Origin of the sequence: Pseudomonas sp. SWRI99 (assembly GCF_014270125.1) — a bacterium.
Taxonomy (GTDB): Bacteria; Pseudomonadota; Gammaproteobacteria; order Pseudomonadales; family Pseudomonadaceae; genus Aquipseudomonas; species Aquipseudomonas hamedanensis.
The window spans coordinates 1-113,853 of record NZ_JABWQR010000018.1; the positions used below are offsets into that span (position 1 = coordinate 1).

105 protein-coding genes and 2 pseudogenes (1 of these 107 only partly in view) are annotated in these 113,853 nt (G+C 60.1%); 53 read left to right on the forward strand and 54 right to left on the reverse strand.

Translation table 11 applies throughout. The features are described from left to right. Positions 1–269: 269 nt before the first annotated feature. Both HU743_RS15860 and HU743_RS15865 read right to left on the reverse strand, forming a co-directional pair. A complete protein-coding gene (locus HU743_RS15860; protein ID WP_186649639.1) occupies positions 270–611 on the reverse strand; it encodes a hypothetical protein in 342 nt (113 codons plus the stop codon). A gap of 86 nt (positions 612–697) precedes the next feature. Continuing rightward, positions 698–1,342, reverse strand: coding sequence for a class II glutamine amidotransferase (locus HU743_RS15865; RefSeq protein ID WP_186649642.1), 645 nt, complete (start codon positions 1,340–1,342; stop codon positions 698–700). A gap of 167 nt (positions 1,343–1,509) precedes the next feature. On the opposite strand from HU743_RS15865, the gene HU743_RS15870 reads away from it, so the two are divergent. Both HU743_RS15870 and HU743_RS15875 read left to right on the forward strand, forming a co-directional pair. Then, positions 1,510–1,755, forward strand: coding sequence for a hypothetical protein (locus tag HU743_RS15870; protein ID WP_186546676.1), 246 nt, complete (start codon positions 1,510–1,512; stop codon positions 1,753–1,755). 32 nt (positions 1,756–1,787) lie between these two features. Further along, on the forward strand, positions 1,788–2,282 hold the full coding sequence (locus tag HU743_RS15875) for a PaaI family thioesterase (protein WP_186546677.1): 495 nt from the start codon (positions 1,788–1,790) through the stop codon (positions 2,280–2,282). Between the two features lie 135 nt (positions 2,283–2,417). On the opposite strand, the gene HU743_RS15880 is transcribed toward HU743_RS15875, so the two are convergent. Beyond that, the gene (locus HU743_RS15880) at positions 2,418–4,613 is read right to left on the reverse strand and encodes an OsmC domain/YcaO domain-containing protein (RefSeq protein WP_186649645.1); all 2,196 of its coding nucleotides are present in this window, start codon (positions 4,611–4,613) and stop codon (positions 2,418–2,420) included. Between the two features lie 222 nt (positions 4,614–4,835). On the opposite strand from HU743_RS15880, the gene HU743_RS15885 reads away from it, so the two are divergent. Next, entirely contained in the window at positions 4,836–7,445 is a 2,610-nt protein-coding gene (locus HU743_RS15885) for an EAL domain-containing protein (RefSeq protein WP_186649648.1), read from the forward strand. Positions 7,446–7,448: 3 nt separating this feature from the next. Here the strand turns inward: HU743_RS15885 and cydB are convergent, their stop codons facing one another. The 5 genes from cydB to miaE form a co-directional block, all read right to left on the reverse strand. After that, positions 7,449–8,459 (reverse strand): cytochrome d ubiquinol oxidase subunit II, encoded by a 1,011-nt coding sequence (cydB, locus tag HU743_RS15890; RefSeq protein WP_186649650.1) that lies wholly within the window; start codon positions 8,457–8,459, stop codon positions 7,449–7,451. Positions 8,460–8,462: 3 nt separating this feature from the next. Next, positions 8,463–9,836 carry a cytochrome ubiquinol oxidase subunit I gene (locus HU743_RS15895; RefSeq protein ID WP_186649652.1) on the reverse strand — a complete coding sequence of 458 codons (1,374 nt, stop codon included), beginning with the start codon at positions 9,834–9,836 and terminating at the stop codon, positions 8,463–8,465. 8 nt (positions 9,837–9,844) lie between these two features. Beyond that, a complete protein-coding gene (locus HU743_RS15900; RefSeq protein ID WP_186546682.1) occupies positions 9,845–10,234 on the reverse strand; it encodes a VOC family protein in 390 nt (129 codons plus the stop codon). A 24-nt stretch (positions 10,235–10,258) separates the two neighbouring features. Continuing rightward, on the reverse strand, positions 10,259–10,474 hold the full coding sequence (locus HU743_RS15905) for a hypothetical protein (protein ID WP_186649654.1): 216 nt from the start codon (positions 10,472–10,474) through the stop codon (positions 10,259–10,261). 202 nt (positions 10,475–10,676) lie between these two features. Continuing rightward, complete coding sequence (gene miaE / locus HU743_RS15910; RefSeq protein ID WP_186649656.1) at positions 10,677–11,285, reverse strand: tRNA isopentenyl-2-thiomethyl-A-37 hydroxylase MiaE; 609 nt, start codon at positions 11,283–11,285, stop codon at positions 10,677–10,679. A 158-nt stretch (positions 11,286–11,443) separates the two neighbouring features. On the opposite strand from miaE, the gene HU743_RS15915 reads away from it, so the two are divergent. After that, positions 11,444–12,307, forward strand: a complete 864-nt coding sequence (locus HU743_RS15915; RefSeq protein ID WP_186546685.1) for a universal stress protein — start codon at positions 11,444–11,446, stop codon at positions 12,305–12,307. Between the two features lie 107 nt (positions 12,308–12,414). Here the strand turns inward: HU743_RS15915 and HU743_RS15920 are convergent, their stop codons facing one another. Next, the gene (locus HU743_RS15920) at positions 12,415–12,885 is read right to left on the reverse strand and encodes a DUF1289 domain-containing protein (protein WP_186546686.1); all 471 of its coding nucleotides are present in this window, start codon (positions 12,883–12,885) and stop codon (positions 12,415–12,417) included. A 467-nt stretch (positions 12,886–13,352) separates the two neighbouring features. Here HU743_RS15920 and acnB point away from each other — a divergent pair, with 467 nt between their 5' ends. After that, complete coding sequence (acnB, locus tag HU743_RS15925) at positions 13,353–15,962, forward strand: bifunctional aconitate hydratase 2/2-methylisocitrate dehydratase (protein WP_186649831.1); 2,610 nt, start codon at positions 13,353–13,355, stop codon at positions 15,960–15,962. Positions 15,963–16,211: 249 nt separating this feature from the next. Here acnB and HU743_RS15930 read toward each other — a convergent pair whose 3' ends face one another. The 3 genes from HU743_RS15930 to HU743_RS15940 form a co-directional block, all read right to left on the reverse strand. Then, the gene (locus tag HU743_RS15930) at positions 16,212–17,492 is read right to left on the reverse strand and encodes an HAAAP family serine/threonine permease (RefSeq protein WP_186649658.1); all 1,281 of its coding nucleotides are present in this window, start codon (positions 17,490–17,492) and stop codon (positions 16,212–16,214) included. Positions 17,493–17,736: 244 nt separating this feature from the next. Continuing rightward, positions 17,737–17,919: a hypothetical protein gene (locus HU743_RS15935; protein WP_186546687.1), complete on the reverse strand. Its 183-nt coding sequence runs from the start codon at positions 17,917–17,919 to the stop codon at positions 17,737–17,739. Between the two features lie 58 nt (positions 17,920–17,977). After that, positions 17,978–18,172 (reverse strand): hypothetical protein, encoded by a 195-nt coding sequence (locus HU743_RS15940; protein WP_186622627.1) that lies wholly within the window; start codon positions 18,170–18,172, stop codon positions 17,978–17,980. A 248-nt stretch (positions 18,173–18,420) separates the two neighbouring features. Here HU743_RS15940 and HU743_RS15945 point away from each other — a divergent pair, with 248 nt between their 5' ends. From HU743_RS15945 to HU743_RS15965, 5 genes are all read left to right on the forward strand, one after another. Beyond that, on the forward strand, positions 18,421–18,804 hold the full coding sequence (locus HU743_RS15945) for a tautomerase family protein (RefSeq protein ID WP_186649660.1): 384 nt from the start codon (positions 18,421–18,423) through the stop codon (positions 18,802–18,804). A gap of 215 nt (positions 18,805–19,019) precedes the next feature. After that, a complete protein-coding gene (locus HU743_RS15950; protein ID WP_186649661.1) occupies positions 19,020–19,544 on the forward strand; it encodes a cysteine hydrolase family protein in 525 nt (174 codons plus the stop codon). Positions 19,545–19,897: 353 nt separating this feature from the next. Then, the gene (locus tag HU743_RS15955; RefSeq protein ID WP_186649663.1) at positions 19,898–20,398 is read left to right on the forward strand and encodes a DUF4822 domain-containing protein; all 501 of its coding nucleotides are present in this window, start codon (positions 19,898–19,900) and stop codon (positions 20,396–20,398) included. A gap of 15 nt (positions 20,399–20,413) precedes the next feature. Further along, positions 20,414–20,839, forward strand: a complete 426-nt coding sequence (locus tag HU743_RS15960) for a hypothetical protein (RefSeq protein ID WP_186649666.1) — start codon at positions 20,414–20,416, stop codon at positions 20,837–20,839. Between the two features lie 172 nt (positions 20,840–21,011). Further along, a complete protein-coding gene (locus tag HU743_RS15965; protein ID WP_186649668.1) occupies positions 21,012–21,980 on the forward strand; it encodes a 2-hydroxyacid dehydrogenase in 969 nt (322 codons plus the stop codon). Here the strand turns inward: HU743_RS15965 and tssA are convergent. Genes tssA through HU743_RS15990 form a run of 5 tightly spaced genes read right to left on the reverse strand, consistent with a single transcriptional unit; the run spans position 21,977 to position 29,483 of the window. Continuing rightward, positions 21,977–23,059 carry a type VI secretion system protein TssA gene (gene tssA / locus HU743_RS15970; RefSeq protein WP_186649671.1) on the reverse strand — a complete coding sequence of 361 codons (1,083 nt, stop codon included), beginning with the start codon at positions 23,057–23,059 and terminating at the stop codon, positions 21,977–21,979. The genes HU743_RS15965 and tssA overlap by 4 nt on opposite strands. Continuing rightward, a complete protein-coding gene (locus HU743_RS15975; RefSeq protein ID WP_186649673.1) occupies positions 23,056–26,880 on the reverse strand; it encodes a type VI secretion protein IcmF/TssM N-terminal domain-containing protein in 3,825 nt (1,274 codons plus the stop codon). Before HU743_RS15975 ends, tssA begins: the two co-directional genes overlap by 4 nt. Further along, positions 26,877–27,641 carry a DotU/TssL family secretion system protein gene (locus tag HU743_RS15980; protein WP_186649675.1) on the reverse strand — a complete coding sequence of 255 codons (765 nt, stop codon included), beginning with the start codon at positions 27,639–27,641 and terminating at the stop codon, positions 26,877–26,879. The genes HU743_RS15975 and HU743_RS15980 overlap by 4 nt, the downstream gene beginning before the upstream one ends. An 18-nt stretch (positions 27,642–27,659) precedes the next feature. After that, positions 27,660–28,991, reverse strand: coding sequence for a type VI secretion system baseplate subunit TssK (tssK, locus tag HU743_RS15985; RefSeq protein WP_186649677.1), 1,332 nt, complete (start codon positions 28,989–28,991; stop codon positions 27,660–27,662). A gap of 45 nt (positions 28,992–29,036) precedes the next feature. Beyond that, a complete protein-coding gene (locus tag HU743_RS15990) occupies positions 29,037–29,483 on the reverse strand; it encodes a type VI secretion protein (RefSeq protein ID WP_186635557.1) in 447 nt (148 codons plus the stop codon). 227 nt (positions 29,484–29,710) lie between these two features. Between HU743_RS15990 and tssB the strand changes: the two genes are divergently transcribed. The 12 genes from tssB (at position 29,711) to HU743_RS16055 (ending at position 43,262) form a co-directional block, all read left to right on the forward strand. Further along, positions 29,711–30,253, forward strand: a complete 543-nt coding sequence (gene tssB / locus HU743_RS15995) for a type VI secretion system contractile sheath small subunit (RefSeq protein ID WP_186635560.1) — start codon at positions 29,711–29,713, stop codon at positions 30,251–30,253. A gap of 30 nt (positions 30,254–30,283) precedes the next feature. Continuing rightward, positions 30,284–31,762: a type VI secretion system contractile sheath large subunit gene (gene tssC / locus HU743_RS16000; RefSeq protein ID WP_186649679.1), complete on the forward strand. Its 1,479-nt coding sequence runs from the start codon at positions 30,284–30,286 to the stop codon at positions 31,760–31,762. 199 nt (positions 31,763–31,961) lie between these two features. Then, on the forward strand, positions 31,962–32,459 hold the full coding sequence (locus tag HU743_RS16005) for an Hcp family type VI secretion system effector (RefSeq protein WP_186635566.1): 498 nt from the start codon (positions 31,962–31,964) through the stop codon (positions 32,457–32,459). Between the two features lie 15 nt (positions 32,460–32,474). Next, positions 32,475–32,918, forward strand: coding sequence for a type VI secretion system baseplate subunit TssE (gene tssE, locus HU743_RS16010; protein ID WP_186649681.1), 444 nt, complete (start codon positions 32,475–32,477; stop codon positions 32,916–32,918). Continuing rightward, the gene (gene tssF, locus HU743_RS16015) at positions 32,902–34,695 is read left to right on the forward strand and encodes a type VI secretion system baseplate subunit TssF (RefSeq protein WP_186649683.1); all 1,794 of its coding nucleotides are present in this window, start codon (positions 32,902–32,904) and stop codon (positions 34,693–34,695) included. Before tssE ends, tssF begins: the two co-directional genes overlap by 17 nt. Continuing rightward, the gene (gene tssG, locus HU743_RS16020; protein ID WP_186649685.1) at positions 34,659–35,684 is read left to right on the forward strand and encodes a type VI secretion system baseplate subunit TssG; all 1,026 of its coding nucleotides are present in this window, start codon (positions 34,659–34,661) and stop codon (positions 35,682–35,684) included. The genes tssF and tssG overlap by 37 nt, the downstream gene beginning before the upstream one ends. A 1-nt stretch (position 35,685) precedes the next feature. Continuing rightward, a complete protein-coding gene (gene tssH / locus HU743_RS16025) occupies positions 35,686–38,226 on the forward strand; it encodes a type VI secretion system ATPase TssH (protein WP_186649688.1) in 2,541 nt (846 codons plus the stop codon). Between the two features lie 57 nt (positions 38,227–38,283). Then, positions 38,284–38,796: a hypothetical protein gene (locus HU743_RS16030; protein WP_186649690.1), complete on the forward strand. Its 513-nt coding sequence runs from the start codon at positions 38,284–38,286 to the stop codon at positions 38,794–38,796. Between the two features lie 64 nt (positions 38,797–38,860). Then, a complete protein-coding gene (locus tag HU743_RS16035) occupies positions 38,861–39,424 on the forward strand; it encodes a hypothetical protein (protein WP_186649692.1) in 564 nt (187 codons plus the stop codon). 14 nt (positions 39,425–39,438) lie between these two features. Beyond that, a complete protein-coding gene (locus tag HU743_RS16040) occupies positions 39,439–40,092 on the forward strand; it encodes a hypothetical protein (protein ID WP_186649694.1) in 654 nt (217 codons plus the stop codon). A gap of 605 nt (positions 40,093–40,697) precedes the next feature. Beyond that, positions 40,698–42,707 (forward strand): type VI secretion system tip protein VgrG, encoded by a 2,010-nt coding sequence (gene tssI / locus HU743_RS16050; RefSeq protein WP_186649698.1) that lies wholly within the window; start codon positions 40,698–40,700, stop codon positions 42,705–42,707. A 12-nt stretch (positions 42,708–42,719) separates the two neighbouring features. Further along, positions 42,720–43,262, forward strand: a complete 543-nt coding sequence (locus tag HU743_RS16055) for a toxin-antitoxin system YwqK family antitoxin (protein WP_186649700.1) — start codon at positions 42,720–42,722, stop codon at positions 43,260–43,262. 115 nt (positions 43,263–43,377) lie between these two features. Here the strand turns inward: HU743_RS16055 and HU743_RS16060 are convergent, their stop codons facing one another. Further along, positions 43,378–43,773 carry a DUF4280 domain-containing protein gene (locus HU743_RS16060; RefSeq protein ID WP_186649702.1) on the reverse strand — a complete coding sequence of 132 codons (396 nt, stop codon included), beginning with the start codon at positions 43,771–43,773 and terminating at the stop codon, positions 43,378–43,380. Positions 43,774–43,963: 190 nt separating this feature from the next. Between HU743_RS16060 and HU743_RS16065 the strand changes: the two genes are divergently transcribed. Beyond that, positions 43,964–45,031, forward strand: a complete 1,068-nt coding sequence (locus HU743_RS16065; RefSeq protein ID WP_186649704.1) for a phosphotransferase family protein — start codon at positions 43,964–43,966, stop codon at positions 45,029–45,031. Positions 45,032–45,068: 37 nt separating this feature from the next. Then, positions 45,069–45,836 carry an SDR family oxidoreductase gene (locus HU743_RS16070; RefSeq protein ID WP_095120260.1) on the forward strand — a complete coding sequence of 256 codons (768 nt, stop codon included), beginning with the start codon at positions 45,069–45,071 and terminating at the stop codon, positions 45,834–45,836. A gap of 1,493 nt (positions 45,837–47,329) precedes the next feature. Here HU743_RS16070 and HU743_RS16075 read toward each other — a convergent pair. The 4 genes from HU743_RS16075 to HU743_RS16090 all read right to left on the reverse strand — a co-directional run bounded on the left by HU743_RS16075 (position 47,330) and on the right by HU743_RS16090 (position 52,321). Further along, positions 47,330–47,587: a DUF1652 domain-containing protein gene (locus HU743_RS16075; RefSeq protein ID WP_186551882.1), complete on the reverse strand. Its 258-nt coding sequence runs from the start codon at positions 47,585–47,587 to the stop codon at positions 47,330–47,332. A 138-nt stretch (positions 47,588–47,725) separates the two neighbouring features. Further along, the gene (locus tag HU743_RS16080; RefSeq protein ID WP_186649707.1) at positions 47,726–49,222 is read right to left on the reverse strand and encodes a helix-turn-helix transcriptional regulator; all 1,497 of its coding nucleotides are present in this window, start codon (positions 49,220–49,222) and stop codon (positions 47,726–47,728) included. Between the two features lie 201 nt (positions 49,223–49,423). Beyond that, entirely contained in the window at positions 49,424–50,707 is a 1,284-nt protein-coding gene (locus HU743_RS16085) for a Zn-dependent hydrolase (protein WP_186649709.1), read from the reverse strand. A 129-nt stretch (positions 50,708–50,836) separates the two neighbouring features. Continuing rightward, positions 50,837–52,321 carry an NCS1 family nucleobase:cation symporter-1 gene (locus tag HU743_RS16090; protein WP_186649712.1) on the reverse strand — a complete coding sequence of 495 codons (1,485 nt, stop codon included), beginning with the start codon at positions 52,319–52,321 and terminating at the stop codon, positions 50,837–50,839. Positions 52,322–52,944: 623 nt separating this feature from the next. On the opposite strand from HU743_RS16090, the gene hydA reads away from it, so the two are divergent. The 3 genes from hydA (at position 52,945) to preA (ending at position 57,190) form a co-directional block, all read left to right on the forward strand. Then, the gene (gene hydA, locus HU743_RS16095) at positions 52,945–54,384 is read left to right on the forward strand and encodes a dihydropyrimidinase (RefSeq protein ID WP_186649715.1); all 1,440 of its coding nucleotides are present in this window, start codon (positions 52,945–52,947) and stop codon (positions 54,382–54,384) included. A gap of 163 nt (positions 54,385–54,547) precedes the next feature. Then, the gene (locus tag HU743_RS16100) at positions 54,548–55,915 is read left to right on the forward strand and encodes an FAD-dependent oxidoreductase (protein ID WP_186649741.1); all 1,368 of its coding nucleotides are present in this window, start codon (positions 54,548–54,550) and stop codon (positions 55,913–55,915) included. After that, positions 55,916–57,190: an NAD-dependent dihydropyrimidine dehydrogenase subunit PreA gene (gene preA / locus HU743_RS16105; protein WP_186649743.1), complete on the forward strand. Its 1,275-nt coding sequence runs from the start codon at positions 55,916–55,918 to the stop codon at positions 57,188–57,190. It begins immediately after the preceding gene. A gap of 115 nt (positions 57,191–57,305) precedes the next feature. Here the strand turns inward: preA and HU743_RS16110 are convergent, their stop codons facing one another. From HU743_RS16110 to HU743_RS16120, 3 genes are all read right to left on the reverse strand, one after another. Continuing rightward, positions 57,306–57,926 (reverse strand): TetR/AcrR family transcriptional regulator, encoded by a 621-nt coding sequence (locus HU743_RS16110; protein ID WP_186551875.1) that lies wholly within the window; start codon positions 57,924–57,926, stop codon positions 57,306–57,308. A 150-nt stretch (positions 57,927–58,076) separates the two neighbouring features. Beyond that, positions 58,077–59,219 (reverse strand): HlyD family secretion protein, encoded by a 1,143-nt coding sequence (locus HU743_RS16115; protein ID WP_186635617.1) that lies wholly within the window; start codon positions 59,217–59,219, stop codon positions 58,077–58,079. Continuing rightward, positions 59,216–60,871 carry an MFS transporter gene (locus HU743_RS16120; protein WP_186649745.1) on the reverse strand — a complete coding sequence of 552 codons (1,656 nt, stop codon included), beginning with the start codon at positions 60,869–60,871 and terminating at the stop codon, positions 59,216–59,218. The genes HU743_RS16115 and HU743_RS16120 overlap by 4 nt, the downstream gene beginning before the upstream one ends. A 307-nt stretch (positions 60,872–61,178) precedes the next feature. Between HU743_RS16120 and HU743_RS16125 the strand changes: the two genes are divergently transcribed. The 6 genes from HU743_RS16125 (at position 61,179) to HU743_RS16150 (ending at position 67,419) form a co-directional block, all read left to right on the forward strand. Beyond that, entirely contained in the window at positions 61,179–62,474 is a 1,296-nt protein-coding gene (locus HU743_RS16125; RefSeq protein WP_186551872.1) for an OprD family porin, read from the forward strand. Positions 62,475–62,740: 266 nt separating this feature from the next. Further along, complete coding sequence (locus HU743_RS16130; protein WP_186649748.1) at positions 62,741–63,565, forward strand: NAD(P)-dependent oxidoreductase; 825 nt, start codon at positions 62,741–62,743, stop codon at positions 63,563–63,565. A gap of 45 nt (positions 63,566–63,610) precedes the next feature. After that, positions 63,611–64,504 (forward strand): SMP-30/gluconolactonase/LRE family protein, encoded by an 894-nt coding sequence (locus HU743_RS16135; protein ID WP_186649750.1) that lies wholly within the window; start codon positions 63,611–63,613, stop codon positions 64,502–64,504. A gap of 61 nt (positions 64,505–64,565) precedes the next feature. Further along, positions 64,566–65,537: a TRAP transporter substrate-binding protein gene (locus HU743_RS16140; protein WP_186635629.1), complete on the forward strand. Its 972-nt coding sequence runs from the start codon at positions 64,566–64,568 to the stop codon at positions 65,535–65,537. Between the two features lie 74 nt (positions 65,538–65,611). Then, positions 65,612–66,139: a TRAP transporter small permease gene (locus HU743_RS16145; RefSeq protein ID WP_186635632.1), complete on the forward strand. Its 528-nt coding sequence runs from the start codon at positions 65,612–65,614 to the stop codon at positions 66,137–66,139. Continuing rightward, a complete protein-coding gene (locus tag HU743_RS16150; protein ID WP_186551867.1) occupies positions 66,139–67,419 on the forward strand; it encodes a TRAP transporter large permease in 1,281 nt (426 codons plus the stop codon). The genes HU743_RS16145 and HU743_RS16150 overlap by 1 nt, the downstream gene beginning before the upstream one ends. A gap of 112 nt (positions 67,420–67,531) precedes the next feature. Here HU743_RS16150 and HU743_RS16155 read toward each other — a convergent pair whose 3' ends face one another. The 3 genes from HU743_RS16155 to HU743_RS16165 all read right to left on the reverse strand — a co-directional run bounded on the left by HU743_RS16155 (position 67,532) and on the right by HU743_RS16165 (position 70,092). Beyond that, positions 67,532–68,332: a sulfite exporter TauE/SafE family protein gene (locus HU743_RS16155; RefSeq protein WP_186635634.1), complete on the reverse strand. Its 801-nt coding sequence runs from the start codon at positions 68,330–68,332 to the stop codon at positions 67,532–67,534. Between the two features lie 9 nt (positions 68,333–68,341). Next, entirely contained in the window at positions 68,342–69,586 is a 1,245-nt protein-coding gene (locus HU743_RS16160; protein WP_186649753.1) for an FAD/NAD(P)-binding oxidoreductase, read from the reverse strand. Positions 69,587–69,750: 164 nt separating this feature from the next. Beyond that, positions 69,751–70,092 (reverse strand): metalloregulator ArsR/SmtB family transcription factor, encoded by a 342-nt coding sequence (locus HU743_RS16165; RefSeq protein ID WP_016775194.1) that lies wholly within the window; start codon positions 70,090–70,092, stop codon positions 69,751–69,753. A gap of 92 nt (positions 70,093–70,184) precedes the next feature. Between HU743_RS16165 and HU743_RS16170 the strand changes: the two genes are divergently transcribed. Then, on the forward strand, positions 70,185–71,048 hold the full coding sequence (locus HU743_RS16170; protein WP_186649755.1) for an MBL fold metallo-hydrolase: 864 nt from the start codon (positions 70,185–70,187) through the stop codon (positions 71,046–71,048). 86 nt (positions 71,049–71,134) lie between these two features. Here the strand turns inward: HU743_RS16170 and bkdR are convergent, their stop codons facing one another. Then, positions 71,135–71,623 carry a Bkd operon transcriptional regulator BkdR gene (gene bkdR / locus HU743_RS16175; protein ID WP_016775196.1) on the reverse strand — a complete coding sequence of 163 codons (489 nt, stop codon included), beginning with the start codon at positions 71,621–71,623 and terminating at the stop codon, positions 71,135–71,137. A gap of 185 nt (positions 71,624–71,808) precedes the next feature. Between bkdR and HU743_RS16180 the strand changes: the two genes are divergently transcribed. From HU743_RS16180 to HU743_RS16200, 5 genes are all read left to right on the forward strand, one after another. Then, a complete protein-coding gene (locus tag HU743_RS16180) occupies positions 71,809–73,044 on the forward strand; it encodes a 3-methyl-2-oxobutanoate dehydrogenase (2-methylpropanoyl-transferring) subunit alpha (protein WP_007952906.1) in 1,236 nt (411 codons plus the stop codon). 1 nt (position 73,045) lies between these two features. Continuing rightward, a complete protein-coding gene (locus HU743_RS16185) occupies positions 73,046–74,104 on the forward strand; it encodes an alpha-ketoacid dehydrogenase subunit beta (RefSeq protein WP_186649757.1) in 1,059 nt (352 codons plus the stop codon). Then, positions 74,105–75,373 carry a dihydrolipoamide acetyltransferase family protein gene (locus tag HU743_RS16190; RefSeq protein ID WP_186551862.1) on the forward strand — a complete coding sequence of 423 codons (1,269 nt, stop codon included), beginning with the start codon at positions 74,105–74,107 and terminating at the stop codon, positions 75,371–75,373. It abuts the gene before it with no gap. 4 nt (positions 75,374–75,377) lie between these two features. Then, positions 75,378–76,751, forward strand: a complete 1,374-nt coding sequence (gene lpdA / locus HU743_RS16195) for a dihydrolipoyl dehydrogenase (protein WP_186649759.1) — start codon at positions 75,378–75,380, stop codon at positions 76,749–76,751. Positions 76,752–77,069: 318 nt separating this feature from the next. Beyond that, positions 77,070–78,089, forward strand: a complete 1,020-nt coding sequence (locus tag HU743_RS16200; RefSeq protein ID WP_186551860.1) for a branched-chain amino acid aminotransferase — start codon at positions 77,070–77,072, stop codon at positions 78,087–78,089. Between the two features lie 147 nt (positions 78,090–78,236). On the opposite strand, the gene HU743_RS16205 is transcribed toward HU743_RS16200, so the two are convergent. From HU743_RS16205 to HU743_RS27205, 5 genes and pseudogenes are all read right to left on the reverse strand, one after another. Continuing rightward, positions 78,237–79,058, reverse strand: coding sequence for a TIGR03915 family putative DNA repair protein (locus tag HU743_RS16205; RefSeq protein ID WP_186649761.1), 822 nt, complete (start codon positions 79,056–79,058; stop codon positions 78,237–78,239). Beyond that, complete coding sequence (locus tag HU743_RS16210; RefSeq protein ID WP_186551858.1) at positions 79,055–80,275, reverse strand: putative DNA modification/repair radical SAM protein; 1,221 nt, start codon at positions 80,273–80,275, stop codon at positions 79,055–79,057. Before HU743_RS16210 ends, HU743_RS16205 begins: the two co-directional genes overlap by 4 nt. A gap of 162 nt (positions 80,276–80,437) precedes the next feature. Beyond that, positions 80,438–80,911, reverse strand: a complete 474-nt coding sequence (locus HU743_RS16215) for a hypothetical protein (protein WP_186649763.1) — start codon at positions 80,909–80,911, stop codon at positions 80,438–80,440. Next, on the reverse strand, positions 80,908–81,723 hold the full coding sequence (locus tag HU743_RS16220) for a hypothetical protein (protein WP_186649765.1): 816 nt from the start codon (positions 81,721–81,723) through the stop codon (positions 80,908–80,910). Before HU743_RS16220 ends, HU743_RS16215 begins: the two co-directional genes overlap by 4 nt. Before the next feature lie 631 nt (positions 81,724–82,354). Further along, positions 82,355–82,624: pseudogene (locus HU743_RS27205) on the reverse strand (transcriptional regulator); the annotation flags it as partial. A 12-nt stretch (positions 82,625–82,636) separates the two neighbouring features. On the opposite strand from HU743_RS27205, the pseudogene HU743_RS16225 reads away from it, so the two are divergent. Continuing rightward, a pseudogene (locus HU743_RS16225) lies at positions 82,637–83,248 on the forward strand (cytochrome P450); the annotation flags it as partial. Positions 83,249–83,309: 61 nt separating this feature from the next. On the opposite strand, the gene HU743_RS16230 reads toward HU743_RS16225, so the two are convergent. Both HU743_RS16230 and HU743_RS16235 read right to left on the reverse strand, forming a co-directional pair. Further along, positions 83,310–84,608, reverse strand: coding sequence for an Nramp family divalent metal transporter (locus HU743_RS16230; protein WP_186649833.1), 1,299 nt, complete (start codon positions 84,606–84,608; stop codon positions 83,310–83,312). Positions 84,609–84,773: 165 nt separating this feature from the next. Continuing rightward, positions 84,774–85,301 (reverse strand): chalcone isomerase family protein, encoded by a 528-nt coding sequence (locus tag HU743_RS16235; RefSeq protein WP_186649770.1) that lies wholly within the window; start codon positions 85,299–85,301, stop codon positions 84,774–84,776. A gap of 144 nt (positions 85,302–85,445) precedes the next feature. On the opposite strand from HU743_RS16235, the gene HU743_RS16240 reads away from it, so the two are divergent. Further along, positions 85,446–86,228 carry a hypothetical protein gene (locus HU743_RS16240; protein ID WP_186649772.1) on the forward strand — a complete coding sequence of 261 codons (783 nt, stop codon included), beginning with the start codon at positions 85,446–85,448 and terminating at the stop codon, positions 86,226–86,228. A 214-nt stretch (positions 86,229–86,442) separates the two neighbouring features. Next, a complete protein-coding gene (locus HU743_RS16245; RefSeq protein WP_186622686.1) occupies positions 86,443–87,000 on the forward strand; it encodes a hypothetical protein in 558 nt (185 codons plus the stop codon). Here HU743_RS16245 and HU743_RS16250 read toward each other — a convergent pair. The 4 genes from HU743_RS16250 to HU743_RS16265 all read right to left on the reverse strand — a co-directional run bounded on the left by HU743_RS16250 (position 86,990) and on the right by HU743_RS16265 (position 90,758). Next, a complete protein-coding gene (locus tag HU743_RS16250) occupies positions 86,990–87,706 on the reverse strand; it encodes a prolyl oligopeptidase family serine peptidase (protein ID WP_186649774.1) in 717 nt (238 codons plus the stop codon). The genes HU743_RS16245 and HU743_RS16250 overlap by 11 nt on opposite strands. A 182-nt stretch (positions 87,707–87,888) precedes the next feature. Further along, positions 87,889–89,001, reverse strand: coding sequence for a succinylglutamate desuccinylase/aspartoacylase family protein (locus HU743_RS16255; protein WP_186649776.1), 1,113 nt, complete (start codon positions 88,999–89,001; stop codon positions 87,889–87,891). A 198-nt stretch (positions 89,002–89,199) separates the two neighbouring features. Next, the gene (locus HU743_RS16260; protein WP_186649778.1) at positions 89,200–89,979 is read right to left on the reverse strand and encodes an ABC transporter substrate-binding protein; all 780 of its coding nucleotides are present in this window, start codon (positions 89,977–89,979) and stop codon (positions 89,200–89,202) included. 350 nt (positions 89,980–90,329) lie between these two features. Next, complete coding sequence (locus HU743_RS16265) at positions 90,330–90,758, reverse strand: rhodanese-like domain-containing protein (protein WP_186622693.1); 429 nt, start codon at positions 90,756–90,758, stop codon at positions 90,330–90,332. 100 nt (positions 90,759–90,858) lie between these two features. On the opposite strand from HU743_RS16265, the gene ftrA reads away from it, so the two are divergent. Next, a complete protein-coding gene (ftrA, locus tag HU743_RS16270; RefSeq protein ID WP_186649781.1) occupies positions 90,859–91,818 on the forward strand; it encodes a transcriptional regulator FtrA in 960 nt (319 codons plus the stop codon). Positions 91,819–92,124: 306 nt separating this feature from the next. After that, positions 92,125–92,436, forward strand: a complete 312-nt coding sequence (locus HU743_RS16275; protein ID WP_186649783.1) for an XRE family transcriptional regulator — start codon at positions 92,125–92,127, stop codon at positions 92,434–92,436. 24 nt (positions 92,437–92,460) lie between these two features. Here HU743_RS16275 and HU743_RS16280 read toward each other — a convergent pair whose 3' ends face one another. After that, on the reverse strand, positions 92,461–92,853 hold the full coding sequence (locus HU743_RS16280) for a hypothetical protein (protein ID WP_186649786.1): 393 nt from the start codon (positions 92,851–92,853) through the stop codon (positions 92,461–92,463). A 58-nt stretch (positions 92,854–92,911) separates the two neighbouring features. Then, the gene (locus HU743_RS16285; protein WP_186649788.1) at positions 92,912–93,250 is read right to left on the reverse strand and encodes an FKBP-type peptidyl-prolyl cis-trans isomerase; all 339 of its coding nucleotides are present in this window, start codon (positions 93,248–93,250) and stop codon (positions 92,912–92,914) included. 143 nt (positions 93,251–93,393) lie between these two features. Here HU743_RS16285 and HU743_RS16290 point away from each other — a divergent pair, with 143 nt between their 5' ends. Together HU743_RS16290 and HU743_RS16295 are read left to right on the forward strand one after the other, a co-directional pair. Then, positions 93,394–94,440, forward strand: coding sequence for a M4 family metallopeptidase (locus tag HU743_RS16290; RefSeq protein ID WP_186649791.1), 1,047 nt, complete (start codon positions 93,394–93,396; stop codon positions 94,438–94,440). A gap of 14 nt (positions 94,441–94,454) precedes the next feature. Further along, positions 94,455–94,772: a protealysin inhibitor emfourin gene (locus HU743_RS16295; protein WP_186635692.1), complete on the forward strand. Its 318-nt coding sequence runs from the start codon at positions 94,455–94,457 to the stop codon at positions 94,770–94,772. 21 nt (positions 94,773–94,793) lie between these two features. Here HU743_RS16295 and HU743_RS16300 read toward each other — a convergent pair whose 3' ends face one another. Next, on the reverse strand, positions 94,794–95,102 hold the full coding sequence (locus HU743_RS16300) for an RcnB family protein (RefSeq protein WP_186551842.1): 309 nt from the start codon (positions 95,100–95,102) through the stop codon (positions 94,794–94,796). An 868-nt stretch (positions 95,103–95,970) separates the two neighbouring features. On the opposite strand from HU743_RS16300, the gene HU743_RS16305 reads away from it, so the two are divergent. Together HU743_RS16305 and HU743_RS16310 are read left to right on the forward strand one after the other, a co-directional pair. Beyond that, positions 95,971–97,263 carry an MFS transporter gene (locus HU743_RS16305; RefSeq protein WP_186551841.1) on the forward strand — a complete coding sequence of 431 codons (1,293 nt, stop codon included), beginning with the start codon at positions 95,971–95,973 and terminating at the stop codon, positions 97,261–97,263. A gap of 12 nt (positions 97,264–97,275) precedes the next feature. Next, positions 97,276–98,046, forward strand: coding sequence for a substrate-binding domain-containing protein (locus HU743_RS16310; RefSeq protein WP_186623431.1), 771 nt, complete (start codon positions 97,276–97,278; stop codon positions 98,044–98,046). Here HU743_RS16310 and HU743_RS16315 read toward each other — a convergent pair. Then, complete coding sequence (locus tag HU743_RS16315) at positions 98,036–98,950, reverse strand: LysR family transcriptional regulator (RefSeq protein ID WP_186649794.1); 915 nt, start codon at positions 98,948–98,950, stop codon at positions 98,036–98,038. The two genes, HU743_RS16310 and HU743_RS16315, sit on opposite strands and share 11 nt — an antisense overlap. A 249-nt stretch (positions 98,951–99,199) precedes the next feature. Between HU743_RS16315 and HU743_RS16320 the strand changes: the two genes are divergently transcribed. After that, complete coding sequence (locus HU743_RS16320) at positions 99,200–101,008, forward strand: monovalent cation:proton antiporter-2 (CPA2) family protein (RefSeq protein ID WP_186649797.1); 1,809 nt, start codon at positions 99,200–99,202, stop codon at positions 101,006–101,008. A gap of 598 nt (positions 101,009–101,606) precedes the next feature. On the opposite strand, the gene hcnC is transcribed toward HU743_RS16320, so the two are convergent. The 6 genes from hcnC to HU743_RS16350 form a co-directional block, all read right to left on the reverse strand. Beyond that, complete coding sequence (gene hcnC, locus HU743_RS16325) at positions 101,607–102,866, reverse strand: cyanide-forming glycine dehydrogenase subunit HcnC (RefSeq protein WP_186649799.1); 1,260 nt, start codon at positions 102,864–102,866, stop codon at positions 101,607–101,609. Further along, positions 102,859–104,268, reverse strand: coding sequence for a cyanide-forming glycine dehydrogenase subunit HcnB (gene hcnB / locus HU743_RS16330; RefSeq protein ID WP_186649800.1), 1,410 nt, complete (start codon positions 104,266–104,268; stop codon positions 102,859–102,861). Before hcnB ends, hcnC begins: the two co-directional genes overlap by 8 nt. Beyond that, positions 104,265–104,579 (reverse strand): (2Fe-2S)-binding protein, encoded by a 315-nt coding sequence (locus tag HU743_RS16335; protein ID WP_186649802.1) that lies wholly within the window; start codon positions 104,577–104,579, stop codon positions 104,265–104,267. The genes hcnB and HU743_RS16335 overlap by 4 nt, the downstream gene beginning before the upstream one ends. A gap of 241 nt (positions 104,580–104,820) precedes the next feature. After that, positions 104,821–105,360 carry a hypothetical protein gene (locus HU743_RS16340; RefSeq protein WP_186552595.1) on the reverse strand — a complete coding sequence of 180 codons (540 nt, stop codon included), beginning with the start codon at positions 105,358–105,360 and terminating at the stop codon, positions 104,821–104,823. 309 nt (positions 105,361–105,669) lie between these two features. After that, positions 105,670–106,599 (reverse strand): hypothetical protein, encoded by a 930-nt coding sequence (locus HU743_RS16345; protein ID WP_186649804.1) that lies wholly within the window; start codon positions 106,597–106,599, stop codon positions 105,670–105,672. A 189-nt stretch (positions 106,600–106,788) separates the two neighbouring features. Then, a complete protein-coding gene (locus HU743_RS16350; RefSeq protein WP_186649835.1) occupies positions 106,789–107,118 on the reverse strand; it encodes a hypothetical protein in 330 nt (109 codons plus the stop codon). A 172-nt stretch (positions 107,119–107,290) separates the two neighbouring features. Between HU743_RS16350 and HU743_RS16355 the strand changes: the two genes are divergently transcribed. Beyond that, a complete protein-coding gene (locus HU743_RS16355; RefSeq protein WP_186552591.1) occupies positions 107,291–107,974 on the forward strand; it encodes a response regulator transcription factor in 684 nt (227 codons plus the stop codon). Continuing rightward, the gene (locus HU743_RS16360; RefSeq protein WP_186637766.1) at positions 107,952–109,346 is read left to right on the forward strand and encodes a HAMP domain-containing sensor histidine kinase; all 1,395 of its coding nucleotides are present in this window, start codon (positions 107,952–107,954) and stop codon (positions 109,344–109,346) included. Before HU743_RS16355 ends, HU743_RS16360 begins: the two co-directional genes overlap by 23 nt. Before the next feature lie 129 nt (positions 109,347–109,475). On the opposite strand, the gene HU743_RS16365 is transcribed toward HU743_RS16360, so the two are convergent. The 3 genes from HU743_RS16365 to HU743_RS16375 all read right to left on the reverse strand — a co-directional run bounded on the left by HU743_RS16365 (position 109,476) and on the right by HU743_RS16375 (position 111,143). Beyond that, positions 109,476–109,886, reverse strand: coding sequence for an SRPBCC family protein (locus HU743_RS16365; protein WP_186637768.1), 411 nt, complete (start codon positions 109,884–109,886; stop codon positions 109,476–109,478). Between the two features lie 119 nt (positions 109,887–110,005). Next, a complete protein-coding gene (locus HU743_RS16370; protein WP_186649806.1) occupies positions 110,006–110,674 on the reverse strand; it encodes an HAD-IA family hydrolase in 669 nt (222 codons plus the stop codon). Positions 110,675–110,729: 55 nt separating this feature from the next. Next, positions 110,730–111,143, reverse strand: a complete 414-nt coding sequence (locus HU743_RS16375) for a response regulator (RefSeq protein WP_186552509.1) — start codon at positions 111,141–111,143, stop codon at positions 110,730–110,732. Positions 111,144–111,338: 195 nt separating this feature from the next. Here HU743_RS16375 and HU743_RS16380 point away from each other — a divergent pair, with 195 nt between their 5' ends. After that, positions 111,339–112,280 (forward strand): class I SAM-dependent methyltransferase, encoded by a 942-nt coding sequence (locus HU743_RS16380; RefSeq protein WP_186649808.1) that lies wholly within the window; start codon positions 111,339–111,341, stop codon positions 112,278–112,280. A gap of 420 nt (positions 112,281–112,700) precedes the next feature. Here HU743_RS16380 and HU743_RS16385 read toward each other — a convergent pair whose 3' ends face one another. Further along, positions 112,701–113,333: a TetR/AcrR family transcriptional regulator gene (locus HU743_RS16385; protein WP_186637776.1), complete on the reverse strand. Its 633-nt coding sequence runs from the start codon at positions 113,331–113,333 to the stop codon at positions 112,701–112,703. Between the two features lie 166 nt (positions 113,334–113,499). Between HU743_RS16385 and HU743_RS16390 the strand changes: the two genes are divergently transcribed. Beyond that, positions 113,500–113,853, forward strand: partial view of a hotdog fold domain-containing protein gene (locus tag HU743_RS16390; RefSeq protein ID WP_186649810.1) — the 5' portion only. It continues 87 nt past the right edge of the window; 354 of the gene's 441 nt are visible here — the first part of the coding sequence; it begins with the start codon at positions 113,500–113,502; the stop codon falls past the right edge of the window.

Consider the following 113,853-nt stretch of genomic DNA (forward strand, 5'->3'; position numbering starts at 1 on the left):
CCCCGAGCCACAGCGAGGGGCCGCACGTCAGGGCAAAAGGCCTTTGGTTACTTTGGGCCCCCAAAGTCACCCGCCGTCAGGGCGGAACCCTAAGCAGCCGTTACCGCAGCAACGGATATCCCCCCCAAACCACCCAAAACCTGGTCGGCCCAAAGGCCGCCAAGTCCCAAAAAAAAAGCCCCACAATCAACAACCGGTGTGGGGCAAAAAAATTGGTTGGTTGCGGCCAACCAAAGGAGCTCTGTCAAAAACCCATCCAGGCGCTCAGATCAAATGCAATCCTGAGCCGCCCGCTCAAAACTCGACGGCAACAAATTCGACGCCAGCAAATGCCGCTCATAAATAAACACCTTGCCGCCCTTCCCGTCTTTATATGCCTCGAGCACGTTATCCGCCGCGACCTTGCTCGGCACCACAATCCGATAACTACGCTGACTCTGCGAAACCGTTGGATTCAACGCACTGCCCTGCAACTTCGGCACGACACAATCGGCGTACTGCGCCGGTGTCTTGCTGGTCTGCAACGTCAGGGTCGGATCGTTCGGCGCAGAGGCGCAACCAGCGAGCAGCAACGCAGCAAAAGCCATCACAGGCACAAATAAAGGACGCATCGGGGTAATCCTGAGAAATAAAGGTTCGGTTCAACCGGCAACGGTCCAGCCTCACGGAGCCGCCGTTGCCATTTACGTTTTAGTGATCAGCTCGACGCCACCAGCGCTTTGAGCGACACATCGAATTGCTTCAAGGCGTCAAGTTGCAAGTCACGTTGCTGATTGATTCGCGCAGCGATCTGCGGCGCCGCCTGGTCATGCACCCAGACCGAGGGCAGTTGTTGCTCGATCGCCCCTTCAGCCTTGCCGATGTATTGCAGGTCAGCGTCGTAGAACCGCGCGGAAAACCGCGCCTCGACCAGACTGTTGCGCTGCGTCAGCAGACGGTTGAACGTATCAAGCTTGACCACGATGTCCGGATGCGCCTGCACCAATGCATCGAGATTGTCGTAGACGGTCACCGAGACAAACTGCTGCTGCAACGAACTGAGCAACCAATCCATGGCCAGTTCCGGGTCGGAGCTGCCGACAAAGGCCTCACGAATCTGCGAATCCAGTGCGTCTTTCGCGCCGTTCAGCGCCATGTCGTGGTAACGCTCCAGGTATTGCAGATTCTGCAGAGTGTTCTCGCTCAACAGCACACCCACGGTCTGCGTGTGCCGCAACGTCGACGCACTGGCGGCGATGGGCTGCAAGCGGCACGACTTGGCGGCGTCTGCGTAAGCCGGTGCAGTGGCAACCACCCCGCCCATCAGCAGGGCGATCAAAGCCAGTCGTGTCAGCGTCTTCATCGCGCATTTCCTTGAGCTGCGTATTCGATGGAGGCGATTTTCCGCCTGTTGCCGGCAAAGCAGAACTTGCGTTTCTTGATGGTCACTATTACTTCTAGCAATAGTTGCCTGCCGAACAGACTGAGGCACACTCACAACAAGCAGAAAAATCAACCGAGGATCTCGCCTTGAGAACGTTCGACCTGATCCGTGACGCCGTACTGCCTGACTTCCGCGACCGCGTGGCGGAGTACCTGGTCCAGTACGAAACCGTCCTGCTGGACAAAAACACCCGCGATCCGCAGCTCGTCAAAGACACCGCCCATCAATTGCGCGGCTACCTGCGCGGGCTGAACACCACCCGCGTGCTGGGCATGGCGTACTGGGAAGAGCTGGATCGCCGCGTCGTCGATACCTGGCTGACGCCCGCCTGACCGCACTCTTCTACTTCAGGATGACCACGCTCATGTCCAGCCTCGACATTCCCCTGCAAGACCTCGCCGCCCCCGAAGGCGTTTGCTACGGCTGCGGCGGCCGCAATCCGCACGGCCTGCACGTCAAAAGCCGCTGGGACGACGACGGCGTCCACGTCATAGCCGAACACCTGCCCGACGCCCGTTACTGCGGCTGGCCAGATCTGGTCTACGGCGGGTTGATCGCCATGCTCGTCGACTGTCATTCGAACTGGACAGCCATGGCCTGGCACTACCGCGCCGAACACCGCGAAGCCGGCAGCCTGCCGCGCATCGACTGCGTCACCGGCAACCTTGGGATCAAGTTTATCAAGCCGACGCCGATGGGCGTGCCGCTGATTCTGCGCGCGCGTGTCGAAGGCGATGTCGGGCGCAAGACGCGGGTGATTTGCGAAGTGTATGCGGGGGAAGTGCTGACGGCGGTGGGCGATTCGGTGTTTGTGCGGGTGGATACGGGGCAATTGGCAGATGCGGCGCACGGCCGCTAGCCGGGCTACGGCGCTACCCCTGTGGCGAGGGAGCTTGCTCCCGCCAGGCTGCGAAGCAGCCCTCTCTTCGTCATCACGAAAACAGGCCTGCTGCGCACGTCAGCGGGGAGCACGCTCCCTCGCCACAGTTGACGGTCAGACCGTCACATTCGCCCGCGCCGCATGCAGCTTCTTATAGCTCTCAATCAAGCGCAGATGCCGGTCCAGCCCTTCCAGCTTCATGCTCGTCGGGGTCAAGCCGTAAAACCGCACGCTGCCGTTGACCGAACCAATCGCCGCATCCATACGCTCGTCCCCGAACATCCGGCGGAAGTTGGCTTCGTAATCTTCCAGTTGCAGATCCTCGTCCAGTTCCATCTCCAGCACGACGTTGACGGCTTGATAGAACAAGCCGCGCTCAACCGTGTTGTCGTTGTACTGCAGGAACGCCTCAACCAAGTCCTTGGCTTCGTCAAACTTCTGCAAGGCGAGGTAGATCAGCAAACGCAGTTCCAGAATCGTCAACTTGCCCCACGGCGTGTTGTCGTCGAACTCGATGCCGATCAGCGTGGTGATGTCGGTGTAATCGTCCTGCTCGCTGCGTTCCAGACCCTGGACGAGGTTGCGCAGGCCGACTTTGCTGAGGTTGTGCAGATTAAGGATGTCGGCGCGAAATTGCAGGGCTTTGTTGGTGTTGTCCCAGATCAGGTCTTCGACCGGGTAGATCTCCGAGTAATCCGGCACGAGAATGCGGCATGCCTTGGCGCCGATGTGCTCGTAGACCGCCATATAGACCTCTTTGCCCAGGTCTTCGAGGATGCCGAACAGGGTCGCGGCTTCTTCGGCATTGGAGTTTTCGCCCTCGCCTGAGAAGTCCCACTCGACGAATTCGAAGTCCGCTTTGGCGCTGAAGAAGCGCCATGACACCACACCACTGGAGTCGATGAAGTGCTCGACGAAGTTGTTCGGCTCGGTGACGGCCTGACCGGAGAAAGTCGGTTGTGGCAAGTCGTTCAACCCTTCGAAACTGCGGCCCTGCAACAGTTCGGTCAGGCTGCGTTCCAGGGCGACTTCCAGGCTCGGGTGGGCGCCGAACGAGGCGAAGACGCCGCCGGTGCGCGGGTTCATCAGGGTCACGCACATCACCGGGAATTCACCGCCCAGCGAGGCGTCCTTGACCAGTACCGGGAAGCCCTGCTCTTCCAGGCCTTTGATGCCGGCGAGGATGCTCGGGTATTTCTCCAGCACTTCCAGCGGTACGTCCGGCAGCGCCATTTCGCCTTCGAGGATTTCGCGCTTGACCGCACGTTCGAAGATTTCCGACAAACACTGTACCTGCGCTTCGGCCAACGTGTTGCCGGCGCTCATGCCGTTGCTCAGGTAGAGGTTTTCGATCAGATTCGACGGGAAGTACACCACTTCACCGTCCGACTGGCGCACGAACGGCAGCGAGCAGATGCCGCGCTGGGTGTTGCCGGAGTTGGTGTCGAACAGGTGCGAGCCACGCAGTTCGCCGTCGCGGTTGTAAATGCCGAGCGTGTAGTCGTCGAGGATTTCGCTTGGCAATTCGTCCTTCGGCCCCGGTTTGAACCATTTTTCGTCCGGGTAATGGACGAACTCGGCGTTGGCGATTTCCTCGCCCCAGAACTGGTCGTTATAAAAGAAGTTGCAGTTCAGGCGCTCGATGAACTCGCCCAGTGCCGAGGCCAGCGCGCCTTCCTTGGTGGCGCCCTTGCCGTTGGTGAAGCACATCGGCGAATGCGCATCGCGAATATGCAACGACCAGACGTTAGGCACGATGTTGCGCCACGAGGCGATTTCGATCTTCATCCCGAGGTCGGCAAGAATCCCCGACATGTTGGCAATGGTCTGCTCCAGCGGCAGGTCCTTGCCGGCGATGAAGGTGCCCCCCTGCGAACCGGAGTGCGGCATCAGCAGCGCCTGGGCGTCGGCGTCGAGGTTGTCGACTTCTTCGATGATGAATTCGGGGCCGGTCTGCACCACCTTCTTCACGGTGCAACGGTCGATCGAACGCAGGATGCCCTGGCGATCCTTGTCGGAGATATCGGCGGGCAATTCGACCTGGATCTTGAAGATCTGGTTGTAGCGGTTTTCCGGGTCGACGATGTTGTTTTGCGACAGACGAATGTTCTCTGTCGGGATGTTGCGGGTGTCGCAGTACAACTTGACGAAGTAAGCCGCGCACAAGGCCGACGACGCGAGGAAGTAGTCGAACGGCCCCGGCGCCGAGCCATCGCCCTTGTAACGGATGGGCTGATCGGCGATCACCGTGAAGTCGTCGAACTTGGCTTCAAGTCGAAGGTTGTCGAGAAAGTTGACCTTGATTTCCATGCGGGATTACCAGAATACGGCTAAACGAATGGCGGCCATTATCCGGTTTTTGCGCGGGAAGTCTCGCCCTTTCGGGAATGACCGCCGGCCGGTGCCGCTGGGATTTTCGGCAAATTCGCTACACTTCGATCAATTGCAGACCACGCGATCCCGACATCAATCTGAACATTGTACCCGCGCCATTGTTCTAGATTCAGTAGACACCGGATCAAGGACGAGTACATGGCCGATTCCGTTTCCGCGCCACCCCAGCCCAGCCCCCAACGCGCAGTCACCCGACGCCTGGCCATTGCGGTCGGCGCACTGTTCGTCGCCGGGGTCATCGCCGCCATCAGCGCCCTGCTGAGCATCGCCAGTCAACTGGACAGCCAGGATGTCGAGCAAAACCGCTTTTACTCGGCGCGTGCCCTGGAAAATCGCATTACCACCTCAAAGAACTACATCACCAGTTACGCCTACTGGACCACCGCTTATGAGGCGCTCAGCGGGCCAGTCGACATCAACTGGGCCTACACCGAGCAGAACATGGGCAAGACCTTGTTCACCAACGACGGTTACGACGGCGTGTTTGTGCTGGACCGCAATGCCACCAAATACGCGGTAATACGTGGACAAATGGTGCAAACCGATGTCTCTGCGGTGCTCCAGGTGCCCGCCGCCGCGCTGTTGGACCAAGTGCTGAGCCAGCCCGACCTGACCAAACCTTTCGCCACTTATTCACTGTTCGAAGGCTGGCCGGCGCTGATCACTGCCGCCGCGATCATTCCCAATGACGAACGCCCGCTGGATGAGCTGAAAAACACTTCGGTGCTGGTGTTCGTCGACAAGCTGACGCCGACCAAACTGCGCAAGATCGGTAGCGGTTATGGCCTGACGAATCTGACCCTGGCCCCGGACGACACCATTGACGCCGCGCAGCCACGGGTGCCGCTCGACAGCACCGGCTACAGCCTGATCGCCGATCTGCAGCGGCCCGGCCAGCAACTGTTGTGGTCACTGGTTCCGCCACTCGGCGCAACGATGGTCGTACTGATGCTGCTGACCGCGTACTTTTTCCGTCACGCGTTGCGCTCCTCGCAATACGTCGATAACAGCATCCACGCGATGCAAGCGTCGAATCTGGCGCTTGAGGCGGCCAACCATGCGCTCGAGGCCAGTGAGGAGCGTTTCCGGGCTGTCGCCGAGGCGGCTTCGGACTGGATCTGGGAAGTCGATGGCGACTTGTCGCTGACTTATCTGTCGGCGCGTTTCAGCGAGGTCACCGGTTACCCGCAAGCCCTGTGGCTGGGCAAAGCGATCGGTGCGTTGCTGTCCTGCGACACCACGCCCCTTGAGCTGTGGCTGAAGAAACTCACCGAAGAAGCCAATAGCAGCGATCTGCGCTGCACCTATCGCGACCAGTCCGGGCAGCCCCGGCACTGCCGGCTTTCTGCCAGGCCGATCTTCGACAAGCATCGCGTCATCGGCTATCGCGGCACCGCCAGCGACATCACCGATGAAGTCGCCGCCCACGCGCAGATTCAGCACCTGTCCATGCACGATGCCCTGACCGGCCTGCCCAATCGCAATAAGCTGGCGCGCTACCTGGACGACGCATTGCAACTCAAGGAACACGCGCCGGCGCTGTCGCTGCTGATGATCGATCTCGATAATTTCAAACCGATCAACGATTCCCTCGGGCACCCGGCCGGCGACGCCGTACTGCAAGAAGTCGCCGCGCGCCTGCGCGAATGCACCCGTGAACATGACATCGTCGCCCGTCTCGGTGGCGATGAATTCGTCGTGGTGCTCAACGGCATGGACAGCCACCACGAGATCGACAAATTCTGCACCCGCCTGATCGACAGCCTGCATCAGCCCATCCTCTACGAACAGCATCCGCTGCACATCGGCGCCAGTGTCGGCATCGCCCTCAGCCGCCGTCACGGCTTTGTCGCCAGCGACCTGATCCGCTACGCCGACATCGCGTTGTATCAGGCCAAGTCCGACGGCAAGAACACCTGGTGCTATTTCGAAGCGCACATGAGCGACCAGATCCAGACCCGGCGGCAGATGGAGGATGATCTGCGCCGTGCGCTCAAACACAACGAGTTCGTCCTGCACTATCAGCCGCGCTACAAGGTCGATGGCAAACAGATCGTTTCGGTCGAGGCTCTGGTGCGCTGGCAACACCCGACCCAGGGTTTGCTCGGGCCGGACGTGTTTATTCCGCTGGCCGAGCAGACCGACCTGATCGTCCCGCTCGGCCGCTGGGTGCTGCGCGAGGCCTGCGAAACCGCGCTGGAGTGGCCGCAGGATGTCCTGCTCTCGGTCAATCTGTCCCCCGCGCAATTTGCCTTGAGTGACGTGGTCGAGGATGTTCGTGATGTGCTGGTGCAAACGCGTTTCCCGGCCAGTCGACTGGAACTGGAAATCACCGAAAACGTCATGCTCAACGACACCGACGGTGCGCTGACCACCATGAACTCGCTGAAAGAACTCGGCGTGCGCCTGAACATGGACGACTTCGGCACCGGTTATTCGTCCCTGGGCTATTTGCGCGCCTATCCGTTCGACGGGATCAAGATCGACAAACGTTTCATCGCCTCGATCAGCAGCGGCACCAATGACCGTGCCGTGGTGCAAGCGATCATCGGTCTGGGCAAGGCCATGGGCCTGACGGTTACCGCTGAAGGGGTCGAGACCGAAGAGCAACTGGCGATTCTCGGCAAGGATCAATGCAACGAGGTGCAGGGTTATTTCATGAGCCGGCCGATCGACAAGGCAGCCTTCGCCGACTTGTTGCGGGCTTCGCGCTTGTCAGCGGCGGGCAAAAAGGGTCGGGTGACATGACTTTCAGGTGTGTTTGCCCACACGTACCTTGCCGCTGAAGACACGGAAACCGAAGGTGTTGTAAGCCAGCGTGATCGGTACCAACACCGCGAAACCGACCAGCATGAAGACCTGACTGTTCGGGCTGGCGGCTGCTTCGCTCAAGGTCAAGTCCGGCGGGATGATGTAGGGATACACGGCGACCAGCATCACGGCAAACGCCAGCACGAATACGCCCAGTGCGGCGAACAGCGGCGCACAGTCGAAGCGACTGCGAAAACCTCTAGCGAACACCGCCGCTAAAACGCCAAGCAACAATCCCGCCGGCAACCCTAGCCGAACATCCATAAGCCGCCGGGCGTATTGCGGCTGCAACGTCGCCGTCCAGGCGATCAGCACCAGCAGCAACACCACGATAACCAGCGCCAACCCACGCGCCTGGCGGGCGGCACGCCCCTGCAACTCATCCAGGGTGCGCCAATACAGCCAGCACGTGCCCAGCCAAACGTAGCCGAGCACCAGCAGCAGACCGCAGAACAACGGGAACGGGCTCAGCCAGTCGCGACCCTCGCCGTGGTACTGACCGCCCTGATGCACAACCCCCTGAACCAGCGTGCCGAGTACCATGCCTTGCACAAATCCGCTGACCAGCGAAGCAAGCGCCAACACGCTATCGACGGCGCGCTTGCGCTGCTCGTTCGCGGCGTAATCGCGAAACTCCAAGGCCATGGCGCGCGCGATCAATGCCAGAAACATCGCAATGAACGGCACATACAGCGCCGGCAGCAGGATGGCGTACGCCAGCGGAAACATCGCAAGCAGTCCACCGCCGCCGAGCACCAGCCAGGTTTCGTTGGCGTCCCAAACGGGCAAAATGGTCACCGCCATGGCCCGGCGCTGCTGGCTGCAGTTCGTCAGGCCCATGAGCATGCCCACACCCAGATCGGTGCCGTCGAGCAACACGTAATTAAGCACCGAAAAGGCCAGCGCAGCGGCGCACAGCAGGGTCAGCCAATCGGTGTCCATGCCGGCCATTGCTCAGTGTCCGGTCTCGTCGGCCAGCGTCGGCTGCGGCCCCGCTTGATCCCGCTGCGGCGGCTCCCGCAAGAGGCGCAGCAACACCCACAGACCGATCCCGAAAATCAGCAGATAAAACAGCAAAATCAGCCAGGTCGATCCGACGACTTGAGCCTTGGAAACCGACGACAGACTGTCCGCCGTGCGCATCAATCCATACACGGTAAACGGCTGGCGCCCCACCTCAGTGACAACCCAGCCGCTGAGCATCGCCAGAAAACCCGCCGGGGCCAGCAGCACGCAGCCGCCCAGCCACCAGCGCGCGCTGTACAGGCGTTGGCGCCGTCGCAGGATCAGGCTGAGCACGCCCTGCCCCAGCATCAGCAGCCCCAGCCCGACCATCAGCCGGAACGCGAAGAACACCGGCGCCACCGGGGGAATGTTCTGCGCGGGGAATTCGTCGAGTGCGGCGATAGTGCTGGTCAAGTCGTGATGCAGGTACAACGAGCCGAGCCGTGGAATCGCGACTTCCCAACGATTGCCGCGCGCCTCGCTGTCCGGCCAGGCAAACAGGCGCAACGGTTCCCCCGAGCCCTCGGCAGGACGCGTCCACGAACCTTCGATGGCGGCGACTTTCGCCGGCTGGCTTTGCAGGGTGTGCCGACCGTGCAAATCGCCGACCAGTATCTGCAGCGGCACCAACACGACAACCACCCACAGCGCCATGGAAAATTGCAGGCGCGCCCGTAGGTTGTCAGAGGCCTTGCGCAACTGCCAGGCACTGATGCCAGCAACCAGACTGGCAGTGCCAAGCAACACTGCCAACGTCATATGCGTCAGGCGATAGGGAAACGATGGATTGAAGATAATCGCCCACCAATCCTCGGCGATAAAACGCCCGTCGGCGCCCACCGAATAGCCGACGGGCGTGTGCATCCACGAGTTCGCCGAGAGTATCCAGAACGCGCTGATCAGCGACCCCACCGCCACCGCGCAGGTGGCGAAGAAATGCAAACGCGGGCCGACCTTTTTCTGCCCGAACAGCATGATGCCGAGAAACCCCGCTTCGATGAAAAACGCCGCCAGTACCTCGTAGAACATCAACGGGCCGAGAATATCGCCAGCCTGCACCGCCAGCCGCGACCAGTTCAGGCCGAACTGGTATTCCAGAATCAACCCGGAGGCCGTCCCCACCGCCACATTAAGCGCGAACACTTTCAGCCAGTAGCGGTAAACATCCAGATAGACCTGTCTCCCGCTCTTCAACCACAACGCTTCCAGCACCATAAGGAAATTCGCCAAGCCGATGCTGAACGCCGCCAGCACGATATGAAAGCTGATCGTGATCGCGAACTGCGCGCGGGCCGCCATCAGGGCGGAATCGACGGGCTCCATGCAGGCATTCAGCCGCTGAAGAACACCGCAAGCTTGTTGCCTTCGGGGTCGCGCAGATAGGCCACGTAGAAATCCGGCGTGTACGCCTCGCGGGTGCCGGGTGGGCCTTCGTCGGTGCCGCCATGGCCCAGTCCGGCTTTGTGCACCTGATCGACCTGCTGCCGGGACTCGGCGCGAAACGCCGGCATCATGCCGTTGCCCGCGGTTGCCGGCTGGCCATTGAACGGTTTGGCGATGTGAACGCTACCGGGGCCATTGGACTTGTCTGCGGTACCGGGCAGATAGAAACAATCGTGTTCTTCGCGGTCGTGTTGATAACCCAGCGGGGTCAGGATTGCGTGATAGAAAGCCGCCGAACGCTCCACGTCGTTGGCACCGATAAACAGATAACTGAGCATGGGCTATTCCTCCGAAGGCAGTGTTCAGCGGTGGGGCTGCTGTTCGTTCAGGGTGAACAGATTGCCGGCTTCGCGCACCAATTGACGCCACTCGGCACTGGTGATCAGGCCCTGCTCTTCCATGTGGTCGGCAGCCTTGAGCAGTTCGTCATATCGATCTTCCGGATCGACGTCGGCCTCGGTTTGCCCTGCCCGTTTGCGCCAGGCCGCCAGTAACGCCTCTTTTAGCTGATCGGACATAGGGGTATCTCCTGAAGGACATACCCGATAGAAAGAATCAGCCGCGAGGAGGTTCAGCGCAGTCGACGGATGGACGGCCTCGTCCGAAAAACCACGGGGGCGAGCCTGCCCTCGGACCGTTTTCGGAGAACTTTCATAAACTCACAAGAGTTTTTAACAATCAGACATTAAGGACTGGATTTGCGATGCAGCGCCTACCCGATCATGCGGCGGCCGGGACACCGCTGTGGAAGCGGAACTCCTCGTCAGGCGACTCGATCAGCGCCTGCTCGGCGGCGCGGACGCGCTCGATCACCTGAGCGACATCCTTCGCCTCACCATATTGATAAGCCAGTTTCAGATAGCCCTGAAAGTGCCGCGCCTCGCTTTTCAGCAGGCCGAAATAGAACTTGCCCAACTCTTCGTCCAGGTGTGGCACCAGCGCTTCGAAGCGCTCGCAACTGCGCGCTTCGATAAACGCGCCGACCACCAGCGTATCCACCAGTTTCACCGGCTCATGGCTGCGCACCACCTTGCGCAGGCTCGAGGCGTAGCGCCCCGCGTGAAGCTGGCGCAGCTCGATCTTGCGGCGTTTCATGATGCGCATGACTTGCTCGTGGTGCACCAGTTCTTCCCGGGCCAGACGCGACATCATGTTGATCAGGTCGCCGTGGGAATGGTACTTGGCAATCAGGCTCAGTGCGGTGCTGGCGGCCTTGAACTCGCAGTTCTTGTGGTCGATCAGCAGGGTTTCCTGATCGGCCAGTGCCACCTGGACCCAGGCGTCGGGCGTGCGGCAGCCGAGGAATTCGTGGATTTCGGGAAGGATCATGGGGCTCACGGTAAAGGTGTTCGAGCGAAGGGCGCCGATTATACCGGCCTGCCCGCAGACCACCAGTGGCGAGCGTTGATATGTATCAAGTCACGATTGATCACGCAGCAACTATAGTTGTGCAACGCCGTGCCTTTTCTTTGCTGGAGACTCCGCTCATGCAAGCCATTCGCAGCATTCTGGTGGTCATCGACCCCGAACATTCGGAAAGCCTGGCGCTCAAACGGGCCAAATTGATCGCGGGCGTGACCCAGGCCCATCTGCATCTGTTGGTGTGCGACAAAAAGCACGACCACGCCGGCCTGCTCAGCGTGCTCAAGGCCGCGTTGCTTGCCGAGGGTTACAGCGTGACCACCGAACAGGCGTGGAACGACAGCCTCCACGAAACCATCATCGACGTGCAGCAGGCCGAAGGTTGCGGGCTGGTGATCAAACAGCACTTTCCTGACAGTTCGCTGAAAAAAGCCCTGCTGACCCCTGCCGACTGGAAACTGCTGCGCCATTGCCCTACTCCGGTGCTGCTGGTGAAAACCTCGGGGTCGTGGAAAGACAAGGTGATCCTCGCCGCCGTCGATGTCGGCAATGCCGACGGCGAGCACCGGCATCTGCACACCACCATCATCGATCATGGCTACGACATAGCGAGCCTGGCCAAGGCGCATTTGCACGTCATTACCGCGCATCCCTCGCCGATGCTGTCGGCAGCGGACCCGACGTTTCAGCTCAAGGAAACCATCCAGGCGCGTTATCGCGAGCAATGCCGGGCGTTCCAGGCAGAATTTGATGTCGATGACGAACACCTGCACATCGAGGAAGGCCCGGCCGATGTGTTGATTCCGTTCATGGCGCACAAACTGCAGGCGGCGGTAACGGTGATAGGCACAGTGGCACGCAGCGGCTTGTCAGGCGCATTGATCGGCAACACCGCCGAAGCGGTACTGGATGCGCTGGAAAGCGATGTGCTGGTGCTCAAGCCGCAGGAGGTTGAGGATCATCTGGTGGAGTTGGCGGTAAAACATTAAGTCACTCCCTGGGATGCGACCCCCTATAGGAGTGAGCCTGCTCGCGATCGCGGCGGATCATAGAGTGATGCGTTGACTGACACACCGCCTCGCGAGCAGGCTCACTCCTACAGTTGAAAAGCGTCTTTGAGGAACCCGGGGGCGATATAGCGCTGATAATGCGCTTCCGACAGCAGGAAAAATTCCCGATCAATGGCATCGCGCAACTCCGGCAGGTTCCACTCGCGAAACTCCGGCAGCAGCACCATTCCGTACGCTTCCAGATTAATGATCACCCGTGCGCCCCGGGCAATCAGTTGATACGCCCAGCAATATTCCGACTGATGCGGCACAAAGCGGATCTTGCGCTGTTCCAGTTGCTCGCGCAGGCGCGCCGGGTCGAAGATCTCGACCTTGCTGGCCATCACTTGTGACAGCAATTGCTCCAGACGCAGCCAGACCGCGCGCTTTTCCTCCTCGTTGTAACCGTTCCAATGGATCACTTCGTGGTGGAATCGCTTGCAGCCACGGCACACCAGATCTCCATAAACCGTGGAGCAGAGGCCGACGCAAGGGGTCTTGATGGTCTGATTGGGCATAAGTAGACAAAACACTGAAACGCGGAACAGGCCGGCATGTTAGCCCTTTGTCGGGCATTGATCACCCCTCAAACACCAAGGTCTCAGGCGCGCCGTGGCTTTGCCGCCCCGGCGCGCATTGCCACGAAAGTCCAATAGAGCGCGACTTACCTTTAAATTTTTTTTGCCGTAGAATCAGCCAGCCTTTTAAGGCGCCAATGTCCGTTAGAAGCTGTTTTCAAAGCGTCACGAGCACAGTCGTTCCTTCAGAGCGGTGTTGGCGAAGGGTTTTTCCAGCGGGGAAAAGCCCAACGCCAACCCTCATCAGCTCCCCGTTCTGCAGGCGTAAAACTTTGAAAGCAGCTTCTGTAAGGAATGGTCGGTAATTCTGGCTAAGCGGCCCACAACGCCACGCAGCGCATGAGTACGAGCATTTCGCGACGAGCGTCCCGGACACCCATTTGGGACCACTGATGAGGGTAATAACTGTGCTTGAAGCCTACCGCAAACATATCGAAGAGCGTGCAGCCCTGGGTATCGTTCCCCAGCCGCTTAACGCCGAACAAACAGCAGGCCTGGTCGAGCTGCTGAAAAACCCTCCGGCTGGCGAAGAAGCTTTCCTCGTTGACCTGATCACCAATCGTGTACCACCAGGCGTTGACGAAGCCGCTTACGTCAAGGCCGGTTTCCTGTCTGCCCTGGCCAAGGGCGAAGTCTCCTCCCCTCTGCTGGACAAGAAGCGCGCTGTCGAACTGCTCGGCACCATGCAGGGCGGCTACAACATCGTCACCCTGGTCGAACTGCTGGACGACGCCGAGCTGGCGCCAGTCGCCGCCGAAGAACTCAAGCACACCCTGCTGATGTTCGACGCCTTCCACGACGTCGCGGAAAAGGCGAAGAACGGCAACGTTCACGCCAAGGCCGTGCTGCAATCCTGGGCTGACGGCGAGTGGTTCAAGAAGCGCCCGGTGCTGGCCGACAAGATCAGCCTGCGCGTGTTCAAGGTAACCGGCGAAACCAACACCGACGACCTGTCGCCTGCGCCAGACGCCTGGTCGCGTCCTGACATCCCGCTGCACGCCCTGGCCATGCTGAAAATGGCCCGTGACGGCATCGTTCCGGACGAGCAAGGCAAGACCGGCCCGATGAAGCAGATCGAAGAAATGCGCGGCCAGGGCTTCCCGATCGCCTACGTCGGTGACGTGGTTGGTACCGGTTCCTCGCGTAAATCGGCAACCAACTCGGTGCTGTGGTTCTTCGGCGACGACATTCCTTACGTGCCGAACAAGCGCGCCGGCGGTTTCTGCTTCGGCAGCAAAATTGCACCGATCTTCTACAACACCATGGAAGATGCCGGCGCCCTGCCGATCGAGTTCGACGTATCGAACATGAACATGGGCGACGTGATCGACCTGTACCCGCACGCTGGCAAAGTCTGCAAGCACGGTACCGACGAAGTCATCACCACCTTCGAAATGAAGACCCCTGTGCTGCTGGACGAAGTCCGTGCCGGCGGTCGTATTCCGCTGATCATCGGCCGTGGCCTGACCGAGAAGGCTCGCGCCGAACTGGGTCTGCCAGCGTTCGACCTGTTCAAGAAGCCTGATGCACCGATTGAAAGCACCAAGGGTTACACCCTGGCGCAGAAAATGGTCGGCAAGGCTTGCGGTCTGGCAGAAGGCAAAGGCATCCGCCCTGGCACCTACTGCGAACCGAAGATGACCACAGTGGGTTCTCAGGACACTACAGGTCCAATGACCCGTGACGAACTGAAAGACCTGGCGTGCCTGGGCTTCTCCGCTGATCTGGTGATGCAGTCGTTCTGCCACACCGCGGCCTATCCAAAGCCGATCGACGTGACCACCCACCACACCCTGCCTGACTTCATCATGACCCGCGGCGGCGTTTCCCTGCGTCCGGGCGACGGCATCATCCACTCGTGGCTGAACCGCATGCTGCTGCCAGACACCGTCGGTACCGGTGGTGACTCGCACACCCGTTTCCCGATGGGTATTTCGTTCCCGGCCGGTTCCGGTCTGGTTGCGTTCGCCGCGGCCACCGGCGTCATGCCGCTGGACATGCCGGAATCGATCCTGGTGCGCTTCAAAGGCAAGATGAAACCTGGCATCACCCTGCGTGACCTGGTGCATGCCATTCCGTACTTCGCCATCCAGAACGGTCTGCTGACCGTCGAGAAGAAAGGCAAGAAAAACGCCTTCTCCGGCCGCATCCTGGAAATCGAAGGCCTGGATGGTCTGACCCTGGAGCAGGCGTTCGAACTGTCCGACGCCTCGGCCGAACGTTCGGCTGCCGGTTGCACCATCAAGCTGTCGAAGGAATCGATCACCGAGTACCTGAACTCCAACATCACCCTGCTGCGCTGGATGATCGGCGAAGGCTACGGCGATGCACGTACCCTGGAACGTCGTGCGCAAGCGATGGAAGCCTGGGTTGCCAACCCGGAACTGATGGAAGCCGATGCCGACGCCGAATACGCCGAAGTCATCGAAATCGATCTGGCCGACATCAACGAGCCTGTGCTCTGCGCACCGAACGATCCGGACGACGCCCGTCTGCTGTCCAGCGTTGCTGGCGAGAAGATCGACGAAGTGTTCATCGGTTCGTGCATGACCAACATCGGTCACTTCCGCGCTGCCGGCAAGCTGCTGGATCAGGTCAAGGGTCAGTTGCCAACTCGTCTGTGGCTGTCGCCGCCGACCAAGATGGACGCTCACCAGCTGACCGAAGAAGGCTACTACGGCATCTACGGCAAGGCTGGCGCACGCATGGAAATGCCAGGCTGCTCGCTGTGCATGGGCAACCAGGCACGCGTTGAGCCGAACAGCACCGTGGTCTCCACTTCGACCCGTAACTTCCCGAACCGTCTGGGCGACGGCGCGAACGTCTACCTGGCTTCGGCTGAGCTGGCGTCCGTTGCGTCGATCCTGGGTCGCCTGCCGACCGTCGAGGAGTACATGGAATACGCTGGCAAGATCGACAGCATGGCGGCCGATATCTACCGCTACCTGTCCTTCGACCAGATTGCCGAGTTCCGTGAGGCTGCTGCGAACGCCAACATCCCGGTCGTTCAAGCCTAACGCTGCAACGCAATAAAAAACGCCGCCCATCGTCAGATGAGCGGCGTTTTTTTATGCCTGTAACAATCCAGAACCACCGCAAATCCCCTGTAGGAGTGAGCCTGCTCGCGATAGCGCTTATTCAGACACGTATGTATGACGCACCGCTATCGCGAGCAGGCTCACTCCTACAAGGGATCGTCGCCATGCGAACGTAAAAAAACCGCTGCACACAGGGCGTGCAGCGGCTGTCGTTCACTTGAAGCGACGTTACATCGTCAGCTTGTAAACCAGCGCCGAAATCGCCACCAGGCCCACCGCCGTGACAAACACGTTCGAAGCCTGGCCGCGATAACGGGCCATCGCCGGCACTTTACGGATGGCGTACATCGGCATCAGGAACAGGATCGCGGCAATCACCGGACCACCGATGGTTTCGATCATGCCCAGGATGCTCGGATTCAGCGTCGCCACGATCCAGCAGATCACCAGCATGAACGCCGCGACGATGCGATCCAGCGCCTTGGCACCCGGACGCTTGCCACTCTTGACGATCAGGCCTTTGAGGCCTTCGCTGGCACCGATGTAGTGACCGAGGAATGACTTGGAAATCGCCACGAACGCAATCAACGGCGCGGCGAAGGCGATGGTCGGGTTGCTGAAGTGGTTGGCCAGGTACGACAGGATCGACAGGTTCTGCGCTTTCGCCTCAGCTAGTTGTTCCGGCGACAGGGTCAGCACGCAGCTGAACACAAAGAACAGCACCATCAGCACCATCAACGCATGGGCGCGGGACAGGATCTGCGAGCTGCGCGCCTCGGCGTGCACGCCGTAACGGCGTTTCTGATCCACCGCAAACGCCGAAATGATCGGCGAATGGTTGAACGAGAACACCATCACCGGAATTGCCAGCCACAGGGTGTGCAGCAGCGCCGACGGCGCCGGCACTTGCGATGCCGTGGCGAGGATGCCGCCGTTCCAGTGCGGAATCAGGTACACCGCGAGAAACAGCAGCGCGACGATGAATGGGTAAACCATCAGGCTCATGGCTTTGACGATGGCCTGCTCACCGCAACGCACCACGGCCAGCAGCCCGAGAATCAGCACGAACGACAGCAGCACACGCGGCGGCGGCGTGATGTGCAGTTGGTGCTCAAGGAAACTGGCGACCGTGTTGGTCAGGCCGACGCTGTAGATCAGCAGGATCGGAAAGATCGCGAAGAAGTACAGCAGCGTGATCAACGCACCGGCCTTGATGCCGAAATGCTGCTCGACCACTTCGGTGATGTCGGCTCCTTCACGACCGGACAATACAAAACGGGTCAGTCCACGGTGGGCGTAGAACGTCATCGGGAACGCCAGCAGCGCGAGGGTCACCAGCGGCCAGAAGCCACCCAGCCCTGCATTGATCGGCAAAAACAGGGTACCGGCGCCAATGGCCGTCCCAAACAGTCCCAGCATCCAGGTGGTGTCCTGGCGATTCCAGCTCGAAAGTTCAGCGGGGGCTGCTGCGTCAAAGCGCTTTTCGAGGCTATTGGCCTGATCATTCATCCGGTCGGATCTCCGCATTCCGGTCACTTGCCACTCGGTCGGGACGCGTCGAAAAAAACCGACAGACATGCTCCGGCCGAAACAGGGGCGCGATTCTCCGTGATAAATCAAGCGAAGCAAAGACTTAGCTGAGGAATGGTTATGCGGAGCAGATTGATGAACAGTCGTTTTCAGGATATTCACTGTCGTCATCCGACATGATACGTGTCGTTTACTGAAACGAAGCGGACGCCGATGCGCAACATCAAAGGGTTCGGGCCAACACGAACGCGAGTCCGATACCGATGGCAGCCAACAACATACCAAGACCAAAAAGCATAAGCGCTTCACGCATCTCGGCTTTGTGGAAAGGTCTCATGGCCTCCCTGAAATCAAGCTCTTCTTCATACAGCCTTTCTATTCTGGCCCTGCGTTGTTCTGAATTCATAATCGTCTCGTTATTTGAAATAAGCGGAGGGTTGTGACGCGTTCCTTGTCCGGTGGTTTTACAATTTGAGGAATAGTCCAAACACAGACGCGAATGCGGTTAACACTGCGGCGCCTGCCACGAGCGGATAAAAGAACGTCTCGCGCTTCAGCTTTGCTTCCTCAGCCAAGAGCTTGCGCTTCTCCGCCCCGAGTTTTTGAGCTTCCGTCTGAAGCTTTTCAATTTCAGTACTTTCGCGATCATCAAAAAACATGTGCCTTCCCTGGCTTGTCATGGGCATCCGCGGCAAGCACATACTTGATCAGCGTCGCCTTCTTGCATCCATCATTTCGGTTTCAGCAATTGCTGGCTAGCAGACACATCTGCCATCCCCGTAGGCAAAATCCGCGAGTCTCGTAAGCTCCCTCATACACAGAAATCCAAACGATTCCAGACCAATCGCCCGCCAGAATCCCGTGTTTGATCTAGCTTGAGAGAAGCCACTCACCCCAGGAGTCTGCCATGCCACTGGTTCGCGTCGACATCCCGCAAAACCCCGACCCCACCTTCGCCAAACGTATCGGCGAACAGATCTACGCCGCCCTGCGCAGCTGTATCGATGTGCCGGAACACGATAACTTTCAGATCCTCGCCGAACACGACCGCCAGCACTTTGTCTACGATCCGCAATACCTCGGCATCCAGCGCAGCGAGGGCGTGGTGTTCATCCAGATCACCATCAGCGAAGGTCGCACAGTGGAGAAAAAGCAGTTGCTGTTCAAAACCATCGCCGAGAGTCTTCACGCACAATTGGCGGTGCGCCTGGAGGATGTGTTCATCAATCTTGTGGAGGTGAAAAAAGAGAACTGGTCATTCGGCAACGGCCTGGCGCAGTACGTCACCTGATCCGCCGGTTGACAGCCCGAGCGCGCCATGGGCATGCTCGGCCCATGAACCTTTGCGCGCTGTACCTCACCCGCACCACCACGACCACCACCGGCGGGTCGTGGTGTTTCTGTCTGAGGTAACCAGCGCAGCAGACCCACGGCCCCGCCAGCAATGGACGGGGCCTTTTTGTGTCTCCCGTCCGTGCGGCTTGTGCAGCACCCAAGGAGAACCCCATGTCCGCAGCACTGTTGATCATCGATATGCAGGTCGGTCTGTTCCACGGCCCCGAAAAGCCCCACGACGGCGAGCGGGTTCTGGCGAATATTCAGCGCCTGATTGCGCAGGCTCGGGAACGTCGAGTGCCGATTTTCGCCGTACGCCACACCGGACCTACAGGCTCAGCGATTGCCCCTGGCAGCCCATACTGGCAAGCGCTGCCCGCGCTTGAGCTGAACGCTGAAACTGACACGCTCCTCGACAAATTCCGCCCCAATGCTTTCCACGACACCGATCTCGCGCAGCAACTCAACGCCGCGCAGGTCGAAGAGCTTTATCTGGTCGGCATGAAAACCCAGTTCTGCATCGACAGCACCTGCCGCGCCGCCGCCGACCTGGGCTTCAAACCGCTGCTGGTCGCAGACGCCCACACCTGCACGGACACTGCCACGCTGCCGGCCAACGCGATCATCGCGCATCACAACGCGACCCTCGGTGGCGCATTCGCGCAATTGATCAATAGCGCCGAAGTCACGTTCTGAGCCGACACTCGCCAGAGTTGACGTAACTTCGCTAAATAAAGTTGCGTCAATCGGGCATTTGCATTCGATCCCTTCAGCCCTGCAACCCTGTTTAATAAATAACTGTATACACGACATTACTAACAGAAGCTCAAGCCTATTTCCGTCGGATATTTCTGAATTATCCTACAACTCAATCCGACCAAAACAACCATGACAATGCATTACCAAAAGTAAATATCAGCCATTTGTTACAAGCGACTACCCGACCATTGAATACTCGCTCTCGACAGGACTATATTTCTTGCGGCCTCACAAGAACTACAAGAACTACATAGCCTGCTTAATTTCATTGCTGATCCAGAGGACACCGCATGCATAAGAAAACGATGACCTGCCTGTTACTTGCATCGCTGTTTTTGCCGCTGGCCAGCGTTGCGCAACAGACCCCTTCGACAGCGGACGCGCGCGACCTGGCTTCCTCTGCGCGATGGCTGACCACCCGGGTCTATATTGACGGCGCCCCTGAAACCGACGTGAAAGCAAAGTACCCCGGCGTTGTTGGAATATCGACGTGGGATCCGGAGCGCAATCGATATGAGTTCTTTTACACCGACACCGGAGAATCGAAGTACAACAACGGTGGCGGCGGTTATTTCTTCGTCACTGGCGATAGAAAACACCATGTTCTGGTGCCAGATATCGGGACAACCAAAACGATTGCCCGACGCCTGGAAACATTGAACAACAATGAGTTCACCTACTCCCGGGAAGTCCCCCGCGACATGATCGACGGCAATCCCCTTGTCCGCATTCATGTCGTTCATGCGCCTTATACCGGAACAGTCGAAACCAAATCTGCCATCAAACAATAATTCCAGGGGTCGGACATGCAAAAGACATTTAAAACCTTGCTGATATCGACGCTAATTGCGTCCTCGGTCTATTGCACCGGAGTCAGCGCCCAGGCCGCCAGCCCAACCGCAAAAAGTGTCGCCACCGCAGACAACGCCATGATGCTTACCGTGTTTCTCAAGCACGATCAGTCCCGCCCCTTGAGCGAACTCAAGGCCCAACTCACACAACAAGGCTTCTACAAAACCTTTCCCCCGGCCGGAGTAGAGGTGGTGAGCTGGAATATCATGATGGGCATCGGGCAAGTCGTGACCGTGCGTTTTCCCGCCTCCCGACTGGCTGAAGTGAATCTGGCTCTGGAAAATACCGCTTGGGGCAGTTACCGCACCGAGTTCTACCCGACTTACGATTTCAAGCCAATCGCGCTGGCAGAGCAGAACAAGGCCAAAGCGGCGCAATGAAGGCCATGGCACACCGGACAACCGGTGTGCTGCAAATTCTTGCTTCTTGCTCGATGCCGTCCAGAATCAGAGCATTGCGGCGCGGATGACAGCGATTGCCAAGCCGCTGCGGATTCAGCACTCTGAATGACTTTCGCGACCATCCCCCGCCGCCGATCACAGGAGCCGCGCAATGCCCGCAACCGTTCTGGTACTGGTTGAAACCATCAATGACTATCTGCCGATTCTCGAACGTCAAGGCTTTCACCTGATTCTCGCCCCTACGCCGGCCGAGCGTGCGCAAGCCATCGTCACCCACGGCAGCCGCATCGATGCGGTGCTGACCCGTGGCCCGCTGGGCCTGAACGCCGATGAAATCGCCGCCCTGCCCGCGCTGAAAATCATCACGGTGATCGGCGCCGGTTACGAGCAAGTCGACCTGCAAGCGGCCAGCGACCGCGGCATTACCGTCACCAACGGGGCCGGCGTCAACGCCTCCTCGGTAGCCGACCATGCAATGGCGATGCTGTTGGCGCTGGTGCGTGACATTGCGCGTTGCGACGCTGCCGTTCGCCGCGGTGAATGGCCGAAGATCATGCGCCCGTCGCTGGCCGGCAAACGCCTGGGCATTCTTGGATTGGGTGCGGTGGGCATGGCAATCGCCAAACGCGCGGCCCTGGGCTTCGACATGCAGATCTGCTATCACAGCCGCCAGATGCGCAGCGATGTGCCTTATGCCTTCTGCTCGACCCCGACCGAACTGGCGCGGGCCGCGGACTTCCTGATCGTCGCCACCCCCGGCGGACTCGGCACCCAGCATCTGGTGACACGCCCGGTGCTGGACGCCCTCGGACCGAACGGTTTTATCGTCAACATTGCCCGGGCCAGCGTGATCGCCACGGCGGACCTGATCAGCGCTCTGGAGCAACGGCGGATCGCCGGCGCCGCGCTGGATGTTTTCGACCACGAGCCGCACGTACCGGATGCGCTGAAAACCCTGAGCAACGTGCTGCTGACGCCACACGTCGCCGGCCTGTCACCGGAAGCCACCCAGGGCACGGTGGAACTGGTGGGCAAAAATCTCATGGCGTTCTTTTCCGGCGAGCCGGTACTGACGCCCATCACGCTGCCGCCCAGGCTCAACGATCAGCGTGTGCACTAAAGTACACCGAGCAGGGTCCACAACCGCCGCGATTCGGCATCGGCGCTGATCAACTCCCCCAATAACTCGCTCAACGGTTTATTGCCCCATTCGACCCCGCGCCGGATCAGGTACGGCACCGGGCTGTGGGGTTCGGTGCGGGCCAGGTACTCGGCGATCAGCAGCAACTGCCGATACGCCTCGTCACGGCTGGCCGGCTCGCGCAAAGCCTGGGCCACCGCTGCCGGCGCTTCAGGCTGCGTCATGGCGGCCGGTGTTTCGAGCTGGGGTGCCGGCGCTGCCGGTTGTTGAGGGTGCATGGCAATAAACTCCTGAACCAGGGTCAGCAGCGCTTGAATGGTGTCCTGCAAGGGGCGCAACCCCGGTCCCTGCTCTCCCAGATACGCCTCGCACCAGTTTTCCAACCGTTGCAGGTGTTGCAGGCTCAGCAGCAGATTGCCCTGCGTGCGCAGCCAGAAGGCCAGCGGCGTGGCGCGGACCTGATCGCTGAGTTTTTTCTGTTCGTTGCGCGCGGCTTCCGCCGAGCTTTTGGCATTTTTGCTGTCGTTGGCCTGCACTTGCTGAATCTGCAAGCGCCGCCAGACTTCCAGGGTACAGGCTTCAAAATCGCTGTTACCGGCACCGAACAACGGCACGCGTGTCAGCAACACTTCAGTGTATCGGCGCACCAGCCACTCCAGCGGAATCACCCGCCACGACTGATCGCCCTCTTCGGCCAGCGGGTGCACATCCTCGGGAAAACGCTCGCACAGACCGGTGATCAGCGCCAGGCTGCCTGGCAGCCCATCCAGCGCTTGCAGGTGCAGCCACGCTTCGCCGAGCCAGGCGCTGAGCATCAAATCCTTGCTGCGTTCCAGCAACAAAGTGGTGGTGAGCCTCTCGACTTGCGGCCAGTCCGCTCGCTTGAGCGTCGACTGCCAGACCCCGGTCGGCAGGCTGGCGTCATCTTCGCGGCGCAGGTCGCGCAATTGATCGAACTCGCGCTCATAACGCAGATCGACACCGCAGGGCGCCTGTTCGCTGATCGGTGCGAGCAACTGATCCATCAGGTCCGGCAAGGTCGTCGACGGCAGGCTCACATTTCCTCCTTTTGCGCTTCAAGGGCGGCGGTGCTGCCGGTCAGCTGAAACGGCGAACGCGGCGCGCGGGTCGGTAACGGGGTAATCGCCAGCGGCAATTTCGAGCCTTGGCTCATCAACGACAGGCGCACGAACATGCGGGTAAATTCGCTGGTGACGCTGTCGGTAGACGCCGTCACGGGCAGACGCAATGTCAGCGGAAAATCGGTGTAATCCACGCTCGGTTGACGCTGTACCGAATAGTGCGCACGCATCAGCCGCAGCAACGACCACGGCCCGCCATATTCCCAGCCGGCCTCCAGATCGCGCACCACCAGGTTCGGTTGCAGCGGATCATTGACCGGGCGTTCCTTGCCATTACGGGCCCAACGCAGGGACAGCCGGATCGGCTGGCCGACCAGCCAGCGCAAATTCGCTTGTTCGGCCGGTACCGGGTAGCTGACCTGTTGGCTACCAGCGAGCAGACCCCAGGCGATCACTTGATCGGCGCCCTTCTCGTCGTCACGATCGGTACGCCAGCGCACCTCCAGTTCGACGCCGAGCAGGCCGCTTTTGTCGCGCACAAACAACGGTGTCAGCCAGGTGCTCGCCTGTTGCAGACGACTGAGGAAATCCTGTGCTGCCAGCCGCTCGGGTGTCTGGCTCAATACCAGCCCGGCCTGCGCGACAGGCAGACGCTTTTCAATGATGTCGAGGAAATGCTGGACCCGCGCCGGATCGGCGTCCTGCGCCTGCACACCGTTGGCAAACGGAAAGCGGTCGGCCAGGTACTGATTGAAATAATTGGCCAGTTCATTCCAGGCGGCCGCTGCCTGTCGCTGTTGCAGAAACTGGCAACGCTGCAGGGCCGACTGTTGCAACTCCAACGCACGCATCGCCAGCGTGCCGCGCCCTCCGGCGACATTGGCGGTCTGTAGCGTCTGGACGCAGGAGCCCGTGTCCATCTCGACAAAATCCCGACTGACCAGTTGTTCAATCTGCGCGGGCGCACTGGCCGGGTTGGCATCCTTGTACTTGAGCAGTTCCTCATTAAGCGCGCTGAACTGGGTGACGCGCTCGTAGTCGAGCGCCGACAACGCGCCCTGCTGGGTCAGCAACCACTGCAGGGCCGACTGCCGACGTTCAGTGATGCCGAGCATGGTGTTGAACTGCTGCTTGAGGCTCAGCTTCAAGTCCTGCACATCGCTGGCGGCGTACAGTTGCAGGCCAAGGTTTTTCGAGCCGTCCCACTGACTGATTTCTGCCCGACCGCCGAACAGCGGTTGCTCGGTGATTTCATCCAGACCGCTGACAATCTGCGCCAGGGCGCGGCGGTTGAGCGCGCCTTGCAGCCGCGTTGCCAGATCGCTGCGGTGCACCTCGACGAAGGCTTTTTGCAGGGCCATGGCTTGTTCGGCCTGCACATTGAATACCTCAAAGGGGTGGGTCTGATCGTTGTGATCCTTGAGACTCAGCCACATCGCCTGGGCGGCGGCGCTTTCGGCCGTTTGCAGCAAGGCCTGGCGATAGGCCGGTGGAATGCGCGGCAGCTCTTCAGCGATATAGCTTTTGTAACTGGCGTAATAGTTGAGCGAGGTATTCAGGTCATCGCCGTCGACGGTCTGGCCTTCCAGGTTCACGTTGTCTTGACTGGCGCGCAGGGCGAGCGACACGAAGTCGCGCTTGAACAAGGCCTGCACGGCGTTGTTGAGTTTGATCACTTGTTCTTGCAGCGCCAGTTGCCCACTGCCCTGCTGGATCAACAGATTGCCGCGCGAGCCGACCTGAGCGATCCACTGGTCGCGAAAACTCTGTTGCAGTTTGCCTGCCTGCCGGTCCAGCTGCTGCTCGACGCCCGGGCCGAGCAGGCTGCTCTTGCGCACTTTTTCAAGAAAATCGCGATATCCCGGCACCAACTCCTGGCCTTTGCCGCGGCTCCACGTCGAGTTGGTCAGGGCAACCGCTGCCTGCAAGTCTTCGATCAGCGCGCGCAAATCTTCCAGTTCACGCAGGCTGTTGCCGCTGCCAACCTCCAGGCGTTCCAGGTGCAGCTTGAGGTAACCGGCCTTGCTGACGAAGTTGTCGGCGAGGAAATACTGATCGAGCCAGCGCTGCATCAGCGCGGAAAAGTTGCTTTCGATCAGCGGCCGCTCAGCGCTCAAATCCAGCGCCTGCAATTCGTTGCCATTGCCCGCGGCCAACACGCGGTTGTAGTACGCCGCATGAGCCAGGGCACCGGCATTGAGATTGAGCGACAGCGCGTTGTTGCTCAATTGCACCAGATCATCCAGCGGCGTTCGCTGATTGTTCTGCACCTGGGCGAACAACAGGTTTTGCTGTTCCAGGCGCAACGCACGCTCTACCAAATCCGTAGCCTTCTGATAGCTCTGCCACTGCGCCGGGTCTTCACTCTCGACGCTGCTGCGCCGATCGGTGGGACGTATCGCTTTGAGTTTGCTCAGCTCGGCGCCGAGCAGTTCGTGCAATGGCAGCAGCACATGGCGCTGAGTAGACAGCAATACTTGCTGTTCGAGCTGTGAGTCGAAGGCGGAAAACCACGAGGTCGGCAACACCAGCGAGGCATAGCGCCAACGCGGCGCCCGCTCCAGCACGCGCCAGACACTTTGTACGTTGCGCCGGGTCGGCTCGACGCGATGGGCTTCATCGGTGACGGCCACATAGCTTTTCTGCGCGCTCTGCATCAGCCGCGCCAGCTCATGGGCATCCTTGACCGATTGCTGCCAGACCCACAGCATCGCCACCGCCCAGAGCACGCCAACCACCAGCGCCACGCCGGCGCTCAAGCGCTGCCAACGCTGACGCAAGCGCAACAGCCGCGGCACACCTTGCGCCAGCCCGCGCTCGCCGACCAGACGCTGGCGCCACAACTGGCGCACGAACACACTTTGCTGCAAAGCGCGGTCGTCGGCATAGACCCCGTCCCGGGCGGTCTCCGGGGCCTGACTGGCGCTGAAATAGACGCCGCGAAAGCACGGCGCCTCCCCTTGGGCATTGCCCTGAAACACCGGTTCCAGAACGCTTTGCAGACCACGGCGCAGGGTTTCCAGTCGTTCCGGCAAGGCATACAGATCGGTGCTCAACTGTCCGGACAAGGTACCGATTTCGATGACCGCCTCGGCCACGGCACGCTGGAGCTGATTGAGTGCCTGATCGCTCCATTGCCCTTGCCACAGCGCATCGCGCGCGTAGGGCGACGACCAGCCCAACGTGCGCTCACGGGCCTCTTCGGGCAAAGCGCTGATCAGCGCCTGAAAGCCCGGCAATTCGTCCAGGCCGGTGACAATCACGTACACCGGCACACTCAAGCCGAAGCGTTGCAACAGATCGATGAAGCGCCGGCGTGCTGCCAGACCGAGGTTCGCGGCCTGTTCCAGATCGCTCAGACGACTGACCGGCACCAGCCAGACCACGCCATCCAGCGGCCGTTTGCTGCGCAGGCGCAGGATCAGGCCGAGCAACCGCCACCAGCCACCGCGCTGCAAATGCATGCCGTCTTCGGGCAGAAACAGCGCTTGCGGCACCACCAGCACCGCGCCTTCGGGGTCCGACCACCAGCGGCCGAACCACGCCGGTTTGTCGGTGGGTTGCAGACGCCATTGGCTGACCAGTTGCGTGCCCTGGACTTCATCACCGAGCATCAGCAGCCAGGGCAACTGATAACGATCGTGGCTACCCTGCTCTTGCTCCATGTGCCGCACCGACGTGTAAAAGCTGCGCACCGCCGCACCGCTGCGAGTGCGCAACCACCACACGCCCACGGCGACGATCAGCAGCAACACCAGCAGCGCAGCGGCCCATGCGACGACCGTCAGGGTGCTCATTCGTCTGGCTCCGCGACGGCCATGGACTCGGTGATTTGCAGCACCGGCTCCAGCTGCACACGAATGTCCCGCCAGAACCACTGACCAAGCCCGGTCAGCAGCAGCACCATGGCCAGAATGCCCAGCGCCAGACGCAAGCCGTCCGGCAAAATCGTGCGCACCGGCAGTTGCAGCGGTGTGGCCAGGGACGGTTGCACCAGACGCTGACTGACGCCTTCGTAGCTGGCCTCGTCCTGCCAGGCAAACCGGTACAGCGCCAACCGCCATTTTTCCAGTTGCGCCTGACTGTGCTCGCCCCGCAGGCGACCGTGAAAACCAAGAATCAGGCACTGCAAATACACGTTAGCCAGATCGCGCGCGGTCGGTTGCTGCTCATCAAGCAAAGTCTGGATCGCCGCTGGCACTTGCTCCCCCGCCTGGCGGCTGGCGTACAGACGCGACTCCAGCGGTTTGTCCTGCCACGCCGCTTGTCCCGGCCATGGCGTGAACAATAGGGTTTCGTCGACCAGCGCGACGAACGCATACACCAGCGCCTTGACCTGTTCGGTGGCGGAATCGCCGACCCGTGAATACGCCGTTCGCCAGAGTCGCTGGGAGGCCTGCGTCGACAGTTCGACCACGGTTTCCACCAGCGCCACCTCGTCTTCGCTGTCTTTGGGCAAATGCAGCCAGTCCTGTTGCCACTGCTGCCAGGCCTGGCGGAACGCGCTGCTCAACGGTGCGTCCTGCAACCCAAGGCTTGTGGCACTTCCTTGCGACATACGGCGTTCCTTGTGTGATCAGGCACTTTCACTGTGCTGGGCGACAAACAGCACCACTTGCCAGGGACTGCTCGTCAGTTTTGCGGCGGGCGCGGCGATCATCAGTGGCAGTTGCGCGTCAAACCAGGCCCCTTCGGCAGTCACCACAAACAGCCGCGTGTCATCGCCGACGCTGTAGGCCACTTGCTCGCTGCGGCTCATCGCCTGATGGGCCAGGCCGCTCATGCGCTGACGGCTGAGCAGCGCAATGTGCGGCGCCGAGGCGATGATCGCCGCACGCAGCCAATCACTGGCCGCCTGCTCGCTGGCACCGTTGGGCATGCGCAACCCGATGACCAGACGCTGGCTCGGCTGCTCATTGGGTAATTGAATGGAAAAGCTCTGTTCGCCACGTTCGAACGGCAGGCTGCGATAGCCGGCCCGGATCAGCTCGAGGGTGGTTTCCAGCCATTGCAGCAGCGCATCGAAACCGCGCTGCAATTCGACGAAATCCAGCGCGGCAAACGCCGGCACACCGGCCAGCGGATCGAGCGCCGACCATGCGCCGGCCAGCCCCAGCAGCAGCCCGTAAACCGCCTGCGGGGTCGCGACGCGACTGCTCAGCGCGCCCTCGACTTCCGGCAGGCGCGCCCACAATGCGGTCAACTGCCGACGGGTTTCCAGCGCATCGTCCTGATTGCCGGCCTGCTGCGCCTGACGCAGACGGCCAGCGAGAAACAGACACTTCTCCCGTGCCCGTGCGCAGAGACCGGCGACGCGCTGACCCAGCACAGATTCGGGCAACAGGATGGGGGTCGGCGGTGTGTAAGACAGCGGCAGATAACCGCCACCCTCCTTGCGGATTTTCAGCAGCGGCAGGCAGATCGAGTCGGCTTTGTTCAGTTGCGTGCACAGCCGCGGGTTGGGACGCCACACCGTGATCGATTCAGGAAACTCGCCACTGGTCAGATCCGGCAGCGCGGCGCCGACCACCGACTGCAAGCGCCCCTTGAGCGGCAGCAATTGCCCGGCCCGCCACAGCGGACTGATCGCCAGGTACACCGTGACCGTGGCATCGTCGCAGGCGTCGATCGCGGCGCTGACATCCAGCTCCAGGGTTGGCCCGATACCGGCCTGCAGGTCCACCGGCAAGCCATCGGGCATCGTGCCTTGCAGGGACAACACCCGCACCACCCCGCCGCTGAGCGCCGAGGGATCGAACGCCAGATGGCTGACGCCCCAGAACCACGGGTTGCACGCCTGCGCCAGGTGCGCACCGAGCGCTTCGGCCCGCAGCCCTTGCAACTGAAAGTGCTGTGGCAGCAATTGCATGCCTTCGTGCCAGCAGACCGCGTCAGGTAGCAGACTCATACGACTCCCTTCGCCTGCGCCGCGAACCGGCGGCAAACGGTATTTTCAGTTTTCCTGGCTGACCAGAGTCATCTCGCGACTGTCGAACTTCAGCCACGCTTCACTCTGATCGTCGAGCCGCAAGCGGTGCGCTCCGGGTGTGTTATAGCTGGCGAAGACCAAAAGTCCAGCGGCCTTCTTGCCCCCCAACGGGAACGGCTGACGGTCTATAAATTGCCCCGGCACCAGTTCCAGCCCCCACACACTCATCAACTGACGATAGTCGCGCTGGTACTGCTCGCGCCCGGCAAACCATTGGCTGGCACTGATGCCGGACAGCTGTTTGAGCAGGTCGGGATCAGCCACCGCGATGAAGTCCACGGCAATCGGCGTGTCGTCATTGGCTTTGGGCGCGACGTCGAGGGTCAGGCTGTCGAGTCCGACTTTCGGTCCGAACAACGAACACCCAGCGAGCAAGAAAAACACCCACGTTAGAAAAAGTCTTCGATACAAAATGAATTTTCCTTTTCTTGAACTTGTCCAAAAACGTTTTTCCTTGCTTTTTTATAGACCTGTTCTAGCTTCTTGGGTAGTTCGGTTCCTACAGCCGAATGAGGAAGGTTTGTCAAAGGAACGACAGGTCATCTGCCTCCCTTTCTAACCTACGGTCCAGCAAGGGAAAGCGATGAACGGGCCACCCCGATGCATTGCGCCCGCTCATCGCATCGGAGTTCGCCGACATGGCAGAAAGTACTCAGCACAAGCTCGACCGGGTGCGTCCGCCCCGTGTGCAAATCACCTACGACGTCGAAATCGGTAATGCCATCGAGAAAAAGGAATTGCCGCTGGTGGTCGGGATTCTCGCCGACCTCTCCGGCAAACCGCTGGAGCCATTGGCAAAACTGACCGAGCGACGTTTTACCGAAATCGACCGCGACAATTTCAACGAAGTGCTCGCCTCGATCGGCCCGCGCGCCACCCTGCAGGTCAACAACACCCTCAGCGGCGACGACAGCAAGCTCAACATCGAACTCAACTTCAAACACATCGACGACTTCGACCCGGTCAAGGTGGTGGAACAGGTCACCCCGCTGCGGCGCCTGTTCGAAGCACGCCAGCGCTTGCGCGATCTGCTGACCAAACTCGACGGCAACGATGACCTGGACAAGCTGTTGCGCGACGTCATCGCCAACACCGAAGGCTTGCAGGAAATCAAATCGGCTCGCCCGGACACCGCTGTCCCGGCTGCTGATGCCGAGACGCCGGCCGAACCGCAAGCCTGATCGTCCATTCCACCGAGGGGAGAATTCGCCATGCCCGCCGCTCAGAAACAAGCCAGTGAAGGTACGACCCAAACACTGTCCCTGCTCGACCAGATCATCCTCGAAGGCCGGATGGCCCACGATGACAGTCAGCAGGATTACGCCCGCGACATGCTCGCGGAATTCGCCACCCAGGTTCTCGACGAAGGCATGGCCATCGACAAGGACACCGTGGCGATGATCAACGACCGCATCAGCCAGATTGACCAGCTGATCAGCGCCCAGCTCAACGAGGTGTTACATCACCCCGACCTGCAAAAACTCGAAGCCTCGTGGCGCGGCCTGCACCTGCTGGTGCAGAACACCGAAACCAGCAGCCGGTTGAAACTGCGCCTGCTCAACGTCACGCAAAAAGAGCTGCAGAACGATCTGGAAAAAGCAGTCGAGTTCGACCAGAGCGCGCTGTTCAAGAAGATCTACGAAGAGGAATACGGCACTTTCGGCGGGCATCCGTTCAGCCTGCTGGTCGGCGATTACACGTTCGGCCGTCATCCACAGGACATCGGTCTGCTGGAAAAACTCTCGAACGTTGCCGCTGCCGCTCATGCGCCCTTCATCGCTGCCGCCAGCCCGCGTCTGTTCGACATGAACAGCTTCACCGAACTGGCCGTGCCGCGTGACCTGTCGAAGGTGTTCGAGAGCCAGGAGCTGATCAAGTGGCGCTCGTTCCGCGAGAGCGAAGATTCGCGCTACGTCTCGCTGGTGTTGCCGCACTTCCTCCTGCGCCTGCCTTACGGTCCCGACACCTCGCCGGTGGAAGGCATCAACTACGTGGAAGACGTCAACGGCACCGACCACAGCAAATACCTCTGGGGCAACGCTGCGTGGGCACTGTCGCAACGCATCACCGAAGCGTTCGCCAAGTACGGCTGGTGCGCGGCAATTCGCGGTGCTGAAGGTGGCGGCGCGGTCGAAGGGTTGCCAGCGCATACCTTCCGCACCAGCTCAGGCGACCTGTCGCTGAAATGCCCGACCGAAGTGGCGATTACCGATCGCCGCGAAAAAGAGCTCAACGACCTCGGTTTCATCGCCCTGTGCCACAAGAAAAACAGCGACGTTGCGGTGTTCTTCGGCGGTCAGAGCACCAACAAGGCCAAGGTTTACAACACCAATGAGGCCAACGCCAACGCGCGGATCTCGGCGATGTTGCCGTACGTGCTGGCGGCCTCGCGTTTCGCCCATTACCTGAAGGTGATCATGCGCGACAAGGTCGGCAGTTTCATGACCCGCGACAACGTGCAGACCTACCTCAACAACTGGATCGCCGACTACGTGCTGATCAACGACAACGCGCCGCAGGAGATCAAGGCGCAGTACCCGCTGCGCGAAGCACGGGTAGACGTCACCGAGGTGGCCGGCAAACCGGGAGCGTACCGCGCGACGGTGTTTTTACGCCCGCACTTCCAGCTGGAAGAGCTGACCGCATCGATCCGTCTGGTGGCAACCTTGCCGCCGCCGGTTGCTGCCTGACGAAATTTTCAACCAGTGAAGAACCCTGTGGCGAGGGAGCTTGCTCCCGCTGGGTCGCAAAGCGGCCCCGCTCTTCATCAGAAAAGCGAGGTCTGCTGCGCAGCCCAGCGGCAGCAAGCTCCCTCGCCACAGGTTCAGAGCTTGGTGCTTAGTGCTCAGCCCATTTGCCTAACGTGATTTTCTTCAGGAGTTTCAAGCGATGGATGCAATCATTCTCGACCTCGGCGGCGACATCAAAGGCGACAGCCTGCTCGAAGGTTTTGCGGACAAGATCGAAGTCATGTCCTACAGCCACAACGTCGCGATGCAAGTGACCAACGACGTCAGCAACTCGGAGCGCACCTCCGGTAAACCGCATATCGGCGAGTTCACCCTGACCAAGTTCGTCGACAGCTCGACACCGTCACTCAACGAGTATTGCTGTGCCGGTAAACCGATCCCTGAAGCGAAAATCACTGTCGGGCGCAACGCCGCCGAAGGCAGTGGGCAGTTGATGCCCTTCATCGTCTACACCCTGACCAATGTCGTGCTGTCCAACGTCAGTGTCAGCGGCGGCACCGGCGGCAAACCGGTGGAAACGCTGTCGCTGAACTTCACCAAGATCAAGTGGGAGCTCACCGCGCAGAAGGACGACGGCACCAAGGAAGGCACGGCGGCATCGACCTGGGACATGGCCGCCAACAAGCTTGTCAGCTAAGCCGGCGTCGCGGCCATGGCAGGCACCGGCATGCTCCCCCCGCTGTTCGAACGCCTCGCTTCGCGCGAGGCCGACGACGTACGGACGTTCGACCGGCAGGACTTGCTCGACTCGGTACACGCCGAGCTCGGGCGCCTGTTTAACACCCGGCGTGGCCCGCGCACACTGACCCAGCCACCCAGCGTGATCGACTACGGCATCGCTGACTGGAGCGCTTTGCAACAAGAGCGCAGCGATGACCGTCGTCGCCTGGCGCGCGATATTCGCGAAGCCATCACCTGGTTCGAACCGCGTCTGAAGCTCGCCGAAGTTCAGGTCAACCCCCTGCCCGATCAGCCGCAACGCATGAGCATTCGCCTGCTCGGCGAGTTGCGCAGCGGTCAGCAACACTGGCCGGTAGCGTTTGTCATCGAGCCCGGCGGTCAAGGGCTGGAGGTGCGCCATGAGCGACTCGATTGACCCGCAACTGCTCGATTATTACCAACGCGAACTGACCTGGCTGCGCCATGCCGGCAGTCAATTCGCCGAGCGCTATCCGAAAGTCGCGCGGCGCCTGGAACTGTCACCCGGCGAATGCCCCGACCCGCATGTCGAGCGTTTGCTCGAAGGTTTTGCGCTGCTGGCGGCGCGTCTGCAACGGCGCCTGGATGACGATTACGCCGAGTTCAGCGATGCGCTGCTTGAACAGCTTTATCCCTTGGCGATGCGTCCGCTGCCATCGTGCGCCATCGTCCAGTTCGAGCCGGACCCGAGCAAGGGCAACCTTGATGGCGGTTATCCGCTGCCCCGCGACACACCGCTGTTCGTCACCACCGACAAGGGCCAGAGCATCCACTTTCGCACCTCGGCGGCAGTGAATCTGTGGCCCATAGAGGTCAGCGAAGCGTTGCTGCTGGGCAGCGACGAAGCACAGGCCCTGACCGGTGTGGCGCAGTCGCGCTCAGCATTGCGCCTGAGTTTGCGTTGCCTGGGCGACAGCCAATGGTCAACCCTTGCCATCGAACAACTGCGCATTCATTTGGCAGCCTCGCCGGTAATCAATGCCTGCCTGTATGACCTGCTCGGCGCGCACGCTGTGCAAGTGCTGGCAGGGTCGCCGGGCAGTGTGCCGGTAACGGTAAAAGGCTTGCCGAAAATCGTCGGCTTCAGCGACGACGAAGTGCTGCTACCCGATGAGGATGGCGTGCACCCGGGCATGCGCCTGCTCGCCGAATACTTTGCCTTCCCGGATAAATTTCATTTTTTCGACCTGCCGCTGAGCGGTGTCACCAGCGACAGTCAGACGCTGTACCTGTACATCGTGTTTGACCGCGCTCCCGGCAGTCGCCTGCATTTACAGGCCAGTGACATTGCCCTCGGTTGCGCACCGGTGATCAATCTGTTTCCACGCACATCGGAGCCGTTGCGTCCTGACGGCACCCGCAGCGAATACCGCTTGATCGCCGACAGCCACCGCGAAAACAGCGTCGAAATTCATAGCATTCGCGGCATGCGCTCAAGCTCCAGTGCTGGCGTGCAAAGGCTGCCCGCCTACTACGGCAGTCAGCACAGCGGCGGCGATCAACAGCGTTACTGGCATGCGCGGCGCGTCAGCGGCATGACACCCAACCGGCTGGGCAGCGACTTGCTGGTCAGCGTGGTCGACACCCGTTTCGAGCCGCAAACCGATCTACCCGATTACAGCCTCACCGCAGAACTGCTCTGCACCAACCGGCATCTCGCGCAGAGTTTGCCGGCGGGCACCCCGCTGGGTTTCGAACGCCCAGGCCCGGTCGCGTGGGCGCGTTTGCGCAACCCGCCGAGCCCGCAGAGTCTGCCGCGCCTGGACGGCGATTCCCGCTGGCGGCTGGTGTCGCAACTGACCCTCAATCACCTGTCGCTGGTTGAAGGTCCGCAGGCGCTGGATGCCCTGAAAGAGATTTTGCTGCTGCACAACCTGCGCGATGAGGCCAGCGCGCTACGGCAGATCGAAGGCTTGCTGAGCCTCAGTTGCGAACGCGTGATCGGCCATGTCGGCGCCGATGCCTGGCGCGGCTGGCGTAATGGGCTTGAGGTGCAGTTGCAACTTGATCCACAGCATTTTGTCGGCAGCAGCGCCGTGCTGTTTTCCGCGGTGCTGGCGCAGTTCTTTTCGGTGTACGCCACGGCCAATCGCTTTGTGCGCACAGTCCTGATGCAGTCCGACAAGGAGGTCAAGGCATGGCAACCCCAAGCCGGCATGCCCCTGTCACTCTGACCCTGAGCCAACGCCTGCGCCGCGATCCGCAGGCGTTCGAGTTGTTGCAGGCGTTGTTACTGCTGGAGCGGGAACAGCCGCAAGCCGATTCGCTCGGCAGCGGTACTGCGCCTCAGGCCGAAGCGGTGAAACTGCGCGGGCCATTGACGCCGATGTTTGCCGCCAGCCAGATCGAAGCCCTGCGCGAGGAGCCGGGCCAACCGTTGACCCTCGACACGCCAGTGTTCGGGCTGGGCGGCCCGGACGGCCCCCTGCCCTACGCCTATCAGGAATGGCTGCAACAACGGGCGCGGGCCAAGGATCACGCGCCGGCCGAGTTCCTTGACCTGTTCCAGCATCGCCTCCTGAGTCTGCTGTACAAGGTGATGCGCAAACACCGCATCGCCCTCGGATTCGTCATGCCGGGTGCTTCGCCGGTGCAGGCGCAATTGCGTGCGCTGACCGGGTTGCTGCCCAAATCGCTGCAGGAGCGCCAGGCGATTCCTGACTGCGCTGTTCTGGCGTGCACGGCGCTTTACGCCGATGGCCGCCGCTCACTGGCCGGGTTCGCGGCGATTGTCCGTGAGCAATTTTCCGTGCCCGTGGAACTGAGCGCCTATGAAGGTGCCTGGCGAGAAATTCCAGCCGCCAGCCGCAGCGTCATGAAAGCGGGTGGACGCAATCTGCAACTCGGTCGCAGCGCGGTCGCCGGTACTCGGGTGTGGGATGAACACGCCGGGATTCGCCTGACCCTCGGCCCTCTGTCCTCGGCGCAAGCCGGACGCTTTCTGCCAGACGGCGAAATGCACCCGGCATTGGCCAGTCTTGCAGCGCTGTATTTCGGCCCGGACCTGGACGTGAAGCTGGTGCTGCTGGTGCGCGGTGCCGGGCCGATAAAACTGGCGCGCCAAGCCCCGGCGCTGCTGAGCTGGAACGGCGGCTTGCAACGCCAGGCCAGCCTCGCGGTGCAAACCATTGAAACCCGTCTTCGTCAGCTGGAGATCGCCTGAAATGGAACTGGCCAGCCTGATCGGACGCCTCAACCCGGACAACCGCCGTGCCCTCGAACGCGCCGCGCAACGGTGTTTGCAACGCGGCCATCACTTTGTCGAAATCGAACATTTGCTGCTGGAGTTACTCGACATCGAGGGGGGAGATTTCGCTTTTCTACTGCCGCGTTTTGGCCTTGAGCGGGATGCACTGACGGCGGAAATCAACAAGGCACTGGATCTGTTCAAAGCTGGCAGCACGCGCACGCCAGCGCTCTCGTCACACACGCTGGGATTGCTGGAGGATGCGGTGGTACAGGCCAGTGTGCTCGGCATCGACAACATCCGCTCGGGGCTGCTGTTACTGGCGCTGCTTGATCGAGATGAGCGTCGCAGTCTGCTGCTCAACAGTGCGTCGTCGTTGCTGCGTATCCCCAAGGAAGCCCTGCGCACCAACCTGTTGGAGTGGACGGAAAACTCGCGCGAGCATGTCGGCCCACGCTCTGTGTCGTCTGGCAATAATGCGCCACGGCAAGACTCGGTGCTGGATCAATACACTCAGGACCTGACAGCGGATGCCCACGCCGGACGCATCGATCCAATTGTTGGTCGCGACGGAGAGATCCGTCAGTGCATCGACATTCTTCTTCGTCGCCGGCAGAACAATCCGATTCTGGTAGGCGCACCCGGCGTTGGCAAAACCGCCGTCGTCGAGGGCCTGGCTTTGCGTATTGCAGCGGGCGACGTGCCGCCGTCGTTGCAAGAAGTCAGCCTGCGCGTGCTCGACCTCGGCTTGTTGCAGGCCGGCGCCGGGGTCAAAGGTGAATTCGAGCAGCGTTTGAAAGGCGTGATCGACGCGGTGCGCAGTGCCGACAAACCGATCATCCTGTTTATCGACGAAGCCCACACGCTGATTGGCGCGGGTGGTGCCGAGGGCGGCAGTGATGCGGCCAACCTGTTGAAACCGGCGCTGGCCCGTGGCGAGTTGCGCACCCTCGCTGCCACGACCTGGATGGAGTACAAAAAATATTTCGAGAAAGACCCGGCCCTCGCCCGTCGTTTCCAGCTGGTGCAGGTTGAAGAGCCGGACGAAATCACTGCCGTGGAAATGCTCCGCGGTGTCGCTGCCAAACTCGAACAGCACCACGGCGTGCAAGTGCTCGACGCCGCGATTCACGAGGCGGTGAAGCTTTCGCATCGCTACATCTCTGGCCGCCAATTGCCGGACAAAGCCATCAGCGTCCTCGACACTGCGTGCGCCCGCGTCGCCCTCGGCCAGCACGACGTGCCGCCACCGCTGGAAAGCCTGCGCCACCGGCAGAGCAGCCTCAAGGATGAGGTCGAGCGCCTGCGCCGTGAACAGGCTACCGGCCTGGATCACAGGGAACGCATCACCCTGCTGGAAGATGAATCGAAAACCAATGTGCAAGCGATCCGCGAACTGGAAACCCGCTGGAGCGAAGAGCGCGTGGCCGTGCGCGAACTGCTCGACACTCGGCGCGAACTGCTGGCTTTGAGCGAACGCGCCGACAGCGACAAACCCGATGAGGCCACCGACAGTCGTATCGATCATCTGGCTGGCGAGCTGCTGCGTCTTGAAGCTGGACTGGATGCCATCCGCCAGGACGATCCGCTGGTGCCTGAACAAGTCGACACCAAAACCGTCGCCGCTGTCATCGCAGGCTGGACCGGCATCCCCGTCGGTAAAATGCTCGCTGACGAAGCCCACGCCGTCCGCACACTCGGTCAGCGCATGGGCCAACGGGTGATGGGGCAAAGCACTGCGCTTAACACCATCGCCCAGCGTTTACAGGCTTATCGCGCCGGACTGACCGACCCGCAAAAACCGGTCGGCGTGTTCCTGCTGGTCGGCCCCACCGGCGTCGGCAAAACCGAAACCGCCTATGCGCTGACCGACGCCTTGTATGGCGGCGAACGCAACCTGATCAGCATCAATCTTTCCGAGTACCAGGAAGCCCACACCGTCAGCCAGCTCAAGGGCGCCCCGCCCGGTTATGTCGGTTACGGCAGTGGCGGCGTGCTGACCGAAGCGGTTCGGCGCAAACCGTATTCGGTGGTGTTGCTGGATGAAATCGAGAAGGCCCACCCGGATGTTCTCGAAGCGTTCTACAACGTGTTCGACAAAGGCTTGATGGAGGACGGCACCGGGTTGGTGGTGGATTTCAAGAACACCGTGATGCTCGCCACGAGCAACGTCGGCGCTGAATTGCTGCTCGACACGCCCGCCGCACAACTCGGCTGCGATGCGTTCAACGAAGCGCTGCACAACGTCCTCCTGCAAGCCTTCCGCCCGGCGTTTCTGGCACGCATGACCGTGGTCGCGTATCGACCGCTGGATGAGGCGACGCTGGAAGCAATCGTGCTGGCGAAACTGGAAAAACTGCGCGGTCGCTACAAGGCCGCGACCGGCAAGCCGTTCGAGTTCGATGCGGGCATCGTCAAAGCTGTGCTCGCCAAATGCAGCGCAGCGGGTGCGCGGGATGTCGAGAACGTGTTGATGACGCAGGTGACGGGGAAGTTGGCGGAGTGGGTGTTGGAATAACCCCCCTTGCCTACTCGGCGGGAACGCCAACCTTTGTCAAAGAACCGGAGTGAGCCAATGCCTTATAACCCTTTTCAAATTGACGACCTGGACAACAAAACCCCAAAGGACAGGTTGGCGGAAGATAAAAACTGCGTGGCCATGTCATTTTCCAAAGTGCTGGGAATCAATGCACACGCTGCTATCAATTTCTTTTTACAGAAGGGCTGGATCGAATCGGCCAGAAAACTCGAGAACGACACGATTGTTGAATCGATTGCCGACCACCTTCGCATGAAGAAGATATACAGCGACAAACCGTGGGGAGAGCTCAAGACGTTGATGGCAAAAGACCTCGACGGTCGATATCTGGCGGTCAACACCGGTATCAACGGGTTCAATGAAAGCCCGAGTTCTGTCGGCCATGCATTTTGCATCATCAAGAACGGTGGATTGGGCGTCGCAGGAAATAACGCGGAAAACCCCAATTCGCCCTACCACAGTCGAATTGGCCAAACGCACAAGATTACTGTCTGGGGCCCGGTACGGTGGTGTCCTTATTTCGGAATCCCGGAACCTGCAAAAAAATAGTTCTGAGTTCAACGGCCCGCGTTCGCACGGACAAGCCGAAACGGATCGATTCAAGGGAGGCGACATGAAGAAGGTACTTAATGTAGCAGCTGGCTTACTGCCGATGGCAGCGGATGATTTCTCCGTAGAGTGCGAAGTTCTGAATTATGACCCACTGACTTCAGTAAAAAATGTACTGGACGGGGTGATGCTTGGGATATTTGCCGGAATGGTGAGTGAACCAGAGCCTCGCTTCAACTACAGCCATTCTGCCAATTTCTATTCGACCCTCACGCCCAAAAGCCTGGACCTGATCATCGGTGTGTCCCCGCATGGTTTTTCGTTAATCGACGCAGACACCGACCGCTGTTTAAAGGTAGGCGGAATCGTCCTGATCACGGGTAACAAAAAAAACAAATACATCCTGGCAAAAAACTCTTTTGCCAGTACAGCCTTGGAAAATAACTATTCTCCAACAGGGGCGCCTGACCAGTGGATCTATGAAATGGGCCAGAAAATACTCCTCCACTACCCTTCGCATACCTCTGCCCTTGAACGAGACACCAAGCTTGAAACTTTGATTTTTTACAAAAAGAACAAAGAGAGCGCGGCGGCGGCCGTCGCAGAAGAAGAGCAAAAAGGAATATAGAAAAAATCTTTCTGTTGTACATCGCCATCGCCCCCGATCAAGACATGGACATGCCGATCATGAAACCCGGTAACGAAGTACTCGCTTTGCTACGCAATCAGCCTGGTGTCGCGATCAGTGCCTGGGGGTTCATCGTACGCGGCGATGCCCTCCGCGACGCGGTCGGAGGCGCGTGCACGCTGACTTGCACACGTTACAACCAGTCAAGTATCTACCGGATCGACGTGGTAGCCGGCGGACCGGACTGGTACATCCCGTTCAATCAGGGAGAAGCACGTTATTGCGACGTACCCAGCGGCCAACCCGATGGCACCCTGGTGGTGACCTATCCCATGAACGGCTGCGCGCTCTCGGTTCACGCCACTGCCACGGGCAATCGTTTTTTTCATGATTCCGATGGCAACTCCATGGGTGGCCTGGTCGTGGGCGCACAAAAGATCCGCGTGACCAACAATGACTATTCAGGCCCTGACAACACAACTCAGGAGCGTTGCCGGCGTTATTTCGGTCCGGACAAGGACAACACGGGCGGATATGAACACACCGTCATCTGCATCAAAAGAGGCGCGTATTGGCACGTTTACGGATCGGCAATCATCCGGGTCAACGCTGATGCATGGCAGGTGAAAGACCGAGTGCCTTATGCACTGGGCCAATTCGATGACTGATTTACACTTTCTTGATAAGAGGGCAACAAAATGTGCAGAGCAACCCCATTAGGCAAAGGGGGAAATCCCGGCCACGTTCCTTTTGTCGGTCTCGACGGCTGGACAATTTTTCTTTCCTCCGAAAACGGGGCAAAACAATTCGACGGCAACCTCGTACATATATTCAACGTTCAGCTAGAAAACATATATGGGGGCGAATACGACATGGACAACGCCCTCAAAAACAGGCTGGAGAATTTTGCGCAAGAAATGGAAACCTATAGAACGCGCCACCTTCCTATCGTTATCCATTGCAACCATGGACGAACGCGATCCGTCATCTGTGTCGCTGTGTACTTGATGTACATTCATGGCGTTAGCGCGGCTGACGCCTTAGCGTCTATGCAAGCCGCATTTGTAGCTGCCGAAGCCCCCCATTACGACAGCCTTGGCGACAGAGTCGACAGAGCACTCAATATGTATGAAGCGTTGAATCTTAGAGCGCCCACCCAACGTACCACTCGCTCAACCGCGAAAAAGATATGCACGGGAAACTGTGGATAGCCCCTTGAAGACAAGCACTTGTTGGCTCGGCTTTTCGTAAGCATCCGGCGTGAGGACTCACAATGCCCCGCTCCACTGACAGCAACACCCCCCTCTCCCTCACCGCTCACTCGCTGTCGGCCCTTTATCCTGAATCGCTGTCCGGGGACGAGGCATTGAACACGCTGGGCATGCAAACCCTCAACGGCCTCAACGACGGTGCGTCCCTCACGCTACCCGGCGCCATCGCCACCCACGTCACAACGACTTTTCACAACGACGCGCAACTGCGCCCGTTCGACGCCCTGGTCGCGGAAATCCGTCAACTGCCCGCCGACGCCACCGCCGAGCGCTATCAGCTTGTATTAAGACCCTGGCTCTGGTGGCTGACCCTGGCGAGCAACAACCGCGTGTTCCAGAACCTCGCCACCTCGGACATCGTCACCACGATCTTCAAGGCCCACGGCTTCACCGACTTCAAGCTCTCGCTGACCGGCAGCTACACCCCACGCGAATACTGCGTGCAGTACGGTGAAACCGACTTCGCCTTCGTCTCGCGGCTGCTGGAAGAAGAAGGCATCTTCTGGTTTTTCACCCACGCCGACGGCAAGCACACACTGGTGCTCGGCGACAGCAACGACGCGTTCGTGCCGATCCCCAATGGGCCGAAGGTCAAGTACCTGGGGCAGCAAATGGGCGAGCGCGAGTTGCATGGCATTCGCTCCGGGCAGGTGTGCTTGCAGGCGGTCGCCGGCGTCTATCGAGCGACGGATTACGAGTTCACCACGCCATCCACTTCGCTCTATGCCCAGGCCGAAGCGGTGGCCGGGCCGCGCTCGATTTATGAGCATCCGGGCGGCTACTACGCCAAGGCGCGCGGCGATGCGCTGAGCAAGCAACGGGTCGACGGCTTGCGCAGTGAAGAGAAACGCTTTGTTGGCGAGAGCGACTGTCGCTGGCTGATTCCGGGGCACTGGTTCAGCCTCGACGGCCACGACGATGCGAGCCTGAACATCGACTGGATGGTGACGCGGGTCACCCATGACGCGAGCCACGAGAGCTATCGCAATCGCTTCGAAGCCATCCCCAAGGCCACGCCGTTTCGTCCGCAACGGGTCACACCGAAACCGCGCATGCACCCACAAACCGCCATCGTCGTCGGCAAGTCCGGCGAAGAAATCTGGACCGACGAATACGGCCGTATCAAGCTGCAGTTCCCATGGGATCGCGACGGCAAAAATGACGAAACCAGTTCCTGCTGGGTGCGCGTGGTGTTGCCGTGGAGTGGCAAAGGCTTCGGCATGCAGTTCATTCCGCGCATCGGCCAGGAAGTCATCGTGACGTTTATCGATGGCGATCCGGATCGTCCGCTGGTCACCGGGTGCGTCTACAACGGTGACAACGCCCTGCCCTACGCGTTGCCGGCCAATCAGACGCAGTCGGGGATCAAGACGCAATCATCCAAGGGCGGCGGTGGGTTCAATGAACTGCGTTTCGAGGACAAGAAAGATGCTGAAGAGGTGTTCCTGCAGGCGCAGAAAGACCTGAAGATCAACGTGCTCAACGACACCACCGCTACAGTCGGCCATGACGAAACCCTCACCGTACAAAACGCACGCACGCGCACGGTGAAGGACGGCGACGAAACCGTGACGCTGGAGAAAGGCAAACGCAGCGTGACCATCCAGACCGGCAGCGACAACCTCGATGTGAAGGACACTCGCACGGTGAAAGTCGGCGCCGACCAGAACCACAGCACCGGCGGCAATTACACCGACAAGGTCACCGGCGATTACAGCCTGACGGTGGATGGCAACCTGACCATCAAGGTCAGCGGCACCCTCACCTTGCAGAGCGGCGGCAGTTTCACGATCAAGAGTGGTGCCGATCTGGCGACGTCGGCCAGTACTTCGATCACCCACAAGGCCGGCACTGCCTTGACCAATCAGGCCGGTACTTCGCTGGATAACAAGGCCGGCACCACACTGACCAATGACGCCGGGATCAGACTGACCAACAAGGGCGCGGCCTCGCAGACCGTCGATGGCGGCGGCATGCTGACGATCAAGGGCGGACTGGTGCAGGTCAACTGACAAGGAAAGGCAATGGCGATCACACCGCTGGATCTGCAGCAGGATGACAAGCAACTCAAGGGCCGCTTGCACGACGGGCAGCTTGAGGGGCCGTTGAGCATCAAGGATGACGGGCGCAAACAGGCCGACCTGAATTACAGCGCGGGTCAACTGCAGGGCATGACTGTTCTCTATTACCCCAATGGCAAGGTGTCGGCGCAAATGCCATTTGTGCACGACAAGCTTCAAGGCATTGCCAGTTTTTACGCGCCTGAGGGTTTTCTGCAGCGCAAGGCGAGCTATCGGCGTGGCTTGTTGCATGGCGAGGCGTTCAATTATTTTGCCGACGGACAAGTGGCCGAGGCCGAGATTTACCGCGATGGCGTGCGTGAGGGACGTTATCAGCGCTTTCATCCCAACGGTAAGCCGGCGGTGGAAGCACGCTATATGAATGGGCAATTGCTGGAGCCGGAACAGGGCTTTGCCGAAGATGGCCGACCGTTGGGGGCGGATGGCAAGCCGATTTCGCGGGTGCGCTGGTGGTATCGGCGGTGGGCGGATCCGCAGCAGGCCTGAAGGTTTTCTATTGGCAGCACTGGCCTTTCGCGAGCAAGCCCGCTCCCACAGTTGATCGCATTCCAATGTGGGAGCGGGCTTGCCCGCGAAGGGGCCGGCACACTCAACTCGGATCTCAGGGAATCAGCATCTGCATCTGCCCCGGCATCACAATCTTGATCACCCCCGCCCAGTTGCACATCAATGTGCTGTTGGCATCGATCGCCGGCATCCCGCCGAGCAACAGCGTCGGCGCGCCCCCTGGGATCCACGGCGTCGCCGTCGCCGGAATGCACGGCATCGGCGTCAGCACGCCGAGCGCCGCCGCGGTGGCGGCCGCCACCATCGGATTGGCCATGCTCATGCACACGCCGAACGGCAGGATGTTGACCAGCGGGATGTGATCCATGATGTTCGCCGCTGGCATCCCGCCCGTCAGGGTGCGATTGACCGGCAACACGTTGAGCATCGACGGCGCAGCGCCGAAGCTGCATTGCAAGGTGGCGCTGGAACAGACTTGCGGGCAGCCCATTTGCACTCTCCCTGTTGGACACGGCATACCTGCTGAACCTTAGTCGGCTGCGCCCCGTTGTGCACATTCCCACAGGTGATTATTCGGCAACACGCTAACCTATAAGACCTGCCCGCGCTTGTGAGCGACCGAGCGCGCCATTAGATTAGCCAATGATGTCTGGCCTCCAAAATAAGCAGAAGGGATAAGCATGGCGCTTACTGACCAGTCCACCCGTATCCGCTCCGGCGAAGAACTCGATGCCAGCCTGATCGATCCGTACCTCAAGGCGCATATTCCGGGCCTGACCGGCACACCTGCAATCAGCCAGTTTCCCGGCGGTGCGTCGAACCTGACCTACCTGCTCGAATACCCGCAGCAGGAGTTTGTCCTGCGCCGCCCACCGTTCGGCCACAAGGCCAAATCGGCCCACGACATGGGCCGTGAATTCCGCATCCTCAATCAATTGCGTGACGGCTTTCCCTACTGCCCGAAAGCCTACGTGCATTGCACCGACGAAGCCGTGATTGGCGCCGAGTTCTACGTGATGGAACGCGTCAACGGCATTATCCTGCGCGCCGAACTGCCACCGGAACTGGGCCTCGATTCGGCAAAAACCGAAGCGCTGTGCAAAAGCTTCATCGACCGTTTCGTCGAACTGCACCGCGTTGACTACAACGCCTGCGGCCTCGGCGACCTCGGCAAGCCTGAAGGCTACGTCGCCCGCCAGATCAAAGGCTGGAGCGAACGCTACGAAAAAGCCCTGACCCCGGACGCCCCGCACTGGGAGAAAGTCAAAGCCTGGCTCAACGACAAAATGCCGGCCGACCACCCGACCTCAAGCATCGTCCACAACGATTACCGCTTCGATAACGTCATCCTCGACCCGGACAACCCGATGCAAATCATCGGCGTACTCGACTGGGAACTGACCACCCTCGGCGACCCGCTGATGGACCTGGGCAACACCCTCGCCTACTGGATCCAGGCCGACGACCCGGCGCCGGTGCAACTGATGCGCCGCCAGCCGAGCCACGCACCGGGCATGCTGACCCGCCGTGAATTCGTCGATTACTACGCCGAGCGCTCGGGCATCCAGATCGACAATTTCGACTTCTACTACACCTACGGCCTGTTCCGTCTGGCCGGCATCGTGCAGCAGATCTACTACCGCTTCTACCATGGCCAGACCCAGGACAAACGCTTCGCGCAGTTCATTCACATGAACAAACTGCTCGAGCAGATGAGCTTGCAGGTCATTTCGAAATCGAGCCTCTGACCCAGGCCTCCAACAAGACTTTTCACAAGGGAACCCCATGTCCAAGACTCAGTTGTTCGACCTCGACGGCAAAATCGCGTTCGTCTCCGGCGCCAGCCGTGGCATCGGTGAAGCCATCGCCAAACTGCTGGCCCAGCAAGGCGCCCACGTGATCGTTTCGAGCCGCAAACTCGACGGCTGCCAGCACGTCGCCGACGCGATCATCGCCGCCGGCGGCAAAGCCACCGCCGTCGCCTGTCACATCGGTGAAATGGAGCAGATCAGCCAAGTGTTTGCCGGGATCAAGGAACAGTTCGGCCGCCTCGATATCCTGGTCAACAACGCCGCCACCAACCCACAGTTCTGCAACGTGCTCGACACCGATCTGGGTGCCTTCCAGAAAACCGTCGACGTGAACATTCGCGGTTACTTCTTCATGTCGGTGGAAGCCGGCAAGTTGATGCGCGAAAACGGTGGCGGCAGCATCATCAACGTCGCCTCGATCAACGGTATCTCGCCGGGGATTTTCCAGGGGATCTACTCGGTGACCAAAGCCGCGGTGATCAACATGACCAAAGTCTTTGCCAAGGAATGCGCGCAGTTCGGCATCCGCTGCAATGCCCTGCTGCCAGGCCTGACCGACACCAAATTCGCCTCGGCGCTGGTGAAGAACGACGCGATCCTGAAACAGGCACTGACGCAAATCCCGCTCAAGCGCGTCGCCGACCCAAGCGAAATGGCTGGAGCGGTGCTCTACCTGGCCAGCGACGCGTCGAGCTACACCACCGGTGTTGCGCTGAATGTGGACGGCGGATTCCTGTCCTGATTTTTCAAGACACGCTTAACTTCCGTGGGAGAGCGCTTGCTGGCTAACGGTGTGTCAGGCACCTGCATCCGGACTGACACAACGCCTTCGCGAGCAAGCCCGCTCCCACAGGATCGGTGCATGATTCCAGGCTTCCTGCACCCGAGTCATCGCCAACCTTATTGCGTGACGCAGCGGGTAGTCGTGATATGGCGTGTCACCTGCTCATCCACATACATATCCCCCACAACCTCAGTATTTTCCAATACCTCACACCTGCGTTCCGGCGGTGGCGGCGGCGCTGCCGGCGGAGGGGGTGGCGGACTGGCACAGCCAGCCATCAACACTGCAAAAAAAGCCAACGGCAACACGCGTTTCCCAAGATTATTCATAGGACGACCCGCGGAAAGTGAGAGACAAACTCCCGCAACCGAACCGGTCACGGGAGACCTGACACCCATTCTTTATAGCCGAGCCCCCGGCGAGCGCCAGTAAAGCCGGGTTTTCGGAGGAGACTGGCTGTCGAATTTGCGTTGCCGGACAGGACGCCTTCGCTGGCAAGCCAGCTCCCACAGTTGGGATTGGGTGAATCTGATGGAAATGAGGCGGCTGGTCGGCCGTCATCGCGAGCAGGCTCACTCCTACAATTGAATCGCGTGCAGTCTGATGGACATGGGTCGGCTGGCAGGCCGTCTTCGCTGGCAAGCCAGCTCCCACAGTTGGGATTGGGTGAAATCTGATGGAAATGAGGCGGCTGGTTGGCCGTCATCGCGAGCAGGCTCGCTCCCACAATGGGATTGTGGTGGGTCAGGAGGATATGGGGCGGCTGGCAGGCCGCCTTCGCTGGCAAGCCAGCTCCCATAGTTGGGATTGGGTGAATCAGATGGAGATGAGGTGGCTGGTTGGCCCTCATCGCGAGCAGGCTCACTCCTACAATTGAATCGCGTGGAGTCTGATGGATATGGGTCGGCTGGCAGGCCGCCTTCGCTGGCAAGCCAGCTCCCACAGAAAAGCAAAAACAAAAGCAAAGCAAACCGCGCTGGCTTCTAACCACTCATCACAATGAGCGTTAGCTCAAGTACCGCGTTGGCTTCTAACCACTCATCACGATGAGCGTTAGCTCAAGTAAAGCTTTTGCTTCTCACCACTCAACACAATGAGCGTTAGCTCGAGTAAGGCTCTTGATCTTGATGCACGGCGCCCGTCGGCAGGCTGAGTGGAGGGATTGATCCGGGCGTGGGAGCGCAGCGACCGTTTGGCGCAGCCAAACACAGCGAGAGGAGGTGCAGCGAAGCAAACCGGAGACGCTGCGCCCGGATCGATCCCGCAGCGAAGGCACCCCGAGCCACAGCGAGGGGCCGCACGTCAGGGCAAAAGGCCTTTGGTTACTTTGGGCCCCCAAAGTCACCCGCCGTCAGGGCGGAACCCTAAGCAGCCGTTACCGCAGCAACGGATATGCCCCCCAAACCACCCAAAACCTGGTCGGCCCAAAGGCCGCCAAGACCAACCGCCCCCTAAGCCAACCCCGAATCCCGCGCCGAGCGCAAAGAATTGCTCTCAAGCTCATACCGCAATTCATCCACCAACGCCTCAACCGACTCAGGCGTACGCAGCGAACCCAGATCAAGACCACTGATCACCAGATCCACCTCCCCCGACTCGGGGTGATACAACTTGACCGTCAGCGAATGATCACCATCCACCGAACAATCACAAGCCAGCGGCGCAAAACTCTGCTCAAGCCGCGCGCGCAACTGCGCAAGATTCAACATGGACGTGGTTCCTATAGCCGTTTCGAAGGGGCACGATCGCAAGCCCGACATGGCTCGCACCGCACCCCACCAGCCTAAGAACCCACAGCCCCCGCCAAAACATGAATTTGCACCCTTGCACCTAGTGCATTTGCACCCCTAGCGCTGCCCTTTGGTGCCCCACTCTCCGGAAAACAAGCCACGCTCCCGAGCCCAGACAATCGCCTCGCTGCGGCTGTGCACGTCGAGTTTGGAATACACCGTGGCCACATGATTGCGCACGGTATTGGGCGCCAGCTTCAGTCGGGCGGCGATCTCCTTGTCCGCCAAACCTTCGCAGATCAACCCCAGCACATCGCGCTCACGCGCCGTCAGATCGGTAAACGAGGCGCTGGGCAACTGTGGCGAATTGAACTTCTTAACGTTCGCGAGCTTTTCGATCAGGGTCCGGCTGAACCAAGAAGCATCCTTCATCACCTCTTCAATCGCGGCCACCAGCTCCAGCTCCGTACGCTTGCGTTCAGTCATGTCCATCAACACCAGCAAATAACAGGACGTGTCGTGAATATTCACGGTGTCGGCCGACAATGCGCAGTCCAGCAGATCCTCATTCTTCTTGCGCACCCGTACGTCTACGCGGTCCACCCGACCGTTTTTCGCCAACGCCGCAAGTAACCCCGCACGCACACCGTCGTCGTCAATGAAGTTCAACTGCGTCACGGTTTTGCCCAGCACCTCCTCGCTGTCATAAGCGAGGGTTTCGAGGAAGGCCTGATTGACGTCGATGACGTCCTGATCCTCGGCGCTGCAAATCAGAATCGGCACAGGACTCAGACGAAAAGCCTTGGCGAACCGCTCCTCGCTCTGGCGCAGGGCCACTTCGACTTTGCGCCGTGGCTCCATGTCGACGAAGGAAAACAGCATGCAGTTCTCGTCGTTGAGCAGCAGCGGCTGCCCGGCAACGATCACCTGTTTGCTGCCGCCATCGGGCAGGTGCAGTTCGGCCTGCATCTGCGGAATGGTCGCAACGTCGCGCAGACGCTGAATGGCAAGGTCGCGTCGCTCGGCCTGTTCAAAAATATCGATTTCATAGGCCGACGTGCCGATCACCTGCTCGCGGGTGTAGCCGGTCATCTCCAGGAAACCCGGATTGACCTTGATATAGCGCAAGTCGCTGAGCCGACAGATCACCGCCGGTGCCGGGTTGGCATTGAAAGTTTTTTCGAAGCGCTGCTCGGCGTTGGCCCAATCGGTGACGTCGCTCATGATCAGCACCAGCGACTCGGGCTGGCCTTCACGGTCAGTCAGCACCATGCTGCGCACACTGTGCACCCAGATGCGCTCCGGATCGTCCACGGGTGAGACTTCGATGAGCACGTCATTGAACACCTCACAGCGCGCGACACGGCTGATCGGGTAGTGCTCCGGCGACAAGGTGTGATTATTGCGATAGCGCAGGCTGAAGCGCTTGGCGTACTCGTCGGCGTGGGCGCCCAGATCGCCGATAGTGCTGACGCCGTGCATGGCCAGCGCCGCCTCGTTGGCCCAGAGAATGCTCTGGTCGAGCTCCAGCAAAATGACGCCATCGGACAGGCCGGCAATGATTTGCTGCAACTGACGACGATTGGTTTCGGTGGTCAGGACTTCCTGGCTCATTGGATCTCCACAACGTAATGCGGCTAGGTGAAGAGTACGACCGCAGCGGTTCGGGATCGTGCCACAGCCTCAAAATCGCCAAAAATCCACTGTGGGAGCGAGCCTGCTCGCGAAAGCGTGGTGTCATTCAGAGCATTCATTGACTGACTCAGCGCATTCGCGAGCAGGCTCGCTCCCACAGGTTTGCTGGGTGCGTTTACCTTAGGCGGCACGCTCGCTGGCCGCCACCATCGCCGAAGCCGCCAACATTGCCCTTAGTAACACCGCGCACCCTGCCGCGAGATCATCCGGTGCTGCGTTCTCGATTTCGTTGTGGCTGATCCCGCCTTCACACGGCACAAAAATCATGCCCGCCGGGCCGAGTTCGGCGAGGAAGATCGCGTCGTGGCCGGCGCCGCTGACGATGTCCATGTGCGACAGACCTAGCCCTTTCGCTGCGCCACGCACCGCCTCCACGCAGCCCTTTTCAAAGTACAGCGGCGGGAAGTCGGCGGTCGGGGTCAATTCGTAGGTGAGGCCGTGCTGTTGGCAAGTGGCGTCGATCACCTGCTGCACTTCGGCGATCATCGAATCCAGGCGCGCCGGTTCCAGATGCCGGAAATCCAGGGTCATGCGCACCTCGCCAGGGATGACGTTGCGTGAGCCGGGGTAGGCTTGCAGGCAGCCGACCGTGCCGCAGGCGTGGGGCTGGTGGCCGAGCGCGGCGCGGTTGACGGCGCCGACGATCACGGCGGCACCGACCAGGGCGTCCTTGCGCAGGTGCATCGGCGTCGGGCCGGCGTGTGCTTCGACGCCGCGCAGCTTGAGGTCGAACCACTTCTGCCCTAGCGCGCCGAGTACCACACCAATCGTTTTCTGCTCATCTTCGAGGATCGGGCCTTGTTCAATGTGCGCTTCGAAATAGGCGCCAACCTTGTGCCCGCTGACCTTGCGCGGGCCGGCGTAGCCAATGGCGTTGAGCGCTTGGCCGACCGTGACGCCGTCGGCATCGACCTTGGCCAGGGTTTCTTCCAGGGTGAATTTCTCGGCGAAGACGCCGGAGCCCATCATGCACGGAGCGAAGCGCGAGCCCTCTTCGTTGGTCCAGACCACCACTTCCAGCGGCGCTTCAGTTTGCACGCCGAGGTCATTGAGAGTACGCAGCACTTCGACACCCGCCAGGACACCAAAGCAACCGTCGAACTTGCCGCCGGTGGGCTGGGTGTCGATGTGGCTGCCGGTCATCACTGGCGGCAGATCCGGATTGCGCCCCGGGCGCCGGGCGAAGATGTTGCCGACCGCATCGACCGTGACGCTGCAACCGGCGTCCGTGCACCATTGCACGAACAGGTCGCGGGCCTGCCGGTCGAGGTCGGTCAGGGCCAAGCGACAGACACCGCCCTTGACCGTCGCGCCGAGTTTGGCCAGTTCCATGAGCGAGGCCCACAGGCGATCGCGGTTGATGTGCTGATGGCTCGATTGCAGAACGTCTACGGCTGCGTTCATGGGGATCTCCTCAGTGCTGATACCGATAGGGACGCGGAGCGTCCCGGGCTGCATTCCCACGCAGAGCGTGGGAACGATCAAATGCGTTTCCCCTGTGGGAGCGAGCCTGCTCGCGAAGAGGTCATTGGGTTACACCGCTGTTTTCACGGCAGAAGGCTGCGCCCGCATCACGCACAACCCGTAATAAATAACCCCGCCCAGTGCCGAGCCGGTAAACCAGCCATAGCTGTAGAACCAGCTGAACGCGTCACTGCCCAGCGACAGCAAGGTCAGCACCACCGGCACGCCAAACGCGACAAACCCGGCCAGGTTCCACGCCGGATAGACGTCGTCACGGTACAAACCGGCGAGGTCCAGTTGCTGTTTCTTGATGAGGAAATAGTCCACCACCATGATTCCGGCAATCGGTCCGAGCAGGCTCGAATAGCCCAGCAGCCAATTGGAATAGACAGTCTCCAGGCTGACCTCGGAAACGATCCAGCCGAGCTTTTTCATCAGTTCGTGGGCCATCAGCGCCAGCCCCACCAGCCCGGTCAACAACACCGCTTTGGTGCGATTGATGACCTTCGGCGCGAGGTTCTGAAAGTCGTTGGTGGGCGAGACGATATTCGCCGCAGTGTTGGTCGACAGCGTGGCAATGATGATCAGCGCCATCGCCAGCGCGACCCATACCGGACTCTGAATATGGCCGATCAGGGTGACCGGATCAGACACCGTGACGCCAACCAGTTTCACCGACGCGGCGGTCATCACCACGCCCAGCGCGGCGAACAAAAACATGGTCAGCGGCAAGCCGATGATCTGCCCCAGAATCTGGTCCTTCTGGCTCTTGGCGTAACGGCTGAAGTCGGGAATGTTCAGCGACAACGTCGCCCAGAAACCGACCATCGCCGTCAGCCCGGCGGCGAAGTAACTGACCACACTGGCGCCTTCCGGCCGTTTCGGCGGGATCGCCAGCAGCTCCGTCATCGACACATTGGGCATCGCCCACACCAGCAGGCCGATACCTACCGCGACCAGCAGCGGCGCGGACAGGGTTTCGAGCCACTTGATCGATTCGGCGCCACGAATCACCACCCACAGGTTCAGCGCCCAGAACACCATGAAACCGATGACCTCGCCCGTGCCGCCAAGGGATTTCCAGCCCTCGAACACCGACCCGAGGAACAGATGAATCGCCAGCCCGCCGAACATCGTTTGAATGCCGAACCAGCCGCACGCCACCAGCGCGCGAATCAGGCACGGTACGTTGGAGCCGAGGATGCCAAACGACGAGCGCAGCAGCACCGGGAACGGTATGCCGTACTTGGTGCCGGGGAAGGCGTTCAGCGTGAGTGGGATCAGCACGATGATGTTGGCGAACAGAATCGCCAGCAGCGCCTCACCCACGGTCAGGCCAAAGTAGGCGGTGAGCACACCGCCGAGGGTGTACGTCGGCACGCAGATCGCCATGCCGACCCACAACGCGGTGATGTGCCATTTGTTCCAGGTGCGTTCGCGCACCTGAGTCGGTGCCATGTCGTGGTTGTAACGGGGACTGTCGAGGACGTCGCTGCCGGCTTCGAGTTCGTACAAGCCGTCGCGCTCGGTCACTTGCGATCTGATCTGTTGCATGGCCGCTCCACTGTTCTTCTGATTATTTTTTGCTCATCAGGCGGCTGGCACACGCAGGTACAAGCCGGACGATGGCCGGAGGAACTGACAACTTTCTGCACCGGCCATCGTGCAGCGGCGGCATCAATAAACGTGCCGGGTGTCCCGCTTGCGCCTCGGACGGTGTCGCCAATGCGGTGCAACTTTTTGATATTCAACAGTTTTAATTGTTGATCGGTGGAGTCCTCGAAAACTGCGCGGCGCGTTCAGGCTAAACGACCGACAAGTTGTCCGAATTGTCAGGACTCAAACTGGTGCACTGCACTTTTTTTTCATCACGGGCGAGCAATCGCAGCTCAACTTCAAGCGGCTGATTTCACATAGGAAATCTTGCTCATATTTCCATCCTGTCAAGTGCGTCAAAATGGTGAGCTGCCTCACCATTTTGGTGAATTGACGATTTAATCGTTATTTTTCAATCATTTAATTCATACATAAGCTTATAAAAAATAATCTTGATCTATTACAAATCTGCGACTAGTTTCTATTCCTGACAGCACTGACAGGAATACAACCCGCTGTGTTGTCTATCAATAAAACATCTAGAGCCGGCACAAGTCGGTCATGCCTGCGAGGAACTCGGAATGTCTCTGTTGATCCGTGGCGCCACCGTTGTTACCCATGATGAAAGTTATCGCGCCGACGTCTATTGCGCTGACGGCGTGATCAAAGCCATCGGTGAAAACCTCGATATTCCCGCCGGCGCCGAAATGCTCGACGGCAGCGGCCAGTACCTGATGCCCGGCGGCATCGATCCGCACACGCACATGCAGTTGCCCTTCATGGGCACGGTCGCCAGCGAAGATTTCTACAGTGGCACGGCGGCCGGCCTGGCCGGCGGCACGACCTCGATCATCGACTTTGTGATTCCCAATCCGCAGCAATCTTTGATGGAAGCGTTTCATCAATGGCGCGGCTGGGCGGAAAAGTCCGCGTCGGATTACGGTTTTCACGTGGCGATCACCTGGTGGAGCGAACAGGTGCGCGAGGAAATGGCTGAGTTGGTCAGCCAGCACGGCGTCAACAGCTTCAAGCATTTCATGGCCTATAAAAACGCGATCATGGCCGCCGACGACACCTTGGTGGCGAGTTTCGAGCGCTGCCTGGAACTCGGCGCAGTGCCGACTGTGCACGCCGAAAACGGCGAGTTGGTCTATCACCTGCAACGCAAGCTGATGGCGCAGGGCATCACCGGCCCAGAGGCGCATCCGCTGTCGCGTCCGTCGCAAGTTGAAGGCGAAGCGGCCAGTCGCGCCATTCGCATCGCCGAGACCCTTGGCACGCCGCTGTATCTGGTCCATGTCTCGACCAAAGAAGCCCTCGATGAAATCACCTACGCGCGCAGCAAGGGCCAGCCGGTTTACGGCGAAGTATTGGCCGGACACCTGCTGCTCGATGACAGCGTCTACCAACACCCGGACTGGCAGACCGCCGCCGGTTACGTGATGAGTCCGCCGTTTCGCCCGCGCGGTCATCAAGAAGCGCTGTGGCACGGCCTGCAAAACGGCAATCTGCACACCACCGCCACTGATCACTGCTGCTTCTGCGCGGAACAGAAAGCCGCCGGGCGCGACGATTTCAGCAAAATCCCCAACGGCACCGCCGGTATCGAAGACCGCATGGCGGTGCTCTGGGACGAAGGGGTGAACACCGGACGATTGTCGATGCAAGACTTCGTCGCCCTGACCTCAACCAACACCGCGAAGATTTTCAATCTGTACCCGCGCAAAGGCGCCGTCCGCGTCGGTGCCGATGCCGACCTGGTGCTGTGGGACCCGCACGGCACGCGGACCATTTCCGCCAAGACCCACCATCAGCAGGTGGACTTCAACATTTTCGAAGGCAAGACCGTGCGCGGCGTGCCGAGCCATACCGTCAGCCAGGGCCGGGTGGTCTGGGCCGATGGCGATCTGCGCGCCGAGCGCGGCGCGGGACGCTACATCGAACGACCGGCGTATCCGGCGGTGTTTGATTTGCTCAGCAAGCGGGCGGAACTGCACAGGCCGCAGACTGTGAAACGCTGAAGGCGGCCTTCGGCCTATCGCTGGCAAGCCAGCTCCCACAGGGATCTGTGGTGCTCACAAAACCTTGTAGGAGCTGGCTTGCCAGCGATGAGGCCATCCCGAACACCACAAAAACCCATGCCCACCAGAGGCAGCACCTCAATTAGCCATGAGGCCATAAACCGTGATCGAGTCCCTGAACCACCTCCCCCACCCGCACGAAAGCGCGGCCGCCCTCGCCGGCCATTTCACTGATCTGGCGCCGCCGCTCAATGCCCGGCAGTCGCATCTGGAAGCGTCGCGCTGCCTGTATTGCTACGACGCGCCTTGCGTCAACGCATGCCCGAGCGAGATCGATATCCCTTCATTCATCCGCAACATCCATCAAGACAACGTAGCGGGCGCCGCGCAGAAAATCCTTTCGGCGAACATCCTCGGCGGCAGTTGCGCGCGGGTCTGTCCGACCGAAATCCTTTGCCAACAGGCTTGCGTACGCAACAACGCCCAGGAATGCGCACCGGTGCTGATTGGCCTGCTGCAACGCTACGCCGTCGATAACGCCCACTTCACCGAGCATCCGTTTCAGCGCGCCGCCGCCACCGGCAAACGTATCGCCGTGGTCGGTGCCGGACCTGCCGGTTTGTCCTGCGCACACCGCAGTGCCATGCACGGTCATGAGGTGGTGATTTTCGAAGCCCGGGACAAGGCTGGCGGTCTCAACGAATACGGGATCGCCAAGTACAAACTGGTCGATGATTACGCGCAGAAGGAACTGGATTTCCTCCTGCAAATCGGCGGCATCGAGATCCGTCATGGGCACAAACTCGGTGAGAACCTGACCCTCAGCGAACTGCATCAGCAGTTCGACGCCGTGTTTCTCGGCCTGGGTCTGAATGCCAGCAAACAACTCGGGTTGGCCCACGAAGATGCGCCCGGCCTGCTCGCCGCCACCGACTACATTCGCGAACTGCGCCAGGCCGACGACCTCACGCAGCTACCACTGGCCGATCGCTGCATCGTCCTTGGCGCCGGTAACACAGCCATCGACATGGCCGTGCAGATGGCCCGTCTCGGAGCACGCGAGGTGAATCTGGTCTATCGCCGTGGCGCGGCGGACATGGGTGCGACTGTTCATGAGCAAGACATCGCCAAAGCCAATCAGGTGCGCCTGCTGACCTGGGCACAACCAGAGCACGTGCTGCTCGACGACCTGGGCCGCGTGCGCGGCATGCGTTTCGTCCGTACCGCCCTGGTCGACGGTCGCCTGCAAAGCACCGCAGAGACCTTCGAACTGGCGGCCGACGCGATCTTCAAAGCCATCGGCCAGAGCTTCGACGGTGCGGCCCTCAGCGATCCGCTGGCGCGCGAACTCAAGCGCCAGGGCGAACGGATTCAGGTCGATGAAAACCTGCGCACCAGCATCCCCGGGGTATACGCCGGCGGTGACTGCACCAGCCTCGATCAGGACCTCACCGTGCAAGCGGTGCAGCATGGCAAACGCGCCGCCGAGGCGATCAATGTGCAACTGATGCTCAACGTGGAGGCTGCGTAAATGGCTGATCTCTCGATAGTCTTCGCTGGCATCAAGGCGCCGAACCCGTTCTGGCTGGCCTCCGCGCCACCCACCGACAAGGCTTACAACGTCGTCCGCGCCTTCGAAGCAGGCTGGGGCGGCGTGGTCTGGAAAACCCTTGGTGAGGACCCGGCGGCGGTCAATGTTTCATCACGTTATTCGGCGCACTACGGCGCCAACCGCGAAGTGCTGGGCATCAACAACATCGAACTGATCACCGACCGTTCGCTGGAGATCAACCTGCGCGAAATCACCCAAGTGAAGAAGGACTGGCCGGACCGCGCGCTGATCGTTTCGCTGATGGTGCCGTGTGTCGAGGAGTCGTGGAAACACATTTTGCCGCTGGTCGAGGCCACCGGCGCCGACGGCATAGAACTGAACTTCGGCTGCCCCCACGGCATGCCCGAACGCGGTATGGGCGCGGCGGTCGGTCAGGTGCCGGAATACGTCGAGCAGGTGACGCGCTGGTGCAAGACGTATTGCTCGCTGCCGGTGATCGTCAAACTGACGCCGAACATCACCGACATTCGTGTCGCCGCGCGTGCCGCCCATCGTGGCGGTGCGGATGCGGTGTCGCTGATCAACACGATCAACTCGATCACCAGTGTCGACCTGGAACACATGGTCGCGCTGCCCACCGTCGGCAGCAAAAGCACCCACGGCGGTTATTGCGGTTCGGCGGTCAAGCCGATTGCGCTGAACATGGTTGCGGAAATCGCCCGTGATCCGCAGACCCAGGGCCTGCCAATCTGCGGCATCGGTGGCATTGGCAGTTGGCGCGACGCAGCCGAGTTCATGGCACTGGGCAGCGGCGCGGTGCAAGTGTGCACGGCGGCGATGCTGCATGGCTTCCGCATTGTCGAGGAGATGAAGGACGGCTTGTCGCGGTGGATGGACAGCCAGGGTTACGCCAACATCGCCGAATTTTCCGGGCGTGCCGTGGGCAATACCACGGACTGGAAATACCTCGATATCAACTATCAGGTCATCGCAAAGATTGATCAGGACGCGTGTATTGGTTGCGGGCGCTGCCACATTGCGTGTGAAGACACCTCACACCAGGCGATCGGCAGTCTCAGACAGGCCGACGGCACCCATAAATACGAAGTGATCGATGACGAGTGTGTGGGCTGCAATTTGTGCCAGATCACCTGTCCGGTGGCGAACTGCATCGAGATGGTCGCGGTGGAGACGGGCAAGCCGTTTCTGGACTGGAACCATGATCCGAGGAATCCTTACCATGTTTCTGCTTGAGGGAAGCGGTGCCTGAACCGAAGCCATCGCGAGCAGGCTCACTCCTACATTTGGAATGCGTTCCCCTGTAGGAGTGAGCCTGCTCGCGAAGAGGCCAGCCCGGCCACCACAAGATTCAAGGCTCCAGGCCGATCCCTCGCAATATGACCCCGGTCACCGTCTGCACCGCCCGCTCGAACTGCATATCCGACAACGGCTGATGTTCGTTGAGGATATTCACCTGATGATCGAAGTCGGCATAGTGCTGCGTCGACGCCCAGATCATGTACAGCAGACTCGACGGTTCAACCGGCAGGATCCGCTGGTCCTCGACCCACTGGCGGATCTTCGCTTCCTTCATTTTCGCCCAGTCGTACAGGCTGACATCCAGTGCCTCGCCCAGCGTCGGTGCGCCGTGGATGATTTCGTTGGCCCAGACTTTCGAGCCGTACGGCCGGCTGCGCGAGTGGTTCATCTTGGCGCGGATGTAGCTGCTCAGCACCACGCGCGGATCGTCAAACATTTCGAAGCACAGCGCGTCCTGCTTCCACACTTCCAGCAGGTCGAACAGCACCGCACTGTACAGCTCGCTCTTGGTGCTGAAGTAATAATGCAGGTTGGAGCGCGGCAGTTGCGCCTGGGCCGCGATATCGGCCATGGCCGTACCGCCGAAGCCTTTTTCGGCGAAGACTTTTTCCGCCGCCAGAAGGATTTTCTCGACGTTGCTGCGGCGAATTTCGATTTTGTGATTGCCCATGTGGGCTCCCTGACGGCGGCGTTGCTGAAGACTAGCGGATAATGACCTGTAGGAGTGAGCCTGCTCGCGATAGCGGTCTTTCAGGCAATTGATCATCGACTGACAGACCGCTATCGCGAGCAGGCTCACTCCTACAATGATCGCGGTGGATCAATGCGGCTGGGTATCGCCCGCCGCCGTGTCGATGCTGACCACCACCGACATACCCGGCCGCAGGCGCTCTTCTTCCGGCTGATCCGGGTCAATGGTGATCCTGACCGGCACCCGCTGGGCGATTTTGACGAAATTGCCGGTCGCATTATCGGCCTGCAACAAGGCGAATTCAGAGCCGGTGCCCGGCGAAATATGCTGCACATGCCCGGTGAATCGGCGGTGGTTCAGCGCATCGACAGTGAACCGCACCGGTTGCCCGACCCGCACGTTGGCCATCTGGGTTTCCTTCATGTTGGCGATCACCCATTTCTGCTCGGGCACTAACGCCATCAGTTGCGCGCCGGAGTTGACGTAGGCGCCGAGGCGCACGCCAATCTGGCCGAGCTGACCGTCACGCGGCGCGACAATCCGTGTGTTCGACAGGTCGATCCGCGCCAGTTGCACCGCCGCTTCGGCACTGGCCACCGCCGCTTCCAGCGAGCCGCGATTGACGATCACCGTTTGCAGATCCTGGCGGGCGATTTCCAGATTGGCCTTGGCTTGCGCCACTGCCGCCGTGCTCTGCGCATTGGCCGCCAGGGTCACGTCGAATTCGCGCTTCGACACCGAACCGTCGCGCACCAGTTCCTGATTACGGCGCAGGTCCGCCTCGCTCTTGCGCAACTGCGCCTGGCTGTCGGCCAACACGGCTTGACGCAACTTGATCGTCGCTTCGGCGCTGTTGCGTTGCTGCACCACATTGGCCAGCCCGGCTTTTTGCACCGCCAGTTGCGCCAGTGACTGGTCGAGGCGCTGCTGATAGATGCGGTCGTCAAGACGCACCAGCAGGTCACCGGCCTTCACGTACTGGAAGTCCTGCACCGGCACTTCGAACACATAACCGCTGAGCTGCGGCCCGATGATCGTCACCTGCCCCCGGACCAAGGCGTTTTCTGTGGTTTCGACGGCGCTGCTGAACGGCGGCAGTTGCCAGGCATACAAGACGATCAGCACGCCGACGATGGCGATTGCCGCAAAGCCCAGCGAAGAAATGATCCGCACGCGTAAAGAACGCGGCTCGGTGTTTGGCGATGACGGCGGCGCCTCGCCTTCAGGGGTGGCGGCAATGGCGTTGGTGGTTGTGGTGGTCGGTTCGGTCATGAAGAAGTGGCGCCGCTGGAAGGTCCGTTAGGTGTCGGTTCGACGGTTTTGGTGGTGCTCATCAGCCACAGCGCCCGGATCGAAATCCAGATCATGGTCAGCACCGCAATCACCGCGATCAGCATGAAGACATCGTTATAGGCCAACACGTTCGCTTCACGCGTGGCCGCATTGGCCAGACTGCGGATGCCGGCCAGGTTGCGCAGGCTCGGGTCGGCGAGCAGCGAGCCGTACGCCGAACCGCCGCTTTGCACCCGCGCTGCAACCAACGGATCGGACATCACCAGGTGATCGACGAGATGGCTGGAATGAAACTTCTCCCGCACGACCTGGAACGTACCCAGCAGCGCCGCGCCAATCAACCCGCCGAGGTTGTTACAGATCCCGAAGAGCACGGAAAAACTCACCAGATTGCGCGGATTGGTCAGCACGTTGCGCGTCCCCAGCACCAGGGTCGGACCGAGGAAAAACGTGCTGCCGAACGCCAGCAGGAACTGACTGAAATACAGGTTTTCGGGACGGGTCAGGTTGTTCGAAAAACTGTCCATCACTGAACCGGTGGCCATCAGCGCCAGCGAGATGATCAGCGGCAGCAGCAGGTGTTTCGGGTCGATCGTCAGCGCGCTGATCAGCAACCCGGCGACGCTGCCCAGCAGCATCACCACGTACAGGCTGTGCAATTGCTGACTGCTCATGTTGAGGTTCTGCATGAAACCCACGGCACCGGTCGATTGTTCGGAGGTGACCATGCGGATCAGCACCACCGCCAGCGCCAGTCGCACCATCGCCCCGCTGCCCAGCCAGCGGGTCATCAGCATCGGGTTGCTGCGGTTATGTTCGATCGCCAGGCCCATGATGATCAGCGCAATCGACCCGGCCAGGGCAATGCCGATCCAGCCCGCCTCCAGCCACCAGTCGATGCGTCCCAGCGACAGCACCGCGCACAACAGCGCGACGCCGCTGGCGAGAATCGCGAAGGTCAGAAAATCGAGCTTCTCGAACGTTTTGAAGCGGTCACCGGGCGGCAACTTCAGCAGCAGCACACAACCGAGCGAGAGCAGCGCCATGCCCAATTCAAACAGGTACAAGCCGCGCCACTCGGCAATCTGCAGCAAATCTTCGGAGAACAGCCGTGCCAGCGGCAAGGCCAGTTGTGAGGTGCCTAGGCCCAGCACCAGCGCCTTCAGTCGCCACTTCGCCGGGAACGCCTGGACCATGTAATACAGACCCAGCGAACTCAGCGCCGCACCGACCATGCCGTGGGCCGCACGCACCGCCACGGCGGAATTCAAGTCGTTGACGAACAAGTGGCCGAAGGTCACCAACGCGTACAGCACCAGGAACACTTCGGTGAAAGCGCGCAAGCCGAACTGTTGGCGAAACTTCACCAGCAGCAGGTTCATTGACACGTTGGTCATCACATACGCCGCCGGCAGCCAGGCCATTTCCGCAGTGGTCGCGCCGAGCGAACCTTGCAGATAAGGCAGGTTGGCAACCACCAGCGAGTTACCCAAACCACCGGTCACCGCCACCAGCACCCCGACCGCCGCATACGCCAGGCGTTTGGGCGTTGAGTGCAGTGGTGTCGAGGGAGAACCGGGCAGGCTGGGCTTTTCGTGCGGCTGCCAGTTGCGCGGGGCGTATTTATCCATGGATCGGCCTTGTGCGGGGGTGAGGGAAGTTTGCCGCAATTTCACTGGCAACACACTTTCCCGTAGACAACAAAAAAACCCTGTAGGAGTGAGCCTGCTCGCGATTGCGGTGTGTCAGTCACCAATTGATTGTCTGATAGATCGCTATCGCGAGCAGGCTCACTCCTACAGGGGGAACGTTGCGCCTGGGAGTCATCGTATAACTTCCAGTTGACATTCCCTGAAAATCTGGGAAATATCCGCATCCGTGTTGTACGACGACGTATGACAAATAATAAAAACAACAAACGATCCAGGGAGCGTCACAGTGAGCACACTCGCCCGCAATTCCGTCCGCCCTTCCCGCTTTACCGCCATTCGCACGCGTTCCACCTTGAGCCTGGTCGGCTGCAGCAGCCTCGCCTTTGCCTTGCCAATGAGCGCCGAAGCCGAGGGCTTTCTCGAAGACAGCAAAGCCACGCTGAACCTGCGCAACGCCTATTTCAACCGCAACTTCGTCAACCCGGCCAACCCGCAGGGCAAGGCCGAAGAGTGGACGCAGAACTTTATCCTCGATGCCAAATCCGGCTTCAGCCAAGGCACCGTCGGCTTCGGTCTCGACATCCTTGGCATGTATTCGCAGAAGCTCGATGGCGGCAAAGGCACGGGCGGCACGCAGCTGTTGCCGATCCACGATGACGGGCGTCCGGCCGATAACTTCGGCCGTCTCGGCGTGGCGCTGAAAGCCAAGGTGTCGAAAACGGAATTGAAAGTCGGCGAATGGATGCCGGTGCTGCCGATCCTGCGTTCCGACGATGGCCGCTCGCTGCCGCAGACCTTTCGCGGCGGCCAGATCACCTCCACCGAGATCAACGGCCTGACCGTCTACGGCGGCCAGTTCCGCGGCAACAGCCCGCGCAACGACGCCAGCATGGAAGACATGTCGATGAACGGCCGCGGCGCGTTCACTTCCGACCGCTTCAACTTCGGCGGCGGCGAATACAGCTTCAATGAAAAGCGCACCATGGTCGGCGTGTGGTACGCCGAACTCACTGATATCTATCAGCAGCAGTATTTCAACCTCAGCCACAGCCAGCCGATGGGCGACTGGACGCTGGGCGCCAACCTCGGTTTCTTCACCGGCAAGGAAGACGGCAGCGCCCAGGCCGGCGACCTCGACAACAAAACCGCATTCGCCCTGCTCTCGGCCAAATATGGCGGCAACACGTTCTACGTCGGCCTGCAGAAACTCACTGGCGACGATGGCTGGATGCGCGTCAACGGCACCAGCGGCGGCACCCTGGCCAACGACAGCTACAACGCCAGCTATGACAACGCCAAAGAGCGCTCCTGGCAGCTGCGCCACGACTACAACTTCGCCGCCCTTGGCGTGCCTGGCCTGACCCTGATGAACCGCTACATCAGCGGTGACAACGTGCACACCGCCACCACCAGCGATGGCAAGGAGTGGGGGCGCGAGTCGGAACTGGCCTACACCGTGCAGAGCGGCCCATTGAAGAGCCTGAACGTGAAATGGCGCAACGCGACGATCCGCCGCGACTTCAGCACCAACGAATTTGACGAGAACCGGATCTTCATCAGCTATCCGATTTCGTTGTTGTAATTTCCGAGGCGACACCGACCCCCTGTAGGAGTGAGCCTGCTCGCGATAGCGTCGTGTCAGCCGACATATTCCTTGACTGATACACCGCTATCGCGAGCAGGCTCACTCCTACAATGGGATCGCGTTGCAAGGAAGGAAAACGGACTGGCCCTTCCGTCATCTACACCAAAAGTCGCGTTGACAAGATCCGGAAACCCTACCGATACTTCAGCGCAGTCATACGACAACCTACAACAAACCTAATAACAATGTGTTCAGGGATTGCCATGACGTCTACTTCTACCCCCCGCGCTCCTTTCAACCGCCTGCTGCTGACCGGTGCCGCCGGAGGCCTGGGCAAAGTGCTGCGCGAACGCCTGCGCCCCTACGCCAACGTGCTGCGCCTGTCCGACATCGCCGCCCTCGCCCCGGCGACCGACGAGCATGAAGAAGTCGTGCTCTGCGACCTCGCCAACAAGCAAGCCGTGCATCAATTGGTCGAAGGTGTCGACGCCATCCTGCATTTCGGCGGTGTCTCGGTTGAGCGTCCGTTCGAAGAGATCCTAGGCGCCAACATCTGCGGCGTTTTCCACATTTACGAGGCCGCACGCAAGCACGGTGTGAAGCGGGTGATCTTCGCCAGCTCCAACCACGTCATCGGATTCTACAAACAGGACGAAAAGCTCGACGCCACTTCCGCGCGCCGCCCGGACGGTTACTACGGTCTGTCCAAGTCCTACGGCGAAGACATGGCCAGTTTTTACTTCGATCGCTATGGCATCGAAACCGTCAGCATCCGCATCGGCTCCTCGTTCCCCGAGCCGCAAAACCGCCGGATGATGCACACCTGGCTGAGCTTCGACGATCTCACGCAACTGCTCGAACGCTCGCTGTACACGCCAAATGTCGGCCACACCGTGGTTTACGGCATGTCCGCCAACAAGGACGTCTGGTGGGACAACCGCTACGCCAGCCACCTCGGCTTCGAAGCCCGCGACACCTCGGAAGTATTCCGCGACAAGGTCGAAGCGCAGCCGATGCCGGCCGAGGATGATCCGGCGCGGATCTATCAGGGCGGCGCCTTCGTTGCAGCAGGCCCGTTCGGCGACTGACCACTCGACTTGATCCCCCTCCAACAAAAAGCCAAGGGAATGAGTATGCAAGCCGAATTGATCGTCGACGCCCGCAACGCGGTCGGTGAAAGCCCGGTCTGGGTGCCGCAGGAAAACGCGCTGTACTGGGTCGACATCCCCAACGGCGGGCTGCAACGCTGGAGCGCCGATACCGGGCACGTCGACTCCTGGAAAACCCCGGAAATGCTCGCCTGCATCGCCCGGCACAGCAAGGGCGGCTGGATCGCCGGCATGGAAAGCGGTTTCTTCCATTTGCATCCGCACAGCGACGGCAGCCTGGACGCCACGTTGCTGGCGACCGTCGACCACAGCCGCCCCGACATGCGCCTCAACGACGGTCGCTGCGACCGTCAGGGCCGTTTCTGGGCCGGCAGCATGGTCTTGAACATGGGCCTGAACGCGCCTGAAGGCCGGCTCTATCGCTACAGCGCCGGGCAGACTGGCGTGGTCGAAGCGCAACTTGACGGTTTCATCGTGCCCAACGGTCTGGGTTTCAGCCCTGACGGCAAAACCATGTACCTGTCGGATTCGCATCCCGACGTGCAATTGATCTGGGCTTTCGATTACGACACCGAGACCGGCACGCCGTCGAATCGGCGCGTGTTTGTGGACATGAACCACTTCCCCGGCCGTCCCGATGGCGCCGCCGTGGATGCCGAAGGCTGCTACTGGATCTGCGCCAACGATGCCGGCCTGATCCACCGCTTCGCCCCTGACGGCCGCCTCGATTTCTCACTGGAAGTGCCGGTGAAAAAACCGACCATGTGTGCGTTCGGCGGGCGCGACATGGACACCTTGTTCGTCGCCTCGATTCGACCTGGCGACGGTCAGGATCCGCAGTCCCTGGCCGGCGGCGTGTTCGCCTTGAAGCCCGGCGTCAAAGGCCTCGCCGAACCTGAATTCAACGATTTGCTTTAAAACCCTCTGCTGCACCGCTGCGCCTTGAACACAAAAATAACAAGACTGGAGACTCACCCCCATGAACTTCAAACGCACCTTGCTCGCCGCTGCGCTTCCGCTGATGTTTACCCTCGCTGGCGCCGCCCAGGCACTGGAACTCAAAGTCGCCGACATCCACCCCAAGGGTTATCCGACCACGGTGGCGGAAGAAAACATGGGCAAGACGCTGACCAAAGAGACCAACGGCGAGCTGACCTTCAAGTACTTCCCAGGCGGTGTGCTGGGTTCTGAAAAAGAAGTCATCGAACAGATGCAAGTCGGCGCGATACAGATGTCCCGGGTCAGTCTGGGGATCGTCGGCCCGGTGGTGCCGGACGTGAACGTATTCAACATGCCGTTCATCTTCCGAGACCACCAGCACATGCGCAACGTCATCGACGGTGCAGTGGGCGATGAAATCCTCGACAAGATCACCAACTCGGAATTTGGTCTGGTGGCCCTCGCCTGGATGGACGGCGGCACGCGCAACATCTACACCAAGAAACCGGTGCGCAAGCTCGAAGACCTCAAGGGCATGAAAATCCGCGTGCAAGGCAACCCGATGTTCATCGAGATGATGAACGCCATGGGCGCCAACGGTATCGCCATGGACACCGGCGAGATCTTCAGCGCCCTGCAGACCGGCGTGATCGACGGCGCGGAAAACAACCCGCCGACCCTGCTCGAACACAACCACTTCCAGAACGCCAAGTTCTACAGCCTGACCGGCCACCTGATCCTGCCAGAGCCAATCGTGATGTCGAAAATCACTTGGGAAAAACTCACCCCGGATCAACAGACCCTGGTCAAGAAAGCCGCCAAGGCTGCCCAGGCTGAAGAGCGCGTGTTGTGGGACGCGAAGTCCAGCGCCAGTGAGGAAAAACTCAAGGCCGCCGGCGTCGAGTTCATCACCGTCGACAAAAAACCGTTCTACGACGCCACTGCACCGGTGCGGGCCAAGTACGGCGCGCCGTATGCCGACCTGATCAAGAAAATCGAAGCCGTTCAGTAACCTCCCGCTCTGTACTTATGAAAAAGGCCCGGCGCGCCTGATGTTCGAGGCGCGCCCGGTTACGGTGAAACCCGATGAAGAATTTGCTGCTGCGTATCAACGATAAGATCTACATGACGTGCATCTGGGTGGCCGGCCTTTCCGTTCTGGCAGTCTCCCTGATGATTCCCTGGGGCGTGTTTGCCCGCTACGTGCTGGGCACCGGCTCGAGCTGGCCGGAGCCTACGGCCATCCTGCTGATGATCGTGTTCACGTTCATTGGCGCCGCTGCCAGCTACCGCGCCGGTGCGCACATGGCGGTGGCGATGGTGACCGATCGCATGCCGCCGCACCTGCGCAGCGCAGCGTCGATTTTTTCCCAACTGCTGATGGCCCTGATCTGCATCTTCATGACGATCTGGGGCTTCAAGTTGTGCATGTCCACCTGGAACCAGTTCATGGCGTCCCTGCCCACCCTGCGGGTGGGCGTGACCTATTTGCCGATTCCCGTGGGCGGTTTGCTGACCCTGGTTTTTGTCCTGGAAAAACTCTTCCTGGGTGACCAGAGCAAACGTCGGGTCGTGCAGTTCGATCTGGTTGAAGAAAGTGAAGGTGCCGTTTAATGGACGCTCTGATTCTGCTGGGCAGTTTTATCGTATTGATCCTGATCGGCATGCCGGTCGCCTACGCATTGGGCGCCGCCGCCCTGATCGGTGCATGGTGGATCGACATCCCGTTCCAGGCCGTGATGATTCAGGTCGCGGGCGGGGTTAACAAGTTCTCGCTGCTGGCCATTCCGTTCTTCGTACTGGCCGGCGCGATCATGGCCGAAGGCGGCATGTCCCGCCGGTTGGTGGCGTGCGCCGGGGTGCTGGTAGGTTTCGTCCGTGGCGGCCTGTCACTGGTGAACATCGTCGCCTCGACCTTCTTCGGCGCGATTTCCGGTTCGTCGGTGGCCGACACCGCTTCGGTGGGTTCAGTGCTGATTCCGGAAATGGAACGCAAGGGCTATCCACGGGATTTCTCCACCGCCGTGACCGTCAGCGGTTCGGTGCAGGCCCTGCTGACCCCGCCAAGCCACAACTCGGTGCTCTACTCGCTGGCAGCCGGCGGTACGGTTTCGATCGCCTCGCTGTTCATGGCGGGCATCGTGCCGGGCTTGCTGATGAGCGCATGCCTGATGGTGCTGTGCCTGATCTTCGCGAAAAAGCGCAACTACCCCAAGGGTGAAGTGATCCCGATGCGCCAGGCGCTGAAAATCGTCGGCGAAGCCCTCTGGGGCCTGATGGCGATGGTGATCATCCTCGGCGGTATCCTCTCCGGTGTCTTCACCGCCACCGAATCGGCCGCTATCGCCGTGCTGTGGTCGTTCTTCGTGACCATGTTCATCTACCGCGACTACAAGTGGCGTGAACTGCCCAAGCTGATGCATCGCACGGTGCGCACCATCTCCATCGTGATGATCCTGATCGGCTTCGCCGCCAGCTTCGGCTACATCATGACGCTGATGCAGATCCCGGCGAAGATCACCACCATGTTCCTGACCCTGTCGGACAACCGCTACGTGATCCTGATGTGCATCAACGTGATGTTACTGCTGTTGGGCACGGTGATGGACATGGCGCCGCTGATCCTGATCCTCACGCCGATCCTGATGCCGGTGATTCTGGACATCGGTGTCGATCCGGTGCAGTTCGGCATGATCATGCTGGTGAACCTGGGGATCGGACTGATAACGCCGCCCGTGGGCGCGGTGCTATTCGTCGGCTCCGCCATCGGCAAGGTCAGCATCGAAAGTACCGTGAAGGCACTGCTGCCGTTCTACGCCGTGTTGTTCCTGGTGCTGATGCTGGTGACTTACGTCCCGGCCCTGTCGCTGTGGCTACCGCATCTGGTCCTGTAACAATGTGACTTGTGGCGAGGGAGCTTGCTCCCGCTCGGGCGCGCAGCGGCCGCTCTTTAAGGGCCTGCTGCGCAGTCCAGCGGGAGCAAGCTCCCTCGCCACAGGTTTTGCTTCATGCCTGCAACAACATGTACCCCGCCACCACCAGACACACACTCGCAAACCCCACCTGCAACGCCCGCGCCGGCACCCGAGCGCACAACTGGCGTCCGACGATCATGCCGACCACGCTGGCAACGATGAACGCCGCTCCCTGGCTGTCGATCCGCACACCGGCGTGAAACGAGCCGACCACCCCGATCGCCGAAATCAGACTGATCACCATCAGCGACGTCGCCACGATCCCGCGCATCTGCACGTCGGTCAGTTGCTTGAACGCCGGCACGATCAGGAACCCGCCACCGACACCCAGCAACCCCGACACCACGCCGGTAACCGCACCCAGCGCTGCCAGGGTGGCGGTGCACTTGGCGGTCCAGTCAAAGCGCCCGGTCTGCTCGTTGAGCATGCAGTTTTTCTGACCCCAACTGGCGTGCCCGTGATCGCTCGGTCCTGCTTGCTGACGCTCTTTCCTGAACATTCGCCAGGCGACCATGACCATCAGCAGGCTGAACAGGATCATCAGGATTTTTTCCGGCAACTGATGCGCGAAGTAGATGCCAAGCGGCGAAAATACCGCGCCGAGGGCCGCAATCAACAACGCCGCGCGATAGCGCACCAGGCCATGACGCAAACCATCGATGGCGCCGACCGCCGCCGCACTGCCGACCGCAAACAGCGCCACGGGCGCGGCCTGGGTCATCGTCCAGCCGAGGCCGAGCACCAGCGCCGGCACCGCGAGAATCCCGCCGCCGGCCCCGGTCAAACCGAGCACCAACCCCATCACCACGCCAAACAGACTTGCCAGCAACATAGGGTTATCTCAATCGACCTTGGACACACGCGTCAGCCATTCGCGGCCCTTGAGCATGCCGTTCCAGTAGAACCATGGCAGCAGCGTCGCTTTCAGCCACCACGCCGAGCGCCGGGGCACGGTCGGGTCCAGTGCAAAAGTCGGCAGCAGTTTGCCGCCGTAGCCGAACTCAGCGAGGATCACCTTGCCCTTCTCCACCGTCAGCGGACAGGAGCCGTAGCCGTCGTACTTGAGTGGCAGCGGTTGCTGCTTGCGCAAGGCCAGGAGATTTTGCGCAACCACCACGACCTGCTTGCGCACCGCCGCAGCGGTTTTGGCGTTGCTGGTGCCGCAGATATCGCCCAGCGCGAACACCTCGGGATATCGCAGATGCTGCAGGCTGTGCGGATCGACTTCACACCAGCCGGCGGTGTCGGCCAGCGGACTTTGCGCGATGAAATCCGGCGAGACCTGCGGCGGGACGACGTGCAGCAAATCAAAGGTTTTCGCTATGCGGCTGACGTTGCCGTCGGTGTCCTTGACCTCGAACCACGCGGTTTTCGCCGGGCCGTCGACCTTGACCAGATTCGAGTTGAAGGCCAGTTGCGCGTTGTATTTCTCGATGTATTTCATCAGCGGCGGCACGAACGTCGCCACACCGAACAGCGCGGCGCCGGCCAGATTGAATTCAACGTTGATGTTGTGCAGCACAGCGGATCTGCGCCAGTGGTCGCAGGACAGGTACAGCGCCTTTTGCGGCGCGCCCGCGCATTTGATCGGCATCGCTGGCTGGGTAAACAAGGCTCGTCCATCGCGCAGTTTCTGCACTTGATCCCAGGTGTACTGGGCGTGTTGATAGCTGTAGTTGGAGGTGACGCCGTACTGGCCGAGGCTTTCCTGCAAGCCTTCGATTTTCTCCCAGGCCAGGCGCAGGCCGGGGCAGACAATCAGGTTTTGATAGCCGATGGTGCGTTGGTCATTGAGGGTGAGTTGGCGTTTGTCCGGATCAATGGCGCTGACGCTGGCCTGAATCCAAGTCGCTTGGCGCGGCATGACTTTGCTCATCGGCCTGACGGTGTCTTTCACATCAAAGGCGCCACCGCCGACCAACGTCCACGCCGGTTGGTAGAAGTGTTGTGAACTCGGTTCGATCACGGTGACGTTAAGGTGCGGGTCACGCTTGAGCAGGCTGGCGACAAAACCGATGCCGGCCGTCCCGCCGCCGATGACCACGATGTCCGCACTGATGGATGGGCCCCAGTGTTGATCGTTCATTGCTTGTTCCTTTTGCTGCACGCAAGATTTCTAAGCCTTCACACAATCCATTTGTAGGAGTGAGCCTGCTCGCGATAGCGGTGAAACAGCCAATGAATGTGTTGGCTGACACACCGCTATCGCGAGCAGGCTCACTCCTACAAGGGGCGTGTGATAGCTGGCATTTATGGCTGTTCCCAGCTTTTGAGCACCGCTCCGCAATAAAGCCCCGACAGGGTCTTCATCACCTGGATCACTTCATGACTGGCCAGCCCATAGAAAATGTATTTGCCTTCACGGCGGGTCGCGACCAGCCCCTCGTCGCGCAGGATGCCCAGCTGCTGGGACAGCGTTGGCTGGCGTACGCCGGTCATCTTTTCCAGTTCGCCAACATTGCGTTCGCCCTGGGTCAGTTGACACAGAATCAGCAGGCGATCCTCATTGGCCAGGGCCTTGAGCAGCGCGCAGGCCTTGGAGGCCGAGGCGCGCAGTTGGGCGACTTCACATTCGGTCAGACTGGATTGCATTTGCACGAGGCCTTGAAGGTCACTTAAGCTGCGAACATTATGTTTTTACATAAAGTGTTGCAACCCTGAATTCCTCTGCACAGGTTTTTGCCATGCCCGCCCTGATTGAAGCGTTCCTCGACCCCGCCTCCTCGACCTACAGTTACGTGGTCTATGAAGACGATGGCGGGCAATGCGCGATCGTCGACCCGGTCCTCGATTACGACGGTGCCGCCGGTCGCACCTGCACAGCGCAGGCGGACAAGCTCATCGCCTTCGTCCGTGCGCATCAATTGCAAGTGCAGTGGTTGCTGGAAACCCACGCCCACGCCGATCATCTGTCCGCCGCGCCGTACCTGCGCCGGGAACTGGGCGGCAAAATCGCCATCGGCGCATCGATCAGCAAGGTGCAGAACGTGTTCAAGGCGCTGTTCAACCTGGAACCGGAGTTTCGCGTCGACGGCTCGCAATTCGATCACCTGTTCGCGCCGAACGAGTCGTTCATGATCGGCAACCTCAAAGCCACCGCCCTGCACGTGCCCGGCCATACGCCAGCGGACATGGCGTACCTGATCGACGGCGAGCAGATTCTGGTGGGCGACACGCTGTTCATGCCCGATGTCGGCACGGCGCGCTGTGATTTCCCCGGCGGCAACGCGCAGCAACTGTTCAAATCGATCCAGAAGCTGTTGGCCTTCCCGGCGAGCGTGAAGCTTTACGTTTGCCACGATTACCCGCCCGAAGGACGCGCTTCGCAATGCCAGACCACGGTCGGCGAGCAACGCAAAAGCAATATTCATGTGCATGACGGGATCGATGAAGCGGCGTTTGTTGAGATGCGTACGAAGCGCGACGCCGGGTTGGGCATGCCGACGCTGCTGCTGCCGGCGATTCAGGTCAATGTGCGGGCGGGGAATCTGCCGGCGGCGGAAGACAACGGTGTGGTTTACCTGAAGATCCCGCTCAACAAACTCTGACGGTTCGACAACGCAGCCTCCAGCAGCGCCAACTGATCGTTCCCACGCGGAGCGTGGGAACGATCGGCGTCTGCAGGTCAGTCGTATCAATTGCCTAACGTCAGCCCATTAGCCGGCAACGGCAACGCGGTCTTGTAGCGCACCTGCTTCAGCGCAAAGCTTGAGCGGATGTTCGCCACTCCCGGAACCTTGGTCAGAAAATCCATCATGAAGCGCTCCAAGGACTGGATACTCGGCACCAGCACACGGATCAAATAATCCGGGTCGCCGGCCATCAAATAACACTCCATCACCTCGGGGCGGTCGGAGATCGCTTCCTCGAAATGCTGCAGCGCTTCCTCGACCTGCTTTTCCAGGCTGACGTGAATGAACACATTCACGTGCAGCCCCAGCAGGTCGGCGTCGAGCAGCGTCACTTGTTCTCGAATCAGGCCCAGCTCTTCCATTGCCTTGACCCGATTGAAGCACGGCGTCGGTGAAAGGTTCACCGAGCGGGCAAGGTCGGCATTGGTGATGCGCGCGTTCTCTTGAAGGCTGTTGAGAATGCCGATGTCCGTACGGTCCAGTTTGCGCATGAGACAAAACCACCTGTTTTTTATGTTTATGCAGAATTTCTATCTGCAAATGGTCGCCAGCGCAACGAAACAGAGAAAAATATTCTTCTTCGCCGGGCCTATGATTGTTGTAGGACAAGATTTCCTCTACCCAGGAATGACTGCCAGCTCACTACAAGAAATTCACAAGATCGAGCGTAGAAGCCATGACCCAAGCGTACGAACCGCTGCGCCTGCACGTCCCTGAACCCTCGGGCCGTCCCGGCTGTAAAACCGACTTTTCCTACCTGCATCTGACCGATGCGGGTACGGTGCGCAAGCCTTCCATCGATGTAGAACCGGCCGATACCGCCGACCTCGCCCGTGGCCTGATTCGCGTACTCGACGATCAGGGCAACGCCCTCGGGCCGTGGGCCGAAAACGTGCCGGTCGAGATTCTGCGCAAGGGCATGCGCGCCATGCTCAAGACGCGCATCTACGACAACCGCATGGTGGTCGCCCAGCGGCAGAAAAAGATGTCGTTCTACATGCAGAGCCTCGGCGAAGAAGCCATCGGCAGCGCCCAGGCCCTGGCGTTGAACATCGATGACATGTGCTTCCCGACCTACCGCCAGCAAAGCATCCTGATGGCTCGCGACGTGCCGTTGGTCGATCTGATCTGCCAACTTTTGTCCAACGAGCGCGATCCGCTCAAGGGCCGGCAGCTACCGATCATGTACTCGGTCAAGGACGCCGGTTTCTTCACCATTTCCGGCAACCTCGCCACCCAGTTCATTCAGGGCGTGGGCTGGGGCATGGCCTCGGCGATCAAGGGCGACACCAAAATCGCCTCGGCGTGGATCGGTGACGGCGCCACCGCCGAATCGGACTTCCACACCGCCCTCACCTTCGCTCACGTTTATCGGGCGCCGGTGATTCTCAATGTGGTCAACAACCAATGGGCGATTTCGACCTTCCAGGCCATCGCCGGCGGTGAAGCGACGACCTTCGCCGGACGCGGCGTCGGTTGCGGCATCGCCTCGCTGCGTGTCGACGGCAATGACTTCTACGCGGTCTATGCGGCCTCGGCCTGGGCTGCCGAACGCGCCCGCCGCAACCTCGGCCCGACCATGATCGAATGGGTCACCTACCGCGCCGGCCCGCACTCGACTTCCGACGATCCGTCCAAATACCGCCCCGCCGACGACTGGAGCCACTTCCCCCTCGGCGATCCGATCGCACGCCTGAAACAGCACCTGATCAAGGTTGGCCACTGGTCGGAAGAAGAGCACGCCGCCGTCAGCGCCGAACTCGAAGCCGAAGTGATTGCTGCGCAGAAACAGGCCGAACAGTACGGCACCCTCGCCGGTGGCCAGATTCCGAGCGCCGCGACCATGTTCGAAGACGTCTACAAAGAGATGCCGGAGCACTTGAAGCGCCAGCGTCAGCAGTTGGGAATCTGACATGAACGATCACAACAACAATATTCAGTTGGAAACCGCCATGACCACGACCACCATGACCATGATCCAGGCCCTGCGCTCGGCCATGGATGTGATGCTTGAGCGTGATGACAACGTCGTCGTGTTCGGTCAGGACGTCGGCTACTTCGGCGGTGTGTTCCGCTGCACCGAAGGCCTGCAGAGCAAGTACGGCACCTCGCGGGTGTTCGACGCGCCGATCTCCGAGAGCGGCATCGTTGGTGTCGCCGTCGGCATGGGCGCTTATGGCTTGCGCCCGGTCGCCGAAATTCAGTTCGCCGATTACGTCTACCCCGCTTCCGACCAGATCATCTCTGAAGCCGCGCGCCTGCGTTATCGCTCGGCCGGTGAATTCACCGCGCCGATGACCCTGCGCATGCCTTGCGGCGGCGGCATCTACGGCGGCCAGACCCACAGCCAGAGCATCGAGGCGATGTTCACTCAAGTCTGCGGTCTGCGCACCGTCATGCCATCCAACCCGTATGACGCCAAAGGCCTGCTGATTGCCTCCATCGAAAACGATGACCCGGTGATCTTCCTTGAGCCTAAACGCCTGTACAACGGCCCGTTCGACGGCCATCACGATCGCCCGGTAACGCCGTGGTCGAAACACCCGCAAGCCCAGGTGCCGGACGGTTATTACACCGTGCCGCTGGACGTCGCCGCGATCACCCGTCCGGGCAAGGACGTGACGGTGCTGACCTACGGAACCACCGTGTACGTCTCGCAAGTCGCTGCTGAAGAATCCGGCGTCGATGCCGAAGTCATTGACCTGCGCAGCCTGTGGCCGCTGGACCTGGAGACCATCGTCAAATCGGTAAAGAAAACCGGCCGTTGCGTGGTGGTTCACGAGGCCACGCGCACCTGCGGTTTCGGCGCCGAGCTGGTGTCGCTGGTGCAAGAGCACTGCTTCCATCACCTGGAAGCGCCGATCGAACGCGTCACCGGTTGGGACACTCCCTACCCGCACGCGCAGGAGTGGGCGTATTTCCCAGGGCCGTCCCGAGTGGGCGCGGCGTTGAAACGGGTCATGGAGGTCTGAATGGGCACGCACGTTATCAAGATGCCGGACATCGGCGAAGGCATCGCAGAAGTAGAACTGTCGCAGTGGCACGTCAAGGTTGGCGATCTGGTCGTTGAAGATCAGGTGCTGGCGGATGTGATGACCGACAAGGCAATGGTCGACATTCCGTCCCCGGTACACGGCAAGGTCATCGCCCTCGGCGGTCAGCCGGGTGAAGTGATGGCGGTCGGCAGTGTGCTGATCAGCATTGAGGTGGAAGGCGCTGGCAATCTGAAAGAATCGGCGGCCCCGGCTCCGGTTAAAGAGGCGCCAGTTGCACCGAAAGTCGAAACCACTGTCGACAACAAACCGGCTGCGGCACCGCGCCCCGCACCGGCTTGCCAGGGTCCGGTGGTTGCCCGCGAAGCCGATGAGCGCCCGCTGGCATCGCCGGCCGTGCGCAAACATGCGCTGGATCTGGGCATTCAACTGCGTCTGGTGCGAGGCACCGGTCCTGCCGGTCGCATCCTGCACGAAGACCTTGAAGCCTATCTGGCCCAGGGTCAGGCGAACGCTTCGGCGCCCGCTGCTGCCGCTTACACCCAACGCAACGATGAAGAACAGATTCAGGTTATCGGCATGCGCCGCAAGATCGCCCAGCGCATGCAGGACGCCACTCAGCGTGCCGCGCACTTCAGTTACGTCGAGGAAATCGACGTCACCGCGATCGAAGAACTGCGCGCGCATCTGAATGAAAAGCATGGCGCCAGCCGCGGCAAGTTGACCCTGCTGCCGTTCCTCGTCCGCGCACTGGTTGTTGCACTGCGCGACTTCCCGCAGATGAACGCCCGTTATGACGACGAAGCCCAGATCATCACCCGCCTCGGCGCGGTGCATGTCGGCGTCGCCACGCAAAGCGATGTCGGCCTGATGGTGCCAGTGGTGCGTCACGCCGAAGCCCGCAGTCTGTGGGACAGCGCCGCGGAGATTTCCCGTCTGGCCAACGCTGCACGCAACGGCAAGGCCAGCCGCGACGAGTTGTCCGGCTCGACCATCACCCTGACCAGCCTCGGCGCATTGGGCGGCATCGTCAGCACACCGGTACTGAACCTGCCAGAAGTGGCTATCGTCGGCGTGAACAAAATTGTCGAACGGCCGATGGTCGTCAAAGGCCAGGTGGTGATTCGCAAGATGATGAACCTTTCCAGCTCCTTCGATCACCGCGTGGTCGATGGCATGGACGCGGCACTCTTCATCCAGGCCATTCGTGGCTTGCTCGAACAACCTGCCACCTTGTTTGTGGAGTAATGGAATGCAAGCTTTGAACACCACGCTGCTGATTATTGGCGGCGGCCCTGGCGGTTACGTCACGGCGATTCGCGCCGGACAGCTAGGTATCCCGACCATTCTGGTCGAGGGCCAATCGTTGGGCGGCACTTGCCTGAACATCGGCTGTATTCCGTCGAAAGCGCTGATCCATGTGGCTGAGCAGTTCCACCAGACCCGGCACCACAGCGAGCATTCTGCGCTGGGCATCAATGTGTCCGCGCCGACTCTCGACATCAGCAAGAGCGTCGAGTGGAAGGACGGCATCGTTGACCGCCTGACCACCGGTGTCGCTGCATTGCTGAAGAAAAACAAGATTCAGGTCATCAACGGCTGGGCGAAAATCATTGATGGCAAGACCGTGGAAGTCGGCGACACGCGCATTCAGTGTGAGCATCTGGTGCTGGCCACCGGTTCGACCAGCGTCAACCTGCCGATCCTGCCGATTGGCGGGCCGGTCATCTCCTCCACCGAAGCACTGGCGCCGACGTCGGTGCCAAAACGCCTGACCGTGGTCGGCGGTGGTTACATTGGCCTGGAGTTGGGTATCGCCTACCGCAAGCTGGGGGCTGAAGTCAGCGTGGTCGAGGCGCAGGATCGCATCCTCCCGGCCTATGACGCGGAGCTGACGCAACCGGTGCATGACGCATTGAAGCAACTGGGCGTGAAGCTCTACCTCAAGCACAGCGTGCTGGGTTTCGACGGCACGTTGCAGGTGCGCGATCCTGAGGGCGAAACCCTCAACCTGGAAACCGATCAGGTGCTGGTCGCCGTCGGGCGCAAACCCAACACCCAAGGTTTTAACCTTGAAGCGCTGAATCTGGACATGAACGGTTCGGCGATAAAGATCAACAACCGTTGCCAGACCAGCATGCTCAACGTCTACGCCATCGGCGATGTGAGCGGCGAACCGATGCTTGCGCACCGCGCCATGGCCCAGGGTGAGATGGTTGCCGAACTGATCAGCGGCAAGACCCGCGAATTCAACCCGACGGCCATTGCTGCGGTGTGCTTTACCGACCCGGAACTGGTAGTTGTCGGCAAGACGCCGGACGAGGCCAAGGCTGCGGGCATCGACTGCATCGTTTCCAGCTTCCCGTTCGCCGCCAACGGCCGGGCGATGACGCTGGAGTCCAAAAGCGGCTTCGTGCGTGTGGTCGCTCGTCGCGACAACCATCTGATTGTCGGCTGGCAAGCGGTGGGCGTCGGGGTGTCGGAATTGTCGACGGCGTTTGCGCAAAGCCTGGAGATGGGTGCGAGGCTGGAAGACATCGGCGGCACCATCCATGCGCACCCGACCCTGGGTGAAGCGGTGCAAGAAGCGGCGTTGCGTGCGCTGGGGCATGCGTTGCATCTGTAACGCAAGACCCTGTGGCGAGGGAGCTTGCTCCCGCTGGGCTGCGAAGCGGCCCCAAACCCAGCTCACTCTGTGCATCTGATGCACCGCGGCGGCCGGTTTTACCAGTGCTGCGCACTGGAGCGGGAGCAAGCTTCCTCGCCACACATAAGGTGGAACATTCAGGAATGATGGGGATTTAGTAAGCAAGCTACTATTTTTGCCAATCCCTCCATCGTCCGGGCTGCGAAACCGCCCCAGAATGAAGTATTGTTGTGCCCATCCAAAAAAACGTCAGAAGCCTTGAACCGTTTCGGCGGTTGTTCAGTGATAGAGGGTGTCATGGGTAACGAAAGCATCAATTGGGACAAGCTGGGTTTTGACTACATCAAGACCGACAAGCGCTATCTGTCGTACTTTCGCAATGGCGAGTGGGACAAAGGCACCCTGACCGAAGATAACGTCCTGCACATCAGCGAAGGCTCGACGGCCCTTCACTATGGCCAGCAGTGCTTCGAAGGCATGAAGGCCTACCGCTGCAAGGACGGTTCGATCAACCTGTTCCGTCCGGACCAGAACGCTCTGCGCATGCAGCGCAGCTGTGCGCGCCTGCTGATGCCGACGGTCGACACCGAGCAGTTCATCGAAGCCTGCAAAGCCGTGGTTCGCGCCAACGAGCGTTTCATCCCGCCGTATGGCACCGGCGGCGCGCTGTACCTGCGCCCGTTCGTGATCGGCGTGGGTGACAACATCGGCGTGCGCACTGCACCGGAGTTCATCTTCTCGATCTTCTGCATCCCGGTCGGCGCCTACTTCAAGGGCGGTCTGACCCCGCACAACTTCCAGATTTCCAGCTACGACCGCGCCGCCCCACAAGGCACCGGTGCGGCCAAGGTCGGTGGCAACTACGCGGCCAGCCTGATGCCGGGCTCGAAAGCCAAGAAAGCCAACTTCGCCGACGCGATCTACCTCGATCCGATGACCCACACCAAAATCGAAGAAGTCGGTTCGGCCAACTTCTTCGGGATCACCCACGACAACAAGTTCGTCACCCCGAACTCGCCGTCCGTGCTGCCAGGCATCACCCGCCTGTCGCTGATCGAACTGGCAAAATCGCGTCTGGGCCTGGAAGTGGTTGAAGGCGACGTGCTGATCGACAAACTGTCGGACTTCAAGGAAGCCGGGGCCTGCGGCACCGCTGCGGTAATCACCCCGATCGGTGGCATCAGCTACAACGACCATCTGCATGTATTCCACAGCGAAACCGAAGTGGGCCCGGTGACCCAGAAGCTCTACAAAGAGCTGACTGGCGTGCAGACCGGCGACATCGAAGCGCCAGCGGGTTGGATCGTCAAGGTTTGAGTTGACGGTTGTTGATGACGAAAAAGCCCTCCATTAAGTGGTTGATGGAGGGCTTTTTTGTTGGGCTACAAAAAGATCAAAAGATCAAAAGATCGCAGCCTTCGGCAGCTCCTACAGAGACCGAGTAGGCGCTGCCGAAGTGATCTTCTATTTCAAGGTGATCCGCTTGCCCGAGCGACTCGAGATCCCGCTCGCCTGTCCATTCTGCTGCTTGCCCATCCGCGCTTGGGTAATCAGCCCCGGAATCAGCTCCCCCTCCGGTAAATTTTTCCAGAACCGCGCGGGCAAATGCCCCTGCATGACCTTTGGGTTCAACCGTGCCGGGTTGAAGATGTGGCTGTAGTAGGTCAACCACAAATCGCCATGGGGATCGTCGACGTTTTGCGCCATCTGCTGCCATTCGACGGGGCATTGGCGTTGATGAATCAGCTGTTCGCCGTCGTAATACACCCCGTCACGCGGGGTCGCGATCAACCAGCGGTGCTGGCCCATGCGTCCGATGAAATGTGCGCTGGCGCTGTGCAGAATGTCGTGCGCCGGTTCGTGCCACGCCACGTATTGCGGGCCGGGCAAATCCCCCGGGCGCTCGATGAAGCGCACGAAGGCATGCAGATGATGGGCCTCGCGGTGCACTTGCTTGAGGCGGCGTTGCAGCTCGCTGCCCAGTTTGTCGCCGGCCATCATCGCGGTGCGGTCACCGTGGCTCACACGCCAGAGCACTTCATACAAAAGGCTCCAGCGCTGCTCGCCACGATACTGTGCCGCCTGCTCCAGGGTATCGAGCAGCGCACGCGGAATGCGCGCCTGAAACGGCCCCTGCTCTTCAGGCACGCGCTCATCGCTGGCAAACAGATCGCCCACCCCTTCCGCCGCCCAGCCCACCCGACTCGGGTCGACTTCATGACTGAGCAACCAGCGCGCCTGCTGGCGCCAGGTGTCGAAAAGATCACCGCAATCAAGACTGATCATCCCCACAACCCCATCTGTTGTGGCATCGGTCGGTCGCGCAATTGCTGATAGAGCATATGGCTGGTGACTTCGGCCTGCTGCGGATGGTAGTCGCTGGTGATGATGAACGGCTTGGCCTTGGCCAGTACACAGCGCATCCGCGCCACGTCTTCGTAGCGAATGCGGCGCTGGCGGCGCAGCTCGACCAGACGCTCGGTGGTGCGCAACCCGATGCCGGGAATGCGCGCGATCAACGACGGTTCGGCGCGGTTCAGGTCCAGCGGGAACACCTCGCGATTTGCCAATGCCCATGCGAGTTTTGGATCGATATCCAGCGCCAGATTGCCCGGCCCTTTCAACAATTCGTCTGCGCTGTAGCCATAGCTGCGCAGGAGAAAGTCAGCCTGATACAAACGGTGCTCGCGCATCAATGGCGGCGCGGCGAGCGGCACGCTTTTCGGGCTGTCGGGGATCGGGCTGAACGCCGAATAATAGACCCGGCGCAGGCGGAAGTTGCCATACAAGGATTGGGCGCTGTGGAGGATGGTGCTGTCGTCGGTGTCATCGGCGCCGACGATCAGTTGCGTGCTTTGCCCGGCCGGGGCGAATTTCGCCGAGCGCGGCTCGTTCAATACCGTCTGCACGCCGGTGTAGATGGTGTTCATCGCTTGCTTGATCGAGGCGATGTCTTTCTCCGGCGCCAGCGTCTGCAGGCTGGCATCGGTGGGCAATTCGATATTGACGCTGAGGCGGTCGGCGTAACGCCCCGCTTCTTCGATCAATGCCGGATCGGCCTCTGGAATAGTCTTGAGGTGGATATAGCCGCGAAACTCGTGTTCCTCACGCAGCAGCTTCGCCACGCGCACCAGTTGCTCCATGGTGTAGTCCGCCGAACGAATGATCCCGGAGCTTAGAAACAAGCCGCTGACGCAATTGCGCCGGTAGAAATCCATGGTCAGCGCGACAACTTCTTCGGGAGTGAAACGTGCACGGGGCACATCACTGGAGCGACGATTGACGCAGTACTGGCAATCGTAAAGGCAAAAATTGGTCAGCAAAATTTTCAATAACGACACGCAGCGGCCGTCCGGCGTGTAGCTGTGGCAGATGCCCATGCCATCGGTCGAACCCAGCCCGCTCTTGCCTTCGGAACTGCGCTTGGGCGCACCGCTGCTGGCGCAGGAGGCGTCGTACTTGGCGGCGTCGGCGAGGATGCTGAGCTTGTCGATGATTTGCATGGCACGGGCCCATTACTGTTTGTATATACAGTATAGAGCAAATCATCATAAATCAACGTACCGCATGTCGCCTTGAGGAGCTAAATGGACTGAAAGAATCTCTCGTCGATCTAAAACAGTAACGCATCAATAATAATTTCAATTAAATACGTTAACAGACCTCTACGTTCCCGCATTAACTACGACTTCCTTTATTTTTATCCTAGCCAAATAAACGCTAAAAGCGACCAAAAGCTGACCGATAATCGCAACAAAAAATAACAAAAGCCCTTCCCCCGTACCTATCCCCGCCTTACTTATCCAAGGAACTAAAGACAAAAAAGCAAATATCACAGAGTAAAATAGACTTACCCAAGCATGGCATTTTAACGCCCAGTAATCCTCCCACTTCAGCAATAACCGAAGAATATCCTTATCCTCCTGCAACAGACACCTAACCTCATTAAAGATCCAGACTGAAAGCGCTGCTGGCAACAGCATCAAGTACTTATTAACCTCATCATTCAGTTGAACTTTAGATGCCAAACCTTCGAAAGTCGGCAACCACAAATACCAACCCATTCCGCCCAAGCACAGAACAACAAACTCCAAACTTAAAATTATAACGCGAAAGACATATACCGCTTTCAAAATCAATGCCTCATATCCCTTTCATCACTTATACTCTCAAACTGACTTCTCGCCACTACCGCAAGAATATCTGGCTCCGGTTTCTTATCAAACAAAAAGCTTTTCTGTGTTTCAGATGTACGAATTACCACTTCATGGCCGCCCTCCGTACCTACAGCTTTCCCGGAACCATATCCATCCGCAGCCATCAAAATTGCGGCATCTGTTATGTCGGGTTCTTCCTCTGGTTCAAACTGTGGATTGGCTAATATTTTCTCCATCAACTCCAATAATTTTGTTTCCAAGCCTTCGGGCTTGGAAGTGGCCTCCCTTACCACAACCTCCTCCGCGTGACGGCGTCGCACGTACTTATCCAAGCTCCCCCAAAGTCGACCAAAAAGTGGATTTGGTGGATGAACCTTAGCGGAAAGCTCATTAATAACGTCCAGTGACTGTAATTTTTCAAGAAAAGCCCGGTAATCAGTTACCGGATCAACGGTGCAATCTACAAAAAAATTTCCGTAGGCTGCCTCAATAATAGACTTGAACCTTCTTGGAAACACATTTTCCTGGATACCATTCCAAACTTGCAAGAAAGCCAAACCAGAAAAATCTGGAAGATATACAAACGGCGCACTAGCTTCTAGAAGATATGGAGCCTCCGCTCGCAACTGCTGTTTCGCCGGTTCATCAACGACAGTAACCTCACCAATTCGAGAATACTTAGTTAAATTACCAAACAAGTAAGGCGACGAAGAATCACGCATATCAATAACATCGGTAATCGTCCACTCAAACTGGCCAATCTCAACAACTGGAGCATTTACAATTGCATCCATTAGACGGGTCTGACTTAACTGACCCAGCTTTATGACTCTAGCTAAAAAATACCGACCACGCCGCATTCCAATTCCCCGCCGAAACTCTATTAGTTACAAATCCTGTACATACCAGAGCTACCAAACCCGAATTATCTTTGGGTTGGGTACACCAGAAGCTGCCACTTTATGGAACCTGCATTCTGGCTATGCTGCTTGTGGTTTTGGGGAGGCAATATATGCCCACCTGCGATTTCTATGTTATCACCGCAATTTGTGCATTTGTATATGCCGGGATGTGGAGCAGTAGTCCATGAACTATATAAAGAGTCAAAAGAGGAGTCTTGTGAGTGAACAAGATGTTTTCCCTGGTTGTATAACGCCACATGCATCTCCTTGCGTGGTAAATTTCTATATAGTAATTTCTAGGAAATATACAGAAGCGGATCTGAATCGTACTTTCCTTGCCTTTCCGTGCATACCAAGAGTCAAAGCTACTATTTAGCCACTACTCTGTCCAGTCTTCAGAGTGAAGAAATAGAAAAATCTTGTTGGAACGAGGTGCCTGAATCGATACTTCAGCCGGTCACTTTTGATGTGACCTTGAGCTGCTCTTCATCGTGTACCAAATGACCTAGTACCAAGGTTCGGTTATCGAAAAAATTGAAGTAATTTCCCCTTGCCCCACCGCAGTCAACGCCAGCGCCCGACTGTCCAGATCCTGTGTCACCCGCTTGCGCTTAAACGCGGTCTGCAACAGCGCCACGCCCAGCGAGCCAGCAGGATGCGGCCGGCGCATGCTCCAGTCCAGGCGCGGGCAGGCAAACTTGCGGCGCAGGGTCGTCAAGTCCTGGACTTCTATTCCCAAACCGAGAAACAACGCCTCGCCACTTTCACTCAAGCGATACGCCTGCTCGTCGGTTGCAATGACCTGCAACTGGCCACAGTAGATGCGGCGGCCGAACAACTGCGCGGTTACTTTATCGAGCTGCTCGCCGAACCCGCCAGCGACTTCCTCAGCGCGATCCAGCAGCGCTTTGCCGGCGATCAAGACACCCTGATCGCCAATCTGACCGGCCTCTGCTCGCAGACGTTCGAAGCCTGCGCCGGACTGATCGGCAACACGCTGTCGGCGTTACGTCGTCAGCCGGCGTTGCGCGGCGAATCCATCGAAGCACTGCTCAACGAAGTCCAGCGCTTCGATCCGCCCGTGCAGAACACCCGCCGCTTCGTTGCAACTTGCTGCGATATCGACGGCATGCGGCTTGAGGCAGGTGATGTAATTGTGCTGTTGTTGGCCTCGGCCAACCGTGATCCGGCGCTGAATGACCAGCCGGAGCGGTTTTTGCTCGACCGACCAAATCGGCGCAGTTTCAGTTTTGGCAGCGGTCGGCATGAGTGCCCGGGGCAAGGGCTGGCGATGTGTATCGCCGCTGCGACCTTGAAGGAGATCCTTGCCAGTGGCCTTGATCTCAATTGCCTGAGCTGGAGTTACAGGCCTTCGCTTAATGGGCGGGTTCCACTTTTCAATCTTGGCGGCGTCTGATGATCAGTCTTCGCGAGCAGGCTCGCGAAGCGGCCTGTCCCAGTCACCCCACATTTATGGCTCAAACCACCCACTGCAAAATCAACCAGCTATTGGCCCCACTGATCAACACAAACAACCCCCACGCCAGCACCCGCGTCGGCCAGCGATTGACAAAAGGCCCCATCAATTGCCGGTCATTGGTCATACGGATCAATGGATACAAGGCAAACGGCAGTTGCAGGCTCAACACCACCTGACTGAGCACCAGCAGTTTGCCGACCGCGCCATCGCCCAACAGCCACACGCCGATAAACGCTGGAATCAGCGCCAGCCCGCGCGTCAGCAAGCGTCGCTGCCAGCACGGGATGCGCAGGTTCAGATAGCCTTCCATGATCACCTGTCCGGCAATGGTCCCGGTGAAGGTAGAACTCTGCCCGGAGGCGAGCAATGCCACGCCGAACAGCACGCTGGCCAGCGCACCGCCAACCAGCGGATCGAGCAGGTGATAAGCATCCTGAATATCGACCACATCGGTGTGTCCTGACTGGTGAAAGGCTGCGGCGGCGAGGATCAAAATCGCTGCGTTGACCAGCAACGCGAGCGCCAGCGAACCGATGGTGTCGATGCGCGCCAGATTCACCGCATCTTGCTTACTCGCCAGGTCCTTGCCGATCATGCGGGTCTGCACAATCGAGGTGTGCAGATAGAGGTTATGCGGCATCACCGTGGCCCCAAGAATGCCGATCGCCAGGTACAGCGGCGCGGCATCGCTGAGGGCTGACAGCGAGGGTTTGAAACCCTGCGCCACGTCTGGCCAGTACGGTTTGATCAGCAACAGCTCAACGAAAAAGCACACACCGATGGTCGCGACCAGCACCAGCATGATCGCCTCCAGACGGCGGAAACCGCGATTCTGCAGGGCCAGCACCAGCAGCGTGTCGAACGCTGTCAGGGCAATGCCGAAGGTCAGCGAACAACCGAGCAACAAGTGAAACGCCAGCGCACAGCCGAGTACTTCAGCGAGGTCGGTGGCGATGATCGAGATCTCCGCAAGTCCCCATTGCAGCCGTGCGGTCGCCGGGCTGTAGCGCTCGCGGGACAATTGCGCCAGGTCGCGCCCGGTGGCGATGCCCAGCCGCGAGCACAGGCATTGCACGACCATGCCGGCCAGACTCGCGAGCAAGACCACGAACAGCAGGCTGTAACCAAAACGCGATCCGGCCTCGATGGCCGTCGCCCAGTTGCCCGGGTCCATGTAGCCGATCGACACCAGCAAACCGGGGCCGGCGAAACGCAGCACGCGTTTGAAGAACGAGGCAGTTGGATCGACCGCGACACTACCGGCCACTTCCGGCGGGCAAAACGGCGCGGTGGCGATTTTCGGCAAGCTGAATTTCACGAACACATCCAGAAACAAATCGGAAAGACGCAGCTTAGACGTTTCAACCAAAGCCTTGAAGAACAAAAGATCGCAGCCTTCGGCAGCTCCTGCATTGGGATGCAATTTCGTGCAGGAGCTGCCGAAGGCTGCGACCTTTTGATCTTACTGACTTGCCCCCAGCAACTGCTCGCGCAATTGGGGGTCGCGCGTGCGCGGATCCAGCCAGATGTCGAAAAACGCCTGCGCGAACTGCGGATCGTCCACCGCGTGCTGTAACTGCTGACCCACAAAAAAACGCGCGCCCTGCCCCGGCAGATAGACGCCGGTAATGCGCGTGCCCGCCTGCACATCGATAAACGCTTGCTCCATCTGACGCTGCCAGCCGGCCAGTTGCACAGGGCTGACACCAGGGCCCGCCAGACGTTTTATTTCATCGACACTGGCCTTGACCAGTTCGTCCCGGGACAGCGAACGCCGGTAGATCAGCTCCAGCGCGAAGGGTTGCCCTGGCGCCAGCGGTTGCGCGGCACTCCACAGGCGCGCGCTGTAGACATCGAAGCCCCAGACACTGAAATCACCGCTGCCGATGATGCGTGCGCCCGGCACAGCGTCCTGCCAATTGGCCCAGACCGGCATCAGCAACAAGGCCCACACGCCGATGCCGGACAGGACCTTCAGTGTTCTGCTCATTGCGTTATCGACTCCGGCATGCCCTGACAGTCGGAGCATAGCCGATTCGATGCCTGAACTTTGTATACAAAACCCGCACACATAGGCAGCAATCTTCAGTCGGCAATGCTAACGTGGCTCACCCCACCCGACGGAGACACCTGCGTGCTGATCCTCAAACTGCTGCTGATTCCCGGATTTCTGCTGCTGATTTCCCTGGCAGGCAAACGTTGGGGGCCGAGCGTGGCCGGTTGGCTGTCGGGGTTGCCGGTGGTGGTCGGGCCGATTCTGTTTTTCCTCGCCATTGAACAGGGACCGCAATTTGCCGCGCAATCGGCGGTGGCGGCGCTGTCGGCAATGTTCGCGATGATTGCGTTCTGCATCACTTACGCGCAGGTCGCGCAACGGGCGAACTGGCCTTTGGCATTGATGGTTTCACTGGCGGTTTGGGGCATGCTGGCGCTGGTGCTGTCCGTGATTCCGGCATCTTTGCCGTTCTCGGTGATTGCGGCGGCAGTGGCGCTACTCGCTTCGCCTTATCTGTTCCCAGAGGTGCAGCCGATATTGAACGGGCCAGCGCCGAAGTCGGACAAACTGATCTGGCGGATGATTGCCGGTGCAGCGCTGACGCTGGTGGTGACGATGCTCGCCAGCACGGTCGGCGAACGCTGGAGCGGCCTGCTCGCGGTGTTTCCGGTGCTGGGCAGCGTCATGGCAGTGTTCTCGCAACAGACACGCGGACCGGCGTTCACCGCTGCATTATTGCGCGCAACCGCGACCGGCATGTATTCGTTTTCGGCGTTCTGCCTGGTGTCAGCCTTGACGTTGCCAAGCATGGGCCTCAGCGGTTTTGCAGTGGGAGTGGCGGTGTCGGTGGCGATGCTCGGGGTGACCCGCAAACTGCTGGCCAGACCCGCCCCGGCCAAAACTCCGCCCACTCAAGCTTGAACATTCCTGTGGCGAGGGAGCTTGCTCCCGCTGGGTAGCGAAGCGCCCCCAAACCATCCGACCCAATACATCTGACGCACCACGGTGCTTCGCACTGGAGCGCGAGCTTGCTCCCTCGCCACAGTTGCCTCTTGTCCAGATGAGCCGGGCTGGAGTGATCGCGCTCTGCGTGGGATGATCGCCCGCCTCGCACGACCATTCACCGGAGATTCACATGTCATTGCTGAGCAGAAAAGCCGCCGTCCTGTTGTTGGCGACTGTCGCCGGTCTCGGTGCGATCAACGCGCACGCTGCCAGGGAAAAAGTCAAAACCGAGAAAGTCTCGATGCTCGACGGCAAGCTCACCTTTGTCCTGCCCAAGGGCTTTGTCGCTGAGCCGCTGCCGGTCAGCCCCAGTGGCGCCCAGGGCACGATGTACACCAACCAGACCACAAAAACCGTGGTCATCACCGCCGAAAACCAGATTCCCGCCGGGCAGAACGTCAAGGACAACGACGGCGAATTCCTCGATGGCAGCGTGTCGAGTTTCATCGATGATCAACGCAAGGCCCTGCCGGATTTCAACAAGCTCAGCGAAAAGAGCCTGACCCAGAAAGGCACCGGCCTGGGCCTGCGTCAGGTTGACAGCACTGCCACGCAGGGCGGCGGCCAGACCCTCAACACCACGTTGATGGCCGGCTCCGGGACGAAGATGGCGCTGGTTCAGGTGATCTCCCGGGCCAGCGACAAGAAGGCCCACGACGCCTTGGTGAAAACCATCGTCAAGGATTGAGCCGCTGCAACCAGCCATTCAAGTCGCGCAGCTCGGCCGCACTGATGCTGTGGCCGACGCCGGGATAAGCGTGGAACTCGGGCTTGTAATCGAGTTTCTGCAACAGTGCATCGGCTTCCGTGCCGTGGCGATAAGGCACCGGATCGTCTGCGGTGCCGTGGCCGATGAAAACATGCACCGGCAGCGGCGGCTGCCCTGGCTTCAGTTCGCTTTTCAGCACGGGCAAGAGACGCCCGCTCAACGCCGCGAACCCGCCCACGATGGCGGGCGGGCGCAAGCCCACTTCGTAGCTCATCATCGCGCCCTGGCTGAAGCCGACCAGGTACACTTTGTCCGTGGTCGTGTGGTATTTCTTCGCCGCCTGAGCAATGAAGTGACGCAGTTTCTCGCCGCTGGCCTTCAGATCGTCGGTCTCGCCGTTGTAGGCGCCTTCGCCTTTTTTGCGAAACCACTGGTAACGCCCTTCGCCCAACGCCATCGGCGCCTGCACCGACAGGTAGTTGTACTGCGCCGGTAGCTGAAATTTCATACCGATCAGGTCGGCCTCGTTACTGCCGTAGCCGTGCAGGAAAATCACCAGCGGACGCGGCTCGGCGTCGGCGTGGACCTGTTCGAGGTACTTGAGCGGCAGGTCGGTTTGCAGAGTGATTTGCGCGTGGACGGCGGTGGATGCGAGCAAGGCCAGCAGGGCGAATATTTTCAGCATTGGAGCGTTCCTTCACAGAGTGTCGGGTTCGCGGTGAGCCTAACATCCTCGGATGAGGATCCAAATTTTGTGCTGTGGCTGATGTCGCTATCGCGAGCAGGCTCACTCCTACAGGTGGAACGCATTGCAAAATGTAGGAGTGAGCCTGCTCGCGAAGAGGCCCTTGAACCCGACAGAAATCCTCAGTCATTGGTCAGCTTCCCGGTGCGAAACGCCACCCGCCCCGCCACTTTCGCCTGCCAGATCCCCGGTTCGGTATAACGCCCCCGATCAATCGCAAACAACACGCCGCTGGTGCCGGCGCGCACGGTGGTCACGCGATCCTGCAAGGGATCGACCACCTCGAACAGCGCGTCACCCTGCTCCACCCACTCACCGGCATTGCGCAAGAAACTCACCACGCCATGGTGCGGCGCGAACAGGTATTCGGTGCCTTCGAACGGCAGGCCTTCACAGCACTCGCTCGGCGCCGCCGGCCATTCACCACTGATCAAACCCTGCTCGGCAAGAAAGCCAAGAATCGCTTCGCAATTGGCCCGGGCCTGATCGACGCGGGTGTCGCCCATGCTGCCCAGCTCCAGCGTGGTCGCCAGATTCGCCGGCGGAATCGCCGCGTTCGGGAATGATTTGGCCAGACGCAACCACGGCGTCGAGCAGGACTCATCGAACGAGCTGCCGCCGGAATCTTCGCAGAGCAACGCTACGCCCGCTTGCAGCCGCGCGGCCAGCGATTGCCACTGCGGCCAGTGCTGCGGCAGCGCGTAGAGGTGAATCGCAGCGTCAAAGTCGCAATGCAAATCGAGGGTGATGTCGGCGTCGCATGCGTGACGCAGCAACAAACGGTGCAAGGCTTCCAGTTGAGAATTTGGTGCCGGTAACTCGTCAAAGACCTGAGCCATGGCCTGGCGGATCAGCGCGACATTGGCCTCGGCATCCGCGCCCAGACGCTCGCCCACCAGCGCCGCAACCGGGGCACTGAGTTCGACGAAGGCGCGGTTGAAATTCTTGCCACTGCCCAGTTCGAAACGGCCCAAGTGATTGCCTTGCAGGTGCTGGTCCAGGCCGATCGGGTTGGCCACCGGCACCAACTCGATGACGCCCTGCAGGCGGCCCTGCTGTTCCAGCTCGTTGAGGCGCAGCTTGAGTTCCCATGCGGTGCGCATGCCCGGCAGTTCATCGGCGTGCAGGCTGGCCTGAATGTACGCTTTGCGGTTGCCGGTGCCGTAACGGAACACACTGAGCGAGCGCTCGCTGCCCAAATGGCTCCAGGGCAGGACATGGTCGATGCGTTGCATGGGAAACTCCTTGCTATCCGGATCACGCCGACACCCCTGTAGGAGTGAGCCTGCTCGCGATAGCGGTTTACCATTCAACATCATCATTGACTGACGAACCGCTATCGCGAGCAGGCTCACTCCTACAGGGGATCGGTGAATTTAGAGTGCAAAAAAAGTGGCCACCGCGCAAACGGGGCCACTTTTTTCTACGGTCTATTAATGGCCGTACACGTCAAAGTCGAAGTACTTGTCTTGCACTTTCTTGTACTCACCATTGGCGCGGATTGCGGTGATGGCTTTGTTGAACTGCTCGGCGAGCGCGGTATCGCCCTTGCGCACTGCGATGCCGGCGCCGCCGCCGAAGTACTTGGCGTCTTCGTAAGTCGGGCCGACGAATTCGAAGCCTTTGCCGGCGTCGGTTTTCAGGAAACCGTCGCTGAGGTTGACCGAGTCGGCCAGCATCGCGTCCAGACGACCCGAGGTGATGTCCAGGTTAGCTTCCTGCTGCGAGCCGTAGCGCACCAGTTCGATCCCGGCCGGAACCAGCACTTCGGTGGCGTAACGGTCATGAGTACTGGCGCGCAGCACGCCGACTTTCTTGCCCTTGAGTTCGGTCAGCGGGTCTTTGACGCCCGAGCCAGCCTTCATCACGAAGCGCGCCGGGGTATGGTAGTACTTGATGGTGAAATCGACGTTTTTCTTGCGGTCATCGGTGATGGTCATCGACGACAGAATCGCGTCGATTTTCTTCACTTTCAGTGCCGGGATCAGGCCGTCGAACTCTTGCTCGACCCAAGTGCATTTGACGTTCATCTGTGCGCACAGCGCATCGCCGATGTCGACGTCGAAACCGGTCAGTTTGCCGTCAGGGGTTTTCATCGAGAATGGCGGATACCCGGCTTCGATACCGATGCGGATCGGCTTGGCGTCTGCAGCCACAGCGGTCAAGGACAACATCGACAGTGCCAGGGCACCGAACATCACTAGCTTTTTCATTTATTACTCCCGTGCGGAGGCTTTTATTGGCAGCTTTCGATTCAGCGTTCGGCAATGGCTTTTTAACAGCAAACACCGAAGTGGCCGGCAGTCTATGGCGCCGCGCACGGAGGCAATTGTCTTTAAGCGACAAATACTTACAGAAGATCGGCGGACCCATTGACCGAAGTCAACGCGTGCGCCGCAGTGGTGCAAAGGCTGTAGGACAGGACCTTTATTCGCGCAGGAAAAACACAAATGGGCCTGCAATCTGTGGCGAGGGAGCTTGCTCCCGCTGGGTCGCGCAGCGGCCCCCATGATTTTACGACCGCTGCGCAGCCGAGCGGGAGCAAGCTCCCTTGCCACAAGTATCAGCATGCGCAGGCGACAGGTGTGTTGGCGACCGGCGCCACGCTCAGCTTGAAGCCTTCGTCCAGCCATCCCGTCACGCCGCCGATCATCTCCTTGACCGGGTAGCCCAGCGCCGCCAGCTTCACGGCCGCCTTGTTCGCGCCGTTGCAATGCGGGCCGGCGCAATAGACCACGAACAGGGTACTTTTCGCATAGTCCGCGAGGCTTTCGGCCGTCAACAACCGCGTCGGAATATTGATCGCCCCCGGCACATGCCCGCGCTCGAAGGCCAACGGTCCGCGCACATCGACCAGAACAAAATCAACCTCACCGGCTTCCTGGCTACTGAAGACGTCAGAACAATCGGTTTCGAAAGTCAGACGATTGCTGAAATGCATCAGGGCGATGGCCGACGGGGCTGCGGGAATAGTACGAACCAGGCTGGTCATGGGGTATTGCTCCTATGTCTGCGGGTGTAAACAGACTTTATCGAGCCGCCGCCTGGCGCTACAGTGGCGTACAAGACACTGACCGGGAATTTTCCGCCAAATGCCGACTTCACCAGGACTGGTTACGATTCTGGCCTACGATGGCCTCTGTACTTTCGAGTTTGGCATCGCCGTGGAGATCTTCGGCCTGGCCCGGCCGGAGTTCGATTTCCCTTGGTACGAACACGCGATTGCCGCCGTCGACCAAGGCCCGATGCGCGCCATGGGCGGTATTCAGGTACTGGCTGACGGCGGCCTGGAACTGCTCGCCGCAGCGCGTACCATCGTCATTCCCGGCTGGCGCGACCGTAACGCACCGGTGCCGCCAGCACTGATCGAGGCGTTGCGTCAGGCGCATGCCCGCGGCGCTCGTTTGCTGTCGATCTGCTCCGGAGTATTTGTTCTTGCGGCCAGCGGTTTGCTCGACGGCCATCGCGCCACCACGCATTGGCGCTACACCGCCGAACTGGCGCAACGCTTCCCGGCCATCGAGGTCGATCCCGACGTGCTGTACGTCGACGCCGGTCAGCTGATCACTTCGGCAGGCAGCGCGGCCGGCATAGACGCTTGCCTGCACCTGGTGACGCGTGACTTCGGCACGCAGATCGCAAACGCCGTGGCACGGCGACTGGTCATGTCGCCGCAGCGCACCGGCGGTCAGGCGCAGTTCATCCCCACGCCCGTCAGCCCGACACCGCGCAGCGACCTGTCGCGAGTCATGCAATGGGCCCGCGAACGCCTGCACGAACCGCTGGAAGTGCGCGATCTGGCCAGTGAAGCGGCAATGAGCGAGCGCACCTTTCTGCGGCGCTTCACCGAAGCCAGCGGCCAATCGCCCAAGGCGTGGCTGCAGCATGAACGCCTGGCGCGGGCGCGAGAATTACTGGAAAGCACCCACCAACACACCGAGCAAATCGCCCAACGCTGCGGCTATCGTTCGGTGGAGAGTTTTCGTGTCGCGTTTCGTAGCGTGGTGGGCGTACCGCCTTCGGTTTATCGGGAGCGGTTTGGGCGGGGTTGAACACCAGTTCCTGAGGTGAATTTGAAGGCATCTTCGCGATCGAACCTGCTCTCACTTTTTTAATGCGCTGCCCCTGTGGGAGCGAGCCTGCTCGCGAAGGCGTAAGAAAAAACGCAGCATTATTCCAGCACCAGCCATGAGCTACAGCGTCTTGCGCCTTTGCCTACAACTTCGCCCGAATTCGCTGGCTTGTACGGGTTAGCGCTCGCCCGTAAGTTGATTTGTATTGCTGATTGGTCAGTGATCTGCACTGCACGCTTACAGATTCAACCTACGCTTCACCACTAACCCGGAATAAATCCCTCCATGAATGATCATCAAACATCCTCCCCGCGCTTCTTGAGCATATGGGATGCACTGGAAGACACGCCTCGGGAAGCGGCCAACATGCGTTTGCGAGCCAAGCTCATGCGCTCGCTTTGCGAGACCATTCGAGCGTGGGAGCTGCCTCAGAAAGACGCTGCACAGAGATTGGGAGTCTCGCAGCCGCGCCTCAATGATGTACTCAACGGGAAAATCGACAAGTTTTCGCTGGACGCTCTGGTCAACCTCTCGGCTGCGGCAAAGCTGGAGGTGGATATTTGCTTTCCGTCAGGCTCACCATTGCAATGGGTCTGACAAGTGATCTGCTGAGGATCGTCGTCAATTAACCTGAATGCGGAAGTCAGCGAGGATAAAGGACGTGTGGGCGCGGAGGTAAACGTCGACGTCATCCAGCGTATGCAATGGTCCGCTGGATGACTTGGCACTGTCCCTATCGTCCTGACGAACCACCGTTACGGTATACACCCCTTCCCTTCGAACCAAGGTCCCGGTGGTCTTGATTATCCTTCCATTCTGCTGAGTAAAGGAGCTCACGCTTATCGGCTTGGCCTGGAGGTCCTGAGCCACCTTCGCCTTGAGCTTTTTGCGCTTGCCAAGCAATTCCTTGCTAACCACCCAACTCCCCACTCCCGCTGCAACGGACAAGACATACATGTAGTTGTAATTCGATCTGCCACGCGTTCCATGCTTTTCAACCAACCAATCGGTCACGCGAAACGACTTGCCAAATATCCATCAGATTTATTCCCAAGCGTAAAGGCAGTTAACCTCAATCCTCCCGCGTCAAAACCTCCAGCAACTCTATCTCGAACACCAGATTCGAATTCGGCGGAATCTTGCCCATGGTCCGCTCGCCATAACCCAGATGCGCCGGCACCAACAATTTGCGTTTGCCGCCCACCTGCATACCCATCAAGCCTTGATCCCAGCCTTTGATAACCCGACCAGTGCCGATCACGCACTGAAATGGTTTGCCCCGGCTCCAGGACGAATCGAATTCTGTGCGGTCTTCCAGCCAGCCTGTGTATTGAGTGGTAATCAGCGCACCCTTGACCGCGGCTTTGCCGGTGCCTGGCTGCAGGTCGATGATTTGCAGTTCGTTTGTCATGTTGGTTAACTCATTCACGATGGCCCGGTCGGGCGCGGATGGCGTTTTTCGCAGAATCCGTCGACGATGGCAATCCATGGAACCGAAAACACGCGTTGCCGCTCACATGTGTATCGACATCGTATGACGACAAGGATGCTTTGATGACCGACTCTCGATTGCTGCGCAGTTTCATCCCGCCCTACATCCTCAACCGCATCATTGCTCACGGTTCGGAGCCGCAGCGCAACGCCGCGATGCAGACGCTCAATCATGTGCGCAGCCTGTTGCCCAACCCTGGCCGCCCTTCCCAGCCGCCGGCGCGCGCGGTTCTGCCGCAAGCGAGCAAACCCGGGCTGGCCCGGCGCAGCGTGCATGATGCGCAAAACAAAATGCTCCTGCCGGGCATGCCGGTGCGCCTCGAAGGCCAGCCGCCGTCAGGCGATCCGGCGGTCGATGAGGCCTACGACGCGTTGGGCGCCAGCTATGATTTCTTCTGGAAAGTGCTCGGTCGCGACTCGATCGACAATCAGGGATTCGCCCTGATTGGCAGCGTGCATTACGGCCAAGGCTACGAGAATGCTTTCTGGAACGGCGCGCAAATGGTCTTCGGTGACGGCGACGGCGAAATCTTCCAGCGTTTCACCCGCTCTCTGGACGTCATTGCCCACGAACTGGCGCATGGCGTCACGGAGAGCGAGGCGGGGCTGATTTACGCCAACCAGTCCGGCGCGTTGAACGAGTCGCTGTCGGATGTGTTTGGCGTGCTGACCAAGCAATACACTCTTGGGCATACGGTCGAACAAGCCGATTGGCTGATCGGTGCCGACCTGCTGATGCCAAAGATTCAGGGCAAGGGTCTGCGCTCGATGTCGCACCCCGGCACGGCGTACGATGACCCGTTGCTGGGCAAGGATCCGCAACCAGAGCACATGCGCAAGTTCGTCATCACCAGCGAAGACAATGGCGGCGTGCACATCAATTCCGGCATTCCCAACCGTGCGTTTTATCTGGCAGCCCGCGCCTTTGGCGGATTTGCGTGGGAGAAAGCCGGACGAATCTGGTACGACACGCTGTGCGATGACCGCCTGAGCCAGGATGCAACGTTCGACGCATTTGCCAAACTGACGATCGACCACGCCGGCCAGCGCTTCGGCGCCGAAGCAGCCGACGCAGTGCAGCAAGCCTGGGCACAGGTCGGCATCGAATAATCCGAGGAGGCTGTATGAAAACGCTACCCGAGTTAGGCGACGATTCCGTTTTGCGAGTGTCTCGCCAAGGTGGCGTTGCAGCAATCCACAGCCTGAGCCGTCCGCGCGAAATAGAATTCGCGCAATGCGACATCAGTCAGCGCTCAAGGATTTGCTCGGTGCTGGAGGGCTGTTTGCCGCTGGACACCAGCGAATCCGGACGTGGCGATCAACGCTTCTATCAGATTGAGGTGCGCTATCAGTCCGGGGAGATGGAGATGGTGCTGAAGGTGCCGGAGGATCGGGCGCCGGGGGATCTGGTGCATCTTTGGGACAAGGGGGAGCTTTCGTAAACACTCCCCCGGCATTCAGGCCTATCGCTCGACCGGCTGCATCTCGACAATCGTGCCATTGGTGATCATCACCATCACGTACTTGTCATTGATCTGCACCCACTGCGCCTGCTCGATCGGTGCTTTCAGACCTTTGGCTTTCCAGTTCTTCAGAGCCTTGTCTTCGCGCTGATACATCTCCGGCGCGCGGTCGTTGACCTTCAGTTGACGGTCGCTGGTCGGCGATTGCACGGAGGGGTCGCTGGAGGTTTGCGCCGCTTGAACAATGGGCGTGATCCCAGCGATGCCGGCGACAAGGGCCAGGCTGGCAATTAGGGTTTTGCTGTTCATCGGTGAACCTCTTTCAGATAGGTAGTACCTGAACTCCGACTGCGCGGCGCGGGAAACATTCCTTGTTTTTTGGCGGAGATGGACGTTAGAGAGCCTTGTCCATCAGACCGCCATCGCTGGCAAGCCAGCTCCCACAAGGGTTTGTGCTACACCATAATTTTTGACCTGAGCTCCGGTCCCTGTAGGAGTGAGCCTGCTCGCGATAGCGTCCGACCAGCCGATGTCACTGCCGCCTGACCCACCGCCATCGCGAGCAGGCTCACTCCTACAAGAGCAAAAGCAAGATCAAAAGATCGCAGCCTTCGGCAGCTCCTACAGTCTCCACGTTCGCCCTTAGGTCGAGTGTCAGCTCGCCTGCTTTTGATCTTGATCCACGGGCGACGTCGGAAGGCTGAGTGGAGGGATTGATCCGGGCGTGGGAGCGCAGCGACCGTACGACGAAGTCGAACACAGCGCAAGGAGGTGCAGCGAAGCAAACCGGAAACGCTGCGCCCGGATCAATCCCGGAGCGAAGGAACCCGAGCCCCAGCGAGCGGGCCGTACGCCGGGGCAAAGCCTTTTGGGTTACCTTTTCGGCGTTTGGAAAAGGTGACTCGCTGTAAGGGCGGAACCCTAAGCCGCCCTGACCGCAGAAACGGATATGTACCCCGTCAGCCAGAACAAATCACCGCCTGATCCAACGCCTTGGCGAGGCAGGCTCGCTCCCACATTCATCTGCGCCGCTGCCATCGATTGATCCGCCCCACGCATCAATCCATGCCAACAATGCAATTAACAGATTGTTACATCTGCGCCACCATCCACCTCAATAAAAACCGTGCGCCGCCTCTCCGTAGCGCACGTCATAAAAGCGGTGGAGTACTTTTCTATGACAGCCTCAATCCCACAGAGCGGCTCGCGGGCCGGTGCCATTTTCCGGGTGACCTCGGGCAACTTCCTCGAACAGTTCGACTTCTTTCTGTTCGGCTTCTACGCCACGCAGATCGCGGCGGTGTTTTTCCCGGCGAGCAGCGAGTTCGCTTCCCTGATGATGACCTTTGCCGTGTTCGGCGCCGGTTTCCTGATGCGGCCGCTGGGCGCCATCGTGCTCGGCGCATACATCGACGATGTCGGTCGGCGCAAAGGTCTGATCGTCACCCTGTCGATCATGGCCAGCGGCACGATATTGATTGTGCTGGTGCCCGGATACGAAACCATCGGCCTGTTCGCTCCGGCGCTGGTATTGATCGGGCGCCTGTTGCAGGGCTTCTCGGCCGGTGCGGAATTGGGCGGTGTTTCGGTGTACCTGGCCGAGATCGCCACGCCGGGCCGCAAAGGCTTCTTCACGGCGTGGCAGTCGGCGAGTCAGCAAGTGGCGATCATCGTGGCTGCCGCGCTGGGCTACGGTCTGAATCAGTGGATGGAGCCGCAAGCGGTGGCCGATTGGGGCTGGCGGATTCCGTTTTTCGTCGGCTGCATGATCGTCCCGTTCATTTTCTTCCTGCGCCGTAATCTGGCGGAAACCGAAGAATTCACCGCGCGCAAACATCGCCCGAGCATGCGCGAAGTGTTCCGCACCTTGGGCCAGAACTGGGGCGTGGTGCTCGGCGGCATGTTGATGGTCGCGCTGACCACCACAGCGTTCTATTTGATCACCGTGTACGCGCCGACCTTCGGCAAAACCGTGCTGCACCTGAGCACTTCCGATGCCCTGCTGGTGACGCTGCTGGTTGGCGTTTCGAACTTCTTTTGGCTGCCGATTGGCGGCGCGTTGTCCGACCGCATCGGCCGTCGCCCGGTGCTGATCGCTATGTCGTTGCTGGCGCTGGCCACGACCTATCCGGCGCTGTCGTTCCTGGTGCAGGCGCCGAGTTTCACCCACATGCTGCTGTCGCTGTTGTGGCTGTCGTTTATTTACGGCCTGTACAACGGCGCGATGATTCCAGCGCTGACAGAAATCATGCCAGTGGAAGTGCGCGTCGCCGGTTTCTCGCTGGCCTACAGCCTGGCCACGGCGATTTTCGGCGGCTTCACCCCGGCGATGTCGACCTTCCTGATTCAGTACACCGGCGACAAAGCCGCGCCGGGTTACTGGATGAGCATCGGTGCGTTGTGCGCCCTGTGCGCCACGCTTTATCTGTACCGCCGTGCCGGTGGTCGTCTGCAACCTGTCGCGGCCTGAGGAAAACTCGCCATGAAAAAGCTATTTACGGTCACCGCCCTGCTCGCCGGCCTTGCGTTTAACCTCGCGGCCCAAGCCGAAGAACTGAGCGTGATGACCTCCGGCGGCTTCACCGCTGCCTATAAAATCCTCGGCCCGAAATTCGCCGCGGCCACCGGCAACACCCTGACCACCAGCCTTGGCCCATCGATGGGCAAGGCACCGGAAGCGATCCCCAATCGTCTGGCGCGCGGTGAGCACGCTGATGTGGTGATCATGGTTGGCTACGCCCTTGATGAGCTGATCAAACAGGGCAAGGTCGACCCGGCGTCTCGCGTCGAGCTGGCCGATTCGCGGATCGGCATGGTGGTGCGTGAAGGCGCGCCGAAACCGGACATCAGCAGTGTCGACGGCCTGAAGAAAACCCTGCTCGACGCGCAGTCGGTGGCCTACTCCGACAGCGCCAGCGGCGTGTACATCGAGCAGCAATTGTTCAAGAAACTCGGCATCGAAGATCAGTTGAAACCGAAGGCGAAAATGATTGCGAAGATTCCGGTGGGCTCGGTGGTTGCCACGGGCGACTATCAACTGGGCTTTCAGCAGGTCAGCGAATTGCTGCCGGTGCCGGGTGTGAGTTTCGTCGCGAAGATCCCGGAATCGGTGCAGTCGGTAACGCGTTTTGCCGCTGGCATTCCGGTCAAGGCCGAGCATCCAGAAGAAGCCAAAGCCCTGCTCGCTTATCTTGCCGCACCGGCCGCTCAGGCTGACGTGCAAGCCACCGGACTGGACTCGGTCAAGCGTTGATCGATGGCGGCTGGACGCGCATTTCCACGACCAGCCGCTCCAGTTCCAACGCCGCCGGGGTCAACGTGCGATCCCGGCGCTTGATAATGCCGACGCTGCGCATCACCTGCGGCGCGGTCAGCGGCACCCGCGTCAGGATCGGATGATCCGGCCCGGGCATCGCCATCAGCGGCACCGCCGCCACGCCCAACCCCGCCTCCACCAGGCCGATCATGGTCGTCACATGCCGCGTCTCGCAGATGCTCTGACGCTGCGGCACCACCCCGCCCAAGGCCTGATCGAGCAGGAAGCGATTGCCCGAGGTTTTGTCCAGCGCGATGTAGTCCTGCTGATAAAACTCGTCCCAGGTCACGCTATTGCGTCCAGCCAGCGGATGATCGCGACGGCAGGCGACAACGTAGCACTCCTGCACAAGCGGTTCGAACTCGACTTTGGCATCCTGCGTGCCGAGAAAACTCAGACCGAAATCCGCCTCGCCATTGACCACTGCACTCAACACATCGTGAGCGCTGGAATCGAGGACTTTGACCTTGATTCGTGGGAACTGCTGGTGATAACGCGCGACCACACGCGGCATGAAGTAGTACGCCGCCGAAGGCACGCAGGCAACGGTGACATGGCCCAAACGGGTCGAGGCGACTTCGCTGATGCCGAGCAAGGCAATGTCGAGATCGTCCAGCAACCGCTCGACGCTTGGCATGAAGCCGCGCCCGGCCTGGGTCAGGCTGACCTTGCGGGTGGTGCGCTCGAACAGTTTCACGCCGAGGGCGTCTTCAAGCTTTTCGATGCGTCGGCTCAGCGCCGGTTGCGACAGGCGCACGGTGTCGGCGGCCTTGCGGAAACTGCCCTGCTCGACCACGGCGCGAAAGGCTTGCAGGTCGTTGAGGTCGAAGTTAATGGCCATGGCGTTTCCGTGGATTGATTCGCAGGGGTTATAAATGTAACCAATTGATGCAAATTATTACAGCAACACCGAAAATCCCCTGTAGGAGTGAGCCTGCTCGCGATAGCGGTATCTCCGTCGACATGATCGGTGACTGATACACCGCTATCGCGAGCAGGCTCACTCCTACAAGGATCTTTGGTGGATCTGAAATTGATTCAACCCTTATCCTTGTCGCCCCCCGCCGTACCCGTAGTCAGGAGTCTTTCCATGCCCCATGAAGGCAATCTGTTGCAAGCCGCTGTCGTGTTTCTGTTCGCGGCGGTGCTCACCGTGCCTTTGGCCAAACGCCTGCAACTGGGCGCAGTGCTCGGTTATTTGTTCGCCGGGGTGATCATCGGCCCATCGGTGCTGGGCCTGATCGGCAACCCGCAGAGCGTTGCGCATATTTCCGAACTGGGCGTGGTGCTGCTGCTGTTTATCATCGGCCTGGAATTGTCGCCGCGACGCTTATGGGTGATGCGCAAATCGGTGTTCGGCGTCGGGCTGGCGCAGGTGCTGCTGACCGCGTCGGTGATCGGCGTGCTGGCCTTGTCGGTGTTTGGCCAACCGTTGAACAGCGCGATTGTGCTGGGCCTGGGTCTGGCGCTGTCCTCCACGGCGTTTGGCCTGCAAAGCCTTGCCGAGCGCAAGGAACTGACCAGCCCCCACGGGCGCCTGGCGTTTGCCATTCTGCTGTTCCAGGACATTGCCGCGATCCCGTTGATCGCCTTGGTGCCGATGCTCGCCGGCGTCGACCATCACACCAGCACCGCCGACGATATACGTCACAGTTTGCAGGTGCTCGGCGGTATTGCGGTGGTGGTGATCGGCGGTCGTTATTTGCTGCGCCCGGTGTTCCGCGTGGTGGCAAAAACCGGTCTGCCGGAGGTGTCCACCGCCACGGCGTTGCTGGTGGTGATTGGCACGGCGTGGTTGATGGACCTGGTCGGTGTATCCATGGCGCTGGGGGCGTTTCTCGCCGGGCTGCTGCTGGCGGATTCGGAATATCGCCATGAGCTGGAAGCGCAGATCGAACCGTTCAAAGGCCTGCTGCTCGGGCTGTTTTTCATCAGCGTCGGCATGGGCGCCAATCTCAGTCTGTTGCTCAGCGCGCCGATCACCGTGTTGGGTCTGACCTTGTTGTTGATCGGCCTGAAATTGCCGCTGCTGTTTGTCGTCGGGCGTCTGGCCGGTGGTTTGAATAAAGTCAGTGCGATTCGCCTCGGTATCGTCCTCGCGGCCGGTGGTGAGTTTGCCTTTGTGGTGTTCAAGATCGGTCGCGATCAGGGCTTGTTCGAGCCGCGTCTGTACGACTTGCTGGTGCTGACCATCACCCTGTCGATGGCAGTGACGCCGCTGCTGCTGTTGATCTGCGCGCGTCTGGTCAGCCCGAAAGTGCAGCCGGTGGAAGTGCCGGAGCAGTTCCGCCAGATCGACACCGACGCGCCACGCGTGGTGATCGCCGGCATGGGTCGGATGGGCCAGATCGTGGCGCGGATTCTGCGCGCGCAGAACATCAAATTCGTCGCGCTGGACACCTCGGTGGAAACCATCGAACTGTCGCGCAGCTTCGGCGGCGTGCCTGTGTTCTACGGCGACCCGATGCGCCCGGAAATCCTCCACGCGGCGAAGGCCGGCGAGGCAGAGTATTTTGTGATCGCCACGGACGATCCGGAAACCAATATCAAGACCGCCGAAGTGGTGCACAAGCTCTATCCGCACATGAAAATCATCGCCCGCGCGCGCAACCGTCAGCACGTGCATCGCTTGGTTGACGTCGGTGCGGAGGCGATTCGCGAAACCTATTACTCCAGCCTGGAAATGAGCCGGCGTACATTGGTTGGCCTTGGTCTCACCCAAGCCCAGGCGGATGCGCGGATCAAGCGTTTCAAGCATCACGACGAACAGGTGCTGGAAGCGCAACACGCCGTTTACGACGACGCCGCCAAAGTCCTGCAGACCGCCCAGGAAGCCCGGGCGGAACTGGCCAAACTGTTTGAGTCGGATCAGCTCGAAGAGCAAGCGCGCAACAGCTGATCCTGCCTTGCACAGATCCACATGTGGGGGCGAGCCTGCTCGGAAAAGCGTCGTGTCAGCTAACACTTCAATAACTGACAGATTGCCTTCGCGGGCAAGCCCACTCCCACAGTGGTCGAGTCGAACCGATTTTCGTGTACGACATAAAAACCCTGTGGGAGCAGGCTTGCTCGGAAAAGCGTCGTGTCAGCTAACACTTCAATAACTGACAGGTTGCCTTCGCGGGCAAGCCCGCTCCCACAGTGGTCGAGTCGAACCGATTTTGGCGTACGACATAAAAACCTGTGGAAACGAGCCTGCTCGCGAAGGCGTCGTGCTAACACTCCAATAGCTGACAGATTGCCTTCGCGGGCAAGCCCGCTCCCACAGTGGTCGAGTCGAACCGATTTTGGCGTACGACATAAAAACCTGTGGGAGCGAGCCTGCTCGGAAAAGCGTCGTGTCAGCTAACACTTCAATAACTGACAGATTGCCTTCGCGGGCAAGCCCGCTCCCACAGTGGTCGAGTCGAACCGACTTTGGCGTACGACATAAAATCCCTGTGGGAGCGGGCTTGCCCGCGAAGAGGCCGGCACAGTCAACATCAATCTTGCTGAAGTCAGGCCAGTTCCAGCGCGGGCGCAGGCTCGACCGCCGCAACTGCAAACCGATCCGCCAGAAACGGCGTGATATCCAGCGGCAGCGGCTCGTCATTCACCAACTTGTCCAGCAGCACACCGGTAATCGCCGAGGTCAGAATGCCGGTGCGAAAGTGCCCGCAAGCATTCAGATAACCCTCCACCCCGCGCATCGGTCCGAGGATCGGTAATTCATCCGGCGAGCCCGGGCGCAGCCCTGCCCAGGTGCGTTTCAGGTTGACGTCGGCAAGCTCCGGCAGACAGCGCACCGCGCCCTGCACCAGCCCGGCGATTTCCGGGTAGGTGGTGGTGACGTCGAAGCCTTTGTCCTCGGTGGTGCTGCCGATGAGGATTTCGCCGTTGTCCTTCTGCGCCACGTAGCAGTCGCTGGTGGTCAGGCAGCCGTTGAGGATTTTCGGCATGCGCTCGGTCAGTAGAATCTGCCCTTTCACCGGTTTCACCGGAATGCGAATCCCCGTGGCCCACTCGCTCAAATCTGCCGCCCAAGCGCCGGCGGCGTTAATCAGGGTCTTGCAGTGGAACACGCCCGCCTCGGCCGTTTGCACGCCAGTGACGCGTGTGCCGTGATGCAACACGCCGGTGACGTTGGTGTTGACGAAGAGGTCGACGCCGTTCTGCCGCGCGCCTTCCATATAGGCGTCGGCCAGACGAAACGGACTGACCTGATGGTCACAAAGAAACTCCAGCGCTCCGCGTGCTTCATGGCTGACGCTCGGTTCCGCCTCGCGCAGCGCAGCCTGATCAAGCCAGCGCACCTGGTCGGCCAAATGCGGAATGCAGCCGACGATGTGCTCGGCATAGAGCCGGTCTTCATCGTCATAAATCACGAACTTCAGCCCGGTCTTTTCAAACTTGAAGTCCATGCCGTGGTTGTCTTTCAATTCGCGGTGCAGCGCCGGGTACAGCGCGTTGGACTGCAAGGCAAAGTCGAAAAACGATTCCGGCAGGATGTGCGGCGTGCTGGCGTCCACCGCCACCGCCGCGCCCTGGGTTTCTCGCTTGCGGTTGGCCGACATCATGCGGAAAAAAATCACTCCGCAGCCGAGGCCGACCGACTCGCCAATCGCCCACAAACCGCCGGCCGAAGCGCGGGTCGCATTGCCGGGGCGCTTGGCGTCGATCAATGCAACCTTGAGGTCTTTGCGCTTCGATAACTGGTAGGCGCAGGACGCGCCGATCACGCCGCCACCGGCAATGACCACATCGTAGAACTTACTCATGGGAAGCGGCCTCCGTGCCGAGGGACTGGAACGCGGAAAAAGGCACCGGATCAATCGGAAAGCGCGGGCGCAGCCAGCCGACATCCTGGCGGCCTGTGGCTTGGCGCAGACGATCAGTGCAATAGCCGACGCACATCCGCCCCTGACAATCGCCCATGCTGACGCGGGTGCGCATTTTCAGGCTGGCGATGTCTTGCACGCCCTGCTCCAGTGCCCGATCGATGTCGGCGCGGATCGCGTGTTCGCAGCGGCAAATCACCGTGTCGGCCGCCGGCAAAGCCGTCTGGCCGGCGCCGCGTTCGGTGTAGCGATCCACCGCAGCACGGAAACGCACGATGGCTTTGAGTTTGCTCAGGTAACGGTCGCGGCGCACGCGGGCCAAGTCTTCTTCAAGCACGCCGCGTTGCAGCAGCATTGAAGTCGCGGCGATCCTGCCGGCCAGCATCGCCGCTTCACCGCCGCGAATCCCGCCCATGTCGCCGGCCAGGTGCACATGGGGCGCATTGCTTTGCTGCCAGATATTCGCGTGGGCGCGCAGGTAGCCGTCGTCACTGAAACCGTGGTCGAGGCCCATCTGCTGACTCAGTTGGGTGCGTGGAATGAAGCCGTAACCGACGGCCAGGGTTTGCGCTTCGAAGCGCTCGACCCGCGACAGGTCCGGCTCCCAGGTCGCCGAATACGGGGCGACGCTGACGCTTTTCAGTTCGCCCTCGCCATGGGCTTCCACCACGCCCCAACCATAGTTCATCGGGATACCGTGTAATTTGAGGTACGCGAGCATGCTCAAGCCGTCGAGAAACAGTTGCGGCTTGTTCAGCAGCGCCAGGCTTTCACGGGCAATTTTGCCGAAAGCGCAGGCCTCGTAGACACCCGCCACAGACACACCGGATGCATGCAACTGGGTCGCCACCAGCGGCAGCAACGGTCCTGTGCCGGCAATGATCACCGGCCCTTGCGGCTTGACCACGCCGCTCTTGATTTGCAATTGCAGACCGCCGAGCAGAATGACGCCCGGCAGCGTCCAGCCGGGGAACGGCACACTGCGTTCGTGGCAACCAGCCGCGAGCAGCAACTGCGGGTATTCGATCTGCTGCAATTGCTCCCCGTCGTCCAGCACCACCAGCGCGCGGGTACCTTCAGCGCCGACTACGCGGTGGTTGAGGCGTACGTCGATCAGCGCGGCGTGTTCGTGGAATTCACCATGCAGTTTCCCCAATACCTCTGAATAGCGCGGCCCCAGATAATCCAGTTGCACGCCGTCACGCAGCGGCCCGCGATAGACCACGCCGCCCAGGCGCGAAGCCTCTTCAAGCAGGGTGCAGCGCACGCCGTGGCGTGCCAGTTCGATGGCCGCCGCCATCCCCGCCGGCCCGCCGCCGACAATCACCGGTGGCAGGCTCATACGACCTCCTGACCGACAACGCGGTTGACCTGGGTTTCAATCTGCATGCCGTCGCGCACCACGGTCTGACAGGCGCGCCGCTTGTGCCGACCGTTGACTTTCACCAGGCAGCACTGGCACACGCCCATGCCGCAATAGGCGCCGCTGATTTGATTGTGGTCGTTGCGTGCGATCTGCCGCACGCCGAGTGACTGGATGACAGTGAGCACGGTTTCGCCGAGGGCGGCGCTGACCGCTTGGCCGTTGATGTGGACAGTCATGTCCGCCTGCACCAAGGGCTGGATATCGAAGGGTCTTTCTTGGCAGTTCATTGCGATGTTCGTCCGTGAAAATTTCAGGAGGAGTTTTGCGCCAGCTCCTTGCTGCACTACACCGTGCGCCCCGTTTCTAATGCATTCCAGCGGGGCGGCTGCGGTACTCCATCAGCGCAACAGGGTGCGCGTCAAAGCACTGTAGCTCATACCTCAGCAAAGGCCTGGATCATTTACGTTAGGCGATATCGCCAGAAGAAATATTGATCCAGGCCAGTGAAACGGGTAGGAGGTTCAGCGATCAGTTGGAGAAAACGAACTGGCCTTTGATCTTCTTCGCGCCGAAAAAACCGAGGTCGGGAAACAACAGGTTTTTCAGCCACGCGACGTAGAAGATCATCGCCAGGGTGATTGCCACGCCGACCACCGTTCCGGTCGGGTCATCGCCGTATCCCTTGAACAGGCGCGGCACCTGGCTGATCGAAAGCACCACGTACACGGTGTAAGCGTGAGCCGCGTTGCGATAAAAACCCCAGGCGAACAGCAACGGCACGCCGCCAGCCAACAGCCCGAGGCCGATGGCGAATCCGGTACTGATGGTCAGCCCGAGAAGATAGCCGCCCACCAGACCGATCAGCGCCTGAACATAGATCAGCCCCAGAAGGATTTTGATCTTGCCGGCGTGGCGCTCGAGCAGAGCCGGATCGGGGCGTGAGCCGATCAGGTACGCCAGCGCCTTGTCTTTCAGCGCACCGCCGGAGAACGCTTTGAACGTCTCGGTTTTCGAGCGGCCGGCATCGAGCATTTCGCCGACCTGACGTTTGATTTCCTTCTTGTCCAACGTGTTCTTCCTTAATGAATAAATGGGGGTGAAGCCGAGGTGCACTTCGGGTGCGGATTGTCGCTTTGTTGAGTCGCCGAAAGCAAAAGGCTCAGGGATGCCTGAGCATTGCGCAGTGACTAAACGCAATTTATCGACCTTGTTTAAATCACAGTCCCAGAAAGCAAAAAGCCGCTTCCACCCGAAAGTGAAAGCGGCAGAGGCATCCTGCCTCAGAGGGATCAGTGCACGAACAGGGCGATCAGGATGATGATCGGGATCGGTACGCCGAGAAAGAACAGCAGTAATGAGCGCATGGGGACTCTCCTTTTAACGGACCGCAGTGGTCGTGGTGTAGGTGTCGACTTCGACGTACTCGACCGCATCGCGACGACGGCCGCCGAAGGTGGCTGCGAGGCTGGCGAAAAACGCACCGGCCAACAGCGCGACGAACATCCACAGCGAGGTGTAGGCAGCGACTTTCGCGGCGGTGTCGGCGGCTTGCCGGGCTTTCAGTTTGGCGTCGGCGATGGCTTTCTGCGTGCTGGCATAAATTTCATCGACACGGCGTTCGGCATCGGCCTGGGTCAGGTTGGTGCGTTGCGATACGAGCTGTGCGAGGTAGGTACGGTCCTCAGGGCTGAGCTGTCCGTTGGCCAGGCTCTGGGCGAAGATGCGGGTCACGGTGCCGCGCGCCGCGTCATCGCTGACGGCAGCTGGACGGTCATCGCGAAACAGACTGTCGACGAAGTAGCCGTACTGATCGCTGTCAGTGTTGGCGGCGGCAGAACCGGCCGCCTGACTCATCGCCCCGGCAGCGCCGCCAACGGCATTGGCACCGGCCTGCACACCGCCGCTGACGACGCTGCTGACCGAGCCGACCACCAGAACAGCGGTGACCAAAGTGGCTACGCACCAGGCCAGGAAACCGTGCGCGGTGTCGCGAAAGTAAACTTCATCACCGTGCATGTTGGCCCATTTCACCCGCAAACGGCCGGCTAAATAGCCGCCCATGCCGGAAGCAATGATCTGCGTTACCGCCAGCCAGACAATCGTCGAAATGCCCAGGCCCTTGGCGCTGACGCCCTCTCCGGCCCACGGTGATACAGCCGAAAAGCCCAGGCCGAAACCGAGCAGCACGAGGATCATCGACAGCGCAGCGGCAGCCGCGGCACCGGCGAAGATCGCGCCCCAGGACACGCCGGACACACTGCTCGACTCTTCCAAGGCAGGATAATAGTCATCAGGGGATCTATTCATTGTTGTACTGCTCCAGGCATGAAAAATGGTGTTACAACTCGTCATGTGAGCAAGTGCAGTGACCGTGCCAGTTGCAGCGAACAAATAAATACTTGGTTTTCAATAAGTTATGAAAGATGAATTTGTTGAGACGTTGCAAATTGCAACACGCGCTGAATAACAGCGGGTTTTATGCATTGGCTGAGTCGATCATTTTCGCTTGTAGCTCTTGCTTCCGCCGGGCGTCAGGCAATACACGCCGCCACGCGGTCCTGTGCAAAACGAGCCGGTACCGCAGGCGCAACTATCCTCGCTCTGCAGGAAGTTCTGCGGGCGTACCGACTGGCGTTCGCCGAACATCGCCGCGCAGCTCTTCTTCGAACCGCTGATCGAGCCGTCATTGCACAGGAGCAGATCGCCGTCGCAACGGTCAATTCCGCCTTTCTTGCCGGAACAAGGCGTGTTGGCAGACAGAGCGAGACTGCTGCTGAACACCAGCAAAAGCAGAACAATCGTCCTCCAGCCCCGGCTAGTCAATATAATCACAGCGCCACTCCTGCTGGACTTTATGGCCAGATGATATCAATCTTCCCGTCATTAGGACGCTTGTCCCGGCGAATGGCAGCTACAACATGAAAGTTAATTTAAAGCGTCACGGCAAATTCTTGGCAAAATGCTGCCATTGCGTTTAACCCGATCAGCAGGCCTGCCTATGACTCGAATCTTGACCATCGAAGACGACGCCGTGACCGCGCGGGAAATCGTTGCCGAACTGAGCAGCCACGGGCTGGACGTCGACTGGGTCGACAATGGCCGCGAAGGCCTCGACCGCGCCGTCAGCGGCAACTACGACTTGATCACCCTGGACCGCATGTTGCCCGAGCTGGATGGCCTGGCCATTGTCACCACTTTGCGCACCATGGGCGTAGCGACGCCGATTCTGATGATCAGTGCGCTGTCCGATGTCGATGAGCGCGTGCGTGGTTTGCGGGCCGGCGGTGATGACTACTTGACCAAACCGTTTGCCACCGACGAAATGGCCGCACGGGTTGAGGTGTTGCTGCGTCGGCAAAACAGCGTTGCCACCCAGGCCACGACGTTGACAGTCGCTGACTTGGAACTGGACTTGATCAGCCACGAAGCCCGGCGTGCCGAGCAGGTGCTGACGCTGTTGCCGACCGAATACAAGCTGCTGGAATTCCTGATGCGCAACAGCGGCCAGATCCTTTCGCGGATGATGATTTTCGAGGAAGTCTGGGGCTACCACTTCGACCCGGGCACCAACCTCATCGACGTGCACATCGGCCGCCTGCGCAAGAAGATCGACGCCGCCGGCCACGTGCCGCTGATCCGCACGGTACGGGGCTCGGGCTATGTCATTGCCGAACCCGTCTGACGGCTGGCGCTCCTCCAGCAGCCGCTTGCTGGCGCTGTACAGTTCGCTGTTCGTGGCCTGGAGCGCGATCCTCATGGGGGTCATGTATTACGAGGTGTCCGGCTACCTCGACAAGCTCGCCAAACACTCGCTGATGCAACGTCAGCATCTGTTTTCGCACTTTCGCGGCGAACAGCTTGAAGACGCCCTCGCCGCGAGCATGACCTTCGACATTCGCGGCATCGACGCCTACGGCCTGTTCGACGCCAACGGCGTGTACCTCGGCGGTGCGCTCCAGCAAATCCCCGAAGGTCTGCCGCTGGACGGCAAGATCCACATGCTCGCCGAGTGCGCCGACTCCGACGACCCGACCCTGCCCAGCGACAGTTGCGATGCCGTGGCGACGCAGACCCGCGACGGTCGCTGGCTGGTGCTGCTGCGTGACAACGGCTCGCTGTTTGCGGTAACACGGATCATCCTGCACGCGTTGCTCTGGGGGGTGTCGCTGACGATCCTGCCGGGGATCGCCGGCTGGCATCTGCTGCGACGGCGCCCGCTGCAACGGATCCGCGCGATTCAGGACCGCGCCCAGGCCATCGTCGCCGGGGATCTGGCCCAGCGTCTGCCGCTGTCCAATCGCCGCGATGAGCTGGACATGCTCGCCGCCATCGTCAACGCCATGCTGGAACGCATCGAGCGCTTGATGAACGAAGTCAAAGGCGTGTGCGACAACATCGCCCATGACCTGCGCACACCGCTGACCCGCTTGCGCGCGCAGTTGTACCGCATGCAGCAACAGGCCGGCGAAGGCACGCAGGAGGCGGCGCAACTGGATCTGGTGCTGGCTGAAGCGGATACGCTGATGGCGCGCTTTCGCGGTCTGCTGCGGATTTCCGAATTGGAAGATCGTCAGCGCCGCTCAGGTTTTGTCGAACTCGACCCGGTGCAATTACTCGAGGAGTTACACGCGTTTTACCTGCCGCTGGCCGAGGAAGGTGATTTGCGTTTCCAACTGAACATGCCGGAAACGCTGCCGCCCCTCAATGGCGACCGGGCGTTGCTGTTCGAGGCACTGGCGAACCTGTTGAGCAACTCGATCAAGTTCACCCCCCCCGGTGGAACGGTGATGTTACGCGGGGTCAACGCGGGCGGGCGAACGCGCATCGAGGTTCACGATTCAGGCCCGGGGATTCCCGAGGCTGAACGTGAAGCAGTGTTCCAGCGTTTCTATCGCACCGAAGGCGGACAACCACACAGTGGCTTTGGCCTCGGCCTGTCGATTGTCGCGGCGATTGTCAGCTTGCACGGTTTCAGCCTTGAAGTCGGCAGCAGCGATCTGGGCGGGGCGAAATTGCTGCTCGATTGTCGGCAGAGTTTGATTGAGAACTCCTGATGCCCACTTGAAACGCAACCCCTGTAGGAGTGAGCCTGCTCGCGTTTGCGGTGTGTCAGTCAACATAGGTATGGACTGGGACGACGCTATCGCGAGCAGGCTCACTCCTACAGGGGGATTGTGGTGTTTTCAGGTTGGGTAATTGGCCCGCAGGGCGTCGAGGCCGCCTTGGTAGATGCCAGTGAACAATGCCACCACTTCGTCATCGCTCACGCCGACGGCGTTAAAGCTTCCCGACCAAACGACCCGGGCGCCCTGCCCTTGGGCCTCGACCTTGATCGTTGCCAGATAATCACTCGCCGGGAACGGTGCCTGTTCGATTGAATAGCTGTAAGTCTTCGCGGCGTTATCAAAGGTTTGCAAGCGCTCGATCACCACGGCACCGTCCGCAGTGCGCAGGGTGCGGACACGCCCGCCTTCGCTCAGCTCGCTGCTGGCAATGAACGGCAGCCAATCCGGCAGGGTGTTGAAGCCGCCGATCAATTGCCAGACCTGTTCGGCCGAGGCCGGGATGTCGATGGTTGCGGATGCTGTAGGCATAAAAACCTCTCTCTCGAAGGATTCAGATAGTCGGATTTTAACGGTATGAACAGCGCAAAAACCTGTGGGAGCGAGCTTGCTCGCGAAGGCGAACTGATATTCGCCACAAAAATCTGATGTCAGTTTTTTTGCAGGCGTAAACGACCATTGCTATCCACATCGACACGTAGCGCGTCGTAACTGGCCAGCGTCGCGTGCGCCGTTTCAATAGGGTGTTGATGGGTGGTGGTGATGATCATCAGTGCCGCCCCCGCCGCTTCCGCTGCCTGGATGCCGACGGTGGCGTCTTCGAAAATCAGGCAGTCCGCAGGCTCGACGCCAAGCCGTTTCGCAGCGAGCAAATAACCCGCAGGGTCAGGCTTGCCGGCCTGTACGTCTTCAGCCGTGATCATCACCGCCGGTTCGGCAATTCCCGCTGCTGCCATTCGCCGCAGGGCCAGGTCCCGTGGCGCCGAGGTCACCATGGCCCAACGGTCTTGCGGCAAGCGGTTGAGAAATGCCGCTGCGCCGGGAATCTCGACAATGCCTTCAACATCGTCGATTTCCGCCGCGGTGATAAACGCCGCTTGCTCCTGGGCATTCACACCCGCCAGGTTCAGGCGGGTGATCGTATCGATGGCCCGCGCGCCATGAATGGTCGGCAGAAACGCCTCGACATCGACGCCATGGCGCACGGCCCAGGCTGACCAGATGCGCTCTGCGGCGGCGATGGAATTGAGGACGGTGCCGTCCATGTCGAACAGGAAAGCGCCGAAGGCGCGCTCGAAAACCGATGTGTTAGCAGACAAAGGGGCAAATCCTCTGACAGATGGCCGGGCAGATGAGCACGGCAATGTAGCATTGTCAGTGCAGGCGCGGTGCCTTGGCTTTGAACGCGCTCTCGACGCAATCGAGCAACTGGCCGATGGCCCACGGCTTCTTGATGAACGCGACCGTGTGCTTGACGCCCGAGGTTTCCGGCGTTTCATAGCCGGACATGACCATCACCGGTTTTTCCGGCCAGCGGTCGCCGACCAGATTGGCCAGATCGGCACCGTTGAGGGTGCCGGGCATGGTGATGTCGGTCAGCAACAGCGCGACGTCCGCCGCATGCTGCTCCAGATACAGTGATGCAGCGTCGGCGCTGATTTGCGGTTCGACCTTGAACCCTTCTTCCTGAAGAATTTCGCAGAGAAATTCCAGAATCAACGGATCGTCCTCGACAACCAGAATCAATCCGCCAGGAAGGTGCGCGCTCGACGTAGGTGTAGGGCACATGAACAGCACTCCCCCGAATTACATTTTCGAATAGCGGCTTGAATCCGCTGCTTATCTGGTATGAGCAGCGCGCCTTGCATAAATTCATTTTTGATACAGCTGTTTTCTACAAGGTGTTGTTTTCGGCCGGCAACGAGCGTCCCGAGCGCTCATTTATGGTTAAAATGCCGGCCCTTTTCTGGCCGATCCTGACCGATGAACCCTCAAGCCCTCGCCACCCTCCACGCCCATTTGCTGCCTGCACTGGCGGCAGCACCCAGCGAAACCCGCCGCCTGTTTCACGGCCGCGGACGTTGCTGGCCGGGGCTGGAGCAACTGACCGTGGATTGGTTACAGGGCGTGGTGCTGGTGTCGCTGTTCAAGGAACCGGCGCCGGAGCAGTTGCAAGGTCTGAAGGAAACGCTGCTGCAACTGACCGCTTCGCCGCAATGGCAGCAGTGCGGCGCGCACACCTTGTTGCTCCAGCATCGATACCTGCCGCAAAGCACGGCCGAATGGCTGATCGGTGAGGAAATCGACGAAATGACCATCGTCGAGGGCGCCTTGCAGTACCGCGTCGACCTTGGGCGCAAGCAGAACACCGGGCTGTTTCTCGATATGCGTTTCGGGCGCAACTGGGTGCGCGAACAGGCGGCAGGCAAGCGCGTGCTGAACCTGTTTGCCTATACCTGCGGTTTTTCCGTGGCGGCGATCGAGGGTGGCGCCAGCCATGTGGTCAATCTGGATATGTCCCGCGCGGCGCTGAGCCGGGGGCGCGACAACCATCGCTTGAACGGCCACGACCTGAGCAAAGTGAGTTTTCTCGGCCACGACCTGTTCAAGTCCTGGGGCAAGGTGATCAACAGCGGGCCGTACGATCTGGTGATCATCGATCCGCCGTCGTTCCAGAAAGGCAGCTTCTTGCTGACCAAGGATTACCAGCGTGTCCTGCGGCGCCTGCCGGAACTGCTGACAGCGCAAGGCACCGTGCTGGCCTGCATGAACGACCCGTCGTTCGGCCCGGACTTCCTGATTGATGGCGTGACCCAGGAAGCGCCGAGCCTGCGCTTCGAACAGCGGCTGGACAACCCGCCGGAGTTCCCCGATATCGACCCGCAAAGCGGCCTCAAGGCCCTGGTCTTCCAGCGCATCACCTGACACACCAGCAATTCCTGTGGGAGCGAGCCTGCTCGCGATAGCGCTGTATCAGTCAGCTGATTTTTTTCTGACACACCGCCTTCGCGAGCAAGCTCGCTCCCACATGGGCCGCGGCTAGACACAACAGCCACTGAAGCCACAAAACCTGTGGGAGCGAGCTTGCTCGCGAAGGCGATATGTCAGTCGAAGCCGTGTCGACAGGAAATCGCGGTGATTCAGGACGACTGGCGGTACTTGAGTCGGCCTGCGCGCGCTCCTAGGATGAACTTACGCAATGACTGGACTGATCCGGCGCTGCGTAGACGCGGGTGTTCTGAACCCTAATCAAGCCCACGTCTTGCTGCACATGCCCCTTGAGCCTCACGGGCTCTACTTCCTCCCCATCAAAGAGCTTTGAGGCTCTTTTTTTGTCTGCGCGTATCAGTCCCCAGCCGGCGCCTCAGCGCGAATCGAGCGCCATGCCGCTTGCGCGAGTATTTCGCGATAAGCGGTCGGACTGCCCTTGACCCGACCGGCCAGCCAGGCCCGACAATAGCTGTCTGCCTGGCCGATGATCAGCGATGGCAACAGTTCGGCGGGTAGTTGCTGAAGTTCAGCGGCGCGCCCGGACTCAGCCAGCCATTGGCGCAGACGCAGATTGCGTGTTTTGTTGCGCTCGGCCAGCTCCTCCCTGAACGGCCCTTTCGTCACGGCAAAGCGCGCGTGGTACTGAAAACGCGCCCACTGCGGCTGTTGCTCGACCCAGTCGACGTAGCTGAAAACCAGCGCCTGCACGCCTTCTTCGGTGGTCTTCGCCGCGTCCAGATACGCATCGCGCAGGCGCGCCTGATCCTCCAGCGCGGTGAAAAACAGCGCCGCTACCAAACCTTCCTTATTGCCGAAATGGTGGTAGATCGCGCCGACGCTGGTGTCGCATTCGGCGCGAATCATCTCGATGGTGGTGGCCTCGATCCCCTGTTCGTTGAACAGGCTCAGGGCCTTGCGAAAAATATCGCGCTTGAGTTCGGCGCGGCGGCCGGGGTAGCTGCGTTCCAGTAAATCGGCGGTGTCCATGCTGATTGAGGCCTGAAAACGAGGTTGGAAAAAGGCAGGCATTGCCCGTGATAAAAACACGCCTAGGTTGACAGATTTCCCTCAGACAGAATACCGTTCCGTTACAGAATATTATTCTGTAACGGAACATCATTCTGCCAATCAGCCTAAATCAGGGGTCTTTCTCATGAGTCAGTCGCTCAGCATGTTCAACAGCGTCGGTGCCGATGCTTTCAGCAAAATGGCCTGCCAGTTCGCACCGTATTTCAGCACCATCAATCCGCTGATCAGTGAACTGCGCCCAAACGCAGCCACCGTGCAGGTGCCATTTCGCAAGGAGATCACCAATCACCTCGGCACGGTGCATGCGATCGCCCTGTGCAACGCGGCAGAACTGGCCGGCGGGATGATGACCGATGTGTCGATTCCCGACGGCGCTCGCTGGATCCCCAAAGGCATGACCGTGGAATATCTGGCCAAAGCCAAGACCGACGTGACCGCCGTCGCCAGCGCTGAGGGGGTGGATTGGCACAGCGATGGC

What these genes read in the sequence shown, in the direction of transcription:
- HU743_RS16090 (WP_186649712.1), bottom strand. Translation starts at nt 52,321, where the DNA reads ATGCAACAGATCAGATCGCAAGTGACCGAGCGCGACGGCTTGTACGAA.
- HU743_RS16170 (WP_186649755.1), top strand. Translation starts at nt 70,185, where the DNA reads ATGCCCGCCCTGATTGAAGCGTTCCTCGACCCCGCCTCCTCGACCTAC.
- HU743_RS16060 (WP_186649702.1), bottom strand. Translation starts at nt 43,773, where the DNA reads ATGGGCTGCCCGCAAGTCTGTTCCAGCGCCACCTTGCAATGCAGCTTC.
- tssF (WP_186649683.1), top strand. Translation starts at nt 32,902, where the DNA reads ATGAGCGACTCGATTGACCCGCAACTGCTCGATTATTACCAACGCGAA.
- HU743_RS15950 (WP_186649661.1), top strand. Translation starts at nt 19,020, where the DNA reads ATGTCCGCAGCACTGTTGATCATCGATATGCAGGTCGGTCTGTTCCAC.
- HU743_RS16150 (WP_186551867.1), top strand. Translation starts at nt 66,139, where the DNA reads ATGGACGCTCTGATTCTGCTGGGCAGTTTTATCGTATTGATCCTGATC.
- HU743_RS16355 (WP_186552591.1), top strand. Translation starts at nt 107,291, where the DNA reads ATGACTCGAATCTTGACCATCGAAGACGACGCCGTGACCGCGCGGGAA.
- cydB (WP_186649650.1), bottom strand. Translation starts at nt 8,459, where the DNA reads ATGGCCGGCATGGACACCGATTGGCTGACCCTGCTGTGCGCCGCTGCG.
- HU743_RS15860 (WP_186649639.1), bottom strand. Translation starts at nt 611, where the DNA reads ATGCGTCCTTTATTTGTGCCTGTGATGGCTTTTGCTGCGTTGCTGCTC.
- HU743_RS16140 (WP_186635629.1), top strand. Translation starts at nt 64,566, where the DNA reads ATGAACTTCAAACGCACCTTGCTCGCCGCTGCGCTTCCGCTGATGTTT.
- tssH (WP_186649688.1), top strand. Translation starts at nt 35,686, where the DNA reads ATGGAACTGGCCAGCCTGATCGGACGCCTCAACCCGGACAACCGCCGT.
- tssG (WP_186649685.1), top strand. Translation starts at nt 34,659, where the DNA reads ATGGCAACCCCAAGCCGGCATGCCCCTGTCACTCTGACCCTGAGCCAA.
- HU743_RS15885 (WP_186649648.1), top strand. Translation starts at nt 4,836, where the DNA reads ATGGCCGATTCCGTTTCCGCGCCACCCCAGCCCAGCCCCCAACGCGCA.
- HU743_RS16070 (WP_095120260.1), top strand. Translation starts at nt 45,069, where the DNA reads ATGTCCAAGACTCAGTTGTTCGACCTCGACGGCAAAATCGCGTTCGTC.
- HU743_RS16260 (WP_186649778.1), bottom strand. Translation starts at nt 89,979, where the DNA reads ATGAAAAAGCTAGTGATGTTCGGTGCCCTGGCACTGTCGATGTTGTCC.
- HU743_RS16375 (WP_186552509.1), bottom strand. Translation starts at nt 111,143, where the DNA reads ATGTGCCCTACACCTACGTCGAGCGCGCACCTTCCTGGCGGATTGATT.
- tssI (WP_186649698.1), top strand. Translation starts at nt 40,698, where the DNA reads ATGCCCCGCTCCACTGACAGCAACACCCCCCTCTCCCTCACCGCTCAC.
- HU743_RS16335 (WP_186649802.1), bottom strand. Translation starts at nt 104,579, where the DNA reads ATGAACTGCCAAGAAAGACCCTTCGATATCCAGCCCTTGGTGCAGGCG.
- tssC (WP_186649679.1), top strand. Translation starts at nt 30,284, where the DNA reads ATGCCCGCCGCTCAGAAACAAGCCAGTGAAGGTACGACCCAAACACTG.
- HU743_RS16120 (WP_186649745.1), bottom strand. Translation starts at nt 60,871, where the DNA reads ATGGATAAATACGCCCCGCGCAACTGGCAGCCGCACGAAAAGCCCAGC.
- bkdR (WP_016775196.1), bottom strand. Translation starts at nt 71,623, where the DNA reads ATGCGCAAACTGGACCGTACGGACATCGGCATTCTCAACAGCCTTCAA.
- lpdA (WP_186649759.1), top strand. Translation starts at nt 75,378, where the DNA reads ATGCAAGCTTTGAACACCACGCTGCTGATTATTGGCGGCGGCCCTGGC.
- HU743_RS16300 (WP_186551842.1), bottom strand. Translation starts at nt 95,102, where the DNA reads ATGAACAGCAAAACCCTAATTGCCAGCCTGGCCCTTGTCGCCGGCATC.
- hcnB (WP_186649800.1), bottom strand. Translation starts at nt 104,268, where the DNA reads ATGAGCCTGCCACCGGTGATTGTCGGCGGCGGGCCGGCGGGGATGGCG.
- HU743_RS16205 (WP_186649761.1), bottom strand. Translation starts at nt 79,058, where the DNA reads ATGATCAGTCTTGATTGCGGTGATCTTTTCGACACCTGGCGCCAGCAG.
- HU743_RS16315 (WP_186649794.1), bottom strand. Translation starts at nt 98,950, where the DNA reads ATGGCCATTAACTTCGACCTCAACGACCTGCAAGCCTTTCGCGCCGTG.
- HU743_RS16115 (WP_186635617.1), bottom strand. Translation starts at nt 59,219, where the DNA reads ATGACCGAACCGACCACCACAACCACCAACGCCATTGCCGCCACCCCT.
- HU743_RS16065 (WP_186649704.1), top strand. Translation starts at nt 43,964, where the DNA reads ATGGCGCTTACTGACCAGTCCACCCGTATCCGCTCCGGCGAAGAACTC.
- HU743_RS16295 (WP_186635692.1), top strand. Translation starts at nt 94,455, where the DNA reads ATGAAAACGCTACCCGAGTTAGGCGACGATTCCGTTTTGCGAGTGTCT.
- hydA (WP_186649715.1), top strand. Translation starts at nt 52,945, where the DNA reads ATGTCTCTGTTGATCCGTGGCGCCACCGTTGTTACCCATGATGAAAGT.
- HU743_RS16075 (WP_186551882.1), bottom strand. Translation starts at nt 47,587, where the DNA reads ATGTTGAATCTTGCGCAGTTGCGCGCGCGGCTTGAGCAGAGTTTTGCG.
- HU743_RS16080 (WP_186649707.1), bottom strand. Translation starts at nt 49,222, where the DNA reads ATGAGCCAGGAAGTCCTGACCACCGAAACCAATCGTCGTCAGTTGCAG.
- HU743_RS16210 (WP_186551858.1), bottom strand. Translation starts at nt 80,275, where the DNA reads ATGCAAATCATCGACAAGCTCAGCATCCTCGCCGACGCCGCCAAGTAC.
- HU743_RS16055 (WP_186649700.1), top strand. Translation starts at nt 42,720, where the DNA reads ATGGCGATCACACCGCTGGATCTGCAGCAGGATGACAAGCAACTCAAG.
- HU743_RS16005 (WP_186635566.1), top strand. Translation starts at nt 31,962, where the DNA reads ATGGATGCAATCATTCTCGACCTCGGCGGCGACATCAAAGGCGACAGC.
- hcnC (WP_186649799.1), bottom strand. Translation starts at nt 102,866, where the DNA reads ATGAGTAAGTTCTACGATGTGGTCATTGCCGGTGGCGGCGTGATCGGC.
- HU743_RS16275 (WP_186649783.1), top strand. Translation starts at nt 92,125, where the DNA reads ATGAATGATCATCAAACATCCTCCCCGCGCTTCTTGAGCATATGGGAT.
- HU743_RS16265 (WP_186622693.1), bottom strand. Translation starts at nt 90,758, where the DNA reads ATGACCAGCCTGGTTCGTACTATTCCCGCAGCCCCGTCGGCCATCGCC.
- HU743_RS16155 (WP_186635634.1), bottom strand. Translation starts at nt 68,332, where the DNA reads ATGTTGCTGGCAAGTCTGTTTGGCGTGGTGATGGGGTTGGTGCTCGGT.
- HU743_RS15865 (WP_186649642.1), bottom strand. Translation starts at nt 1,342, where the DNA reads ATGAAGACGCTGACACGACTGGCTTTGATCGCCCTGCTGATGGGCGGG.
- HU743_RS16305 (WP_186551841.1), top strand. Translation starts at nt 95,971, where the DNA reads ATGACAGCCTCAATCCCACAGAGCGGCTCGCGGGCCGGTGCCATTTTC.
- HU743_RS15930 (WP_186649658.1), bottom strand. Translation starts at nt 17,492, where the DNA reads ATGAATGATCAGGCCAATAGCCTCGAAAAGCGCTTTGACGCAGCAGCC.
- HU743_RS15935 (WP_186546687.1), bottom strand. Translation starts at nt 17,919, where the DNA reads ATGAATTCAGAACAACGCAGGGCCAGAATAGAAAGGCTGTATGAAGAA.
- HU743_RS16110 (WP_186551875.1), bottom strand. Translation starts at nt 57,926, where the DNA reads ATGGGCAATCACAAAATCGAAATTCGCCGCAGCAACGTCGAGAAAATC.
- HU743_RS15880 (WP_186649645.1), bottom strand. Translation starts at nt 4,613, where the DNA reads ATGGAAATCAAGGTCAACTTTCTCGACAACCTTCGACTTGAAGCCAAG.
- ftrA (WP_186649781.1), top strand. Translation starts at nt 90,859, where the DNA reads ATGCCGACTTCACCAGGACTGGTTACGATTCTGGCCTACGATGGCCTC.
- HU743_RS16250 (WP_186649774.1), bottom strand. Translation starts at nt 87,706, where the DNA reads ATGCTGAAAATATTCGCCCTGCTGGCCTTGCTCGCATCCACCGCCGTC.
- tssK (WP_186649677.1), bottom strand. Translation starts at nt 28,991, where the DNA reads ATGAGTCTGCTACCTGACGCGGTCTGCTGGCACGAAGGCATGCAATTG.
- HU743_RS16035 (WP_186649692.1), top strand. Translation starts at nt 38,861, where the DNA reads ATGAAGAAGGTACTTAATGTAGCAGCTGGCTTACTGCCGATGGCAGCG.
- preA (WP_186649743.1), top strand. Translation starts at nt 55,916, where the DNA reads ATGGCTGATCTCTCGATAGTCTTCGCTGGCATCAAGGCGCCGAACCCG.
- HU743_RS16185 (WP_186649757.1), top strand. Translation starts at nt 73,046, where the DNA reads ATGAACGATCACAACAACAATATTCAGTTGGAAACCGCCATGACCACG.
- HU743_RS16380 (WP_186649808.1), top strand. Translation starts at nt 111,339, where the DNA reads ATGAACCCTCAAGCCCTCGCCACCCTCCACGCCCATTTGCTGCCTGCA.
- HU743_RS16235 (WP_186649770.1), bottom strand. Translation starts at nt 85,301, where the DNA reads ATGAGCAGAACACTGAAGGTCCTGTCCGGCATCGGCGTGTGGGCCTTG.
- HU743_RS15875 (WP_186546677.1), top strand. Translation starts at nt 1,788, where the DNA reads ATGTCCAGCCTCGACATTCCCCTGCAAGACCTCGCCGCCCCCGAAGGC.
- HU743_RS15965 (WP_186649668.1), top strand. Translation starts at nt 21,012, where the DNA reads ATGCCCGCAACCGTTCTGGTACTGGTTGAAACCATCAATGACTATCTG.
- HU743_RS16145 (WP_186635632.1), top strand. Translation starts at nt 65,612, where the DNA reads ATGAAGAATTTGCTGCTGCGTATCAACGATAAGATCTACATGACGTGC.
- HU743_RS16290 (WP_186649791.1), top strand. Translation starts at nt 93,394, where the DNA reads ATGACCGACTCTCGATTGCTGCGCAGTTTCATCCCGCCCTACATCCTC.
- HU743_RS15900 (WP_186546682.1), bottom strand. Translation starts at nt 10,234, where the DNA reads ATGCTCAGTTATCTGTTTATCGGTGCCAACGACGTGGAGCGTTCGGCG.
- miaE (WP_186649656.1), bottom strand. Translation starts at nt 11,285, where the DNA reads ATGATCCTTCCCGAAATCCACGAATTCCTCGGCTGCCGCACGCCCGAC.
- HU743_RS16085 (WP_186649709.1), bottom strand. Translation starts at nt 50,707, where the DNA reads ATGAACGCAGCCGTAGACGTTCTGCAATCGAGCCATCAGCACATCAAC.
- HU743_RS16320 (WP_186649797.1), top strand. Translation starts at nt 99,200, where the DNA reads ATGCCCCATGAAGGCAATCTGTTGCAAGCCGCTGTCGTGTTTCTGTTC.
- HU743_RS15895 (WP_186649652.1), bottom strand. Translation starts at nt 9,836, where the DNA reads ATGGAGCCCGTCGATTCCGCCCTGATGGCGGCCCGCGCGCAGTTCGCG.
- HU743_RS16365 (WP_186637768.1), bottom strand. Translation starts at nt 109,886, where the DNA reads ATGCCTACAGCATCCGCAACCATCGACATCCCGGCCTCGGCCGAACAG.
- HU743_RS16165 (WP_016775194.1), bottom strand. Translation starts at nt 70,092, where the DNA reads ATGCAATCCAGTCTGACCGAATGTGAAGTCGCCCAACTGCGCGCCTCG.
- HU743_RS16360 (WP_186637766.1), top strand. Translation starts at nt 107,952, where the DNA reads ATGTCATTGCCGAACCCGTCTGACGGCTGGCGCTCCTCCAGCAGCCGC.
- HU743_RS16220 (WP_186649765.1), bottom strand. Translation starts at nt 81,723, where the DNA reads ATGGATGCAATTGTAAATGCTCCAGTTGTTGAGATTGGCCAGTTTGAG.
- HU743_RS16135 (WP_186649750.1), top strand. Translation starts at nt 63,611, where the DNA reads ATGCAAGCCGAATTGATCGTCGACGCCCGCAACGCGGTCGGTGAAAGC.
- HU743_RS16255 (WP_186649776.1), bottom strand. Translation starts at nt 89,001, where the DNA reads ATGCAACGCATCGACCATGTCCTGCCCTGGAGCCATTTGGGCAGCGAG.
- HU743_RS15920 (WP_186546686.1), bottom strand. Translation starts at nt 12,885, where the DNA reads ATGCCCAATCAGACCATCAAGACCCCTTGCGTCGGCCTCTGCTCCACG.
- HU743_RS16245 (WP_186622686.1), top strand. Translation starts at nt 86,443, where the DNA reads ATGTCATTGCTGAGCAGAAAAGCCGCCGTCCTGTTGTTGGCGACTGTC.
- HU743_RS15960 (WP_186649666.1), top strand. Translation starts at nt 20,414, where the DNA reads ATGCAAAAGACATTTAAAACCTTGCTGATATCGACGCTAATTGCGTCC.
- HU743_RS15945 (WP_186649660.1), top strand. Translation starts at nt 18,421, where the DNA reads ATGCCACTGGTTCGCGTCGACATCCCGCAAAACCCCGACCCCACCTTC.
- HU743_RS15940 (WP_186622627.1), bottom strand. Translation starts at nt 18,172, where the DNA reads ATGTTTTTTGATGATCGCGAAAGTACTGAAATTGAAAAGCTTCAGACG.
- HU743_RS15980 (WP_186649675.1), bottom strand. Translation starts at nt 27,641, where the DNA reads ATGTCGCAAGGAAGTGCCACAAGCCTTGGGTTGCAGGACGCACCGTTG.
- HU743_RS16385 (WP_186637776.1), bottom strand. Translation starts at nt 113,333, where the DNA reads ATGGACACCGCCGATTTACTGGAACGCAGCTACCCCGGCCGCCGCGCC.
- tssB (WP_186635560.1), top strand. Translation starts at nt 29,711, where the DNA reads ATGGCAGAAAGTACTCAGCACAAGCTCGACCGGGTGCGTCCGCCCCGT.
- tssE (WP_186649681.1), top strand. Translation starts at nt 32,475, where the DNA reads ATGGCAGGCACCGGCATGCTCCCCCCGCTGTTCGAACGCCTCGCTTCG.
- HU743_RS16285 (WP_186649788.1), bottom strand. Translation starts at nt 93,250, where the DNA reads ATGACAAACGAACTGCAAATCATCGACCTGCAGCCAGGCACCGGCAAA.
- HU743_RS16180 (WP_007952906.1), top strand. Translation starts at nt 71,809, where the DNA reads ATGACCCAAGCGTACGAACCGCTGCGCCTGCACGTCCCTGAACCCTCG.
- HU743_RS15905 (WP_186649654.1), bottom strand. Translation starts at nt 10,474, where the DNA reads ATGTCCGATCAGCTAAAAGAGGCGTTACTGGCGGCCTGGCGCAAACGG.
- HU743_RS16160 (WP_186649753.1), bottom strand. Translation starts at nt 69,586, where the DNA reads ATGAACGATCAACACTGGGGCCCATCCATCAGTGCGGACATCGTGGTC.
- HU743_RS16200 (WP_186551860.1), top strand. Translation starts at nt 77,070, where the DNA reads ATGGGTAACGAAAGCATCAATTGGGACAAGCTGGGTTTTGACTACATC.
- HU743_RS15915 (WP_186546685.1), top strand. Translation starts at nt 11,444, where the DNA reads ATGCAAGCCATTCGCAGCATTCTGGTGGTCATCGACCCCGAACATTCG.
- HU743_RS16345 (WP_186649804.1), bottom strand. Translation starts at nt 106,599, where the DNA reads ATGAATAGATCCCCTGATGACTATTATCCTGCCTTGGAAGAGTCGAGC.
- HU743_RS15975 (WP_186649673.1), bottom strand. Translation starts at nt 26,880, where the DNA reads ATGAGCACCCTGACGGTCGTCGCATGGGCCGCTGCGCTGCTGGTGTTG.
- HU743_RS16030 (WP_186649690.1), top strand. Translation starts at nt 38,284, where the DNA reads ATGCCTTATAACCCTTTTCAAATTGACGACCTGGACAACAAAACCCCA.
- HU743_RS15955 (WP_186649663.1), top strand. Translation starts at nt 19,898, where the DNA reads ATGCATAAGAAAACGATGACCTGCCTGTTACTTGCATCGCTGTTTTTG.
- HU743_RS16190 (WP_186551862.1), top strand. Translation starts at nt 74,105, where the DNA reads ATGGGCACGCACGTTATCAAGATGCCGGACATCGGCGAAGGCATCGCA.
- HU743_RS16130 (WP_186649748.1), top strand. Translation starts at nt 62,741, where the DNA reads ATGACGTCTACTTCTACCCCCCGCGCTCCTTTCAACCGCCTGCTGCTG.
- HU743_RS16310 (WP_186623431.1), top strand. Translation starts at nt 97,276, where the DNA reads ATGAAAAAGCTATTTACGGTCACCGCCCTGCTCGCCGGCCTTGCGTTT.